A 113,954-nucleotide genomic window follows, 5' to 3' on the forward strand; every position below is an offset into this window, starting at 1 on the left:
GAGGAAAATGATGTCCATCAACAGGGCCGCGGCCACCCTCGTCGACGTCCCGCGCGGACTTGCGGGCGTCGTCGTCACCGACACCGAGATCGGCGACGTCCGGGGGCTGGAGGGCTTCTACCACTACCGCCAGTACTCGGCCGTCGAACTCGCGCGGACCCGCTGCTTCGAGGACGTCTGGCATCTCCTGGTCCATGGCGAACTGCCGGACGCCGAGCGGCGCACCGCCTTCTCCGCCCGGACCGCCGCGCTGCGGAGCCTGCCGGACGAGGTCCGGGCCGCCCTGCCCGCCGTCGCCGCCGCGAGCCGCACGTCCGGCCCGCTGGCCGGCCTGCGCACGGCACTGTCGTTGCTGGGTGCGGCGAAGGGATTCCGGCCGGTGTACGACGTCGACGCGGACCGGCGTCGCGCGGACACCCTCGCCGCCTGCGCGGCCGTACCGACCCTGCTCACCTCGCTGTACCGGCTCGGGCAGGGGCTCGACCCCGTGGAGCCGCGCGAAGACCTCTCGTACGCGGCCAACTACCTCTACATGCTCACGGGCGTGGAACCGGATCCCCGGCGGGCCCGGGCGATCGAGCAGTACCTGATCTCAACCATTGATCACGGCTTCAACGCGTCAACCTTCACGGCTCGGGTCATCGCGTCGACGGGCGCGGATGCGGCGGCGTGTCTCGTGGGAGCGGTCGGCGCGCTGTCCGGGCCGCTGCACGGGGGTGCGCCCAGCCGCGCGCTGGACACCCTGGACGCGATAGGGACCCCGGACCGGATCGACTCCTGGATCAGGGGGCGCGTTCTCGCCGGTGACCGCATCATGGGCTTCGGGCACGCCGTCTACCGCACGGAGGACCCCCGTTCGCGGATGCTCCGGGACATCGCCCGGGACTTCGGCGGCCCGCGCGTCGACTTCGCCGTCGAGGTCGAGCGCCGTGTCGAGGCGATCCTCGCCGAGCTGAAGCCCGGACGCGAACTCCACACGAACGTCGAGTTCTACGCGGGCGTGGTCATGGAACTGTGCGGCCTGCCACGTGAGATGTTCACCCCCACGTTCGCCGCGGCCCGCGTGGTGGGCTGGAGCGCCAACATCCTGGAGCAGGCCCAGGACTCGAAGATCATCCGCCCGGCGGCCCGGTATGTGGGCCCGGAGCCGCCGGTGGCGGTGCCCACGGCGGGGTGACGCGAGCGGCGGTCAGTCCGGTGGTGAACCTCCGGTCTGCGTTTCGCTGACGGCCCGGTCGAAGAGCCGGAAGAAGCGTCCTTCGACGCTGTCCGGCGGCAGAGCGGCCTTTGCCTCACGGGAGAGCAGCCAGTAGCGACGGAACGAGGGGCTCTGCACCAGCCTTCGTGCGTGGGCGAGTACCTCGTCCTCGGTAGTGCTTCCCCATTCGTACACCAGCATGTAATGGCCGTAGGTGAGGTTCGCGAAGAGCAGTTGCCGTACGTCCGCGGGAGGCTGGCCGGGCCAGTCGTTCCAGACCTCGGCCAACGCCGGATCCGCCATCTGCATCTGTGTGAGCTGGAGATGGAGAGCTCGCAGATCCGCGGCGGCGCTCCTGCGGAGTTCGTCGCGTGAGGCGATCAGTTCCTCTCGCTGCAGGGCGAGTTCCCTGCGCTGCAAGTGCAGCTCACGTTGCTGGAAGAGCAGCGTGACGACCAGGAGGAGCAGGGCGACGCCCGAGAAGACGGCGCTGACGGCGCCGAAGTACTCGCCGAGGACGCTGCGTTGGGCGGCCTTTCGCAGGCCGCCGTTCGCTCGCTCGACGCCGTCTATCAGCCAGCCGCTGACGGCAACGGAGGCCAGGCACACCAAGACGATCGCGATGACCGCCGCGACCAGCCAAGTCCCGTACCTGGCAACCGAGTTCCAGCCTGCCCCACGCGTCAAACGTCCCCCTCGGGTCGACCACGATGGTTCCCCGCGCAGTGCCGCGGAAACCGGGTCGAGCATGCGAGGGCGGTGACGAAAGGGCGGTGACGAAAGAGCTGGTGGTGCTGTGCTCGGCGTTGTCAGGCGTCGGGGATGTCGCTTTTGGCCCGTACCAAGGTCTCGCGTGTGATGACGACGATGCGCTCATAGTCGGCACGTGCGGCGTCCGGAGGGAGCTCGGGGTCGAGTTCCGCGGTGGCTTCGCGCCCAATGACGGCGAAATCGCCGTTACTGAGTTCAAAGATGTCGGGGCATGACTGACCGGTACTGCTGCCACGCTCGCGAGGCGAGGCCCCGACACGTCGCACGATCTTCACAGGGAGATACCCGCCTTGTGGCTCAGAGTAAGTAGGACTCCTCCGAGCGTGGCGGTCTCCGGGCAGGTGTGTGCGTCGGAGCGGTCTGTCTCCGAGCGCAGGGGTGTTCGTCGGAGTGCCCGGAGAGGGCAAGCGACAAGATAGCGACTTTGGTGCTCGCGGGGGCCGAGTTGCGGCAAGGCAGTCGAGTGAAGCTCGATCGCTGCCTCTTGACGGACCCCGGGAAGGGGTGAAGCAGGTGCCGGCGCGATCAGGACGGGTCATTGGGGGGTTCGCCCACAACCCACCACTCGTCCGTGTCGGAATCGGCCAGTTCCTGGATGAGATCGTCCATCATCCGGCCCAGAAGGAACTCCTCCGACGTTTCGGGCAGGCTCTGCCTGTGGTGGAGCGTCGCCTCCCAGTATTCGCGGAACACTCTGTTCTGGCACATGATCCGCAGGTGTCCGTAGAGCTCCGCCTTGGACAGGGCTTCGATCCGGTGGAAGTACAGGGCGTTGATGTAGAGCGCGTTCGCGAAGAGGAACTGGCGCTGCTTCTCCAGCGGAATGTCGGTCTCGTAGGTGTCGAGCACCGCGGCCAGGGCGGGATCGTCCATGGCCTTGCACATCAGGTCGAAGTGGAGCCGATGTTGTTGAGTGAGAGCGGCCCTTCTGCGGTGACGTGCCCTCCGCGTGCCGATGGAGTCGGTGACGGCTGCAAGCTTTGCTTTGGCAGCCGAAACGATCCTCCCTATCCCTGAACTCTGTGTGGTCATGTCAACCCCCGAATCAGGCGGCCGTCCGCCGGTCGTCGGGGTGCGGGTCGACTGGAGGGGACCGGCGAGCGGTGGGCGGCGCTTGCCGTCTCCCAGAGTGTGCCGAGCGGCTCTGATCGGCGGGGAGGCGGAGAGGAGGCGCACGGAAGGAAGCGAGGGTCGCACGCTCCGGCGCCTGCCCATCGTCTGCCCCGCAAGAGGTGCTAACAATCGTTCACTTCGCGGTGTTTCTTCCCGCTCGTATCCTGAGTCGGCATTCCCATCGTCGTTCGTGCGCCGGGCCGAGAGCCGGTGCACGCGTCCGCGTGAGAGAGGTCACAGAGTGGGGCACAGCCGAGGTCCGCAGCAGATCCCGGTCGTCGTACTGGCCGGATTCCTGGGCTCGGGGAAGACCACGCTGCTCAATCATCTCCTGCACCGCAGCGGAGGCAGCCGCATCGGGGCGATCGTCAACGACTTCGGGGCCATCGAGATCGACGCGATGGCCGTGGCCGGCGCACTCGGCGACTCCACGGTCTCCCTGGGCAACGGATGCCTGTGCTGCGCCGTCGACGCGAGCGAACTGGATCTGTATCTGGAGCGGCTCGCGAACCCGTCGGCCGGCATCGACGTCATCGTCGTCGAGGCCAGCGGACTCGCCGAACCCCAGGAACTCGTGCGGATGGTGCTCGCCAGCGAGCATCCCGGGATCGTCTACGGCGGACTCGTCGAGGTCGTCGACGCCGCCGAGTTCGACACCACCCGGGAGCAACACCCCGAGATCGACCGGCACCTCGCCCTCGCCGACCTGGTCGTGGTCAACAAGCTCGACCGGGCGGCTGACGCCGAGCGCGTCCTCGGCCTCGTCGGCTCGCTCACCGACCGTGCCGCCGTCGTCCCCGCCACCTATGGGCGCATCGACCCGGAGTTCCTCTTCGACTGCAGGCCGAGCGAGGAGCGCGTCGGGCAGCTGTCCTTCGACGACCTCCACGACCACGACAGCGACGACGGGCACGCCGGGCATCTGCACACGGCGTACGACAGCCTGTCCTTCGTCTGCGAGGTCCCCCTGGACCCCCGTCGGCTGATGGAGTTCCTCGACAGCCGCTCCGAGGGGCTCTACCGCATCAAGGGGTACGTCGACTTCGGGCCCCACGACGCCCTGAACCGCTACGCCGTCCACGCGGTGGGGCGGTTTCTGCGCTTCTACCCGCAGCCCTGGACGCCCGGCGAGGCACGCCTCACCCAGCTCGTCCTGATCGGCTCCGGCATCGACACCGCCACCCTCGCCAAGGAACTGGAGGCGTGCGGGAACGACGCCCCACACGCCGACGAGCATGGCATGTGGGGCGTCCTGCGCTACGTACGGGACCCCGAAGAAGAGGCCCCGCCGGTCTAGCCGACAGACCGGACCGGCGGGCTGGACGACCGGACCGGCCGGTTAGAAGACCGGACCCGCCACCACCGACACGGTCTTCGCCAGCGACGTGCCCGAGCCGTCCCGGCGCGGATCGATCTCCGGGAGCTCGACCGGGGTGCCGTTCTTCTGGGCCGCCCGTGCCGGGACCGCGCCCGCCCAGGCCAGGGAGAGACAGTCCTCGCCCTTCAGGAACCGCTGGCAGCGCACGCCGCCGGTGGCACGGCCCTTGCGCGGGTACTGGTCGAACGGGGTCAGCTTGGCGGTCGTCTGGACCGAGTCGTCCAGCGTGCCGCGCGAGCCCGCGACGGTGAAGACCACCGCGTCCACCGCCGGGTCGACCGCCGTGAAGGAGATCACCTTCACGCCCTCGGCGAGCTTGATGCCCGCCATGCCGCCCGCCGGCCGGCCCTGGGGACGGACCTGGGACGCCTGGTAGCGCAGCAGCTGCGCGTCGTCCGTGATGAACACCAGGTCCTCCTCGCCGGTGCGCAGCTCCACCGCGCCGACGATCCGGTCGCCCTCCTTGAGCGTGATGACCTCCAACTCGTCCTTGTTGGACGGGTAGTCGGGCACCACACGCTTGACGACGCCCTGTGCCGTGCCGAGCGCGAGGCCCGGGGACGACTCGTCGAGCGTGGTCAGACAGACCACCGTCTCGTCGTCCTCCAGGGAGACGAACTCCGCGAGGGGCGCCCCTCCGGAGAGGTTCGGCGCCGCCACCGTCTCCGGCAGCTGCGGGAGATCGACCACGTTCAGCCGCAGCAGGCGGCCCGCCGACGTCACCACGCCCACCTCGCCGCGCGCCGTGGCCGGCACCGCCGAGACGATCACGTCGTGCTTGGCGCGTCTGGCATCGGCGTCCTGCGCGAAGGGCTCGCCGTTCACGGTGCGGGCCAGCAGGCCCGTCGACGACAGAAGCACCCGGCACGGGTCGTCCGCCACCTGCAGCGGCACCGCCGCCGCCGGGGCGCCCGAGGACTCCAGCAGGACCGTACGGCGCTCGGTGCCGAACTTCTTGGCCACCTGGGCCAGTTCGGCGGAGACCAGCTTGCGCAGCTCGGCGTCCGACTCCAGGATCCGGGTCAGCTCGGCGATCTCCGCGTTCAGCCGGTCCTTCTCCGCCTCCAGCTCGATGCGGTCGTACTTGGTGAGGCGGCGCAGCGGCGTGTCGAGGATGTACTGGGTCTGGATCTCCGACAGCGAGAAGCGCTCCATCAGACGCTCCTTCGCCTGCGCGCTGTTCTCGCTGGAGCGGATCAGACGGATGACCTCGTCGATGTCGACGAGGGCGGTGAGCAGGCCCTCCACCAGGTGCAGCCGGTTGCGGCGCTTGCCGCGGCGGTACTCCGAGCGGCGGCGCACGACGTCGAAGCGGTGGTCGAGATAGACCTCGAGGAGCTCCTTGAGGCCCAGCGTGAGCGGCTGGCCGTCCACCAGGGCCACGTTGTTGATGCCGAAGGACTCCTCCATCGGCGTCAGCTTGTAGAGCTGCTCCAGGACCGCCTCCGGCACGAAGCCGTTCTTGATCTCGATGACCAGACGCAGGCCGTGCGCGCGGTCCGTCAGGTCCTTGACGTCCGCGATGCCCTGCAGCTTCTTCGCGTTGACCAGGTCCTTGATCTTGGTGATGACCTTCTCCGGGCCGACCGTGAAGGGCAGCTCGGTGACGACGAGGCCCATACGGCGCGCCGTCACGCTCTCCACCGTCACCGTGGCGCGGATCTTGAACGTGCCGCGGCCCGTCTCGTACGCGTCCCGGACCCCGGAGAGGCCGACGATCCGGCCGCCCGTGGGCAGGTCGGGCCCGGGGACGTACTTCATCAGCGTGTCCAGGTCCGCGTTCGGGTGGCGGATCAGATGCCGGGCGGCCGCGACGACCTCGGCGAGGTTGTGCGGCGGCATGTTCGTGGCCATGCCGACCGCGATGCCCGAAGCGCCGTTCACCAGCAGGTTCGGGAAGGCGGCGGGCAGGGCGACCGGTTCCTGCTCCTGGCCGTCGTAGTTGGGGGCGAAGTCGACCGTGTCCTCGTCGATGGACTCGGTCATCAGGCTCGTGGCCTCGGCCATCCGGCACTCGGTGTACCGCATGGCGGCCGGCGGGTCGTCGTTGCCCAGCGAGCCGAAGTTGCCGTGCCCGTCGACCAGCGGGACGCGCATGGAGAACGGCTGGGCCATGCGCACCAGGGCGTCGTAGATCGACGCGTCGCCGTGCGGGTGGAGCTTGCCCATCACGTCGCCGACGACACGCGCGCACTTCACATAGCCGCGGTCGGGGCGCAGGCCCATCTCGTTCATCTGGTAGACGATCCGGCGGTGCACCGGCTTGAGGCCGTCACGGGCGTCCGGCAGGGCACGCGAGTAGATGACCGAATACGCGTATTCGAGGTAGGAGCCCTGCATCTCGTCCACGACGTCGATGTCGAGGATCTTCTCCTCGTACGAGTCGTCGGGCGGCGGGGTCTTCGTGCTGCGGCGGGCCATCGCTGCCGGCTCCTCTTTTCTGGTCGCTCGCCTACGGGTGGCTCACGTCGGTGTCGACGCACCCCTTCGGCTCACTCTTTCTGAAGCGTGAACGGGTCTGATCGGACCATTGTGGACCGCGGTACTGACAAGCCGGGCCAGGACCCGGTGCAGGCGGCCCTTCCCGGTGGCGCGCGGCGCCGGAGGAGCCGCCCCGCGGCACGACTCCGGCAGGCTACGCGATCCGCTGTGGGCGTACGTCCGGCGGGAACTTCACCGAGGCTCCGGCCGCTTGCATACAGTGGCAGGACCGGCAGGAACACAGCGGTTGCACGACCGCTTCCGCGATCGAAGGGACGTACATGCCCATGGGTCACACGACCAAGGCCGAGGCAGGCTCCGGGGGCCTGGCAGCGACCGAGCACCGCCTGGCCAACGGTCTGCGCGTGGTGCTCTCCGAGGACCACCTGACCCCGGTCGCGGCGGTGTGCCTCTGGTACGACGTCGGCTCCCGCCACGAAGTCAAGGGCCGTACCGGCCTGGCTCACCTTTTCGAGCATCTGATGTTCCAGGGCTCCGCGCAGGTGAAGGGCAACGGTCACTTCGAGCTGGTGCAGGGCGCCGGCGGCTCGCTCAACGGCACCACCAGCTTCGAGCGCACCAACTACTTCGAGACCATGCCCGCCCACCAGCTGGAGCTCGCCCTCTGGCTGGAGGCCGACCGCATGGGCTCGCTGCTGGCCGCCCTCGACGACGAGTCCATGGAGAACCAGCGGGACGTCGTCAAGAACGAGCGCCGGCAGCGCTACGACAACGTTCCGTACGGCACCGCCTTCGAGAAGCTGACCGCCCTCGCCTACCCGGAGGGCCACCCGTACCACCACACGCCGATCGGCTCGATGGCCGACCTGGACGCGGCCACGCTGGAGGACGCGCGCCGGTTCTTCCGGACGTACTACGCGCCCAACAACGCCGTGCTCTCCGTGGTCGGCGACATCGACCCGCAGCAGACCCTGGCCTGGATCGAGAAGTACTTCGGCTCGGTCCCCTCCCACGACGGCAAGCCCGAGCCCCGCGACGGCTCGCTGCCGGAGGTCATCGGCGAGCAGCTGCGCGAGGTCGTCGTGGAGGAGGTCCCGGCCCGCGCGCTGATGGCCGCCTACCGGCTCCCGCAGGACGGCACGCGCGCGTCCGACGCCGCCGACCTGGCGCTCACCGTCCTGGGCGGCGGCGAGTCCTCCCGCCTGTACAACCGGCTCGTGCGCCGCGACCGTACGGCCGTCGCGGCCGGGTTCGGCCTGCTGCGGCTGGCCGGGGCGCCCTCCCTGGGCTGGCTGGACGTGAAGACCTCCGGCGACGTCGAGGTGCCGGTCATCGAGACCGCAATCGACGAGGAACTCGCCCGCTTCGCTCAGGAGGGCCCCACCCCCGAGGAAATGGAGCGCGCCCAGGCCCAGTTGGAGCGCGAGTGGCTGGACCGGCTCGGCACGGTCGCCGGCCGCGCCGACGAACTGTGCCGGTTCGCGGTCCTGTTCGGCGACCCGCAGCTCGCCCTGACCGCCGTCCAGCGCGTCCTGGAGGTGACGCCGGAGGAGGTCCAGGAGGTGGCCAAGGCCCGTCTGCGCCCGGACAACCGCGCGGTGCTCGTCTACGAGCCGCTCTCCGCCGAGTCCGCGGAGCACACCCAGGACGAGGACTTCCCCGAGGACCCGGAGTCGGAAGCCACCGTGGAGGCGTCCACCGCCGACCAGAACGAGGACGAGGAGGCGGCCAAGTGACCGAGCTCGCCGCGATGGAGTTCCACCCCCAGCCCCGTGCGGGCGAGGCGAAGCCGTGGGCCTTCCCGGCCCCCGAGCGCGGCACGCTGGAGAACGGCCTGACCGTTCTGCGCTGCCACCGCCCCGGCCAGCAGGTCGTCGCCGTCGAGGTGCTCCTGGACGCGCCGCTGGACGCCGAGCCGGCCGGTTTCGACGGTGTCGCCACGATCATGGCGCGGGCCTTCTCCGAAGGCACCGACAAACACTCCGCCGAGGAGTTCGCCGCCGAGCTGGAGCGCTGCGGCGCGACCCTGGACGCGCACGCCGACCATCCGGGCGTCCGGCTGAGCCTGGAGGTCCCCGCCTCCCGCCTCGGCAAGGCCCTCGGCCTGCTCGCCGACGCCCTCAGGGCACCCGCGTTCGACGAGAGCGAGGTGGACCGGCTGGTGCGCAACCGTCTCGACGAGATCCCGCACGAGCTGGCGAACCCCTCCCGTCGTGCCGCCAAGGAGCTCTCGAAGGAGCTGTTCCCGGCGACCGCGCGCATGTCGCGCCCGCGCCAGGGCACCGAGGAGACGGTCGAGAAGATCGACGCGGCGGCCGTCCGCGGCTTCTACGACCGGCACGTGCGGCCCGCCACGGCCACCGCCGTGGTCGTCGGCGACCTCACCGGCATCGACCTGGACGCGCTGCTCGGCGAGACCCTGGGCGAGTGGAACGGCTCCTCGGCGCAGCCGCGGCCCGTGCCGCCGGTGACCGCCGACGACACCGGCCGGGTCGTCATCGTGGACCGCCCCGGAGCCGTCCAGACGCAGTTGCTCATCGGCCGGGTCGGCGCGGACCGGCACGACCGCGTGTGGGCCGCCCAGGTGCTCGGCACGTACTGCCTCGGCGGCACCCTCACCTCCCGCCTGGACCGCGTCCTGCGCGAGGAGAAGGGCTACACCTACGGTGTGCGCTCGTTCGGGCAGGTCCTCAGGTCCGCCCCGGACGGCACGGGCGCCTCGCTGCTCGCCATCAGCGGCTCCGTGGACACGCCGAACACCGGTCCCGCGCTGCAGGACCTGTGGGCGGTGCTGCGCAAGCTCGCCGGGGAGGGCCTCACCGACGCCGAGCGCGACGTCGCCGTGCAGAACCTCGTGGGGGTCGCGCCGCTGAAGTACGAGACAGCGGCGGCCGTGGCGAGCACGCTGGCCGACCAGGTCGAGCAGTTTCTGCCGGACGACTACCAGGCGACGCTGTACCGGCAGCTCGCCGCCACCGGCACCGTGGAGGCCACCGCCGCGGTGGTCAACGCCTTCCCGGTGGACCGTCTGGTGACGGTCCTGGTGGGTGACGCCGCCCAGATCAAGGAGCCGGTCGAGGCTCTCGGCATCGGCGAAGTCACCGTCGTCCCGGCCGAGTAGAGGCACGCGCGCGTGGGTCCTGTCGGCCGACGGGCCGTCAGGACCCACGAACGTTTCTCCAAGATGTCCGAATTGGGGCGGAGGTTGCCTGTCTGCCCTGTGGGATGCGCTACAAAATCCGGCTTCGGTTTGGGGATCGAAAGACCGCCCGCATAGCGTCGTCCAGGCTGTTCGTCGGGCAGTGCGCCGCACCCGCGGCACCGGACAGTCATCGCCGAGTCCCCGTACGGCGCGAGCCAGGGGAGCCGGGGACCCACGCAGTCCCTGGGGTGAATCGGACACCCGCGCGTGCCGCGAGGGGGTCCGTAGGAGACCTTCCTGCTCCGAACCCGTCAGCTAACCCGGTAGGCGAGAGGGAAGGAAAGGACCAGCCACTACATGGCGTTCACCAGCGCCACCGGGAAGCACCGCCGTCCCGGCCGGATGCGCCGCACCACCGCCCGCGCGGCGGGCGTCGCGGCCCTCGCCACCACCGGTGCCGTCGGCACCCTCGCGGCCTCTCCGGCCCTCGCCGCCGAGCCCGCCCCCGCAGACACCGGTCTCACGCCGGTCATCACCATGGGCGACTCGGTCGCCGAGCAGATCGATGCCCAGGCCGCGGCCCAGGAGCAGGCCGCCGAGCAGAAGGCGGCCGAGGAGGCCGCGCGCAAGAAGGCCGTCGCCCTGGCGGAGAAGGAGCGCGAGGCCAAGGCGCGCGCCGCCCGCGAGGCCGAGCGCAAGCGGCTCAACGCGTTCGTGGCCCCGATCGCGAACTCGTATGTCTCCACCGGCTACAAGACCGGCGGATCCCTGTGGTCCTCCGGCTCCCACACCGGCATCGACTTCCACGCCTCCAGCGGCACCACCGTGCACGCGGTGGGCTCCGGCACGGTCGTGTCGACCGGCTGGGGCGGGTCGTACGGCAACCAGATCGTGATCCGGATGGCGGACGGCATGTACACCCAGTACGGCCATCTGTCGTCCATCGGCGTCTCCGTGGGCCAGAAGGTCCTCCCCGGCCAGCAGATAGGCCTCTCCGGCGCGACCGGCAACGTCACCGGGCCGCACCTCCACTTCGAGGCCCGGACGACCCCGGAGTACGGCTCGGACGTCGACCCCGTCGCCTACCTCCGCAAGCACGGCGTGAACGTCTGACGGCACCGCGCACCGCTTCCCGAAGCCCCGGCTCCCCGAGCCGGGGCTTTCGCCGTTTCGGCCGCCCCGCTGTCCAAAAAATATCCATGGATTCCGGCTCGCCATCGGAAATTCCCGTTGATTGCAATAGAGTCACGGAACACACGTCAATCGGCGACGTTTCACGGGGATTAAAGCGGAGGTCGGTCATGCGTATTCCGGCGAGCTCGGTATGCACGGCGATCAGGGACGACATCGTCGCCGGTGTCTACGAGCGCGGCGGCCGGCTCACCGAGGAACTCCTCGCGCGCCGCTACGGCGTCTCGCGCGTCCCCGTCCGCGAGGCGCTGCGCACCCTGGAGGCCGAGGGCTTCGTGGTGACCCGGCGGCACGCGGGCGCGTGCGTCGCCGAACCGACCGAGCAGGAGGCCGCCGACCTGCTGGAGATGCGCATGCTGCTGGAGCCGCTCGGCGCGTCCCGGGCCGCGCAGCGGCGCACCGAGGCCCATCTCAAGGTGCTGCGCGGCCTGGTGAGGCTGGGCCAGGAGCGGGCCAGGCGGGGCAACAGCGAGGATCTGCGCTCCCTGGGCGGCTGGTTCCACGAGACGCTCGCGCAGGCCTCCGGCAGTCACGCCCTGACCTCGATGCTGACCCAGCTGCGGCACAAGATCGCTTGGATGTACACGGTGGAGGCGCCCGCCAACCCGGTGGAGTCCTGGACGGAGCACGGCGCCATCGTGGACGCGGTGGCGCGCGGCGACGGCGAGCGCGCACGGGCGATCACTGCGCTGCACACCGAGCGCGCGACATCCGCGCACCGATTGCGCTTTCCCGGCGGCGGGGACCGTCCGGACCGTGTGAGGACTTCGCAACATGCCGTAAACATGTCGGGCCTGCGGCATTAACACGGGCGCCGTATACAAAGAAGGTATATTCGGCGGAGGTGCATTTCCGCTGCCCTGATTTCCGCGCGCCCGGAATTTCCATGAGAATACGGCGAAGCCGCGCCGCCCGAAAGGGCTGACGCGGCTCCGGCGTTCGGCGCGGTGGCTCAGACGGTCTCGGGCAGTTCCTCCAGGCCCTCGGCGACGAGCTTCGCGAGACGGTCGAGGGCGGCGTCCGCACCCTCGGCGTCGGAGGCGAGGACGATCTCCTCGCCGCCCTGGGCGCCCAGCCCGAGGACGGCCAGCATGGAGGCCGCGTTGACGGGGTTGCCGTCGGCCTTGGCGATCGTCACGGGGATGCCGGAGGCCGTGGCGGCCCGGACGAAGATGGAGGCGGGGCGGGCGTGGAGGCCCTCGGCCCAGCCGACGTTGACGCGGCGCTCAGCCATGTGATGCTGCCCTTCACTGTTCAGGGTTGTCTAGACCAGTTTCCCATATCGTGAAGCATGCCCGGAGCGGGCCTGTGCTCCGCTCCGGAGATGACGTCGGACCTCGGCCTCGATCCGACTTCCGTCCTCCACAGACTGCCTCGCGCCGTTGTCCGACGCGAGCCGTACTCTGGGGCCCATGCAGACCTCGGCGGGCCGGCAGGACCGGCACGAGTACCCCACTCACTGGGAGGCGGACGTAGTGCTGCGCGACGGGGGTACCGCGCGCATCAGGCCCATCACCGTTGATGACGCCGACCGCCTGGTCAGTTTCTACGAGCAGGTCTCGGACGAGTCGAAGTACTACCGCTTCTTCGCGCCGTACCCACGACTGTCCGCCAAGGACGTCCACCGCTTCACGCACCACGACTTTGTGGACAGGGTGGGACTCGCGGCCACCATCGGCGGCGAGTTCATCGCAACCGTACGCTATGACCGCATTGGCGTCGGCGGCATGCCCGCCTCCGCCCCCGCCGACGAGGCCGAGGTCGCCTTCCTCGTGCAGGACGCGCACCAGGGGCGCGGGGTCGCCTCCGCCCTCCTCGAACACATCGCGGCCGTCGCGCGCGAGCGCGGCATCCGCCGGTTCGCCGCCGAGGTGCTGCCCGCCAACACCAAGATGATCAAGGTGTTCACGGACGCCGGCTACACCCAGAAACGCAGCTTCGAGGACGGCGTCGTACGCCTGGAGTTCGACCTCGAACCCACCGACCGCTCGCTCGCCGTGCAGCGCGCGCGGGAGCAGCGCGCGGAGGCGCGGTCCGTACGGCGGCTCCTCGCGCCCGGCTCCGTCGCGGTCGTCGGCGTCGGACGCACGCCCGGCGGGGTGGGCCGCGGTGTCCTTGGCAACATCCGGGACGCCGGGTTCACCGGCCGCCTGCACGCCGTGAACAAGGCCTTCCCGGACGAGTTGAAGGAGATCGACGGCGTGCCCGCCCACCGCTCGGTGCGGGACATCGACGGCCCCGTCGACCTCGCGGTCGTCGCCGTACCGGCCGAACGCGTGCCCGAGGTGGTCGCCGAGTGCGGGGAGCACGGCGTGCAGGGGCTCGTCGTACTGTCCGCCGGATACGCGGAGAGCGGACCCGAGGGCCGCGAGCGGCAGCGTGAACTCGTCCGGCACGCGCGCGCGTACGGCATGCGCATCATCGGGCCCAACGCCTTCGGGATCATCAACACCTCCGAGGAGGTGCGGCTCAACGCGTCCCTGGCGCCGGAGCTGCCCCGCCCCGGCCGGATCGGGCTCTTCGCCCAGTCCGGGGCGATCGGCATCGCGCTGCTGTCCCGGCTGCACCGGCGCGGCGGCGGAGTCACCGGGGTCACGGGCGTGTCCACCTTCGTCTCGTCCGGCAACCGCGCCGACGTCTCCGGCAACGACGTCATCCAGTACTGGTACGACGACCCCGACACCGACGTCGTCCTCATGTACCTGGAATCCATCGGCAACCCGCGCAAGTTCACCCGCCTCGCCCGGCGCACGGCCGCCGCCAAGCCGCTCGTCGTGGTGCAGGGGGCCGGGTCCGCTCCACAGGGCCATGCGGTACGGGCCACGCAGTTGTCGCACGCGACCGTCTCCGCGCTGCTGCGGCAGGCCGGGGTGATCCGGGTCGGCACGATCACCGAGCTGGTCGACGCGGGGCTGCTGCTCGCCCGGCAGCCCCTGCCCGGCGGGCCGCGGGTGGCGATCCTGGGGAACTCCGAGTCCCTGGGACAACTGACGTACGACGCGTGCCTCGCCGAGGGGCTGCGGCCGCAGCGACCCCTGGACCTGACGACCGGCGCCACCGCGGAGGACTTCCGGCGCGCGCTGTCCCAGGCGCTGGCCGACGACTCGTGCGACGCGGTGGTCGTCACGGCCATACCGGCCATCGGGGAGGGGTCGCCCGGAGACGCGGAGCTGGCCGAGGCACTGCGGTCCGCCACCGCTGCCGCACCCTCCAAACCGGCACTCGTCGTGCACGTGGAGCTCGGCGGGCTCGCGGAGGCGTTGTCGGCCGCGGCCAGTACGGCACCGAACCGCCCCACGGACCGCACGCCCGGCGCGGGAGCGGCACAGCCGTCCCCCAGCGCCGTACCGGTGCAGGCGGACACCGCCCAAAACGGCTCCCGTCTGATCCCCGCCTACCCCGCCGCGGAGCGGGCTGCCCGCGCCCTCGCCGAAGCTGTGAAGTACGCGCAGTGGCGACGCGAGGCCGCCGATCCGGGCCGGGTCCCCGAGTACGACGACATCGACGAGAAGGGCGCCGCGGAGCTGATCGGCGGGTTGCTGGAGCGCGGGCAGGGACTCACGCTCGGCTCGGAGGAGATCTGCGAGCTGCTCGGGAAGTACGGCATCCACGTCCGCCGCGCGCTGCCCGCCCCCACCCCCGACACCGCCGCCGAGGCCGCCCGGACCCTCGGCTACCCGGTCGCCCTCAAGGCCACCGCCCCCCATCTGCGCCACCGCGCCGACCTGGGCGGGGTCCGGCTCGACCTGGCGGACGAGGAACAACTGCGCCGGACGTACGCGGAGTTGACCGAGCTGTTCGGGAAGCCGGAGGGGCTGCGGCCGGTCGTGCAGTCGATGGCCCCCCGGGGCGTCGACACCGTCGTACGGGCCGTGATCGATCCGGCGGCCGGAGCCGTGCTGTCCTTCGGGCTCGCCGGAGCCGCCTCCCAGCTGCTCGGCGACATGGCGCACCGGCTGGTCCCGGTCACCGACCGGGAGGCGACCTCGCTGGTGCGGTCGATCCGGACCGCGCCGCTGTTGTTCGGCTGGCGCGGGTCGACCCCCGTCGACACACCCGCCCTGGAGGAGTTGCTGCTGCGCGTGTCCCGGCTGGTCGACGACCACCCGGAGGTCGTCGCCGTGACCCTGGAGCCGGTCGTCGTCGCCCCGCACGGCGTGAGCGTCCTCGGCGCCACCCTGCGGCTCGCGCCGCCGCCCGCCCGAGACGACCTCGGCCCGCGCACGTTGCCGGCCTACTGAGCGGGGGAGGGGAGCGCATGGAGATCGCGGGACGGGAGCTGCCCGACGGCAGCTGGTGGGACTGGGAAGTGATCGTCTGGGACGCGGGGCAGCTCCGCCTGGCCGCCGGGCACGACCTCACCTACCACCACGGCCTGGAGCTGGTCTTCGTCGCCCCGGCCTTCGTGTCCTGTCCGCTCGGCTTCCAGGACCCCGTCTTCCGCCCGCCCACCAGCGGGGAGACGGCACGTCTCGCGCGGACGCTCGGCGAAACACCGCCCCTGGTGGTCGCGTTCGAAGCGGACGCCGGCGGCAGTGAGCCCGTCTCCTGTCTGATCGCCGCGGAACGGCTCGACATCCGGCCCGGGCTCGTCCTCCGGCACCCGCGCGCGGGCGCCCACACCGCCCCGGCCGCCCACGACTGGCCCGGAGCCCCCTTGCCCACGGATTAGGATGGACGTCATGGCCAAGACCAGTACGACGACCCAGGGGCTGCGCGCGGCGATCGAGCGCAGCGGCTACTACCCGGCCCTCGTGGCCGAGGCGGTGGAGGCCGCTGTGGGCGGCGAGCCCATCCGGTCGTACCTGGTCCACCAGGAGACGACGTTCGACCAGAACGAGGTGCGGCGGCATGTGACCGTGCTCGTCCTCACCGACAACCGCTTCATCGTCAGCCACACCGACGAGCAGGCCGCCGACAGCACCTCCCCGACGCCGTACGCCACGACGTCCACGGAGTCCGTGAAGCTCGGCCGGATCTCGTCCGTCGTGGTCAGCCGGGTGGTCGCCAACCCGGAGCAGTACGCGCCGGGCACGCTGCCCCGCGAGGTCGTGCTGACCATCGGCTGGGGTGCCGTCTCCCGTATCGACCTGGAGCCCGCCGCCTGCGGCGACCCCAACTGCGAGGCCGATCACGGCTACACGGGCAACTCGACGGCGGACGACCTGAGCCTGCGCGTCAGCGAGGCCGGGGACGGCCCGGAGACGGTGCGTCAGGCACTCGCCTTCGCGCAGGCCATCTCCGAAGCGACAGCGGACGTCACACACTGATGGCCCACCCGTCTCCCCCCGCCGCCCATGATCGAGGGCGCTCCGCGCCCACACCTCCTGATTCCACCGCCTGGGACCACCCGGAACCGCTCGCTCTCGGCACGGCGCCCCTCCCCGAGTACGGCACCGGCTCGCTCGCCGACCTCCTGCCCACCCTGGCCGCCGGTATGGCCGTACCGGGCATGACCGCCGGGATCCAGGAGCTGACCGCGGCCGACCGCAACTGTGTCTTCCTGATCGACGGGCTCGGCTGGGAGCAGTTGAAGGCCCACCCGGACGAGGCCCCCTTCATGACCTCGCTGCTTGCGAGTTCGCGCGGGGGCACGGGACGCCCGATCACCGCAGGCTACCCGGCGACCACCGCGACCTCGCTGGCCTCCGTCGGCACAGGTCTGCCGCCCGGCGCGCACGGCCTGCCCGGCTACTCGGCCCGGAACCCGCAGACCGGTGAGCTGATGAACCAGCTCCGCTGGCAGCCGTACACCGACCCGCGTGCCTGGCAGCCGTACCCCACCGTCTTCCAGCTGGCCCACGAGGCGGGCGTGCACGCCGCCCAGGTGTCGTCCCCCGCCTTCCAGAACACCCCGCTGACCAAGATCGCGCTCAGTGGCGGAGCGTTCCACGGAAGGCTGACCGGCGAGGACCGCATGGACATCGCGGCCGAGCAACTGGCCGCCGCCGACCGCTCCCTGGTGTACACGTACTACGCCGAGCTGGACGGCGCCGGGCACCGCTACGGCGTCGCCTCCGACACCTGGCGCGGCCAGCTCATGTATGTCGACCGCCTCGTCCAGCGGCTGGCCGAGCAGCTCCCGCCGCGCACCGCGCTGTACGTCACCGCCGACCACGGCATGGTCGACGTGCCCTCCGACGAGCAGCACCGCTTCGACTTCGACGAGGACTGGGAGCTGCGCGCCGGGGTGGCCCTGCTGGGCGGCGAGGGCCGCGCCCGCCATGTCTACGCGCTGCCGGGCGCCGAGAACGACGTGCTCACCTGCTGGCGCGAGGTGCTCGGCGAGCAGTTCTGGGTGGCCTCGCGGGACGAGGCGATCGCGGCGGGCTGGTTCGGCCCCCGGGTCGACGACCGCGTGTACGCACGGATCGGCGATGTGGTCGCGGCCGCGCACGACGACGTCCTGATCATCGCCTCCGAGCGGGAGCCGAAGGAGTCGGCGCTGATCGGCAACCACGGTTCGATGACCCCTGCCGAGCAGTTGGTGCCTCTGCTCGAAGTACGCTCCTGAAGCTCGAAGTTCGCTCCCGGAGCACCGCCTGCCGTCCCGCCCGTCTTCGCCCCGCCCGTCCTCGCCTCGCCGAAAGGTGCTCAACTCCCCATGCCCGAGCTGGTGTTCTTCTCCGGAACGATGGACTGCGGGAAGTCGACGCTGGCTCTCCAGATCGAGCACAACCGCTCCGCGCGCGGTCTTGTCGGCATGATCTTCACGCGCGACGACCGGGCCGGTGAGGGCAAGCTGTCCTCCCGTCTCGGCCTGGTCACCGACGCGGTGGAGGTCGAGGACGGCCAGGACCTGTACGCGTACCTCGTCGACCATCTCTCCCAGGGCCGCCGCGCGGACTACGTGATCGCCGACGAGGCGCAGTTCCTGGCCCCGGAGCAGATAGACCAACTGGCGCGCGTCGTCGACGACCTGGCCGTCGACGTCTATGCCTTCGGCATCACGACCGACTTCCGCTCCAAGCTGTTCCCCGGCTCCCAGCGGCTGGTGGAACTCGCCGACCGGGTCGAGGTCCTCCAGGTCGAGGCCCTGTGCTGGTGCGGAGCCCGCGCCACGCACAACGCGCGCACGGTCGGCGGCGAAATGGTCGTCGAGGGTGCCCAGGTGGTCGTCGGCGACGTCAACCAGTCCATGGACGAGGTCGGCTACGAGGTGCTGTGCCGCCGGCACCACCGGCGCCGTATGACGGCCGCGACGGCGCGTGCGGCGGCACTGTCCCCGGACGTCCTGCCGGTCCCGACGGACTGAGGCGCCCCACCGGGGCTCAGCGCGGGCTCTGGACCACGGAGAAGACGGCGCCCTCCGGATCCGCCACCGTCGCCACCCGGCCGTGCTCGGTGTCATGGGCCGGCTTCAGCACCTGGCCGCCCAGCTCGGCGACCCGGCGCAGCGTCTCGTCGGTGTCGGCGACCTCGAAGTACGTCAGCCAGTGCGGGCCCCGGTCGCGGGGCAGCGCGTTGCCCACGCCGTGGATGCCGGCCACCGGGCGCCCGCCGACGTGCAGCGTCACATAGTCGAAGCCGGCGGACACCACCGCCTCCTCCTGGAAGCCGAACACCGTCTTGTAGAACTTGGCGACGCTCGCCGTCTCGAAAGTGAGCAACTCGTTCCAGGAGGGCGTGCCGGGCACGCCGGAGACGGCCATGCCGTGGTGCTCCGCCGCCTGCCAGATGCCGAACACCGCCCCCGAGGGGTCGGAGGCGATCAGCAGCCGACCGGCCTCGGCCATGTCCAGGGGGCCCACGCCCACGGTGCCGCCGCACAGCCGTACGGTCTCGGCCATCTGGTCGACGTCGTCCGAGGAGAGGTACGGCGTCCAGGCGATCGGCAGATGACGGTCCGGCGGCAGCTGACCGATGCCCGCCACCTCCTGCCCGTCGAGCAGGGCCCGCACATAGGGGCCGAGCTGCTGGGGACCGGGCTGGAACTCCCAGCCGAACAGCGCACCGTAGAACTCCTCGGTCGCGGCCAGGCCGTGTGCCATCAGGGTCACCCAGCAGGGCGTGCCGGGCTCGCGCCGAGTTCGCGTGCCGTTCGGGCCCGCCGACCCCCGTGCCTCGGTCATCGTCACTCTCTCCCCGGCCCCTCGCGGTGGCCGTGTCGCTTCCGCTCTCCGGATCGGTGTGCCGCAGTCGCGCGCACGCCCCGTGCCGATGCTCGCACCCTCCGTGACATCGCGCGCCGCGGCCGCGCCGCTGCCGTGCGGCGCCGCCGCGAGGATGCCTGCTCTGCCTTTTCTCTCCCGTTTCCGGGTGATTGCCGCCGGGTGTCCATCAGCTGCACAGCATGTGCCCGATCCCGTACGCCTGGTGATCGAGTCTGTCCGGCCGAGCAGAGTAGTCGGACCTGGACGTTGCGGCCACCCCTGACGTAAGGATGGAGGCCATGAAAGCCATCATCACCGCAACGCGACTCGCGCACGACTTGACCGGGGACAACCCGCCGGTGCTGCTCGACGTCCGCTGGCAGCTCAGCCTGGCCAAGGCGGCGGGAGCACCGGCCTTCGACGGCCGGGCCGAGTACGGGGCCGGGCACATCCCCGGCGCGGTCTTCGTCGACCTGGACCGGGAACTCGCCTCGCCCCCGGGCAAGAATGGCCGGCATCCGCTGCCGGACACGGCCGGTTTCGGCGCCGTCATGCGCCGGGCGGGTGTGACCACCGGCCGGCCGGTCGTTGTGTACGACGGCGGTCAGGGCTGGGCCGCGGCCCGTGCCTGGTGGCTGCTGCGCTGGACGGGTCATCCGGATGTGCGGGTCCTGGACGGCGGACTGCCCGCCTGGGAGGGGCCGCTGTCGACGGACGTGCCCACGCCCGCCGAGGGCGACTTCGTGCCCGCGCCGGGTGCCGTGGGGCTGCTGGACGCGGACGGCGCCGCCGCGCTGGCCCGCTCCGGTGTGCTGCTCGACGCGCGGGCTGGGGAGCGGTACCGGGGCGACGTGGAGCCGATCGACCGGGTCGGCGGGCACATCCCGGGGGCCGTGTCCGCGCCGACGACCGAGAACGTGGCGACGGACGGGCGGTTCCTGCCCGCGGAGGAGCTGCGGACCCGCTTCAAGTCCCTCGGGGCGTCCGAGGACGCCGAGGTCGGCGTGTACTGCGGCTCGGGCGTCTCGGGGGCGCACGAGGTACTGGCGCTCGCCGTCGCGGGCATTGCGGCGGCGCTGTACGCGGGTTCCTGGTCGGAGTGGTCCGCGGACCCGTCCCGGCCGGTGGCCGTGGGGCCCGACCCCCAGTAACGGCAGGAGAAGGGGCCCCGCTCACGAGCGGGGCCCCTTCTGCGCACGGTCGTACGAGACCGGCCACTCGTGCTTCTCGGCCGACTACTCCTGCTTCTTGCGGCGCGTCCCGAAGACGATCTCGTCCCAGCTGGGGACGGCCGCCCGGCGGCCCGGGCGGACGCCGTCGGCCTCGGCCTGGCGGTCGGTGGCGCCGATGAGGCGGTCGCGGTGGCTGCCGACGGAGCGCGGCATGAGGACGTCCGCGTAGGCGGATCCGGCCGAGGCCGCGGGGGCGGGAGGCTCCTCCGCCTCGGGCTCGGTGACGGGCTCCTCCGGCACCTCCGCCGGGCGCTCCGGGACCACCATGTCGCCCCGGAAGCTCGGCACCGCCTCCAACAGGCTGGTCAGCGAGTCCCGTTCGCCCGTGCTCTCCTCGGCGGGCTCGGACGCCTGCGCCGGCAGACTCGGCCGCTCGCGGTCCATGGCACGGTCCAGCGCGCGATCGCGGGGCAGCCGGGCGATGCGCGGTACGAACGGAAAGCTCGGCTCCGGTACGGCGAGGTCGTCGGACTCGCCGATCAGCGAGCGTGCCTCGTCGTCGACGGCCTGCACGAGCCGCCGGGGCGGGTCGTACGTCCAACTCGCCGAGTGGGGTTCGCCCGCGACCCGGTAGACCAGCAGGACCTCCCAGGTGCCGTCGTCGCGGCGCCACGAGTCCCACTGCACGGTGTCCTTCTCGGCACCGCGCAGCAGCAGTCTCTCCTGGACGGCCTCGCCCAGCAGGGGACCGGAGTTCTCGCCCGGTCTGCGGACCGGGGTCTTGCGGGCCCGCTCCGCCATGAAGGCGCGCTCGGCGAGCACCGGGCCCTCGAACCGCCGTACGCGGTCCACGGGGATGCCGGCGAGCTGCGCGACCTCTTCCGCGGTCGCGCCCGCACGTATACGTGCCTGGATGTCGCGGGGCCGCAGATGGCTCTCGACCTCGATCTCGATCTGGCCGAGGCGGGGCCGGTCGCCGCGCACGGCGGCGCGCAGCCGCTCGTCGATCGGAAGCGTGTACTCCGTGGAGTCGGCAGCCTTGAGCACCAGCCGTGTGCCGTCATTCGAGACGGCCACGACACGCAGTTCGGGCATGGGGACCTCCCGGGTGGTGCCTGCCGACGTCACGTGCGTCGCTGCTTCCGCTAGTCGAGTGTGGCCTGCCCGGGTGCAGCCTGCCACAACCTTGCCGAGTTGCCCGGCGTGTCGGGCACGGGCCCTGGACCGCCGTTATGGCACGGTTACCTATTCGCAACGCTAAGTGACCAACTCCGTCACCCTGTGCAACTAGCCCCCCTCCCGGCGGTCCTGCAGGACCGCGGACACCCTGACGGGAGGCCGGGCCCAAGGCTCGCAACAGTACTCCATTCGGGCCACGTGCGTGGATTGCCGCGCCGCCCAACTTCTGGCAAGGGATGCGACTTGGCCGTGCGCAAGCGGATTTTCCCGATCATGAACGGGGCCGTTTCACGCAATTACCGCAAACGGAATCAATTGTTCCGGGCGTATTCCGCCCGTAAGTCTCCTTACGCCCCCAAAACCCGTCGCAGGTAGTCGTTCTGGAACAGCCGGTCCGGGTCGAGCCGGTCCCTGAGGGCGGTGAACTCGCCGAAGCGCGGGTAGACCTGGGCGAAGTACTCCGCGTCCCGGGTGTGCACCTTGCCCCAGTGCGGCCGGCCCTCGTGCGCGGTGAAGATGCGCTCGGCGGCGGTGAAGTACGCCTGATAGGGCGTGCCCTTGAACATGTGGACGGCGATGTAGGCGCTGTCCCGGCCGGAGGCGGTGGACAGGGTGATGTCGTCGGCGGGCGCGGTGCGGACCTCCACCGGAAAGCTGATCCTGAGGGGTGAACGGTCGACCATCGCCCTGAGTTCCCGCAGCGCGTCCACCGCCGCCGCGCGCGGGACGGCGAACTCCATCTCCATGAACCGCACCCGGCGCGGCGATGTGTAGACCTTGTAGGGGATGTCCGTGTAAGTGCGGGCGGACAGGGCCTTGCTGGAGACCTGGGCGATGGTCGGGATCGCGGCGGGCGCCGCCCGGCCGACCCACTGGGCCACCTGGAACACGCCGTTGGAGAGGAACTCGTCCTCGAACCACCCGGCCAGCTGCCCCACCGGCTTCTCCGGGCCCGCGCTGCGGTTGTTGCGCTTCGTGTTGGTGTTGCCGGTGTGCGGGAACCAGTAGAACTCGAAGTGCTCGTTCTCGGCCCAGAGTTCGTCGAACTCGGCGAGCACCCGGTCGAAGGACATCGGTTCCTCGCGGGCCGTCAGCAGGAAGAGCGGCTCCACGGCGAACGTGATCGCGGTGACGATGCCCAGGGCGCCCAGGCCTATTCGGGCGGCCGCGAAGACCTCCGGGTTCTCCTTCTCCGAGCACCTGAGCACCGAGCCGTCGGCCGTGACCAGCTCCAGGCCCTTGATCTGGGCGGCGATGGAGGCGGAGTCGCGGCCGGTGCCGTGGGTGCCGGTGCTGGTCGCCCCGGAGACGGTCTGTTCCATGATGTCGCCCATGTTGGTGAGCGAGAGACCCTCGCGCGCCAGAGCCATGTTGAGTCTCTTGAGCGGGGTGCCTGCTTCGACCGTGACGGTCATGGCCTCACGGTCGACGGTGCGGATACCGGTCAACAGTTGAGGGCGGATCAACACGCCGTCGGTGGCCGCGATGGAGGTGAAGGAGTGCCCGGTGCCGACGGCCTTCACCTTCAGGCCGTCCTCGGCGGCCCGGCGCACGGCGGCGGCCAGCTCCTCGACGGAGGCGGGCGTCACCTCCCGGGCGGGACGGGCGGCGACATTGCCTCCCCAGTTACGCCACGTGCCGTTCTTCCCGCTCGCTGTGGTGCTCAACGGTGCCTCCCCGACCCGCGGCCGGCCTGCTGAGCCGGCGGTACCCGAGGAAACCGACCGCGACCGCGACGGCTCCGGACACGGCCGGAACCCCGTACCCGGCGCGTGCGCCGGCCGCGTCGATCACCCAGCCGGCCACGGAGGAGCCGACGGCGACCCCGACCGCGAGGCCGGTGCTCACCCAGGTCATCCCCTCGGTGAGCTTCGCGCGAGGTACGTGCTCTTCGATGAGGGACATCGTCGTGATCATCGTCGGCGCGATGGACAGGCCCGCAACGAACAGCGCCACGGCCAGAAGCGGCAGGTTTCCGACCAGTAGGAGGGGGATCATACTCACGGCCATCGCGCATATGCCCAGCAGCCACCGGCGTTCGGGCGCCCCCGCGAAGCGCAGCAGCCCGAACACGGCCCCGGCCAGGCAGGAACCGGCCGCGTACAGCGCCAGGACGACGCTCGCGGCGGCCTTGTGGCCGTGCTCGTCGGCGAAGGCCACGGTGACCACGTCGACCGCCCCGAAGATCGCCCCCGTGGCCGCGAAGGTGGCCACCAGCACCTGGAGTCCCGCAGAGCGCAGTGCCGAGCCCCCGCCGTGGTGCTCGCGCGGGTGCGGCTCCGGCTCGGTGGCGCGCTGGGCCGTCAGCCAGAAGACACCGGCGGCCAGGAAGCAGCCGGCCAGCAGCGGCCCCGCCTCCGGGAACCAGGCGGTGGACAGTCCGATGGAGACGATCGGCCCGAAGATGAAGCAGACCTCGTCCATCACGGACTCGAACGAGTAGGCGGTGTGCAGCTTCGGGGTGCCCCGGTACAGGGCCGCCCAGCGGGCCCGGATCATCGCGCCCAGGCTCGGTACGGAGCCGATTCCGGCGGCGCAGACGAACAACACCCAGTCCGGCCACCCGTAGTGCGCGGCGAACAGCAGCCCGGCGGCCGCCGCCAGCGCGACCAGCGTCGCCGGGCGCAGCACCCGGCGCTGCCCGTACTGGTCGACCAGCCGTGAGACCTGCGGCCCGACCGCCGCCGCGGCCAGCGCGATGGTCGCCGACAGTGCGCCCGCGAGCCCGTACCGCCCGGTGAGCTGGGAGATCATCGTGACCACGCCGATGCCCATCATCGACAGCGGCATCCTGCCGACGAAGCCCGCGGCGGAGAAGGACTTGGTGCCTGGAGCGTCGAACAGGGCGCGGTAAGGGCTGGGCACGCGGGACTCCGTAAGGTGTGAAGAGAGGTGTTACAGCTTACGGGTTAGGTGAGCCTAACGCACCGCCCCGAACCGCACTCGTCACCCCGCTGTTTCCCGGCTGTCAGTGCCGGGTGGCAGGATCGGATCCATGCCAGACGCGCTCGATGCCACCCCCTACGACGCCCTGCTCCTGCTCTCCTTCGGCGGCCCGGAAGGCCCGGACGACGTGGTTCCGTTCCTGGAGAACGTGACGCGCGGGCGCGGCATCCCCAAGGAACGCCTCAAGGAAGTCGGACAGCACTACTTCCTGTTCGGCGGGGTCAGCCCCATCAACCACCAGAACCGCGCCCTGCTGGACGCCCTCCGCAAGGACTTCGCCGAGCACGGCCTGGACCTGCCGGTCTACTGGGGCAACCGCAACTGGGCCCCCTACCTGACGGACACCCTGCGCGAGATGGTCGCCGACGGCCGCCGCCGCATCCTGGTCCTGGCCACCAGCGCCTACGCCTCCTACTCGGGCTGCCGCCAGTACCGCGAGAACCTCGCGGACTCGCTGGCCGCCCTGGAGTCCGGGGGCCTGGAACTGCCCAAGGTCGACAAGCTGCGGCACTACTTCAACCACCCCGGCTTCGTGCAGCCCATGATCGACGGGGTGCTCGAAGCCCTCGCCGACCTCCCCGCCGACGTCCGGGACGGCGCCCACATCGCGTTCACGACCCACTCGATCCCCCTCTCCGCCGCGGACACCTCCGGCCGGGTGGAGGACCACGGCGAGGGCGGCGCGTACCTGGAACAGCACCTGGACGTGGCAGAGCTGATCGCCGAGGCCGTCCGCGAGCGCACGGGCGTCGACCACCCCTGGCGGCTCGTCTACCAGTCCCGCTCCGGCGCCCCGCACATCCCCTGGCTGGAGCCCGACATCTGCGACCACTTGGAGGCGCAGCACGAGGCCGGGGTCCCGGCCGTCGTCATGGCCCCCATCGGCTTCGTCTCCGACCACATGGAGGTCCTGTACGACCTCGACACCGAGGCGAAGGCCAAGGCCGAGGAACTGGGCCTGCCGGTGCGCCGCTCGGCCACCGTCGGCGCCGACCCGCGGTTCGCCGCCGCGATCCGCGAGCTCATCCTGGAGCGCGCCGCCGCGGAGAAGGGGCAGGAGGTCACGCCGTGCGCCCTGGGCACGCTCGGCGCGAGCCACAACCTCTGCCCGGTCGGCTGCTGCCCCGCCCGCACCCCCCGCCCCGCCGCCGCGGGCGCCGACAGCCCCTACGCGTGAGGAGCCCCGTGACCGACGCCCCGCATTCCGACCTGCTGCGGCTGGCGCAGGAGGCCGCCCACCGTGCCGGCACCCTGCTGCGGGACGGCCGCCCGGCCGACCTCGCGGTCGCCGCCACCAAGTCCAGCCCGATCGACGTCGTCACCGAGATGGACATCGCGGCGGAGAAACTGATCACCGACCTGATCGCCGGCCACCGCCCCGACGACGGCTTCCTCGGCGAGGAGGGCGCCTGTGTCGAGGGCACGAGCGGCATCCGCTGGGTGATCGACCCGCTCGACGGCACGGTCAACTACCTGTACGGGCTGCCCACCTGGGCGGTGTCGATCGCGGCCGAGCAGGACGGCGAGACCGTCGTCGGGGTCGTGGCGGCCCCGATGCGCGGCGAGACGTACCACGCGGTACGCGGCGGCGGCGCCTGGGCCACCGGCACCTGGGACGGCGAGCGCAGACTGGCCTGCCGCCCCGCGCCGCCCCTGGAGCAGGCTCTGGTGTCGACCGGCTTCAACTACGTCTCCGAGGTCCGCGCCCACCAGGCCGAGGTCGCCGCGCGGCTGATCCCGCTGCTGCGCGACATCCGCCGCAGCGGCTCGGCCGCGGTCGACCTGTGCGACGTGGCCGCGGGCCGCCTCGACGGCTACTACGAGCGCGGCCTGAACGCCTGGGACTTCGCCGCAGGTGACCTGATCGCCCGGGAGGCGGGCGCGCTGACGGGCGGACGCCCCGGAGAACGCCCCGCACGCGATCTGACGGTCGCGGGCACGCCCGGCGTCTTCGAACCCCTCCAGGGCCTCCTGGAGGACTTCGGGGCTTGGCACGACTGAGCCGGCCGGCTCTTTCACTTACGGGGGCGCGAAGGGCTGAGCACGGTCGGACCCTCGACACCGGCAGGCGAACGAGCCAAAAAAGGAACCCCCGGCGCTGGATTCGCCGGGGGTCCCGTTGTCGTGCGTACGCGCGATCAGACGCTAGGCGCTGACCTCCACACCGTGTTCGGCGGCGAGGCGGTGCAGGTCGTCGAGCTCTGCCTGCTCCACCTCGACGAGGAAGTCGTCGCCCTCGTCACGAGCCCGCGTGAGGTCGGACTCGGTCGCCTTTATGCGCTGCAGAAGTCCTGCGGTGAATGCGTCCATGCTGCGCCCCCTCGTCCTGGGTCGTGGGTCGGTGGCACGGGGGTGTGCCGTTCGGAAGGGACGATCACGTCTCCTGCGGGTGCCCAGCGCTGCCCTGCTGGGCGGCGACGGTGCCGGACACCCACGCCCGCTCCGCGGAAAAGCGGATCGCGATGTACCGCATGGTGTTGCGGCACATGCAGAGCGTGATCGTGGGGTGTAAAGCCGTCCTCCCCCCACTCCCTTCCGCAGAAACCTCAACCGGAGGAGAAAATCTCGCATTCCCGTCCGCCCGGCCCGATCCGTCCGGCCGGCGACCCCGTCTTACAGCCGACTTATGGCCGAAAAGGGCAGGATGGAGGTCACACCCCACGAAGCCCCCTGCCCACGTGCGCTCACGGAGCGCTACGCGGGTGGACACAGGAAGGACAAGCGACGTGCGCGTACTCGTCGTCGAGGACGAGCAACTGCTCGCCGATGCGGTGGCCACCGGACTGCGCCGGGAGGCCATGGCCGTCGACGTCGTGTACGACGGTGCGGCCGCCCTGGAGCGCATCGGCGTCAACGACTACGACGTGGTCGTCCTCGACCGCGACCTCCCGCTCGTGCACGGCGACGACGTCTGCCGCAAGATCGTCGAGCTGGGCATGCCCACGCGCGTGCTCATGCTGACCGCGTCCGGCGACGTCAGCGACCGCGTCGAGGGCCTGGAGATCGGCGCCGACGACTATTTGCCCAAGCCCTTCGCGTTCAGCGAGCTCATCGCGCGCGTGCGTGCCCTTGGCCGGCGTACCAGCGTCCCGCTGCCGCCCGTCCTGGAGCGCGCCGGTATCAAGCTCGACCCCAACCGCCGCGAGGTCTTCCGCGAGGGCAAGGAGGTCCAGCTCGCGCCGAAGGAGTTCGCGGTCCTGGAGGTGCTGATGCGCAGCGAGGGCGCGGTCGTCTCGGCCGAGCAACTGCTGGAGAAGGCCTGGGACGAGAACACGGACCCGTTCACCAACGTGGTCCGCGTGACGGTCATGACTCTGCGCCGCAAGCTGGGTGAGCCGCCCGTCATCGTCACCGTTCCCGGCTCCGGCTACCGGATCTGATCCGCCATGGCAGCCGCACCCGCGCCCCCTCAGGCGCCACCGAAGCCCACCTGGGACCCCCGGCGGCCGCAGCCCCCGTTCCCCTGGCTGCGCCCGACCATCCGCATACGGCTCACGCTGCTGTACGGCGGCATGTTCCTGATCGCCGGCATCCTGCTGCTGTCGATCATCTATCTGCTGGCCGCACAGGCGATCAGCACCGGCAACCAGCCGCTGTTCAAGATCGTCAGTTTTTCGCAGGGCTCTCAGCTCAAGGTCTCCAGCGACAACTGCCCCGAGATCAACACGACCAGCCTGCTGCTGTCGGACTTCAACGACGCGATCGGCCGGTGCGTCGACCAACAGCGCCGGGCCGCCCTGGACGATCTGCTCAGCCGCTCGCTGCTGGCCCTCCTGGGCCTCGCCATCATCGCCTTCGCGTTCGGCTATGCGATGGCCGGCCGGGTGCTCTCCCCGCTCGGGCGGATCACCCGCACCGCCCGCGCGGTGGCCGGCTCGGACCTGTCCCGCAGGATCGAGCTGGACGGCCCGGACGACGAGCTGAAGGAGCTGGCGGACACCTTCGACGACATGCTGGAGCGGCTGCAGCGGGCCTTCACCGCCCAGCAGCGTTTCGTCGGAAACGCCTCGCACGAGCTGCGGACCCCGCTCGCGATCAACCGCACGCTCCTGGAAGTGCACCTTTCCGACCCGAACGCGCCCGTGGAGCTGCAGCAGCTCGGCAAGACGCTGCTGGCGACCAACGAGCGCAGCGAGCAGCTCGTGGAGGGTCTGCTGCTGCTCGCCCGCAGCGACAACCAGATCGTCGAGCGCAAGCCCGTGGACCTCGCCGAGGTCGCCTCGCAGGCCGTCGACCAGGTGCATGCCGAGGCGGAGGCCAAGGGCGTGCGGATCGAGGGCGAGCGCAAGCCGGCGGTCGTCCAGGGCAATGGCGTCCTGCTGGAGCGGATCGCCCTGAACCTGGTGCAGAACGCGGTTCGCTACAACGTCCCCGAGGACGGCTGGGTGGAGGTCACCACCGAGATCCAGCACGGGCAGGCGGTGCTGACGGTCTCGAACACCGGCCCGGTCGTGCCGGCGTACGAGATCGACAACCTCTTCGAGCCCTTCAGACGGCTGCGTACGGAGCGCACGGGCAGCGACAAGGGTGTGGGCCTCGGCCTGTCGATCGCGCGCTCCGTGGCGCGCGCCCACGGCGGCCACATCGCTGCACAGCCGCGCGAGGGGGGCGGGCTCGTGATGCGGGTCACCCTGCCGGTGTGATCCACAACTGGTCGCGTTTCGACACACGCGGGGATGTTCGCTTTGCGCGGAATTTTTGGGAGACCGGACGGGCTTCCCCGTGTGTGATCGATCACATGCGCGGTTTTCCGGCCATCTACTCTCCGTGATCATGGCTGTGGGCAGAAAGCCGGGAAAATCCGGGTTTTCAGGGGTCTTGATCACGGGAAGTACACGGTGAGACGCCTTTGAGGTGCGGCATTAGGACCGTGTACGGTCCCCATCGCCATCCAAGCCGATCACTCTTGAGGAGTCCGGTTGGGTGTCGATTGAGTAACAGACCTTGATGTGAGGCAAAATCTCCGCCTCGGGTCGGGCACAAGTCCGGCCTCTCACGCGTTACGTGCGCTGGAGACACCGCAGACACCCAGAGGGGGAGAGCGACATGGCAACCGATTACGACACTCCACGCAAGACCGACGACGACGTCGACTCGGACAGTCTCGAAGAGCTGAAGGCCAGGAGGAACGACAAGTCGACCTCCGCGGTGGACGTCGACGAGTTCGAGGCCGCCGAAGGCCTTGAGCTGCCCGGCGCCGACCTTTCGAACGAAGAGCTGGCCGTCCGGGTGCTGCCGAAGCAGCAGGACGAGTTCACCTGCATGAGCTGCTTCCTGGTGCATCACCGCAGCCAGCTGGCCCGGGAGAAGAACGGTCAGCCGATCTGCCGCGACTGCGACTGAGGAGGGGTCGGCCGTGACTGGCTCGACCCCTCCCAGGAAGCGCCGCTTCCGTCTGACGGGAGCGGACCAGGGGCCGTCCGACGGCCCGATCGGCGCGCGTGACGACGAGCGGGGCTCATCCGGCATGGGAGCCTCGCTCGAACCGGTGGCCGACCGGGGTGACCTCCCGGCGTCGGCCCAGGTGCCCGCGCCCGTCGCCAGGCGGCGGGCCGCGGTCATCCGGGACAAGGCCTGGGACATGGCCCGGGAAGGCGCCCGTAGGGGCGGCAGCCGCGCCAAGGCGGGCCTTGGGTACCTCGTGGACCGGATCATCGAGATCGCCCCGCGGATTCCCGTACGTGACCTCGCCACGCTGCGCAGACAGTTCCCCGGCCTCGGGCCCGAGGAGCTCGCGGACAAGCTCGTGGCGGGCGCGGCCCACGGGACCTCGACCGTCGGGGCCGGGATCGGGGCCGCGGCGATGCTGCCGGTGCCGCCTGCCATGCCGACCGAGCTGGCCGCGGAGATCACCGGGGTCGCGGCGATCGAGCTGAAGCTGATCGCCGAGCTGCACGAGGTCTACGGCATACGGCCGCCGGGCAACCTCAAGGACCGGAGCACCGCGTATCTGTCCTCCTGGTCGGGGGAGCGCGGGATCCGGATGCTGAAGCCGTCGACGTACGACCGCGCCCTCGGCGGCCAGATGAAGCGCGAGCTGCGCCAGCAGATCATGAAGCGGATGGTGCGCGACCTGCCCAATCTGATGCCGTTCATGGTCGGCGCGGCGGTCGGGGCGGTCATGAACCGCCGGGACACCAGGAGACTCGCGGCGCGGATCCGTGCGGATCTGCGCAAGATCCAGGTCCCGTGGGACGCCCTGGCCGAACTGCCCCCGCTGGAGGCGCCGGAGCATCCGCTGACCATGGGGGACATCACCAAGGAACTGGGGCACTGAGCCCCCTGTCCCGCCGTGGTGCGCCCTGCCCCTCCACCTCCTGCCACACGCCCCCGTAGGACGGCCTACGCCGTCGTCCCCCCGCGTGCCGCCTCGATGGCCGCGGCCAGGCGTTCCGGCTCCCGTGTGGACAGGTACAGGTACGGCGTCGGGTCGTCCGGGTCCGTGACCTCGACCCGCAGGGCCCTGGGGATGTAGGCGCGCAGGAGGAGGAAGGCGCGGGTGTCGGCCTTGTACGTGCGCCAGGCGCGGGCCTCCTCCGGGTCCAGGATCTCCGACTTGCCGAGGGCCGACACCGGGATCTTGGCTTCGCCGGCGATCAGGGAGTCGCCCAAGACGCGGATGCGGAGCGAGCCGTACGCGCTGGCGACCACCGCGGCCGCCGCCGTGCCGCCCACCAGGCCGCCCAGCGCCGGCAACGGGCCGAAGGGGAGCAGGATCAGGGCGAACGAGACTCCGACCAGGAAGCTGATCAGCCACCAGGAGCGGGGGGCGGTGAGGCGTTCTTCGTAGGGGCTGGCGGAGAGCTGCATGGAGCCAAGCTTGGCACGGTGTCCGGATACCGCCGACGCGCGGGTAAGGTCTGCGGCTGTGAGTGGTAGTTCCGCAGGTCTCAAGCCTCCCGCCGATGCCGTGAAGCCGGTGCGGCACCCCGATGCCCCCGCGCCCGGTGAGGCGCTCGGTGCGCACTACGAACAGTGTTTCGGCTGTGGCCACGAGCAGTCGCACGGACTGCATCTGGAGGCGCGGGCCGGCGAGGGTGTGTCCCTCACGGCCGAGTTCACCGTGCAGCCCGCCCACCAGGGCGCCCCCGGCCTCGCGCACGGCGGGGTGCTGGCCACCGCCCTCGACGAGACGCTCGGGTCGCTCAACTGGCTGCTGCGGACCATCGCCGTCACCGGCCGGCTGGAGACGGACTTCGTAAGGCCCGTGCCGGTGGGCACTGCGCTGCATCTGGAGGCCGAGGTGACCGCCGTCGCCGGGCGGAAGATCTACTCCAGGGCCACCGGCCGGATCGGCGGCCCCGACGGGCCCGTCGCCGTCCGTGCCGACGCCCTCTTCATCGAGGTCGAGGTCGATCACTTCGTCAAGAACGGCCGCAAGGAAGAGATCCAGGCGGCCATGAGCGACCCGGACCAGGTCCGGCGCGCTCGTGCCTTCGAGGTGAACCCGTGAGCCGTGAGCCCCTGAACGTGCTGATCCGCCGCGTCGACCCCGACGTACCGCTTCCGGCGTACGAGCACCCCGGTGACGCGGGAGCCGATCTGCGGACGACCCAGGGCTGCGAATTGAAGCCGGGGGAGCGGGCCGTCCTGCCCACGGGAGTGTCTGTCGCCCTCCCTGAGGGGTACGCGGCGTTCGTGCACCCTCGATCCGGTCTCGCAGCCCGCTGCGGTGTCGCCCTCGTGAATGCCCCGGGGACGGTTGATGCCGGGTACCGTGGGGAGATCAAGGTGATCGTGGTGAATCTCGACCCGCGCGAGAGCGTGCGGTTCGAGCGCTTCGACCGGATTGCCCAACTGGTCGTCCAGCAGGTCGAGAGGGTTCGCTTCCAGGAGGTCGCGGAGCTTCCCGGTTCTGCACGGGCCGAGGGGGGCTTCGGGTCCACCGGCGGTCATGCCGCGGTGGGCGACGTGAGCGGCACAAACGGTCAGGCCGCCGTAGGCGGTCAGACGGGTGGGAATCGATACGCTTCGGTCGTATCCGACCGGGAAGGACAGTGACGTGTTCGGACGTCGCAAGAAGAAGGGTGCCGCCGAGGACGCGGCCGGCGAGGCCGAGCAGGTCGTCGACAGCGTCGACACCGAGGCGGACGAGGAAGAGGGCGAGCGCGAGCGCGTACGCCTTGAGCCGGAGCCCCGGCCCGACGGGCCGTGGGACGACTCCGAGGTGCGCGAGCCGGGCGAGGGCCGGGTGGACCTCGGCGGTCTGCTCGTGCCCGGTGTCGACGGCATGGAGCTGCGCGTCGAGGTCGCGGGCGACGCGATCGTCGCCGCGACCGTCGTGCTGCGCGACAGCGCCGTCCAGCTGCAGGCCTTCGCCGCGCCCAAGCGCGAGGGCATCTGGGGCGAGGTGCGCGAGGAGATCGCGACCGGCATCACCCAGCAGGGCGGCATCGTGGACGAGGTCGAGGGTCCGCTGGGCTGGGAGCTGCGCGCCCAGGTGCCGGTGCAGCTGCCGGACGGCACGGGTGGCTTCCAGGTCGTGCGGTTCGTGGGCGTGGACGGCCCGCGCTGGTTCCTGCGCGGTGTGATCTCCGGCCAGGGCGCGGTGCAGCCGCAGGCGGCCGGTCTGCTCGAGCAGATCTTCCGGGACACGGTCGTGGTCCGCGGCGAGGGCCCGATGGCGCCCCGCGACCCGATCGTCCTCAAGCTGCCGAACGACGCCCAGATGGTCCCCGAAGGCGTCCAGCAGGAGGAGTCCTCACGCTTCTCCGGCGGCATGGGCCAACTGCAGCGCGGCCCGGAGATCACCGAGGTCCGCTAGACGCTGCGCTCGGCTGAGCGGTTCCAGGGCCGTACCCCGATGCCGGGTGCGGCCCTTTCGCGTGCCACCGTCACACTCCCGTCGGCCCGGCGGCCGGCGACGCGGGTGTGACGACAGGGCCTGCGCGGTGCGCTCGGCTGGGCGGTTCAGGGCCGTGCCTGGACCTGTGGTCTCCGAAGGCGCTCAGCGGGAGGAGTCGTTGCGCTTCTCCGGGGGCATGGGCCGGCAGGAGTGCGGCCCGGCGACACCGAGGTCCGCTGGGCGGTTCAGGGCCGTACCCCGATGCCGTGTGCGGCCCTTTCGCCTGCCGTCGTCACGCTCCCCTCGGCCCCGCGACGCCCCGCACGCTCCCCCGGGCTCTTCGAGCAGGGGCCCCCGTCCCGCGTACGTCCAGATCGAGGGCCGCGGCGCGGCATGCCGGGAGCGCGCTTCCCGAGTTCTCGGCTGCGGTCGAGCAGGGGATTCCCTGACGTCGCCGAGACCGCCCCGCGGGCGGCAGGACCCGGGCGGTCCAAGGGTCGTACCCAATGTCGGGGTGCCGGCCTTTCGTATGCGTGACCCCTTGACGGGTGAATGGTCTGTACCTACGGTCTCCGGCCAACGCCTCTGTTCATAAAGGCGCTCCGCGTTCATGCATGAGAACGGAGTCACCGTGCGCCGAACCGCACTGCCCGCAGTCGTGGCCTCCCTGCTGCTGGGCGCCCTGGCGGCACCCGCCGCCCACTCCGCCCCCACCGCCTTCGTTCATCCCGGAGTCACCGTCTCCAAGGGCCAGTTGGACTTCGCCCGCGACAAGGTCCTGGCCGGCGCCCAGCCCTGGAAGGGCGCCTACGACCGGATGCTGGCGAGCAAGTACGCCGACCTGAACCGCACCCCGAAGCCCCGCGCCACCGTGGAGTGCGGCTCCTACTCCAACCCCGACTACGGCTGCACCGACGAGCGCGAGGACGCGATCGCCGCGTACACCGACGCCCTCGCCTGGTACATCACCCGGGACACCCGCTACGCCCAGAAGGCCATCCAGATCATGGACGCCTGGTCGGGCACGATCACCAGTCACACCAACAGCAACGCGCCCCTGCAGACCGGCTGGGCGGGCTCCTCCTGGCCCAAGGCCGCCGAGATCATCAAGTACACGTACACGGGCGGCTGGGCCAACCAGGGCCGCTTCGCGACCATGCTCCGCAACGTCTACCTCCCGGTCGTCATCAAGGGCTCCAACTCCAACGGCAACTGGGAGCTGTCGATGATGGAGGCCGCCGTCGGCATCTCCGTCTTCCTGGAAGACAAGACGTCGTACGACACGGCCATGGCCAAGTTCCGTACCCGCGCGGCCGCCTACGTCTATCTGTCCTCCGACGGCTCCGTGCCGAAGACCGTGCCCAGCCAGCACCTCGACACCACCGCCAAGATCGTCGCCTACTGGCAGGGCCAGTCCACCTTCGTCACCGGGCTCACCCAGGAGACCTGCCGGGACTTCGTGCACACCGGCTACGGCATCTCCGCGATCTCGCACATCGCCGAGACCAGCCGGATCCAGGGCCAGGACCTGTACGGCACCGACGTCGGCGAGCGCCTGCGGCAGGCGCTCGGGTTCCAGTCCAAGTACCAGCTGGGCACGGCCGCCCCGAGCTGGCTGTGCGGCGGGTCGCTCAAGCTCGGGCTCGGGCCGGTCACCGAGGTCGGCTACAACGCCCTGCACAACCGTCTCGGCATCGCCATGACCAACACCCAGGCGCTGACCCTGAACAACCGCCCGGCGGGCAGCAACAACCTCTTCGTCGCCTGGGAGACCCTCACCCACGGCGACAACCCCGGCTGACGAACCCGTTGAACGGCCGGGCGTCCCGCGGCGATACTGGCGCCCGGTCCACGGGGGAGGCGGCATGAGCCAGGTGGTCACCGAGACCATGGTGCGCGTCGAGACCGTCCACAGGTCCTACGGCCACGGAGCCGCCGCCGTGCACGCCCTGCGCGGTGTCTCCTTCGAGGTCCCGCGCGGCGAGCTCGTCGCCCTCAAGGGGCGCTCGGGATCCGGCAAGACCACGCTCCTGAACATCGTCGGCGGGCTCGACGCGCCGGACCGGGGGAGGGTCACCGTCGACGGGCGGGACCTCGCGGAGCTCGGCGAGAGCGGGCTGCTGGAGCTGCGCCGCGACCGGATCGGCTTCGTCTTCCAGTCCTTCGGGCTCATTCCCATCCTCACGGCCGCCGAGAACGTCGGCGTGCCGATGCGGCTGCGCCGGGCCGACCCGCGCGAACGCGAGGAACGTGTCGAACTGCTGCTCTCCCTCGTCGGCCTGGCCGACCACGCGGCCCAGCGGCCCGGCGAGCTGTCCGGCGGCCAGCAGCAGCGCGTCGCCATCGCCCGCGCCCTCGCCAACCGCCCCGCGCTCCTCGTCGCCGACGAGCCGACCGGCCAGCTGGACGCCGACACCGGTCACGCCGTGATGGAGCTGTTGCGGGCCGTCGTACACAGCGAGCAAGTCACGGCGCTGGTCGCCACGCACGACGCGACCCTGCTCGACCTGGCCGACCGGGTGCTGGAACTGGGCGACGGCGAGATCGTCGAGCACTGAGCACGCGGTCGAGCACCGAGCGCACAGCGCATCAGGGCAGCACATCGGGGCAGCCCGTCAGGGTTGCGTCAAAGATGCCCGCTGCCGGACCTCCTGTCCCATTGGCCGGGATTGTTGGCCGTAAGGTCGACGCTGCGTATGCGGCAGTAACCGGAAGACAATGGGGCCATGGCACGCGGCAAGCTTCGGATCTACCTCGGTGCGGCACCGGGCGTGGGCAAGACCTACGCGATGCTGTCCGAGGCGCACCGGCGTGTGGAGCGGGGCACCGACTGCGTGGTGGCCTTCGTGGAGCACTACGGCCGGCCGCGCACCGAGGTGATGCTGCACGGCCTGGAGCAGGTCCCGCGCAGGGAACTGGAGTACCGCGGCGCCGTCTTCACCGAGATGGACGTCGACGCCGTCCTCCGTCGCGCGCCCGCCATCGCCCTGGTGGACGAACTCGCCCACACCAACATCCCGGGCTCGCGCAACGCCAAGCGCTGGCAGGACGTCGAGGAACTGCTCGCCGCCGGCATCGACGTGATCTCGACCGTCAACATCCAGCACCTGGAGTCGCTCGGCGACGTCGTGGAGTCGATCACGGGTGTACGGCAGCGGGAGACCGTGCCGGACGAGGTCGTACGGCGGGCGGACCAGATCGAGCTTGTCGACATGTCGCCGCAGGCGCTGCGGCGACGGATGGCGCACGGCAACATCTACCAGCCCGACAAGGTCGACGCGGCCCTGTCCAACTACTTCCGGCCGGGCAACCTGACCGCGCTGCGCGAGCTGGCGCTGCTGTGGGTGGCCGACCGGGTCGACGAGTACCTCAAGCAGTACCGCAGCGAGCACCGGGTCTCGGCGATCTGGGGTTCCCGGGAGCGGATCGTCGTCGGCCTGACCGGAGGGCCCGAGGGGCGCACGCTCATCCGCCGGGCCGCCCGCCTCGCCGAGAAGGGCGCCGGCGGCGAGGTGCTCGCCGTCTACATAGCCCGCAGCGACGGCCTGACCTCGGCCTCCCCGAAGGAGCTCGCCGTCCAGCGCACGCTGGTCGAGGACCTCGGCGGCACCTTCCACCACGTCGTCGGCGACGACATACCCATCGCCCTGCTCGACTTCGCGCGCGGGGTCAACGCCACCCAGATAGTCCTCGGCTCCTCGCGGCGCAAGGCGTGGCAGATCGTCTTCGGGCCCGGCGTCGGCGCCACGGTCGCCCGGGAGTCCGGGCCCGACCTCGACGTCCACATCGTCACCCACGGAGAGGTGGCCAAGGGCCGCGGACTGCCCGTGGCCCGGGGCGCGCGGCTCGGCCGCGCCCGGATCATCTGGGGCTGGGCCGTGGGACTCGCGGGCCCCGCCGTCCTGGCGGTGCTGCTGACCACCGTGAACCTCGGCCTCGCCAACAACATGCTGCTGTTCCTGACGCTCACGGTCGCGGCGGCCCTGCTCGGCGGGCTCCTGCCGGCCCTGGCCTCGGCGGCCTTCGGATCACTGCTGCTGAACTACTTCTACACACCGCCGCTGCACCGGCTGACGATCGCCGACCCGAAGAACATCGTCGCCATCGTGATCTTCTTCGGGGTCGCGGTGTCGGTCGCCTCGGTGGTCGACCTCGCGGCCCGGCGCACCCACCAGGCGGCCCGGCTGCGCGCCGAGTCGGAGATCCTCTCCTTCCTGGCCGGCAATGTGCTGCGCGGCGAGACCAGCCTGGAGGAGCTGCTGGAGCGGGTCAGGGAGACCTTCGGGATGGAGTCGGCGGCCCTGCTGGAGCGGGCCGGCGAGACCGAGCCCTGGACCTGCGCCGGCCGCGCCGGATTCGGGCCCACGCTGGAGCGGCCGGAGGACGCCGACGTCGACATGCCGGTCGGGGACCACCTGGCACTCGCGCTGACGGGCCGGGTCCTGCCGGCCGAGGACCGCAGGGTGCTGGCGGCCTTCGCCGCGCAGGCCGCCGTCGTGCTGGACCGCAGGCGCCTCCAGGAGGAGGCCGACCGGGCCCGCGCGCTGGCCGAGGGCAACCGCATCCGCACGGCGCTGCTGGCCGCCGTCAGCCACGACCTCCGTACGCCCCTGGCCGGCATCAAGGCGGCCGTCTCCTCGCTGCGGTCCGACGACGTGGCCTGGTCCGAGGAGGACCAGGCGGAGCTCCTGGAGGGCATCGAGGAGGGCGCCGACCGGCTCGACCACCTGGTGGGCAACCTGCTGGACATGTCCCGGCTGCAGACCGGCACGGTCACCCCGATCATCCGCGAGATCGATCTCGACGAGGTGGTGCCGATGGCGCTGGGCGGCGTGCCCGAGGGCAGCGTGGACCTGGACATCCCCGAGAGCCTGGCGATGGTCGCCGTCGACGCCGGGCTGCTCGAACGCGCGGTGGCCAACCTGGTGGAGAACGCCGTCAAGTACAGCCCGCCGGACCGGCCCGTGCTCGTCTCCGGCAGCGCCATCGCCGACCGGGTCGAGGTGCGGATCGTGGACCGGGGGCCGGGCGTCCCGGACGCGGCCAAGGAGCGCATCTTCGAACCCTTCCAGCGCTACGGCGACGCCCCGCGCGGCGCCGGGGTCGGCCTCGGCCTGGCGGTCGCGCGCGGCTTCGCCGAGGCCATGGGCGGCACCCTCGACGCCGAGGACACGCCCGGCGGCGGTCTCACCATGGTCCTGAGCCTGCGCGCGGCAGGATCGCGTACCGGACAGCTCACCCCCGTACCATCGGAAAGGCAGGTCACATGACCCGGGTGCTCGTGGTCGACGACGAGCCGCAGATCGTGCGCGCCCTCGTGATCAACCTCAAGGCACGCAAGTACGAGGTGGACGCGGCCGCCGACGGCCGTACCGCCCTCGAACTCGCCGCCTCCCGCCACCCCGACGCGGTGGTCCTGGACCTGGGCCTGCCCGACATGGACGGCGTCGAGGTGATCAAGGGCCTGCGCGGTTGGACCCGGGTGCCGATCCTGGTCCTGTCGGCCCGGCACACCTCGGACGAGAAGGTCGAGGCGCTCGACGCAGGCGCCGACGACTACGTGACCAAGCCCTTCGGCATGGACGAGCTGCTGGCCCGGCTGCGGGCCGCCGTGCGCCGGGCCGAGCCGGTTACCGGGGGCGGCGAGGACGACGTGCTGGTGGAGACCGAGGGGTTCACGGTCGACCTGGCCGCGAAGAAGGTCAACCGGGCCGGGAAGGACGTACGGCTGACTCCGACCGAGTGGCATCTGCTGGAGGTGCTGGTGCACCACACCGGCCGCCTGGTCAGCCAGAAGCAGCTGCTGCAGGAGGTGTGGGGGCCGTCGTACGGGACCGAGTCGAACTATCTGCGCGTGTACATGGCCCAGCTGCGCCGCAAGCTGGAGGCGGACCCTTCGCACCCCAAGCACTTCATCACGGAGCCGGGGATGGGGTATCGGTTCGAGAGGTGAGCTGTGGGGCGGCCGGGGGTCCGGGGGTTGTCCCCTGGGGGATGCAGCATCACGGAGCCGGGGATGGGGTATCGGTTCGAGAGGTGAGCCGGGGCGGCGCGGGTTCGGGGCGTGGGGCCGCGGGTACGTGGCCGTCAGTGCTCACCGGTACGCTTCAGATATGAGAGCTGTTCCTCGTTCCGAAAAGCCGGTGGGCCGGTTCCGGCGCATGCTCGACCGGCTTTCCTCGTCCCAGGAGGACCTGGAGTCCGAGGAACTGCGGGAGGACGCCGACATCGCGGGCTGTGTCCGGATCGGCGACTGCCACGACCGGCAGATCGTCACGGTTACTGGTACCTTGCGCACGGTCACCCTGCGGCCGCGCGCCGGAGTGCCGGCCCTGGAGGCCGAGCTGTTCGACGGCTCCGCCGCCCTGGACGTGGTGTGGCTCGGCAGGCGCTCCATCGTGGGGATAGAACCGGGGCGCAAGCTGATCGCGTCGGGCCGGATCTCGATGAGCCGGGGCCGCCGCGTGCTGTTCAACCCCAAGTACGAACTGAGACCCCTCGGACGGGAGTAGCCCGTGACGTCACTCGACAAGCCGACCGAAGACACCACTCAGCAGGACGAAGCCAGGGCGGTCACCGAGGCCGCGCTGTTCGAGGCGTTCGGCGGTGTCCGGGGCATGGTCGAGACGGTCCTGCCCGGCCTTCTCTTCGTCACGATCTTCACGATCAACAAGGACCTGCACTGGTCCGCGATCGCCGCCCTGGCCGTGTCGCTCGTCCTGGTCGTGGTCCGGCTGGCGATGAAGGACACCGTCAAGCACGCCTTCAGCGGTGTCTTCGGCGTCGCCTTCGGTGTGGTCTTCGCGATGTTCACCGGCAACGCCAAGGACTTCTACCTCCCCGGCATGCTCTACACGCTGGGCCTGGCGCTGGCGTACATCATCACGACCCTCGCGGGCGTTCCCCTGATCGGGCTGATCCTCGGCCCGGTCTTCAAGGAGAACCTCTCTTGGCGCACCCGCAACCCCGGCCGCAAGAAGGCCTACGCCAAGGCGAGTTGGGCCTGGGGCCTGATCCTGCTCGCCAAGTGCGCGATCCTCTTCCCGCTCTACTGGTGGGCGAACACCGCTCAGCTCGGCTGGGTCCTGGTCGCCCTCAAGATCCCGCCCTTCCTGCTCGCGGTCTGGCTGACCTGGGTCTTCCTGGCGAAGGCGCCCGCGCCGATCGACGTCTTCGCGGAGATGGAGGCGGAGGAGAAGGCCGAGGAGGAGCGCAGGGCGGCACTGGCGGCGGAGCGGGGCGAGACCACGGGCGGACGGCACCGCCGGGACGGGTAGTTCCGCGCACTTCGCCCACCCCACGGAGTTCACGTACTTCGGAGTTCACGTACTTCGCATACGACGATGGGGGCGCCCGGAGATCTCCGGGCGCCCCCATCGTCGTAACCCTCGAACGTCAGCCGTTGTCCCGCCGGACCGACAGCAGGTCCTCCAGCTGCTCCTCGCGGGCCTGTGCGGCCACGAAGAGGAGTTCGTCGCCCGCTTCCAGGGAGTCGTCCCTGGAGGGGGTGAGGACGCGGGTGCCGCGGATGATCGTGACCAGCGAGGTGTCCTCGGGCCACTCGACGTCGCCGACCTGGGTGCCGGCCAGGGCCGACTCCTCCGGGAGGGTCAGCTCGACGAGGTTGGCGTCGCCGTGGCTGAAGCGCAGCAGCCGGACCAGATCGCCGACGCTCACCGCCTCCTCGACCAGGGCGGACATCAGACGCGGCGTGGAGACGGCGACATCGACGCCCCAGGCCTCGGTGAACAGCCACTCGTTCTTGGGGTTGTTCACCCGGGCCACGACACGCGGGACGCCGTACTCCGTCTTCGCGAGCAGGGAGACGACCAGATTGACCTTGTCGTCGCCGGTCGCGGCGATCACCACGTTGCAGCGCTGGAGCGCCGCCTCGTCCAGGGACGTGATCTCACAGGCGTCGGCCAGCAGCCACTCCGCCTGCGGGACGCGCTCGACCGAGATGGCGGTCGGCGCCTTGTCGATGAGCAGGACCTCGTGGCCGTTCTCCAGCAGTTCGCCGGCGATCGACCGGCCGACCGCGCCGGCACCGGCAATGGCGACCCTCATCAGTGACCGCCCTCCTCTTCAGGGCCCCCGGCGAACGCCGCCTCGACCTTCTCGACGTCGTCCGTCCGCATCATCACGTGCACGAGGTCGCCCTCCTGCAGCACCGTCTGCGAGGTGGGCAGGATCGCCTCGCCGAGGCGGGTCAGGAACGCCACGCGGACGCCCGTCTCCTCCTGCAGCTTGCTGATCTTGTGGCCGACCCACTTCGCGGAGGCGTGCACCTCGGCGAGCTGGACGCCGCCGGTGGGATCGCGCCACAGCGGCTCCGACCCGGAGGGCAGCAGCCGGCGCAGCATCTGGTCGGCGGTCCAGCGGACCGTCGCCACGGTGGGGATGCCCAGGCGCTGGTAGACCTCCGCGCGGCGGGGGTCGTAGATACGGGCCGCGACGTTCTCCACGCCGAACATCTCGCGGGCCACGCGCGCGGAGATGATGTTCGAGTTGTCTCCGCTGGAGACGGCGGCGAAGGCGCCCGCCTCCTCGATGCCGGCCTCGCGCAGCGTGTCTTGGTCGAAGCCGACGCCGGTGACCCGGCGCCCGCCGAATCCGGGACCCAGCCGACGGAAGGCGGTGGGGTCCTGGTCGATCACGGCGACCGTGTGGCCCTGCTGTTCCAGGGTCTGGGCAAGAGCGGAGCCCACTCTTCCGCAGCCCATGATGACGATGTGCACGGTCTTACCCCGCACTCCTCAGGCCGCTGACTTGCGTGAACGCAGTGCTCATATCCTTCTCTCGGCTCGCCGGGGCAACGGGTCGGGGGACCTGTTTCACGGTCCACCGGGCAACATCATGCCGGGGAATCGCCCATGTGATCCCACGCGGGTACGGATCGCTGCCCGTGTGTGCCCAAGTCCACCGTAACGGCACGGACCGACAGCCCGGCTCGTGCCTCCAGGGAGCCTGGACCGCGCGGGTGAAGGCCCGGCCGACGTGCCCGGTTCGCGGAACCGGGTCCGGGTTCAGAACCGCGACTCGGCCGTGTACCCGGACGACCGCCTGACCGCCCGGCGCCGAGTGATGCTGCGCACGCTGCACAGGGTGAGGATTCCGAGGCCGACGATGGCGGACGCGGCACCGATGAGCTCTGCGGTCGCGGGCATGGGACCTCCGGGGTCGGCGACAGGCGGCGTCTGTCATCTAGACACGGCGATCGCACCGACCACGGAATCCGCAGTTCCAGTCGTGCCTGTTTTCACTCTTGAGGCAGATCGGTGGACGCGCTGAGACAGATCGGTGGACGCGGGTGGGCGACAGCCAGTTCGAAGGCTTAGCATTCTCTGTCGTGTCCAAACTGACCGACGTGCCCAAACGGATCCTGATCGGGCGCGCTCTGCGCAGCGACCGGCTGGGCGAAACGCTCCTGCCGAAGCGCATCGCACTCCCCGTCTTCGCTTCCGACCCGCTGTCTTCCGTGGCCTACGCCCCGGGAGAGGTGCTGCTGGTCCTGTCCATCGCGGGCGTGTCGGCGTACCACTTCAGCCCCTGGATCGCGGTCGCGGTCGTCGTGCTGATGTTCACCGTGGTCGCCTCGTACCGGCAGAACGTCCATGCCTACCCGAGCGGCGGCGGCGACTACGAGGTGGCCACCACCAACCTCGGGCCCAAGGCGGGCCTCACCGTCGCCAGCGCGCTGCTCGTCGACTACGTCCTCACCGTCGCCGTCTCCATCGCCTCCGGCATCGAGAACCTCGGCTCCGCGGTCCCCTTCGTCGTCGAGCACAAGGTGCTCTGCGCGAGCGCGGTGATCGTGCTGCTGACGCTGATGAACCTGCGCGGGGTGAAGGAGTCGGGCAAGCTCTTCGCGATCCCGACGTACGTGTTCGTCGGCGGCGTCTTCATCATGATCATGTGGGGCGCCTTCCGCGGCCTGGTCCTCGGCGACACCATGCGCGCGCCGACCGCCGACTACCACATCAAGGCGGAACACCAGGGTCTGGCGGGCTTCGCCCTCGTCTTCCTGCTGCTGCGCGCCTTCTCCTCCGGCTGTGCCGCGCTCACCGGCGTCGAGGCGATCTCCAACGGCGTCCCCGCCTTCCGCAAGCCCAAGTCCAAGAACGCGGCGACCACGCTCGCGATGATGGGCCTGCTGGCCGTCACCATGTTCTGCGGCATCATCGCCCTCGCGACGTCGACCAAGGTGCGCATGGCCGAGAACCCGGCCAGCGACCTGATCCACAACGGCGTCCCGATCGGTCCGGGCTATGTCCAGAACCCGGTGATCTCCCAGGTCGCCGAGGCCGTGTTCGGCAAGGGCAGCTTCCTGTTCATCCTGCTCGCGGCCGCCACCGCCCTGGTGCTGTTCCTGGCGGCGAACACCGCGTACAACGGCTTCCCGCTGCTCGGCTCGATCCTCGCCCAGGACCGCTACCTGCCGCGCCAGCTGCACACCCGAGGCGACCGCCTCGCCTTCTCCAACGGCATCGTGCTGCTCGCGGGCGCGGCGGCCCTGCTGGTCGTGATCTACGGCGCCGACTCGACGCGGCTGATCCAGCTGTACATCGTCGGCGTGTTCGTGTCCTTCACGCTCAGCCAGACCGGCATGGTCCGGCACTGGAACCGCCACCTCGCCACCGAGAAGGACCAGGCCAAGCGCCGCCACATGGTCCGCTCCCGGGCGATCAACGCCTTCGGCGCCTTCTTCACCGGCCTGGTCCTGGTCGTCGTCCTCGTCACCAAGTTCACGCACGGTGCCTGGGTGGCCCTGCTGGGCATGGTCATCTTCTACGCGACGATGACCGCGATCCGCCGCCACTACGACCGTGTGTCCGAGGAGATCGCCGCCCCCGAGAGCCCGAGCGACGACAGCGTGCGGCCCTCCCGCGTCCACTCCCTCGTCCTCATCTCCAAGATCCACCGCCCCACCCTGCGCGCCCTGGCCTACGCCAAGCTGATGCGCTCCGACACCCTGGAGGCGCTCACCGTCAACGTCGACCCGGCGGAGACGAAGGCGCTGCGCGAGGAGTGGGAGCGGCGCGGCATCGACGTGCCGCTGAAGGTGCTCGACTCGCCGTACCGTGAGATCACGCGCCCGATCATCGAGTACGTCAAGGGCCTGCGCGCGGAGTCCCCGCGCGACGCGGTCTCGGTGATCATCCCGGAGTATGTGGTCGGCCACTGGTACGAGCACCTGCTGCACAACCAGAGCGCCCTGCGGCTCAAGGGCCGTCTGCTGTTCACCGCGGGCGTCATGGTCACCTCGGTGCCGTACCAGCTGGAGTCCTCCGAGGCGGCCAAGGTCCGTGCCCGTAAGCGGCAGGAGTGGAACGCGCCGGGTGCGGTGCGACGCGGTCCCGCCCAGCAGCGGCCGAAGGAGCCGACCGCCGGGAACTGAGCGGTGCGGGTGACGACGTAGACTGGTGGGCTGTTGTACCGCCCCTCGATCTGGAGTCACCCCGCCATGCAGGCAGAACCGAAGAAGTCGCTGGTGGGCGAGGAGTACGAGGTCGAGGTCGGCGCCGTCGCCCACGGCGGCCACTGCATCGCCCGTACGTCCGAGGGCCAGGTGCTGTTCGTCCGGCACGCGCTGCCCGGCGAGCGGGTCGTGGCCCGGGTGACGGAGGGCGAGGAGGGCGCCCGGTATCTGCGGGCGGACGCGGTCGAGGTGCTGGAGGCCTCCAAGGACCGTATCGAGGCCCCCTGCCCCTACGCCGGTCCCGGCCGCTGCGGCGGCTGCGACTGGCAGCACGCCAAGCCCGGCGCCCAGCGCCGCCTCAAGGGCGAGGTCATCGCCGAGCAGCTGCAGCGGCTCGCGGGCCTCACGCCCGAGGAGGCGGGCTGGGACGGCACGGTGATGCCCGCCGAGGGCGACAAGCTGCCGGCGGGCGAGGTGCCCCAGTGGCGCACCCGCGTCCAGTACGCCGTCGACGCCGAGGGCCACGCGGGCCTGCGCCGCCACCGCTCGCACGAGGTGGAGCGCATCGACCACTGCATGATCGCGGCGGCCGGTGTCACCGAGCTGGGCATCGAGAAGCGCGACTGGACCGGTATGGAGTCGATCGAGGCGATCGCGGCGACGGGCTCGCAGGACCGCCAGGTGATCCTGACCCCGCGGCCCGGTGCCCGCCTCCCGATCGTCGAGCTGGACAAGCCGGTGTCGGTGATGCGCGTCGGCGAGAAGGACGGCGGTGTGCACCGCGTCCACGGCCGCCCCTTCGTCCGTGAGCGCGCGGACGGCCGCACCCATCGCGTCGGCAGCGGAGGCTTCTGGCAGGTCCACCCGAAGGCGGCGGACACCCTGGTGACGGCAGTCATGCAGGGCCTGCTTCCGCGTAAGGGCGAGATGGCCCTGGACCTCTACTGCGGTGTCGGCCTCTTCGCCGGCGCCCTCGCGGACCGCCTCGGCGAGAAGGGCGCGGTCCTCGGCATCGAGTCCGGCAAGCGCGCCGTCGAGGACGCCCGCCACAACCTCGCCGACTTCCCCCGCGTCCGCATCGAACAGGGCAAGGTCGAGTCCGTCCTGCCCCGCACCGGCATCACCGAGGTCGACCTGATCGTCCTCGACCCCCCGCGCGCCGGCGCCGGCCGCCAGACGGTCGCCCACCTGACCTCACTGGGCGCCCGCCGCGTCGCCTACGTGGCCTGCGACCCGGCGGCCCTGGCCCGGGACTTCGGCTACTTCCGCGAGGGCGGGTACCGGGTGCGGACGCTGCGGGCGTTCGATCTGTTTCCGATGACGCATCATGTGGAGTGCGTGGCGATTCTGGAACCGGTGGCGAAGGCGCGCTGACCAAGCGCACCGCGGCCGGCACATGGGTGGCGTCGGTGCGCTGCCGTCCCCCGGGCCTTCAGCAAGCCGGCCTCCCTCAGGCGGTCCAGCATCGCCTCCAGCAGCCGGTCAGCGGCGCCGCCCTCGGCCAGCCGGGCCGAAACTTACACAACACCGAGTAGTCGAACCCGGGATCGTCCAGCTCCAGCCCCCGCGCGTACTTCCAGTCGATCCTGGTCCGCACCGCGTCCGCCGCCGCCCGGTCAGACAGGTTCTCCGCGAACTGCAGCACCGACACCAGCGCCAACTGCCCCGGCGACAGCCCTGGCCTGCCGTCCGAGGGGTACAACCCGGCGAACTCCCCGTCCTCGAACAGCACGTCCAACCGGTCCCTGATCAGCATTGCCGGCGTGCCCTTCGGACACGCCGCCCGCGCGGTCCGCACCGTCCTGACCGGGATCCTCTGATGGCTTTCCGGCCGCAGCGACATCGCGACCACCCCCCCACCGCCGACACCACCCCACGCCCAACCAGCCAACCACTCACCGGCCCGGTCGTCAGCACCCCATCAACATCGCCAACAGAGTCATGCCGTTGCTTTAGGTTGCGCGCGTAGGCTGCTCGGTGGTCCCGGCGGTCGAACGGCTGTCGGAGCCAAAAGAGGTGGTGTACTTCGTGCTGGGGCTGGCGCTGTTCTCCCCGGCTCCGTATCTGGAAGTGATGCGGCACCTGATGGAGGGGTTACGAGGCCAGGGGCTGCTGGGCAACCGGCACGTGCCGGCGGAGTCGGTGGCAGCTGCCCGAGGGCGTGCGAGGGCTGAACAACTCCTTCACTGCCCTGTACGCCCGAAAGCTGATCGAGGACCCCCCACTCGGCGCCTGCCTTCGAGTTGCGAAGACGTCGCACCCCCTGATCTGGCGCTGCACCTCAACTCATCCTTCCCTCAGCCCGTGCCGGTAGAACCGGCTGACGCAACTTGCGGAAAGCGGGGCAGATGGTTCCTGGTGCTGGGCGCTTGAGAAGTCCGGGCGGGTGTCGACTGCGGAGCTCCGTGCGCTGGGTGCCGGGACGTTGCTGCCACAACTCCCCGGCGACGGAGGGGATTACGTGGGTAGCATCTACACACCCGTCGGCGAGACGGAGCGGAGCCGGCGAACTGGGGAGACCATGGTCGCGGAGATGGCGATCTTTGTGGACACCACCACACGGGGAGACGAGCTGGCCAGAGCCCTGGCGGCGCTACCGGATGTCCGCAGTGAACTCGATGACCCCGTCAAGAGCCGCTTCCGTGGCGACCGAGGATCGTCCATATGGAGCCTCGTCTCCGTGGCTTGCGGCACAGGAGGGGCCGCCACGGTGGCTGTCGCAGCCATTCGACAGTGGATAGACGCATCTGTGACAAAGATCCGCGTGAAGGTCGGTAACACTGAAGTCGAAATTGAAGGTCGCAATCCAGAGGCCGGATTGATTCAGGTTGAACGACTACTTCAGGCTTCGGCATCTGATGGCGGTCAGGGCGAATGAAGATCCTTTTTGTCGCGGCAAACGCGCAGGATACCGGTCGGTTGGCGCTCGATGAAGAGATTCGATCAATTGAAGGGGGCATTTTCGGGAGTCGATTCGCTGACCGGATTGAGCTCATCCCGATTTGGGCGGCGAGGCCGGATGACCTGCTGCGGGCAATGAACGATCACGCGCCGGAAATTCTGCACTTCTCCGGTCATGGATCTCGACAGGGCATCTCCCTCGTGGGAAATAACCGACAAGCCTTGCCGGTCACGCAGGATGCACTCCTGAGGCTACTCAAACTGGATGTGTCCAAGAACCTTAAAGCGGTTCTGCTCAATTCCTGCTATTCGGAAGGGCTGGCTAAAAGCATTCGTCGCATCGTCGGATGTGCCATTGGGACGATGGATCGCTGGGACGACGAGGCGGCGGAGGTGTTCGCTGCCGCGTTCTACCGCGCCCTTGCTTATGGGGCCACAATCCACGAAGCCGTTGAGCAAGCCTGTACCAGAATGGCGCTTGAGGGGTATAGCGGCGTGGATGATATGCGTCTCCATGCGACGGCCGAGGCGAAGGCCCTACGTCCGGTAATGGGCAGGAATGAACGTTCCAGCGTCCGCGCTGAGCCAGCGCTCGACTCCATCTCCGACTCGATCCTGCTGCTCAACGAAAGCGAATGCGCTGATTTCGTAGCCGGGGTAGTTCACGGGGCGGCGTCGGCCTCGCTCACATATCTCGACGTGGATGGGCTACTCAATATCAACCAGGTCTACGGTGAGCACGTTGGGGACCTCGTCGTCGATGAATGCAGCAGGATAGTTTCAGGGCATACGGCGTTGGCCCAGGTTTGCCGCTTGCGGGGAGACCAGTTTGTCATCGTCCAAACGGGTACGTCGAAGGACTCGGCGCGGGAATCTGCCGAAAAGATAGTGCAACAGATCCTGAGGCATGACTGGACCCCGATTTCCCAATACCTCCACGTTTCAGCTACGGGCGCGATCGCTCATTGGGATATGCGTGAAGACTCCGCTAGTCTGATATTGCGCGCCGTATTGGGAGTAAAGGAGGCGAAGAGGCGTCATGCCGCAACGCTTTCTGCCGCACCGCTTGCCTTGCCGGAGCTTAGCGGCAATTTCGATCGAAGTCAGGAAAGGTGGCAGCGAATTCAACAGATCAGCAGCTACTTGTCGAGCGAGAGCAGGCGTGAGGCAATCGAGTTCATAGACAGGGACCTGAGAGGGCGCTCCCGCTTCTGAACGGCAGTGCTTTGTGGTGAACCGTGCTTCCGGGCCTGAGCGCCGGACGAGATCGGCGGCGTATTGGGGACTGACTCCCTGGCTTTCTCGCTGCCACAGGTCGGCGGTCGTCTGGTGGAATCCCAGCAGCTGACTGACGACCACGGCGGGAAGTTCGGCCTCGACGGCATCGCGGCCACCCGGGAGATCTGCTCCGACGAGACGCTGGCCGGCGTCCGGGTGCTGGCCCTCACCATGTTCGACATGGACGAGTACGTCCACCCGGCCCTCCAGTTCGGCGCCAGCGGCTTCATGCTGAAGGACGCCTCACCGTCCGAACTGGTCAACGGCGTCCACGTCATCGCCACCGGGGAGGGCGTACTGGCGCCGACGGTCACCCGGCGCCTCATCGCGAACTTCTCCCGCCGCGGCGAGGCGACACAGCCGGCACCGCGACTCGTCGGACTCACCAAGCGGGAACAGGAAGTCCTCGTACTGATCGCGAACGGGCTGTCCAACACGGAGATCTCCGCACACCTCGTCATCAGCATGCCGACGGTGAAGACCCATGTCGGCAGCCTCCTGGCGAAGCTGCACGCCCGGGACCGCGCGCAGTTGGTCATCATTGCGTATGAGAGCGGCCTCGCCGAGCGCGGCATGCCGACGTGACGGCGACGGCCGCCGGGCGGTGTGCGTCAGCCCGGGGGCGACAGCACGCGCTGCAAGCGCGACTCGGCAAGGCCCCACCAACCCCTGTTCGGCCCCGTCCGCCACCCTTAGTAGGGGGGCGGTCGCCGACCATAGGGGGTGTGCGCTGTGGTCCCTTGCCGGGCCGGCCGGTTTGAATTGACGGTCCGAATACCCTGAGCCACATGGATGGGTGACCCATGACCGTGACCGAGGAGACCGCCTCACTCGCCCCCATGACCCAGCCACCGTCGCGCCCCGACCCGCGGTCCCGGGTGGCCCTGCTCGAACTGGTCAAGCAGACGGCGCGTGAGGGCCCCGGTCCGCGTGCCACCGAGCAGCAGTGGGCCAAGGGCAAGCTGACCGTCCACGAGCGCCTCGAACTGCTCCTCGACAAGGGGAGCTTCCAGGAGACCGAGCCGCTGCGCCGGCACCGCGCCACCGGGTTCGGGCTGGAGAACAAGCGGCCCCACACGGACGGCGTGGTCACCGGCTGGGGCACGGTGGAGGGCCGCACGGTCTTCGTCTACGCCCATGACTTCCGCATCTTCGGCGGCTCTCTCGGCGAGGCGCACGCCTCGAAGATCCACAAGGTGATGGACCGGGCGCTGGCCGCGGGCGCGCCCCTGGTGGCGCTGAGCGACGGCGCCGGCGCCCGCATCCAGGAGGGCGTCACCGCACTCGCCGGGTACGGCGGCATCTTCCGCCGCAACGTGGCCGCGTCCGGCGTCATCCCACAGATCAGCGTGATGCTCGGCCCGTGCGCCGGAGGTGCCGCGTACTCGCCCGCCCTCACCGACTATGTGTTCATGGTCCGCGGCACCTCGCAGATGTACATCACCGGCCCGGACGTGGTGCAGGCCGTCACCGGCGAGCGGATCAGCCACGACGGGCTCGGCGGCGCCGATGTGCACGCCACCGTCTCCGGCGCCGCGCACTTCGCGTACGAGGACGAGGCCGAATGCCTCGCCGAGGTGCGCTATCTGCTGTCGATGCTGCCGCAGAACAACCGCGAACTGCCGCCCGCCGTACGGCCGGACGACTCCCCGACCCGCCGGGGCGAGGACCTGCTCGACCTGGTGCCGGGCGACCCGGGACGCTCGTACGACATGCGTCCCGTCATCGAGGAGATCGTCGACGACGGCGAGATCTTCGAGGTGCATGCGGGCTGGGCCACCAACATCATCTGCGCCCTGGCCCGGCTCGACGGCCATGTCGTCGGCATCGTGGCCAACCAGCCGGCCTCCTTCGCGGGCGCCCTGGACATCAATGCCAGTGACAAGGCGGCGAGGTTCGTCCAGTCCTGCGACGCCTTCAGCATCCCGCTGGTCACGCTCGTCGACGTCCCGGGCTTCCTGCCGGGCCGCGAGCAGGAGCACGGCGGCATCATCCGCCACGGCGCCAAACTCCTCTACGCCTACTGCAACGCGACCGTCCCCCGTATATCGGTGATCCTGCGCAAGGCGTACGGCGGCGCGTACATCGTCATGGACAGCCAGTCCATCGGCGCCGACCTGACCTTCGCCTGGCCCACCAACGAGATCGCGGTGATGGGCGCGGAAGGTGCCGCGAACGTCGTCTTCCGCCGCGAGATCGCCGCCGCGCCGGACCCGGAGGCGGCACGCGCGCAGCGCGTCCAGCAGTACCAGGAGGAACTGATGCACCCCTACTACGCCGCCGAACGCGGCCTGGTGGACGACGTCATCGACCCCGCGGACACCCGGGCCGTCCTCATCCGCTCCCTGGCGATGCTCCACGCCAAGCACGCCACGATGCCGTCCCGCAAACACGGGAACCAGCCGGTATGAGCACCGCCGAGGACCACGAGGTCAGCCGACGGGCCCCCGGAACGCCTCCAGGATCCGCTCGGCGGCCAGCGTCGCCGTCAACGAGCCCTCCCTGACCCGCTGTTCGAGACCGGGCGCGGCCTCCCGCACCGCCGGATCGGCGTGCAGCCGGCCCAGCAGTTCGTCGCGCACCATCGCCCAGGTCCAGCCGACCTGCTGATCCCGCCGCTTGGCGGTGAGCCGGCCCGTGGAGTCGAGGAGCGTACGGTGCTGCTCAAGGCGCTCCCAGACGACCTCCAGGCCGGTCGACTCGCGGGCGCTGCAACTGAGCACCGGCGGGGTCCAGAAGGCGTCCTTGCCGTGCATCAGCCGCAACGCGCCCGCCAACTCCCGTGCGGCGGCGCGGGCATCGCGCTCGTGCGGGCCGTCCGCCTTGTTGACCGCGATCACGTCGGCAAGCTCCAGGACGCCCTTCTTGATGCCCTGCAACTGGTCACCGGTGCGGGCCAGGGTGAGCAGCAGGAAGGAGTCGACCATGTCGGCGACCGCGGTCTCGGACTGGCCGACACCGACGGTCTCCACCAGGATCACGTCGTAGCCCGCCGCCTCCATCACGACCATGGACTCACGGGTGGCCTTGGCGACCCCGCCCAGCGTGCCCGCGCTGGGGGAGGGGCGTACGAAGGCCGCCGGGTCCACCGCGAGGCGCTCCATCCGGGTCTTGTCGCCCAGGATGGAGCCGCCGGTGCGGGTGGAGGACGGGTCCACGGCGAGCACCGCCACCCGGTGCCCGAGCGAGGTCAGCAGCGTGCCGAACGCGTCGATGAACGTCGACTTGCCCACGCCCGGCACCCCGCTGATGCCGATCCGCCGCGCCCGGCCGCTGTGCGGGAGCAGCTCGGTGAGCAACTCCTGTGCCAGCGCCCGGTGCTGCGGCCGGGTGGACTCGACGAGAGTGATCGCACGGGCCACGATCGCCCGCTTCCCGTCGAGCACACCCTTCACATATGTGTCGAGATCGATCGCTGCCATGGGGCTCTACAGATCGTGGCCGAGATCGGCCGACAGCCGCTTCACCAGGTCGTACGCCGCGTCCGGGATCACCGTCCCGGGCGGGAACACGGCCGTGGCGCCCATCTCCAGGAGCGTCGGCACGTCCTGCGGCGGAATCACCCCGCCGACCACGATCATGATGTCCTCCCGGCCCTCCTCGGCGAGCGCCTCGCGCAGCGCCGGTACGAGGGTGAGGTGACCGGCGGCCAGCGAGGACACGCCGACCACATGGACGTCCGCCTCGACCGCCTGGCGGGCGACCTCCTCCGGGGTCTGGAACAGCGGGCCGACGTCGACGTCGAAGCCGAGGTCGGCGAAGCCGGTGGCGATCACCTTCTGGCCGCGGTCGTGTCCGTCCTGGCCCATCTTGGCGACCAGGATGCGCGGTCGGCGTCCCTCGGCCTCCTCGAAGGCGTCCACCAGGGCGCGGGTGCGGTCCACGGACGGGGACTGGCCGGTTTCGTTGCGGTACACGCCGGAGATCGTACGGATCTGGCTCGCGTGCCGGCCGTACACCTTCTCCAGGGCGTCGGAGATCTCGCCGACGGTGGCCTTGGCGCGGGCCGCGCGCACCGCCAGCTCCAGCAGGTTGCCCTCGCCGTCCGCGGCCCGGGTCAGCGCGTCCAGCGCGTCCCGGCACGCGGTCTCGTCCCGCTCCGCGCGCAGCCGCCGCAGCTTCTCGATCTGCTGGGCGCGCACGGAGGAGTTGTCGACCTTGAGGACCTCGATCGCCTCGTCGTTCTCGACGCGGTACTTGTTGACGCCGATCACCGGCTGGCGGCCGGAGTCGATGCGGGCCTGTGTGCGCGCGGCCGCCTCCTCCACGCGCAGCTTCGGGATACCGGCGTCGATGGCCTGCGCCATACCGCCGGCCAGCTCGACCTCCTGGATGTGCGCCCAGGCCTTGCGGGCGAGGTCGTACGTCAGCTTCTCCACGTAGGCGCTGCCGCCCCACGGGTCGATGACCCGGGTCGTGCCGGACTCCTGCTGGATGAGCAGCTGGGTGTTGCGGGCGATGCGCGCCGAGAAGTCGGTCGGCAGGGCCAGGGCCTCGTCGAGGGCGTTGGTGTGCAGCGACTGGGTGTGGCCCTGGGTCGCGGCCATGGCCTCGACACAGGTGCGCGTGACGTTGTTGAACACGTCCTGTGCGGTCAGCGACCAGCCCGAGGTCTGCGAATGGGTGCGCAGGGACAGGGACTTGGTGTTCTTGGGCTCGAACTGGGAGACCAGCTTGGCCCACAGCAGCCGGGCCGCCCGCAACTTCGCGATCTCCATGAAGAAGTTCATGCCGATCGCCCAGAAGAACGAGAGCCGGGGCGCGAACGCGTCCACGTCCAGGCCCGCCTCGCGGCCCGCCCGGATGTACTCCACACCGTCCGCGAGCGTGTACGCCAGCTCCAGGTCGGCCGTCGCACCCGCCTCCTGGATGTGGTAGCCGGAGATGGAGATGGAGTTGTAGCGGGGCATCCGCTGCGAGGTGTACGCGAAGATGTCGGAGATGATCCGCATCGACGGCTTCGGCGGGTAGATGTAGGTGTTGCGGACCATGAACTCCTTCAGAATGTCGTTCTGAATGGTTCCGGCCAGCTTCTCGGGCGGTACGCCCTGTTCCTCCGCCGCCACGATGTACAGCGCCAGCACCGGCAGTACGGCGCCGTTCATCGTCATCGACACGGTCATCCTGTCCAGCGGAATCCCGTCGAACAGCTGCCGCATGTCGTAGATCGAGTCGATCGCCACGCCCGCCATGCCGACGTCACCGGTCACGCGCGGGTGGTCGCTGTCGTAACCCCGGTGCGTGGGCAGGTCGAAGGCGACCGACAGGCCCTTCTGACCGGCCGCCAGGTTGCGCCGGTAGAAGGCGTTGGACTCCTCTGCGGTGGAGAAGCCCGCGTACTGGCGGATCGTCCAGGGCTGGTTGACGTACATCGTCGGGTACGGGCCGCGCAGATACGGCGCGATGCCCGGGTAGGTGCCCAGGAAGTCCAGGCCCTCCAGGTCACGGCCGGTGTAGAGCGGCTTGACGCCGATGCCCTCCGGGGTCTCCCAGAGCGCCTCCTCGGCGCCGGTCGCCCGCTTGACGGCCGTACGCCACTCCTCGGCACCGCCGTCGGCGACCGGCGTCCCCAGCTCGATCCCGGAGAAGTCGGGGATTCCCATCAGGACACTCCCATGCGGTCGAGGGTCGCGGACAGCGTGGCGACGGCGTCGCAGCCCGCGAAGACGTACGAGTCGATGTCCGCGTACTCGGCGGGGCGGCCCGCGAGGAACACGTGCCGGGCGCCCGCCGCCTTCAGGGACCGGGCCAGTTGCTCTGCCTGCTCCTCGTACAGCGCGTCGCTGGAGCACAGCACGGCCTCGGTGGCGCCGCTGTCCTCGAAGCCGCCCTCGGTGACCGGCTCGATGCCGCCCGCCTGGAAGAGGTTGGCGGCGAACGTCGAGCGCGCGGTGTACGCGGCGGCCGAGCCGATCGTGGCGAGGAAGACCCGGGGGCGGGAGCCGGTCGCCGCGAGGTGGGCGTCGGAGCGGGCGCGCAGCTCCTCGTACGCCTCGTCGCGGCGCACGCGCGGCAGCCCGCCGGAGGGCCCCTCGGGAGCGGGTTCGCGCTCCACGGGCTTCTCGGCCAGGAACGGGAACTCGCTGACACCGGTGATGGGTTCACGCCGCTTGGCGAGCTTCTTGGAGCGCTCCGCCCAGGTCGTGGCCAGGTCCGTACGGATCCGGCCCGAGCGCAGCACGGCCGCCTGGCCGCCGTCGCGCTCGATCGACCGGAAGAACTCCCAGCCCGCGCGGGCGATTTCGTCGGTGAGCGACTCCACGTACCAGGAGCCGCCCGCCGGGTCGATGACCCGCGCCAGGTGGGACTCCTCGACCAGGATCGTCGACGTGTTGCGGGCGATCCGGCGGGCGAACGCGTCCGGCAGACCGAGCGCGTGGTCGAACGGCAGTACGGTGACGGAGTCGGCCCCGCCCACCCCGGCCGCGAGCGTCGCGACCGTCGCGCGCAGCATGTTCACCCACGGGTCGCGGCGGGTCATCATCACCGGCGAGGTCACCGCGTGCTGCACCTGCGCGCCCGCGCCGGGCGCCCCGCACACCTCGGCGACCCGCGCCCACAGCCGGCGGGCCGCGCGCAGCTTGGCGACCGTCAGGAACTGGTCGGCGGTGGCCGCGAAGCGGAACTCCAGCTGTGCCAGGGCCTGTTCGGCCGTGAGGCCCGCCTCGGTCAGCTCACGCAGATAGGCCACACCGGTGGCCAGGGAGGCGCCCAGCTCCTGCGCGGCCGAGCCGCCGGCCTCGTGGTACGGCAGCGCGTCCACGGTCAGCGCGCGCAGCCCCGGCCAGGTCTCGGCGCACCGCGCGGCGAGGGCGGCGACCGGCGCGAAGTCCAGCGAGGTGCCGGTGCGGGCCTCGAGGCCGAGCGGGTCGGCGCCCAGGTTGCCGCGCACCGCCTTCGGGTCGACGCCCCGCTCCTCGTAGAGCCGCAGCAGTTCCACCGCGGCGGCCTCGACGTCACGTCCGGCGTCGAGCACCACCGGGGCCAGGTCGAGATAGACACCGTCGAGCGCGCGGGCGAGGCCGGAGACCGGGATGCCGCCCCGGCCCACGAGCAGCCACAGCGAGGTGACGCCGTTCTCCAGGTCGGTCAGGATCGCGCCGTCCTCGGCCGCCGCGTGCCGCTGCCGTACGTCCCAGCCGCCCGCGGTGCTGCCTTCGGAGCGGCCGCCGCGCACGAAGGGCGCGAAGCCGGGCAGGCCGGGGTCGGGCGCGGTGTCGCGCGCGGTGTACAGGGGACGGGTGCGCAGCCCGTCCTCCAGCGTCGTGGACAGAGCGTCCTCAGCTGCCGCGCCCGAGACTTCCTTGCCCGACTTGCGCAGCACACCCTCGACCAGGGCTTGCCACTGCTCGTGTGTCGCGTCAGGGAACTCGGCGGCCAGTGAGAGCCCGTCGTCAGGCAGGACCGTCATGCTCGGATGCTAGGGCAGGCCGCTCAAATGGCAGCGGCGCGGGGGCTGTGACGTTTCCCTCCTCGCGGTTGTGACCTGTGCCTCTCCGGTGCCGTACGCCCGCTTTCGTACCGTCAGCAGGGGTTGTGCGCGGGGCCGTCAGCAGGTCCCGTCGGCGAGGCCGGGCAGCAGTCCGCTCACCGCGTCGCGCTGCTCGGGTCCGACGAACTCGGCGAGCGCCTCCTTGACCGTCGCGGCGAGCAGTCCGGAGGTTTCCTTCAGCAGCCGCCGGGCCTTCTCGGTGAGGGTGACCTGGACGCCCCGCTTGTCGCCGCAGACCGTTTGGCGGGTGACCAGGCCGGCGTGCTGGAGGCAGGCGATCTGGTACGTGAGCCGGGTCTTCGGGCGGCCCAGGAGGTCGGCGATCCGGGTCATGCGCAGGCCGTCCCGGGGGTGCTCGGCCAGCAGGCACAGGATGAGGAATTCGTCGTGGGAGACGTCGAGGTTCTCCTTCACCGCGGAGCGCAGCCGCTGCTCCACCGCCCCGGTCGCGGCCAGCAGGAGCATCCAGGCGCGCAGCTCTCCGGGGAGCAGCCCATTGCCCTCCCGGGCACAGCATTCGGGCTGGTCGGCGGGGTGCTCGTCGGGGGCGGCCATGGTTCGAGTCTACCTGTTGTCCAAATTTGGATGATGGGCTAGCGTGCAGTCATCCAAATTTGAACCACTCGCACGCATCGCCACTCGGATGCATCACTTGGGAGTACGACCATGACCGTCGCCGTGGAAACAGGTGTCTGGCAGCTCGACCCGACCGCCACCACCGTGGCCCTGAGCCACAAGACCTTCTGGGGCCTGGGGGCCGTGAAGGGCACCTTCGCCGCCGTCGCCGGTCAGGGCGAGGTCCGGCCCGACGGGTCCGCCACGGGCACCGTGACCCTGGACGTCGCCTCGCTGGACACCAAGCACGCCAAGCGCGACACCCATCTGCGCTCGGCCGACTTCTTCGACGCCGACCACCACCCGGAGATCACCTTCGCCGTCCGCGGCGCCGAACTGCGCGACGGCGACACGGCACACGTCAACGGCCAGCTCACCGTCCGCGGCATCAGCCGCCCGCAGTCCCTCACCGCACGCGTCACCGCGGCGACCGCCGACGCGCTCACACTGGAGACCGAGTTCACCGTGGACCGCGCCGAGTTCGGCATGACCTGGAACCAACTGGGGATGATCCGCGGCCTGGCGACGGTGACGGCCACGCTGCGGTTCACGCGCGCGGGGGCCTGATCGGTCCGGTGGCTGGTCGGCGTCCAGGGGGACGCCGTGGGGGGCGCGCCGGCGCCGGGCTGCGGGGTGGCGGCTGCCGTGGGTCGGCTCGCGGTGCGTGGCATCAGTCGGCCGCGGATCGGCGTGGGCGGAATCAGCTGGGGGTGATCCGCGGCCTGGCGACGGTGACCGCCGCGCTGCGGTTCGCGCGCGCGGGAGTCTGAATCGGTCCGGTCAGCCTGCTTTGGCGGTGTTCTTGCGCAGTCGTATGTCCTGGCTGGACAGCGTCTGCGGGGACGCCGTGAAGGCGCGCAGCCGGATGCGGACGCTCGGTCGGGGGAGCGGGAACCTGCCCTTGGGCGGACGGAGTTCCACGCTTGCCGTGCCGTGGGCGGGAATCGTGGCCGGACCCCGCGCGAGCGACCAGTACTTGTTCATGCCCTGGCCCGTGGTGAGGGTGTAGTGCGGGGTGAGCGCGGCGTCGCCCGTGTTGACCACCCGCACGGTCAGCGCCGAGATCGCGTTCGCCGAGGCCCGGCGCACCGAGGCGACCTCCATCTGGAGCGGCGGCCTGCCCGACACCGCCAGCGCCGCGCACACCAGGGCCGGGGTGACCAGCAGGGCGATCGCCGCGGCCAGGGCAGTGCGGCGCCGGGGGCCGGTCAGCGGCCCCGGGCGCGGCTGCCAGGCGTTCTCGAACTCCGCGAGGGGCGCGGTGACCGCCGCGGCCAGCCACAGCGGGGTCATCATCAGGTAGTAGCCGTCCTGGGAACGGGTCGCCAGATAGAAGGCCAGCCAGGGCAGCACGGTCGCCGCCGGGCCCAGCCGCCGTACGAACAGGACGAACAGCGCGAGCAGGGCCGCCGCGAGGAGCATGCTCGCGTGCGAGTACCAGTCGAGCCGGTCACTGCCGTTGGTGAAATACAGCGAGATGTCCACCAGGCCCTGGCCGTGCAGCACCGCGCCCTGCGTCAGCGGCAGGGCGATCCCCGCCAGCCACGGGCCGGGCTCGGACACGATGAAGTACGTGTTGATCAGCAGCCACACCGTGACAGCGATCCCCACCACCCGCAGGACCACCAGCCCCGCCGCACGCCCGCCCAGCTCGCCGCGGCGCACCGCGTAGATCCCGGCCAGCAGGAACGGCGCGACGAACCAGGGAAGTTGCTGCGCCGCGCACGCGGCCCCCAGACACACGGCCCGCGCGATCCCGGCGGCACCGAGCCGCCCGCCCCTCCCGATCCGCGGCCAGCGCACCACCACCGGCACCAGCAGGGCCATGCCGAGGATCGCCGGATAGCCGAGCCGGGCGTACGACGGCAGGAACCCGAAGCCCAGACAGGCCATCGTGGCCGCCGACCGCCACGGCACCGGCAGCATCCGCCACATCACGACCGCGCCGACAACCAGCGCGCCGGTGCCGACCGCCGTCGCGGCCGCGCCCCCGTGCCCCAGCCACAGCAGCGGGGCGGCCAGCAGCGGGGCCAGCGGGGGATAGCCGTACGTGAAGTCGTACCCGCCGTTTATCGTCGGCGTGATGGCGACGCCCTTGCCGCTGAAGAGCCAGGGCCAGGGCTGTCCGTAGACGGTGTGCCCGGCGACCAGTTCCTTGGCGGCCTGGGTGGTGAGGACCGCCTCGTCGCCGCCGCTGTGGTTCAGCGCCCAGCCGCACAGGGTGAGCGCCACCGCGGTCACCAGGACCACCAGGTCCAGGCGGGCCAGCGAGCGTGCGCGGCGGACCGTCAGGGCCAGCACGCCGGTCACCAGGATCGAGGCGTAGCAGACGGAGATGACCGCCGCGAGGACGAGACGGTGGGTCGCCGCCTGTGTCCACACCGCACGCGTCCCGATGAACAGGCTCACATCGGCGAGGAGGGTGAGGACGCGATGCCACTGTGCCGGGAGCCCCGGGGCGGCGGACACCGCCGACTGCGTCCGCCGGCCGGGTGTCACCAGCTGTTTTTCTGCCAAGTGCACGACATCGGACCGTAATCGCGACCGGTGAGCGGGGGATCGCAGGAGGTGAAGAGTCCGGTGTGAGGGCGGTAAGAAGCGGGCTATTTCGCACAAGTGTCACAGGAGGTAACGGAAGGAAGGACCCCGTCGGTCGGGTCGCGCTTCGTGTCGCTGTTGGGCCGAACGGGTGACTTGGCGTAAGAATTGGCAGGTGCAGGCATGGAGTGCGAGTCAGTTCGGGGGGATCCGGTGAGCCGTTACGACGTCACCGATGAACAGTGGGAAGGGCTCGCGCAGGTCGTGCCGCTCCGGGGGCGCGACGCCTGGCCCTCCGCGGTGAGCCACCGCTCCCTCCCGGACGCGGAGACCGAGACCCGGCGGCGGTTCGTCGTCCTGCGGGTCAATGTCTTCGCGGACGCCCGCGAGGTGGCCGAGACGCTCATGGCGGGCGTGCCGGTCCTGCTCGACCTCTCCAGCGCGGAGACCGAGGTGGCCAAGCGCGTCCTCGACTTCAGCACCGGTGTCGTCTTCGGCCTGGGCAGCGGAATGCACCGCGTGGACCGGAACGTGTTCCTGCTCACCCCGCCCGGGACCGAGGTCAGCGGGCTCATGGAGGGCGCCGGGGTCTCCGGCACCTGAGGCCGGTCCCCCGTTCGTAGGAAGGTCCCGAAGCCGGAACGGTTCCCCTTCCACCGGGCCCCCTACGGTCCGGATATGACCGCACCCCCCACACCCGTCCCGCCGGAACGCGTCCCTCCGGACCGAGCACCCGGGCCCACCCCACCCGCCCCGAAGCGGGAGCAGGCCCCCGCCCCACCGCAGCCACCGCCCGCGCCGGCGGCCCTCGACGGCTCGGCCCGTAGGGACAGATGGGCGCGGCCGCGGGTCACCGAGCTGCGGCTGTCCGCGTTCGCGGGGCATCGGGGCGCCGGGCTTCCCGTCGGGGCGTTCACGCTCTTCGCCGGGCCCAGCGGGTGCGGCAAGTCGAGTGCGCTGCGGGCGTACGAGGCGCTCGCCCGGCTCGGCGGCGGCGCGCCGCTCGCCGCGGTGTTCCCGGACCCGGCGGCCTGTGTGCCCGAGCGGGCCCGGCCCGACCTGCAGCGTCGGCGCGGCTTCCGCATCGGCTGTACGACGGACGGTCCCGAGGGTCCGGTCCGGCTCGACGTCGCCGTACAGGCGGAGCCCGAACTGCGCATCGTCGGCGAGCGGCTGACCGCGGGTGGACTCGTCCTCCTGGAGACGGCGCTGCGCGACCCGGGCCGCCCCGCCGTACAGGCCGCCTGGCACACCGCGGGAGCCTCACCGGTGACACGCGCCCCGCTCCCCGACGACCGCCTCGGCACCGCTCTCCTCCCGCTGCGCGTGGCCGGCAAGACCGACGGCCAGCGCCAGGTGCTCGCCGCGGCCGAACAGACGGTGGTCGCCCTGCGCTCGGTCTTCGCCTGCGACCCGCGTCCCGACCGGATGCGCGAGGCCGTCCCGCTGGGCTCCGGACGCCTTCTGCCCGGCTGCGACAACCTCGCCGAGGTGCTGTGGCGCACCCGCTCCGAATGCGGGCGCCGGCACGCCCGACTCGTCGCCGCGGTGCACGCCGGATGCGCCGGACCCGTGGCCGACCTGGCCGCCGAACCGGTGGGCGACGGCACGGTACGGGCGCTGCTCGACCGGGGCGACGGGATCCGGACCGACCTCGGCCGGCTCGGGGACGGTGAGCTGAGATATCTCGCGCTGGCCTTGGTGCTGCTCACCGGCCCGGGCGTGCTGGACGTCGACACACCAGGCGAGGTCCCCGACGCCATGCGGGCTCTCACCGTCCTCGCCGACGGCTTCGACCGCGCGCTGGACGGCCGTCAGCGCACGGAACTGCTGCGGCTCGCCACCCGGATGTGCGGCCTCGGGCACATCCGCCTGGTGGGCGCGGTGAGCGACGCCTCGTGGGCCGCGGAGACCGAAGGAGTCACGGTGGTACACCTGAACCCGTGACGGAACACCTGGACGTGGCGAAACTGCAGCGCCGGCTGGCCGAGTTCGCGGCCGCGCGGAACTGGCAGCCGTACCACACCCCCAAGAACCTCGCGGCCGCCCTCAGCGTGGAGGCGTCCGAACTGGTCGAGATCTTCCAGTGGTTGACGCCCGAGGAGTCCGCGCGCGTCATGGACGACCCCGACACCGCGCACCGCGTCACGGACGAGGTGGCCGACGTGCTCGCCTACCTCCCGCAGCTGTGCGAGGTACTCGGCATCGAACCGCTGGCCGCCCTGGACGCCAAGATCGACCGGAACGAGCGGAGGTTTCCGGTACCGGGGGAGGGTGACGCGTAGGGAATCCTTGATTCCGAAATCACTCTCCGGAGTCAAAATGTCGCCCGAATCCGAATTGTTGTCCACAGATTTCCGTCTTCCTCTGGCTTTCTGTCTCAGCGCCACTCACTCTGGGTAGTGAACAAGGGAGTTCGGGCGGAGGCGTGCGCGAGCACGTCGGGCGGACGGGGACGGCCCATGGAAGCGATGCGACTCATCGTGACGAGCAGAAGCGCCCTGGCGGGAAGCGGCGACGCTCCTCAGATCCTGGCGGAGGTGTGGCAGGCCCAGGCCCTGGCCCAGGCGATCGGCAGCCGCCTGGCCGTCTCCGGCCCACCCGAACTGCGGGGCGAGGCACTGGGCCTGACCGAACTGGCGGGCCGCGGCTGCGGTGTCCTGGACGCACCGCAGCTCGACCCGGGCGACCTGCGCGCCGCCCAGCTCACCGAACTGGACGACGCCCGCGCGACCCTTCTCGGCCTGGGCGGCCTCCTCGGCGAGGTCGGCATCGCCCTCGTCGGCATGGCCAGCTCGGCGGACGACCAGGCGAGGTACTGGCAGTGCATGGAGGCGATCGACGCCGCGGACGAGTCCCGGGACCGCGTCCTGGAGATGCTGCGAAAGCTGGCGGCGCGCGAGGAGGCACTACCGGAGAAGGAGCCGGGTTGAGGGCGGCAGCCTCGCCACCAGGCAAGGGGCGCGTGGTGCCGATGGGGTTGGCGGAGCCGTCGGCGTGCAGGATGGATGTATGGACCTTCGAATTTTCACCGAGCCCCAGCAAGGGGCGACCTACGACACCTTGCTCGCCGTGGCGAAGGCCACCGAGGACCTCGGGTTCGATGCCTTCTTCCGGTCGGACCACTACCTCCGGATGGGCGACGTGGACGGCCTCCCCGGACCCACCGACGCCTGGATCACGCTGGCCGGTCTGGCCCGTGAGACCAAGCGGATCCGCCTCGGCACCCTGATGACCGCCGCCACCTTCCGGCTGCCCGGCGTGCTCGCCATCCAGGTGGCCCAGGTCGACCAGATGTCCGGCGGCCGGGTCGAACTCGGCCTGGGCGCGGGCTGGTTCGAGGAGGAGCACAAGGCGTACGGCATCCCCTTCCCGAAGGACAAGTTCGCCCGCCTGGAGGAGCAGCTGGCGATCGTCACCGGTCTGTGGGCGACCGAGGCCGGCAAGAGCTTCGACTTCCACGGCACGCACTACGACCTCACCGAGTCGCCCGCGCTGCCCAAGCCCGCCCAGGCCAAGATCCCGGTCCTGATCGGCGGCCACGGCGCCACCCGCACCCCGCGGCTGGCCGCGCAGTACGCGGACGAGTTCAACATGCCGTTCGCCTCGATCGAGGACAGCGAGCGGCAGTTCGGGCGGGTGCGCGCCGCGGCGGAGGCCGAGGGGCGTAGGGCCGACGACCTGACCTACTCCAACGCCCTCGTCGTCTGCGTCGGCAGGGACGACCAGGAGGTCGCCCGCCGGGCCGCCGCGATCGGCCGCGAGGTCGACGAGCTGAAGACCAACGGTCTGGCCGGCTCCCCGGCCGAGGTGGTCGACAAGATCGGCCGGTACGCCGCGATCGGCTCGCAGCGCATCTACCTCCAGGTCCTCGACCTCACGGACCTGGACCACCTGGAGCTGATCTCCTCTCAGGTCCAGTCGCAGCTGGCGCAGGAGTCGTAGGAGTAAGGGACGTAGGCGTACGACGACCGGCCGTCGAGGGCATCACGACGGTCGGTCGTCGGGCCGCTACCGTATGAAAACCGCTGGTCACCGGCGCCCTGGCCAGGGAGACTCAGGGCATGTTCCTGACCATCGGCACCACCGGCACCCCGGAGCGCCCCGCCACCGACCTCGGCTTTCTGCTGCACAAGCATCCCGAGAAGGCGCAGGCGTTCTCCACCTCCTACGGCAAGGCGCACGTCCTCTACCCAGAGGCGGACGCGGAACGCTGCACGGCGGCGCTCCTGCTGGAGGTGGATGCCGTGGCGCTGGTGCGGCGGGGCAAGGGCAAGGGCCGGGGCGGAGCGCCCGACGCGGCGCTCGCGCAGTATGTGAACGACCGCCCGTACGCCGCCTCCTCGCTGCTCGCCGTGGCGCTGAGAAGCGTCTTCTCCAGCGCGATGCGGGGCGTGTGCACCGCCCGCCCGGAGCGTGCCACGCAGCCGCTGCCGCTGCGCGTCGAGGTGCCCGCGCTGCCCGCCCGCGGCGGCCCCGACCTCGTACGCCGCCTCTTCGAGCCGCTCGGCTGGGCGGTGACCGTCGAGCCGGTGGCCCTGGACACCGCGTTCCCGCAGTGGGGCGACTCGCGCTATGTGCGGCTCGTCCTGGAGTCGGAGGCGCTGACCCTCGCCGAGGCGCTGCGGCACCTGTATGTGCTGCTGCCGGTCCTCGACGACGCCAAGCACTACTGGGTCGCCTCCGACGAGGTCGACAAGCTGCTGCGGGCCGGGGAGGGCTGGCTGCCCGGCCACCCGGAGCAGAAGCTCATCACCAGCCGCTATCTCTCCCGCCGCTGGTCGCTCACCCGGCAGGCGATGGAGCGCCTGGAACTGGTACGCCTTGCGGAGGCGGACGACAGCGAGGTCGAGGAGATCGACAACGCCGTCGAGGACGAGAGCGAGGCGGAGGAGAAGCCGACCCCGCTCGCCGTGCAGCGCCGGGACGCGATCATTGCCGCACTCGGCGAGTCGGGCGCCGCCCGGGTCCTCGACCTCGGGTGCGGACAGGGCCAGTTGGTGCAGGCGCTGCTCAAGGACCCCCGGTTCACCGAGATCGTCGGCGTCGACGTGTCGATGCGGGCCCTCACCATCGCCGGACGGCGGCTGAAGCTGGACCGGATGGGAGAGCGGCAGGCCTCGCGCGTCACGCTCCAGCAGGGTTCGCTCGCCTACACCGACAGCCGGCTCAAGGGCTACGACGCCGCCGTGCTCAGCGAGGTCATCGAGCACCTCGACCTGCCCCGGCTGCCCGCCCTGGAGTACGCGGTGTTCGGCGCGGCCCGCCCGCGCACGGTCCTCGTGACGACCCCGAACGTCGAGTACAACGTCCGCTGGGAGTCCCTGCCGGCCGGGCACGTCCGGCACGGCGACCACCGCTTCGAGTGGACCCGCGAGGAGTTCCGCACCTGGGCGGGGACGGTGGCCGAACGGCACGGCTACGACGTGGAGTTCCGGCCCGTCGGGCCCGACGACCCCGAAGTGGGCCCGCCCACGCAGATGGCCGTGTTCAGCATCAGGACCACGAACGAGAAGGAGGCGAAGGCAGCATGACAGAGACACGCAAGGTGCGGGTGCTCCCCGTCACCGACCTCTCCCTCGTGGTGCTCGTCGGTGCCTCCGGCTCGGGCAAGTCCACCTTCGCCCGCCGGCACTTCAAGCCCACCGAGATCATCTCCTCGGACTTCTGCCGCGGTCTGGTCTCCGACGACGAGAACGACCAGAGCGCGACGAGGGACGCCTTCGACGTCCTGCACTACATCGCCGGCAAGCGGCTCGCCGCCGGCCGCCGTACTGTCGTCGACGCCACCAGCGTGCAGCAGGACAGCCGGCGCCAGCTGATCGAACTGGCGAGGAAGTACGACGTGCTGCCCATCGCCATCGTGCTCGACGTCCCCGAGGAGGTGTGCGCCGAGCGCAACGCGGCCCGCACCGACCGGGCGGACATGCCGCGCCGGGTGATCCAGCGGCACATCCGTGAACTCCGGCGTTCCGTCAGGCACTTGGAGCGCGAGGGCTTTCGCAAGGTGCACATCCTGCGCGGGGTCGAGGAGGCCGACGGCGCCACCGTCGTCACCGAGAAGCGCTTCAACGACCTGAGCCACCTCACCGGCCCCTTCGACATCGTCGGCGACATCCACGGCTGCGCGTCCGAACTGGAGTCGCTGCTGGCCAAGTTGGGCTACAGCGACGGCGTGCACCCCGAGGGCCGTACGGCCGTCTTCGTCGGCGACCTCGTCGACCGCGGCCCGGACACCCCCGGCGTGCTGCGCCGTGTGATGTCCATGGTCGCGTCGGGCAACGCGCTGTGCGTGCCCGGCAACCACGAGAACAAGTACGGCCGTTACCTCAAGGGCCGCAAGGTGCAGCACACCCACGGGCTCGCCGAGACCATCGAGCAGATGGAGGGCGAGAGCGAGGAGTTCAAGGCGCAGGTCCGGGAGTTCCTCGACGGCCTCGTCAGCCACTACGTCCTCGACGGCGGCCGGCTCGTCGTCTGCCACGCGGGTCTGCCGGAGCGGTATCACGGGCGGACGTCCGGCCGGGTGCGCTCGCACGCGCTGTACGGCGACACGACGGGGGAGACGGACGAGTTCGGGCTGCCGGTGCGCTACCCGTGGGCCGAGGACTACCGGGGCCGGGCGGCCGTGGTCTACGGCCACACCCCGGTGCCGGAGGCCACGTGGCTCAACAACACCATCTGCCTGGACACCGGCGCCGTCTTCGGCGGCAAGCTCACCGCGCTGCGCTGGCCGGAGCGGCAGCTGGTCGACGTACCGGCCGAGCGGGTCTGGTACGAGCCGGCCAAGCCGCTGCGCAGCGAGGCGCCCGGCGGGCACGACGGGCGGCCGCTGGACCTGGCGGACGTACACGGCCGAAGGGTCGTGGAGACACGGCACGCGGGCCGGGTCGCGGTCCGCGAGGAGAACGCGGCGGCGGCCCTGGAGGTCATGAGCCGCTTCGCGATCGACCCGCGCCTGCTGCCGTACCTCCCGCCGACCATGGCACCGACGGCCACGAGTCACTTCGAGGCCCGCGGCGGAGCCGCTGATGGACACTTCCTGGAGCACCCGGCGGAGGCCTTCGCGCAGTACGCGCAGGACGGCGTCGCCCGGGTCGTGTGCGAGGAGAAGCACATGGGCTCGCGGGCGGTGGCCCTGGTGTGCCGGGACGCCGAGGCGGCGCGCAAGCGGTTCGGCGTTGGGGGCACCTCCCGCTCGAGCGAAGCCGAGAGTGGGGGAGGGCCCACCGGGTCGCTCTACACCCGCACCGGCCGGCCCTTCTTCGACGACGAGGCCGTGACCGAGGAGATCCTCGGACGCGTCCGCTCGGCGATCGGGGAGGCGGGCCTGTGGGACGAACTCGACACCGATTGGCTGCTGCTCGACGCCGAGCTGATGCCATGGTCGCTGAAGGCGTCCGGGCTGCTGCGCTCGCAGTACGCGGCCGTGGGCGCCGCCTCCGGCGCGGTGTTCCCGGGCGTGCTGGCCGCCCTGGAAGGCGCGGCGGCACGTGGTGTGGACGTGACCGGGCTGCTTTCCCGGCAGCGCGAGCGGGCCGCCGACGCGGCCTCGTTCACGGACGCGTACCGCCGCTACTGCTGGACCACGGACGGCCTGGACGGGGTGCGCCTCGCCCCGTTCCAGATCCTGGCCGTGCAGGGGCGCAGCCTGGCCGCGCTGCCGCACGACGAGCAGCTCGCGCTGATCGACCGGCTCGTCGAGCACGACGGGACCGGGCTGCTGCAGACCACCCGGCGGCTGTACGTCGACACCGGCGACCCGGAGTCGGTGCGGGCGGGTGTCGACTGGTGGCTGGAGATGACCGGCCGGGGCGGCGAGGGCATGGTCGTCAAGCCGGTCGGCGCGGTGGTGCGCAGCGACGAGGGCCGTCTGGTCCAGCCGGGCATCAAGTGCCGGGGCCGCGAGTACCTGCGGATCATCTACGGCCCCGAGTACACCCGGCCGGACAACCTGGACCGGCTGCGCAAGCGGTTCCTCAACCACAAGCGGTCACTGGCGATCCGCGAGTACGCGCTGGGGCTGGAGGCCCTGGACCGGCTGGCGGAGGGCGAGCCGCTGTGGCGGGTGCACGAGGCCGTGTTCGGGGTACTGGCGCTGGAGTCGGAGCCGGTGGACCCGCGCTTGTGAACCGTCCCTCCCCCCACGCCCTTGTGCCTCACACGTATGTGTCCATATGGTGAAACGCCTTGCGACGTACGTGTGTTCGGACACCGGAGGGAGTGAGGGACATGGAGATCAAGAAGGTCGTGGTCCGCGAGGACCAGAGCACCAGCCGTCGGCCGGCGATCCTGGAGAAGCGGCCGACCCGCTGACCGAAGGGGCGGCATGCGCGTTCACCTGGTGACGATGCCCTGGCATCCGATCGACCTCCCCTCGCTGCAGGTGGGCCTGCTGCACCGACTGGTGCGGCAGGCCCGCCCGGCCGACGAGGTGACCGAGTTCCACGGCTCCCTGCGCTGGGCCGAGTTCCTCCTGGAGCACTCCGGAGGGCGGCTGCGTCCGGGCGACTATGTGGCGGTCGGCAGCGACTCGATATTCCACGGCCTCGGCGACTGGGTGTTCTCGGGCGTCCTGTACGACGACCCCGACTGGGGCTCGGCCCGGCTGCGCGCCTACGCGGCGGACCGGGACGTCTTCATCGACACCGCCCTCGACATGCGGCCGTACGCGGCCGGGTTCATCGACGAGTGCGCCGCCGAGGTGCTCGCGGCGGAGCCCGACGTCGTCGGGTTCACCACCACGTTCATGCAGAACGTGTCCTCCCTGGCGCTGGCCCGGGAGCTCAAGCGCCGCCGCCCGGAGCTGACCGTCGTCTTCGGCGGCAGCAACTGCGACGGCCCCATGGGCCACGCCCTGCACCGCAACCACCGGTTCGTGGACCATGTGGTGCGCGGCGAGGGGGAGTACGCCTTACCGGCGCTCCTGCGGCATGTGGATGCGGGCACCCCGCCCGTGGACGTCCCCGGCCTGTGCTGGTGGGACGGAGACATATCCCGGGCCAACACCGAGACCCGGCGCACGGTGGTGCCCGCCGACATACCCTCGCCCGACTACGACCAGTGGCAGGCCGCCCTGGAGGCCTCGCCGGTGCTGGAGTACGTCCACCCCAAGCTGGTGGTCGAGGGGGCCCGGGGCTGCTGGTGGGGGGAGAAGCACCACTGCACGTTCTGCGGGCTCAACGGCTCGTCCATGGCCTTCCGCGCCAAGCCGGGCGAGCGGCTGTGGGAAGAGATCGACCGCCTCGTACGACGGCACCGCATCCTCGACATCGTCACCGTCGACAACATCATCGACATGGCCTACTTCCGGGACTTCCTCCCGCGTGTCGTCGACAGCGGCTGGGACCTGCGGCTGCACTACGAGGTCAAGTCCAACCTCACCCCCGACCAGCTCCGCCTCCTCGGCCGCTCGGGCACCGTGCACATCCAGCCCGGCATCGAGAGCCTCGGCAGCCGGGTGCTCGACCTCATGGACAAGGGTGTGAGCGGCGCCCGCAACATCCGCACCCTCCGCGAGTGCGAGAACCACGCGCTCACCTGCTCCTGGAACCTCCTGTACGGCTTTTCCGGCGAGACCGCCGAGGACTACGCCCATGTCGTCGACCAGCTCCCGGCACTCGTCCATCTGCAACCGCCCAGCGGCGCCCACCGCATCCAACTGGAGCGGTTCAGCCCGCACTTCACCGACCCGGGCCTGGGCTTCGGCAAGCGGCGCCCGGCCGCGATGTACCAGCATGTCTACGACCTGCCCGAGGACGAACTGACCGACCTCGTCTACCTGTTCGACACGGAGGACGCGGGCATCGGGGGCGAGACGGAGAACCGGCTCAAGGCGGCCGTGGCGCAGTGGCGCGCCGGACATCACACCTCGCGGCTGCTGTTCGAGGAGGCCGAGGCAGAAGGGGCAGAAGAGGCAGACGCGGCCGCCCTCCTCGTACACGACCGGCGGCAGGGCCGGGCGCCGGCCACCCACCGGTTCACCGGCTGGGCGGCGGCCGCGCTGCGCCGCCTGGAGGACGGGCGCACCGAGTCCGCACTGCACCGGCTGCTGACGGAGGACGGCCACTGCGTCAGCCCCGAAGCCCTGCACGAGTGGCTCCAACACGCCTTCGCCCTCGGCCTGTTGTTCCGTGACGGCCCGACCTATGTCTCCCTGCCCACCTGGGACGAGACGGTCCGCATGGCCGACGGGGCGGGGGTCGCCGGATGACCGGGCCACCCGCCGCCGTCCCGCATCGGGTCACCGGCCGCCGGGTCGAGGTGACCGAGCCGCTCCGCCTGGGCGCGGGCGGGCAACGCACCGCGCTGGCGGTCCAGTTCCTGCGCGAGTGCCAGAGCCTCGGACTCCGGGTGAGCTGGACGGCGGCCGACGGGGAGGCGCCGTACGACATCGGGCTCCTGCGCCATCTGCCCCCGCCCGCTCAAGTGTCCGATGAGCCGGGTGAGTTGAAAGAGTGGCGGGCGGGGTATGCGTACGGGATGCTCTACCACCGTCGTGGCCCGGACTTCGTCGCCGTCATGGACCGCAGGGAGCCGGGCACCGCCGTACGGCTCACCCTCGACCACCCCGATCTGCTCTCCGCCTTCCACACCCTGCTGAACCCCACGCCCCTGCACGAGCTGGACCCCGGCCCGCGCGAGGCCGCGGGACTGCTGGCCGCCGAGCGGCTGGCCCTGGTCACCGACGGATGGGCGGTGGCCCTGCCGCCGCGCATCAGCCGCTGGCCCGTGCCCTGCACGGGGATCTGAGGGGTGGCCGCGGCGACCGCCGAGGCCCGGCCGCTCCCGCTGCGGCGGCAGCGGGCCTTCGTGCTGCTGTGCGGCGAGCAGATCGCCGGCTCCGTCGGACGCCAGGTCACCGCCCTCGCGGTGGCGCTGCTCGCGGTGACCGACCTGGACACCGGGCCGTTCGGCGCGGCCGCGGTGCTCGCGTTGACCTATCTGCCGGGGGCCCTGCTCAGCCCGTTCGCCGGAGTGCTCGTCGACCGGGTGCGGCTGCGCCGGCTGCTCGTCGTGGTCACCGCCGCACAGGCCCTGGTCGTGGGCTCGGTCCCGCTCGCGAACGCCCTGGGAGGAATCGGCCGTCCGCAGTTGTACGGCGTCGCCGTCGTCTCCGGCGCGCTGACCTTCACCCTCTCGGTCGCCCTGCAGGCGGCGCTGCCCCGGGTCGTCGGACCGGCCCGGCTGCTGGCCGCCAACTCCGCGCTCACCGGGGCCCGTACGGCCGGACTGATCGGCGGCCCGGCACTCGGCGGTGTGCTGGTCGGGATCCTCGGACCCGCCCCGGCGCTGCTGGCGGGCAGCGCGGCCTACGCCATCGAGGCACTGCTCCTGCTGGCCCTGCCCGCGGCACTGAACGACCCGGCCGAACCGAGGGGTGCGCAGTCGCCGACGGCGCTGCTCCGCACGGGACTTGAGGTGGTGCGCGGCGAACCGAGGCTGCGCCGGATGGTCCTCGCGGGCGCCGGGCTCAACCTCGGCAGCGGTGCGGCGGGCGCGCTCCTCGTGTACTACGCGACCCGCGATCTCGCCCTGTCCGCCTGGCAGTTGGGCATCTCGTACGCCGTGCACAGCGCGGCCACGCTGGCGGGGGTGGGTGTCGCCGGCCGCTTCGCCCGGACGGCGGGGCTGTGGTCGGCCACCAGGATCTGCGCGCTGCTGGCGGGTGGCGCGGTCTTTCTGGTCCCGGCGGCCGCGCTGGGCCCCGCATTTCCGCTGCTGCTCGGCTACCAGGCCTGTTACGGGCTCGCCGTCACCGTCTGGGCGATCTCCATGACCACGCTGCAGCAACTGACCACACCGGAGGGCATGCAGGGCCGTGTCGCCGGGTTCGTGCAGGCCGCGCTCCTCGGCACGGTGCCGGTCGGAGCGCTGGCGGGCGGAGCGCTGGCCGCCGGGATCGGCAATGTGCCCGTGCTCCTCGGGTCGGCGGTGGTGGCGCTGCTGGCGGCGGCGAGTCTGTGGACGCCGGGCGTCAGCCGACCAGCCGCAGTCGCTGCCCGCACACCCGAACCCGGATCGTCTGCCCCCAGGTGAGCTCCAGCGCGTCGCTCTCGATCCCGTCGCCGAAGGCGATCAGCCGATCGGACTCGACGGTGACCGACAGGGCCTGAGCGACCGCGAGTTCGCCCGCCACCAGGGACGTTCCGGTGGCCGGTGACGGCCAGGCCTCCCGTACGAACCACAGCAGCCGGTCCTCGGTGGGGGAGGGGAGCGCAAGCCGGCTGGCCCGCTCCTGCCACACCGACCGGAGCCACCCGGTGGCTCCGGTCCCGGTCCCCACCAGCACCCCGGACGAGGCCTGGGCCTCGACGACACCCCCGTCGCCGTCGAGGCCCAGGCGGTACCGGGCGGTCTGATGCCCGGCCGCCCCCAGATAGATCTCGTTGAGCGCGACCAGGCGCTGTGTGTCGTCCGCGACGGCCTCGACCATGGTGAGTTCGTCCATGCCGGTGCCCCGGGCCAGGGCGGCCGGCAGCAGCGCGGCCGCGTCCGCGGGCCGGTGCCGTACGAGCACACCGGGGTTGCGGCCGGGATCGGAGTCGATGCCCAGCACCGGCTGGCCCGCGAGGTACTTGGCGGCGTTCGCCACCAGCCCGTCCTGGCCCACCACCACGACCACGTCCTCGGGCGCGAACAGGAAACGGTCCAGGTCGGCCCGCTCCACGCGGCTCTGCCGCCAGGTCAGCGGGACCGCCGAGGCGACCTCGGCCAGCGCGCGTCGCGTGCAGTGGTGGCGTTCGGCGACCTCGTCGATGTCACGGCCGCGGGAGGCGAGGAAGAAGGCGGCCTGGCCGTGCGTGCCGTGCCGGGCCACCAACTCCTCGTACTCCGTGGTGCGATGGACCAGCACGGCACGCGGGGCGAGACTCATTCCTCCGTCCCGGTGCCGCCGAGCTTCGCCAGCAGTCCGGTGAGCACGTCCGGCGACACGGTCACGCTGTCGATCCGGGGCAGGTTCTCCGCCAGCCGGGTGGCGGTCAGGGCGTGCAGGGTCGCGACACCGTCGACTCCGGCGTCCGCGTGCACCCGCAGCCATGCGGCCTGCGCCTGTGCCCGCGCCTCACCCACCTCGCGCGCGCCCTCGGCCTCGGCGCGGGCGAGCCGTGTCGAACGGGCCGCCTCCGCCTCCGCCAGCCGGGCCGTCCGCGCGGCCTCCGCCTCGGCGAGCAGCCCGGTGCGCCGTGCCTCGGCGTCGGCCAGTCGCACCGACCGGTCGGCCTCCGCCTCCGCGAGCTTCACCGAGCGGGCCGCCTCGGCCTCGGCGAGCCTGACCGTCCGCGCCGCCTCCGCGCGGGCGCGGACCGCGTCGGCCGCCGCGTGCTCCTCGGCCTCGCGTCGCGTGTTCGTGCCGCGCTGCTCGACCAACTGCTCCTCGCGGCGGGCGAGTTCGATCTGGCTGGCCAGCTCGTTCTCGGCGATCGTCCGCTCCCGTTCGACGGCCACCGCCCGCCGTTCGTAGGTGGCCCGGTCGGCCTCCTGCTGGATCTGCTCACGGGCCGGGGTGCGCAGCGCCCGCTCCACCTCGGGCTCGGGCCGCAGCGCCATCACACGGACGGCGACGACCTCGATGCCGATGGCCGGCAGCCGGGGCTCGGTGCCCAGCCCCTCCGCGATCCGCTCGCGTACCGCGCTCACCCCGTCGGCCAGCGCCGACGACAGCGGCGTACGGGCGAGGACGGCCAGCGCGTGCTGCTGCGCCGTCTCGGTGAGCAGCGTGCCCAGCTGCTCCAGGGGCGCGCCCCGCCACACGCCCGTGTCGGGGTCGATCGAGAAGTCCAGGCGGGCGGCGGCGACGGCCGGATCGCCGATCCGGTAGGTGACCGTCGCCTGCACGGCCACGTCCTGGAAGTCGGACGTGCGGGCGTGGAAGGTCATCGCCAGCTCACGGTCGTCGACCGGCACCTCCGAGAGCGCGGCGGTCAGCGAGCGGTACCAGAAGCTGAGCCCCGGGCCGTCGTGCGCGAGCCTTCCCGACCGGTGGTGTCTGATGTGCGCCGTCGGGGCGCCGCGCAGATGGCGCCAGCCGAGGCGCCGGGTGATGTCGGCCATGGAACCCCCTCCAATTTTCGTCATGTAGACGATAAGCGGAGGGACCGCTTGTCGTCAACGGGACGAAAACAAGAAGATTCCGAAACGGTCGAGCAGAGGGTGAAGGCGGTCTTCTGTGGTCAGGATGGAGGCATGGGATTCCACGTCGACTCCGAGGCCGGGCGGCTGCGCCGCGTCATCCTGCACCGGCCGGATCTTGAGCTCAAAAGGCTCACCCCCAGCAACAAGGACGCCCTCCTCTTCGACGACGTGCTGTGGGTGCGCCGGGCGCGCGCCGAGCACGACGGGTTCGCCGACGTGCTGCGCGACCGCGGCGTCACCGTCCACCTCTTCGGTGACCTGCTCGCCGAGACCCTGGAGATCCCGGAGGCCAGGACGCTCGTCCTGGACCGGGTCTTCGACGAGAAGGAGTACGGCCCCCTCGCCACCGACCACCTCCGGGCGGCCTTCGAGACCCTGCCCGCACGCGAACTGGCCGCGGCCCTGATCGGCGGCATGACCAAGCGGGAGTTCCTGGACGCGCACGAGGAGCCGACCTCCGTCCGCTTCCATGTGATGGACCTGGACGACTTCCTTCTCGGCCCGCTCCCGAACCACCTCTTCACCCGGGACACCTCCGCCTGGATCTACGACGGGGTCGCCATCAACGCCATGCGTCTGCCCGCCCGGCAGCGCGAGACCGTGCACTTCGAGGCGATCTACCGGCACCATCCGCAGTTCCGGGACGAAGCCTTCCGCGTCTGGTCGGCGGGCCAGGCCGACTACCCGTCCACCATCGAGGGCGGCGACGTCCTGGTGATCGGCAACGGCGCCGTCCTGATCGGCATGAGCGAGCGCACCACCCCGCAGGCCGTGGAGATGCTCGCGCACAAGCTGTTCGCCGCCGGCTCGGCGCGGACGATCGTCGCCCTCGACATGCCCAAGCGGCGCGCCTTCATGCACCTCGACACCGTGATGACGATGGTCGACGGCGACACCTTCACCCAGTACGCGGGGCTCGGCATGCTCCGCTCGTACACCATCGAACCCGGCGCCGTGGAGAAGGAACTCAAGGTCACCGACCATCCGCCGGAGCACATGCACCGGGCGATCGCCGCCTCCCTCGGGCTGAGCGAGATCCGCGTCCTGACCGCCACCCAGGACGTGCACGCGGCCGAGCGCGAGCAGTGGGACGACGGCTGCAACGTCCTCGCCGTCGAGCCCGGCGTCGTCGTCGCCTACGAGCGCAACTCCACCACCAACACCCATCTGCGCAAGCAGGGCATCGAGGTCATCGAGATCCCGGGCAGCGAGCTGGGCCGGGGCAGAGGAGGACCGCGCTGCATGAGCTGTCCGGTGGAACGGGATGCTGTATAGAAATGTGGTTGGTCGTATAGACTTCCAGCCGTCCCGTGATCTCGTACCCCTGGAGCGCCCCCCATGGCGACAGTCCCGACCGCCCTCGCCGGCCGCCACTTCCTCAAGGAGCTGGACTTCACCCAGGAGGAGTTCCGCGGCCTGGTCGAGCTGGCCGCGGAGCTGAAGGCCGCCAAGAAGGCGGGGGCCGAGACGCAGTACCTGCGGGGCAGGAACATCGCGCTGGTCTTCGAGAAGACCTCGACGCGCACCCGATGCGCGTTCGAGGTCGCCGCCGCCGACCAGGGCGCCTCGACGACGTATCTCGACCCCTCCGGCTCGCAGCTGGGCCACAAGGAGTCGGTCAAGGACACCGCCCGGGTCCTCGGGCGGATGTTCGACGCCATCGAGTACCGCGGGCACGGACAGGGCGTCATCGAGGAACTGGCCGCCTTCGCCGGGGTCCCCGTCTACAACGGCCTCACCGACGAGTGGCACCCCACCCAGATGCTCGCCGACGTGCTCACCATGACCGAGCACTGCGACAAGCCGCTCACCGAGACCGCCTTCGCCTACCTCGGCGACGCCCGCTACAACATGGGCAACTCCTACCTCGTCACCGGAGCCCTGCTCGGCATGGACGTCCGGATCGTCGCGCCCCGGCTGCTGTGGCCGGACGACACCATCGTCGAGGTGGCCCAGCAGCTCGCCGGTGCCTCCGGCGCCCGGATCACGCTCACCGACGACGTGAAGGAGGGTGTGCGCGGCGCCGACTTCATCGCCACCGACGTATGGGTGTCGATGGGCGAGCCGAAGGAGGTCTGGGACGAGCGCATAGCGCTGCTGGGCCCGTACGCCGTGACCATGGACGTGCTCCGCGCCACCGGCAACGAGCAGGTGAAGTTCCTGCACTGTCTGCCCGCCTTCCACGACCTCGGCACCGCCGTCGGCCGCGAGATCCACGAGCGGCACGGACTGACCGAGCTGGAAGTCACCGACGAGGTGTTCGAGTCCGAGCACTCCGTCGTCTTCGACGAGGCGGAGAACCGGATGCACACCATCAAGGCCGTCCTGGTGGCCACCCTCGGGCGGCCTGCCGCACGCGGCGTTGCCTGACCGGCCTCACCAGGCCTTATCCTGTCCGGCGGCCCGGCGCCACCCCTGCCACGGCCGCCACAGCGATCGACACCGGATCGCGCCCGCACCACCAGAAACGAGCACCACCCGTATGCCCGCTCAGCCCACCAAGCTGCGTACCAAGTCCCCCGCCCTGCTGGTCGCCGAGTCCGGCGCCGACCGCGAAGGCCACGGCCTCAAGCGCACGATGGGCCTCTTCCAGCTGATCTGCTTCGGCGTCGGCGCGATCGTCGGCACCGGCATCTTCGTCGGCCTCTCCGACTCGGTCGCCCAGGCCGGTCCCGCCGTCGTCGTCTCCTTCATCCTCGCCGCGATCACCTGCGTCTTCACCGCCTTCTCCTTCGCCGAGCTCGGCGGCGCGATCCCGGTCTCCGGATCGTCGTACTCCTTCGCCTACGCGGGCCTCGGCGAGTCCACCGCCTTCCTCGTCGGCTGGTGCCTGCTCCTGGAGTACGGCATCTCGATCTCGGCCGTCGCCGTCGGCTGGAGCCAGTACGTCAACGAACTGCTGCACAGCCTCACCGGCCTGCAGCTCCCTGCCGCGCTCTGCGCCGGTCCGGCCGACGGCGGGATCGTCAACGTCCCCGCCGTGATCGTCATCGCCCTGGCGTCCGTGCTGCTGGTGCGCGGTGTGCGCGAGAGCGCCCGGGCCACCGCCGCCATGGCCGGGGTCAAGCTCGCCATCCTCGTCGCCTTCTGTGCCATCGGCTACAGCGCCTTCAAGCACGGCAACCTCACCCCGTTCTCCCCGGCCGGGCTCGGCGGCATCGGCGCCGGCACCACGGCCGCGTTCTTCTCGTACATCGGCTTCGACGCGATCACCACCGCCGGCGAGGAGGCGAAGAACCCGCGTCGCGACATCCCGGTCGCGATCCTCGTCTGCATGGGCCTGGTCACCCTGCTGTACTGCGCGGTCGCCGTCGCCGCCGTCGGCGCCATCGGCGGCGACCAGGTCGCGAACCGGCCCGCCGCGCTCTCCTACGTCGTCAACCAGGTCACCGGCTCGGCGATCGGCGGCGGGGTCATCGCCTTCGGCGCGGTGGTCGCCATCGCCTCCGTCGTGCTCGCCGTGATGTACGGCCAGACCCGCATCCTGATGTCGATGTCCCGGGACGGACTCATCCCGCGCGTCTTCGAGAAGGTGTCGCCCCGGACCTCCACGCCCGTCGCCGGCACCCTGATCGTCGCGGTCGTCTTCGCCCTCCCGGCGGCCCTCGCCCCGCTGGACGCCGTGATGAACCTGTGCACCATCGGCACGCTCGCCATCATGGCCGTCGTCAACATCACGGTGATCGCCCTGCGCCGCCGCGAACCGGCCCTCGTCCGCTCCTTCCGGGTGCCGCTCTACCCGGTCGTCCCGCTGCTCGGCGTCGGCTTCTGCCTGTACCTGATGTACGAGACCGGCTGGCAGACCTGGATCCAGTTCGCGGTGTTCCTCGTGGTCGGACTGATCGTCTACGTCACCTACGGGCGCCGGCACTCCACGCTGGTCACAGCGTTGGACGAGGCTGCGGACGCCGCTCCTGAGAGGGAACCACAGGCAGTCTGAACCACAGCGACTTGACTGACGCGGACCCCGTTACACACCGGTTCAAACCGGGCCACGCGGCTACGTACGTAGCCATGAAAGCAGCCACGGAACTTGGACCGGGAGTCGGGCGGAGGCGCGGGGCGAGTCGACTGTAGGTGGCCCTGTCCTGGGACGTCCGCTCGGCCTCGCGCCGATGCCTCAACATGCGGTGACTCCGTCGCTTAGCTCGTACCCCCTCGATAACCCACTGGGTGGGGAGGACGAGCCGACCGGCGGCCCCGGCGCGATCTGCGGAGGCAAGCTCAGTGGGCTGAGAAACGCGAAGCAGGGCTGAGGCCGGTTGCCGGCCTCAGCCCTGCTGAAGTTCCCCCAGTGCCGCTGCGCTCATCTGGGGGCGGCGAGGACGGGGCGGGCCGTCACGCTGCGATGCCGATGCGGGAGGGTTGCGGCCGCGCTGTCAGGCCAGCGGCCACTGCCCCGTGCGTGTCGGCGTGGTCGCTCAGGAGGTGGCTATAAGTGCGCCGCAGCTCCTCGACGGAGTCGCCCACCCACGCCGCCACAGTGTGCTCAGGGATGCCGTTCTGGAGGCACGTGGAGATGAAGGTGTGCCGAAGGTCATGGAAGGTCGGCAGGTTCCCCTCCGCGTCCTTGATGCCCAACTCCAGCAGTGTGGGCTTCCACAAGAAGTCGTTGAAGTAGCTCCGGCTCAGAAGGTTCTTCTGCCGCGTCCAGAAGAGTGCGCGTGCCATGCCCTCCTTACAGTCGTCGACCTTCTTCTTGTGCTCCCACAGGATGGTCTCCGTGGCCTGTGGCGGGTAGCGCTCCATGTGCTCCTCCAGGGCTTCCAGGAGGTATGGGGCCATCGGCGCTTCCTTTGTGCTGAGGCGTGGGCTTGTCTTGAGGCGGTCTATGAGGAGGGGGACGTAGTTGGTCTCCTTCGTCTTGAGTACCTGTCGGCGTATGGTGAGCAGCCGTCGGTCCGAGTCGATGACGTCGGTGCACACGCCGAACGCCTCGGCCTGCCGGGTACCGCAGGCGAAGCCGAGCATGGGGATGACGCGGTAGCGCTCAGGGAATTCGTCGTAGATCGCCCAGCACTCGTCAGGGGTGAAGACGTATGACGTCGACTCGCCTACGTAGGGCCCGTCTACCTCGTACGTGGGATTCGCGGTGATCTTCCCGTTCTGAAGGGCATCCTTGAGGACCATCTTGAAGACTTTCCAGTGGCCCTCCGCAGTCGAGTTGGCGATGCGCTCGTTGGCCTCCATCTCCTGGACCCAGGCTTCGACCTGGGCCCTCTTGATGGTGCGTAGGCGTTGGTTGCCCCAGCGGGGATTGAGGTGTAGGCGGATGGCCAGCTCGTAGCCAACAATGCTGATCTCCTTCGCGCGGCGCCTGCTGAGCCAGTCGGCAGCCCACTGTTTGAAAGTGAGGTTCGTTTCGACGGGCTCGGGGGCCACGCCTGGAGTCATTCCGTCGAGAATGGACTGTGCCTGGGCCTGGGTCAGGCCAACTGACTCGGGGATCGTGGCCCGTGTGCGGTTCCCCGCGTCGTTCGTGCGGTTGTAAGACCAGCTATGGCCACATCCGCCCTTCTTGGGTCTGTTCTGGTCGGGGCAATCGCACCGCTTGTACACAGTGGGCTTGCGTGCCACGGGACGCCTCTCGCGATCTTGGTCGATTCTCAGGTGACTCCCTGGCCAGGGGAGTCGGACTCTACTTATGCGCAGCCATGGCTGGTCAAGCCGTCGAGCGGGAGGCGGAACGGTCCGTCGTGTCCCTTCTATTCGCGGCTATAACACCCCTGCTGGCGCTGGGAATTCACTCGGTACGCGCGTCAAGCCATGCTTCGAAATCGCGCTCCCGGACGCGGAGGATGCGATCACTGATGCGCACGACGGGGATGTCCCAACTCCTGTAGTTGTCGAGCACGGTGCGCTTTGTGAGTTCCATCCGCTCGGCAATCGTCTCGAAACTCAGCAATACGTTGGAACCGCCGCGAGCCATCGTCGTCCTCGTACATTCGTAGGTGCCCCCGGGCGGACCGATCCGACCGGATGGAGCCGGTTCCGTTCAGTCCGGCACCGGGAAGTACGTCGATCACCGGAATCTGTTACACCCGGGAGAAGCCCAACGCGTCGGCCGCACCATGGAATCGGTCCGGGGTGGTGGCGCCAGCGTTGGAAGGCGTCGGTCGGGCCGGCGGCTGAGACCTCGGATGCTATCGACGGCGTCGCCGCCGGGTCTGCTGCGCGGCCGGCGCCGACGGAGATCCGTTCCTCGAACGGCAGGAGTATCGGGTACGACTGAGGGGCCTCAGTCCCGGGGGCATAGCCCGCTTGTGCTCTCGCTTCGGGCCTTGTGGTGCCGGGTTGCTCTCCAGGTGCACGCTCGCACCGTGTGCAGAGCGCGCGTTGCGAGGCATCGCTAACCTGTTCGATGCAGTCCGTGAGGGTTGGTTATGCTGCCTCAGCGCCGCATCGAAACATGATCGTCCGTAGGGGAGACCGCGATGGTGTGCCCAAGTGCGGCGCTGTAGCTGAACACCGCAGCACCGGCTTGGGGGGATATCACGCCGTGACAGATACGTTGGAGGCCCTGGTCGTACGCGCCTCAGCAGGCGGAGATGACGGGGCCGACGCCATCGCGGCGTTGTACGACGAACTCAATGACACCGTGTACCACTGGGTGCGGCTCTACATCCGGGACGGGCATGTCGCGGAAGACTTGTGCCAGGAAGTGTGGCTGAAGGTCGCCCAGAACATCGGCAAGTATCGCTTGGGTACGAGTCTGCTGGCCTGGCTGCGCACGATCACCAAGAACACCGCGCTCGACCATCTACGTTCGGTGCAGCGGCGCCCCTCTGAGGTGCTGTACGCAGACCACCTTGAACTCGACCGGCCGCGCTTCGACCAGAGCCCGGAAGAACACGCCGAACGGCGTGCACTGGCTCAAGCCGTTGCCACCCAGATGCACAAACTGCGTTCGGAGCAACGGGAGGTCCTGATCTTGCGGTTCTTCGACGGGCTCAGCCCGGGGCAGACTGCACAGATCATGGGGAAGACGGACGGCGCTGTCCGTACCCTCACGGTGCGGGCCCTGCGCAAACTTGCCGCTGTGATGCCGTCGGGGGAGTCCTCCGCACAGTTGATTGAAGAACTGCTGTCGGCGGCGGTGGACAGAAATAGAGTTGTTGGAACACGGGTTGAGATACGAGAGGCGAGGGCGCATGTCGCGACGCGCTGACCAGAGCGAACGCTTGGAGCGGGCGCTGGAAAGCGGGCCTATCCCTCACGATGAGGAGACCCGCCAGATGCTGGCTGCCGCGGGTGCGTTGCGGCCCGGCTACCGACGTAGCCCTTCGAGGGTGCGCGCCGCCAGGGAGGCGATGCTCCGCGAGTTCGCCCGCGTCCAGAACCCCCAGAAGACACGGGAGGACGCCGGATCGGGAGATGGCCTGGACGAGCCGGAGCTCCATCGCGAAGAGATTGAACTGCCCGATGGCGGTCAGCTCGTCCTCACCGACATCGAAGAGATCACACCCGAGCGTGCCGAGAAGATGGCCGGCCGCATCGCTCGCATCCTGAACAGCAAGGAAAGAGATCGCCAGAGTTGAGCCACGCAATACCTGGCGGCCCCGGAAGCTGGGGGCAGCCGTGAGCAAGTCGCAGCCGCGCGTCCAGATCCACATCCTGAGGCCCGAGGACGAGGAAGATGCTGACCTCACCGACCTGGGCCTGGTCAACATCGGAGGCGAGCGCCACCTGTTCCTGAAGCCTCAGAGCTTCGACTCGGCCGTACGGCAGGTGCGTTCTGCGATGCCGGATCTCTCGCTGGAGCAGGTCGAGCGCTTGGTGCGCGAGCACTCGGAGTTCAAGGACTTCGATGAGCTGCTGGGGGCGGTCGAACCTGCTCCACCGCTGGACATCACCCCCATGCCCGACGGACCTCTCCAGCCCGTACGTCCGCGCGGCCGAGTGAAGAGGTGGGTGATTGCTGCTGCGCTGATGCCTGCGCTCGCCGGGAGTTGGGCACTGGGCCGGTACACGAACGTCGTCGACAACGAGCCCGTGCAGGCCAAAGCCAGTGCACCGGATGCGACCAAGGCTGAGGACGCCCCGTTCGCCGACGATAAGTTCGATTTCTTCGCGGGCGCCAGCAAGATCGAATGCGATCCGGTAAGCGCCCTCGAAGCCGAGTGCACCGACGCCGACGGCATGGTGATGTCCACCAAGGCTGCCACCGGCCCTGACTCGACGATCTTCACCTTCTCGTACGGCTCCGAACAGATCGGGCTGCGCATCTTCTACGACGCCAGGTATGCCAAGACCTGGGCCCGCCAAGAAGGCTCGCGGGAGCTGTACCGACACCTGAAGGTTCACGGCCGGTACGTCCTGTGGGGCACTGACCCCAAGCGGATCGGCGAGTACATGGGCCTACTGCGGGAGGCTGACCACGAGGGAGGTCCGACCGCAATGGGCGGGGCCAGCCCGTTGCCGCCGCGGCTGGCTGCCCTCACTCTGGGCACGCTCGGCCTGAACCGCCAGCAGGTAAACCGGATCATCGCGGAGCCCGCGGTGGCCGTGACCGACGCACCCGCCTTGATCGCGGCGCGGCTCGTGCTGGGCTTGGACACTACGCCGGTGTACCGAGGACACGATGGTGACGACATCGTGGCGCTCGCCATGGGCATCGAACCTCCGGCAACCCGTGGGACTGGAGGGGTGATCCTGGTGAGGGAGCCTGCGCCGGTTCCGCAGACACCGACCCCGCCCCCGCCGAGGACAACAACAGCCCCGCCGCCGAATTCCGAACCCTCGACGCCGGCGCCTACGCCGACCGGGCCGACAGCTCCCACGACGAACCCGTCGACGCCGACCACGCCCACGGCTCCGCCGACGGAAACAACGCCCCCGCCCGCGGAGCCGTCAACGCCGCCGACCACCGACCCGGCGCCAGCGCCGACTCAGCCGGAGGAGCCGAGCACTCCGCCAGCCGAGGAGACGCCGGAACCGCCCGTCGAGACGCCCGTGGAGGAATCCCCGGTGCCGCCGCCGGAGGACACTCCGGCCTCGGTGGAGACGCCCGCGGAAGAGGGCGCGCCTCCCGGGCAGGACCACAACTCAGAGTCGGCCGAACCCCCCGGCCAGGAGAAGAAGGCGCCAAGCGACGCCGAGGACCAGGACGACGGCGACGACTTGCTCATCATGCCGTCAGCCTGGACCGTTCCTGCCGCCGCCTGAACAACCAGAGGGCCCCGGACTGCCCGGGGCCCTCTGCATGCGCATGGGTTAGAACGGCGGCTCGTCGGGGGCCGGGCCAGCCCACGGGTCGTCGGCGACTGGTCTGCTCTGCGCTGCGGCGGCACGCTGCGCCCCGCCGGTCTTGGCGACCTTCGCAGCGGCGTTGCGCAGGCTCGCTCCGACCTCGTCGACATCCAGCTCGTAGACCGTGCGCTTGACGCCCTCACGGTCCTCGTAGGACCGCTGCTTGAGGCGTCCCTGGACGATGACGCGCATGCCCCGCTGCAGGGACTCGGCGACGTTCTCGGCCGCCTGACGCCACACGGCGCAGGTCAGGAACAGGCTCTCGCCGTCCTTCCACTCGTTGGTCTGCCGGTCGAAAGTGCGGGGAGTCGAGGCAACGCGGAACTTCGCGACCGCGGCGCCAGAGGGAGTGAAGCGGAGCTCGGGGTCGTCGACCAGATTGCCGATGACGGTGATGACGGTCTCGCCTGCCACTGACAGGGCCTTTCAGGGACGGGGCCGGCCCGCAACGCGCGGGCCGGCCAGGAACGGTCAGGAGAACAGGAGCTTCCAGGTCTTCGGCCCGGGAATCCCGTCGGCGTCGCCCGCCAGCTCCTTGTGAGCGAGCTGGAAGTCGCGGACGTTCAGCCGGTCCGCCTCGCCCCACTTCGGGCCGGGGCCAGAGGTGTAGTGCTTGCCGTAGCCCTTCCGTACGAGCTGCTGACCGAGCAGGGTGATGGACGCGTTGGACTTGCCGGGCCCGAACTTGTCGGCGCCGGGGAACGGCGGCGCGGGCTTCGGGGTCGGCTTCGTGGTGGAACCGCCGGTCGAACCGCCCTTGAGGGCCGCGGCCTTCGTCTTCGCCTTCGCCAGGAGCGTGGCGATGTCGATGTCACCAGGATCGCCGTGCTCGTTCTCCGGGGGGTGCTGGTGGCCGCACACGCCTGAGAAGCCCCGCCACTCGGCGAAGGTCATGCGCGCCCTGCTGTTGCCGTACGAGGCCGGGTAGGGCAGCCACTCGCTCGGCGCCTTCAGCGGGACGTCGTTCTTGACGTTCTGCCAGGCCAGGAAGTCGGCGAGGTCGTCGAGCGCCCAGTCCGGGGCGTCCGGCCAGTAGATGTAGTGCACGCCCGCCTGCAGCTTGCCCCAGGTCTTGCGATGCGCGGGGTCGCAGGTGCCGACGAGCTCGACCTGGACGACGTCGTCGGTGTTGGTCTCCACGCCGCCGGCCTTGTTGACCAGGGCCCGCGCGGAGCGGTCGAACGCGTAGTGCTGGTACCAGTCGAGCCGCTTCTTGTCGAAGTTCGGCTTCGCCGTGATGTTCGGCGCGACGGCGCCCCTGGAGTAGTCGACGAGGGTGGTGCCCTCGGTGGTGTGCAGGAGGACCTTGTCGGGGTCCATCAGGTCACCCTTGTAGCTCCCCGAGAAGTCGTACGCACGGCTGGCGCCCGGGTAGTAGGTGGTGGTCACGGTTGCTTCCTCCGGTGTTGTTGAGCAGGGAGGGAGCACCGTGCAGGGCGCCGGTGGTTAACGTCGCGCCGTGGAAACGACGGCGGCCCCGGGGGCTTCCTGGGGCCGTCTGTCTGGGGTGTGGTCAGTCGACGAACTCGGCGTCGACGACGCTGCCGTCCTCCAGCTCCGGCGGGTACTCGACGGCGAACAGGCTCTTGTCCAGGCGCTCGGCGAGCGCGGACAGGTCGACAGGCTGCTCGTCGTCGCCGGCCGGTGTGCCGAGTCCGGTGATTTCGACGGCCACCACGGCGTCCTTGCCGTAGTGCTCGCGGTGCTGCCGCTCGAGGTACCAGGCGTCCGCGCGCCAGTCTGGGGAGGTGCGGTCCTCGACGGTCTCCTCGACGATCTCGCCGGTGACGGAGTCGCGGAACCGGCGTGTGGTGACCCTGGTGACGATCCCGCCGTCTGCGACCCTGCGAATGTTGGCCATGGCGCGCGCGGCCGCGGTGGCGCGCGCGGTGCGGACTCTCTCGTACAGAGCGGCGTACTCCTCCAACTCCGGGTCGGGGGCCTCGCCTGCGTCGCGGGCCTCGACCTCGGCGCGGCCCTCGGCCATCCATCGGAGGAAGGTGGTGCGGGAGATCCCGGCCATCTCCGCGGCCAACTCGACGGCGACGCCTGTGCGGGAGGCCGCGACGAGCCGCTGCTCGACCTCTTCGGAGAGCAGGCGTGGGCGACCGCCACGGCTACTGGGCCGGCGGGCCTTGCGTCGGGTGGACATGGGCGGACCTCTGCGGCGGGGTCAGCGGCCAGTGTTGAACATGTGGCCGCAGGCGGGGCAGGTGGTGTGTGCGGCGCGGCCTTCGTCGTCGGGGCTGGGGCCGTCCCCGTGGTCGCCGTCGTCGGGCAGGTGGAGGGTGGGCGGCTCGTCTTCGCGGATGCCGCCGGGCAGGGTCTCGGGATCGACCTGGCCGAGGAGTTTGTCGATCTCGTCGTGCGGGATGGCGAGGGAGTCGAACAGCTCCATCTCGTTGGTGGCCAGGTCCTCGAGGATCGCGGCGAACTCGCGGGGGTCCCAGCCGCCTTCGCCGGGGAGGCGGTTGAGCTTGATGGCCAGGGCCTCGGCCTCGGCGTCGGACTTGGAGGACCAGCCGCGCAGGACGGGGACGAGCCATCCGCCGTCCTCGTCGAGGACGACTCCGCCCGGCAGGGGCATTCCGCGGCTCTGCATCTCTATCAGGGCCTCGCGGCGGCCGTGGCCGTGGAGGACGCATTGGGTCCGCTCGTCGGCGACGGGGACCTCGACCAGGCCGTGCATGCGGATCGCGTCGATGAGGAGTTCCAGCTCGTGCCGCTTGGGGTTTCGCGGCGCCGGCGTGAGGTTGGTGAGCGGCACGTAGGCGATGAAGCGCGGCGGCTTGGCGATCGTCTCGGTCACGGCTGGTGCGGTCCTCTCCCATGCGTCGGTACCGGCAGCGGGTGAGGACTGCGAGCCCGCGGACTCCTACCGCGGCGCCCCGCCTCGCAAGCGGGACATGCCGTCATGGCCGGTCCTCGCCCGCTGCCGGGCCGGTGCTGCCCTCGTTCCGGTTGGGGCGGCGCCGGGGCTCTACCGGCTCCTGGTGACGTCGCCGGAAGTGGTAGGGCCGCGGGGGAATGTAGGCAGACAGGCCTCTAACGTCGCGCTCTACACACGCGAGTCTCATTGCTGTACTGTTCGGTGTGGCTGGGAGAGCGACCCAGCTACCTGGGCCTAGGTGTAACAAAAATCGGCGGCTGTCGTACCTCCATGCGACGCCCTGAGACGCCCCGCCCGGGACAGCCCAAACCCCCTGGCTCTGGCGTCCAGGGAAGGAAGGAACACCGCATGGCGAACGACGCCGTCGAGGACAACAAGGCCGAGCAGTCTGCCGACCTGCCTCTCTCCGACGTCGGTCTGGTCGGCGCCCTCGCCCGACTGCTCGACGAGCAGATGGTGAAGAAGGTCATCAAGCCGCGCATCGACGCGCCGAAGGTCCCCCTCCTCAAGGCGTACAAGGGCGGGCAGTCCGAGCTTGTCGTCCAGATCGGGGGCGACGTCATCGGCCGGTACAAGGTGAACCTGGCGCAGCCTCGGATCGTCGTCGACGAGGACAACGAAGCGGCGCTCAACGAGTACGCCGACAAGCATGGCGGAACGAAGGTCGTCATCACCCGGGACGAGACCTGGGAGAAGTCCCTTCTCCAGTTCGCCGAGTACGACGAGGACTCCGGCCTGATCATCGACAGCAGGACCGGCGAAGTGGTCCCGGGCCTCAAGTACGAGCAGGGCGGGCAACCCACGGGGAGCCTCACGTGGACGTGGGAGCGGAAGGACGTCGGTAGGAAGCGGCTGATGCGCCATTACCAGGAGGGGGACCTGAACTACCTCCTGAAGGAGGCGCCGGAGCTGATGGCCGGACCCCGGCCCAACGCCGAGGACGACCAGCACTGACCGCCTCCGGGCCCGGCCCGCGGCGGCCGGGCCCTCCTCCCCGAGGGACACTCCCGATGACCACGCCCACTGACGTGCTCGATCCGGCACTTGCCAGTGACATTTCCGATCGCGCGTTCCGCCTGTTCTGCGCCATCACCACGCATCCCGCCGACGCCGACGACCCATGGGTCGCCATCCCGCCCATCGCCGAGAGGATGCGGTTGACGCCTCACCAGGTGCGCCTGCCGCTCGCTGAACTCCGCAAGGCCAACATGGTCGTGAGCCAGCGTCGATACGAGACAGGCAGCACCGGCCGCAAGACGTGGCACACCTACGTCCGCCTCGTCGACGACGCTCCCACCGAGGCCGCCGCATGAGCCGCCTGAGCCGCCGCGACGGCACCCGAGTCAACCAGCGGGTCTACACCGTCCCGATCGAGTCCGACACGGCCAACGACGACGAGGTCAGCTTCCGCGCTCTCGGCCTGCTGACTCACATGCTCAACAAGCCCCCGGACTGGCAGATGCGTTCCGAGCAACTGTCCAAGGGCAAGAAGCGTGAGGGTCGCGACGCCATCCGTAAGACCCTGCACGAGCTGGCCGCGGGCGGGTACTACCGGCTCGAACGCCGGCGGTTCCGAGACGGCAAGCACGCGATGGGCACCGCGATCAGCTTCTACGCCGTCGAGCAGTGGAAGAAGGACTACGTCACCTTCGGCGGAGAACTCGCCATTCCCGTCGTCGAGCAGGAAGACGGCTCGTTCCTCGTGCAGTACCCCGACGGCTCGATGGGCAGTGACGGCTTCGACCACGGCCGCGACGAGCCTCCCGCCGATGACGAGCCCGCGGAGCCCGGCGACGACGAGCCCGAGCGGCCTGCGGACGACGAGCCGGAACCGCCTGCCCCGCCCGCCAAGAAGACAACGCCCCGCAGGAAGACCCCGCCCGCGGCGAAGAAGGAACCCGCGGAGGAGCCGGCGACGCCAGCCAAGAACGCCACGGAGGAGAAGCAGACCGAGGCCGACCAGAAGGCGGCGGAGAAGGCCCTCCTCGACGCGGATGCCGGAGAGGTCGCCAAGTGGTGGTGGGCGGAGGCTGAGAAGCGGTTCGGGCCGTACGTCGGCGACAAGCGTGGATACCTCGCCATGCGCAAGCAGGTCCGCAACGCCTTGGAGAAGGGCTACACCAAGAACCAGTGCGGCAAGGCCCTCATCCGCGCGCAGAAGCACTGGCCCAGTGCCCAGCAGTGGCAGGAAGCCCTCGGCATCGTCACCAACCACATCCAGCCTCGGCAGACCAACGGGCGCATCCCGTACAACGACGCCTCGACGTGGGGGACCACGAACGACACGTCAGCGAGCATGCCCGGCGCCCCCTCCGCCCCACCACCCAGCACTCCCGCAGAGGACGACCCTGACGACGTCACCTTCGGCGTCATCGAACGACCGTAAGGAGCGTGACTCCGATGTCTCTCACCACGGATGCCCCGGTGGTCCCCGCCCCGGGCCGCGGCCTCAACGCCTTCGCTGACCTCAGCGCGCACATCATGAGCGTGCTGGAGAAGAACGGCGCGGACATGTCCCAGCTCGGCGTGCCGCCCCAACCGGAACCGGAAGACGGGCTGTGGGAGGACGTGGCGGTGCCGCAGGCCCGCGCGCGCCGGAATCTTTGGAGGAACAGCATGACGGACGCCGCGCATCACGAGTACCTGCACTTCCGGTTCGAGCACCTGGACCCGAACCAGAAGCCGAACACACTGCGGAACTGGCTCGGTTCCCTCGTAGAGGCGAAGAAGCGCAAGGCCCGTCCGGAGGTCCTGAACCTGATCGTGCCCGGCAACATCGGCAGCGGGAAGACGGCCGCGGTGTGCGCGCTCGGCAACGAGGCAGCGGACCAGGGACTGGTCGTACGGTTCGTGAAGCACGCCACCTACCTCACGTGGCGCCGCCCGGACTCCGCCCCGCACAACCTGACCGCCCACCAGGTGCGGGAGCGGTTCGTCACCTGCGATCTACTCATCCTCGATGAGCTGTGCGGCGAGATGGACATGACCGCCACCGAGTTCGCACGCAAGGAGACCGTCGACTTGATCGACTCCCGGCTCGCGGCGGGCCGGGCCACGGCGTTCTCGACGAACCTGCGCAGCCGGAGCCAGCCGGGCAGTCCCGGCCTGGGTGTGGTCGACATCCTCGGTGAGCGGCTGCTGTCGCGGCTCGAAGCCTCCGCCCACCTGGTGAAGATCACGGGCCCGGACCGGCGGAAGCCCCTAAAACCCCTCGACTGGTAGCCATCTCGAACTGCCCTGATCGAGAGCGGAACTGACGTGACGTGAGCAACGTCAGCGCGAGAGATCAAAAGACGCTATATCGTTTAGTCGACCCGGAAGGCCATGAGCATAAGCCGACCGGGAAGACCCGAACGAAGGGATGGTGTCTTGCCGAAGATGTCGTTTTTCCGCGGCAGCCGGGGCAACCAGCAGAAGCCGACAGAGTTGCTCAACGAGTCCGGGGTGCCACCGTTTACCCGCTGGGAGCGCTTCGGCGCCTGCTTGACCGCAGTGGGCGGGGCTGCCGTTGGAGGCCTCGGCTTCTACGCATCGTTCGACGCTGTGTCGACCGCCGCCGCTTCCTGGGGCTTCACGGAGCCGTGGGTCCTTCCTGCTGCCATTGACTCGGCCATCCCGGTGTTCACCGGCGCATACCTCTTCCTGATCCGTATGGGCATGCCGCTCTCCTGGGCGCGGATCGTCCCCTGGACTCTGAGCCTGATCACCTGCGCGCTGAACGTCGCGGCCGGCAGCTCCCTGTGGTCCAAAGTTGCGCACGGCTCCATGTCCCTGCTCTGGGTTGCCGTCTCCGAGATCGCCGCGCACATCTACGCCGTCCGGATCGGGGCGGCCACCGGGCGCCACCTCATGGACAAGGTCAGGTGGGCTCGCTGGGTCCTCTCGCCACTGCCTACCTTCCTGCTCTGGCGTCGCATGAAGCTGTGGGAGCTGACGTCGTACGACGATGCGCTTGACCTGGAGCAGGAGCGACTCGTCTACCAGGCGCTGCTCCGCGGCCGGTTCGGGCGGGCGTGGCGCAGGAAGGCTCCGGTCGAGTCGTTGCTGCCGCTACAGCTCGTCCGCCGCGGTGTCCCGCTCGCCGAGACGGCTGCCAGCGGTCTTCGCGCGGCGGGCATCGAGCCCACGGGCATCTTCGCTCGGCCGCCGGCGGCGCCGGTCGAGGAAGCAGCGGTGCTCCCGGCCGCTGCTCCGGCCACGACACCCGCTCCGGCCCCGGCTCCGACGGTTCCGGTGGCCGCCAACAAGCCGCGCGCGGTCAGGGCCTCGGTGCCCCGGCAGTCGCAGCCGCGGAACCAGCAGCAGTGGAGCATCCCGCAGTGGAGTACCGAGGATGAGCTGTACGAGATCATCAAGGATGTCCTCGACAACGGGCACCGGGAGGCCTTCAGCGGGCCGCTGACAGGCAAGGGGATCGGGCTAGTCCTCGGCAAACACGAGGGCGAGGGCCGTAAGGTCCGTAGCCGCCTCATTAAGACCTACGCCGCGACGAAGGGCATCAGCATCCCGGACAAGGCCTCTATGGGCGAGATCTTTGCGTTGTTCGGCCAGGCACTGACGCCAGTCAACCCGTAAGGCATCCTGCCTCTACCCGTACCGAAGCGGCGGGCTCCCCACCTGGGGTGCCCGCCGCCTGCATGATCGGACCCACCATGACACCGGAGATCCTGGCCCGGATCACCGCCGCCCGTGCTGCCCGCGACATTTCCGACCTGGCCCGTCAGGCGGTTGGCACCACAGCCGAGACCACGAGCGCCACGGAACGTATCGAGAAGGCGCGCCGCCTGCGCCAGTTGGTGAATGAGTACGTTGACCGGGTTGTCCTGGCCGAGGTGCTGGCCGGCGCCGAGTGGCCGGAGGTCGCCCAGGCGCTCAGCCGACGCGACCCGGGCACGGTGGAGGAGGAGTACGCCGACGCCATCACGGAGTGGAGTGCGCTCACGGAGGACGAGGCCAACGAGGCGGCCGCTGGCGTCGAGGCCCTGGACGACTGGTTCGCCCGGCACCGTGAGGATCACGACCCTGACCTCGAAAAACCCGTCGCTGATCTACTGAACAGGCATTGAGGCGGGCCTTCGTACGGGTAGACTAGTACAGCAATGAGACAGGCGAGAGCTTAGCGCTGTCGCTGACTCATCCTGCGCGGGAGAGCAACCCGCGGGCCCGAACGAAGGAACACGATGCCTGGTATCACCACGCCCCAGCGCGAGCGCAGATCACGTAGGCCGACCGGTCTCCCGAATCCGCCCATGATCGTGCTGTGCGGGCCCGAGAAGTGTGGCAAGAGCTACGAGGCCGCCCTCGGCACTGCATCCGACCTGGTCGGCATGACGTACTGGATCGAGATAGGCGGGTCCGAGGGCACGGCCGACTACTACGGCCGGATTCCCGGCGCCCGGTACGAGATCGTCGAGCATGAGGGCACCTACCAGGACATCCTCGACGCGGTTCGATGGGCCATCGCTCAGCCCCGGGTCAACGGCAAGCCCAACATGATCGTGGTGGACAACGGCACGAACATGTGGGACATGCTCAGCGACGAGCAGGCACTGTTCGCCCGGCAGCGAGCCGTGCGCAAGGCTCAGGACAACCGACGCCGCGCGCCGTCGCTGGACGACCCGGTCGTCGTCGACGCCGACCTGTGGAACCGGGCCAAGGACCGCTGGGGCGAGTTCCTGTGGCTGCTCCGTCGGCACTCCGGCCCCGTGGTGATCATCGCTCGTCAGGAGATCGTCACGGCGTTCGAGAACGACAAGCCCACCCGCAACATCACGCGGAAGATCAAGGCGGAAAAGAACCTTCCGGCCGCGGTCGACGCCATCGTGGAGCTGCACAGTATGGGTGAGGCGTACTTGACCGGCGTGCGCACTCTTCACTGGGACGTCAAGCCCGGTGAGACCCTCCCCTTCCCGGGCTTCTCTGTCGACACCCTGTTGCGTCGGCTCGGGTTCGAGGAGGCCGCATCCGTCCGGCAGGTCACGGAGGCCCGGCCCGACGCGTACCTGCAGGAGCAGGTCCAGCAGCGTGCTCAGCAGCGGCAGCCCGCCCAGCAGCAGGCACCGGCCCGGCAGCGAGGCGGGCACCCGTCGGGCCTGACGGGGGAGCGGGCCGTCGAGCTGGTCTACAAGGCCCTCACGGACGAGAACGACCCGGAGGCGTGTCTGCACGCCATCCGTGAGGAGTGGGGCATCCGCACCCTGCGGCAGGTCTCCACCCGGACGAAGCTATGGGGCGAGATGAACGCGGACGCCCTGATCACCAAGTCCCTTGAGCACATCAAGGAGCAGGCGGAGCAGCGCAGGAAGGCCGCCGATGGAGGGCAGTCGGCCGGGCCCGGTACCCCACCGCCCAGCCAGGGCGAGCAGGAGCAGGCGCGCGAGCACCGCGGGGCCCCAGCCCAGGAGCAGGCTCCCAGCGAGCCGGGTGCCGAGCAGGCGCCGCCGGAAGAGAACGACGCGCCCCCGCCGCCGGACCCCCAGGCCGAGGAGCCCCCGCCCGCCGAGACCCCGGAGGACACCAGCGCGGCTGAGGAGCCGCAGGACCTCCCGCCCCGTCCTGCGGCCAAGTCCGCCCCGTCCCGGAAGAAGGACCCCAACGACCCCAAGCAGGTCGCGCGGCGGGCACTGCTCGACGAAGCCGAGGTTCAGGCCCGGTTGAAATTCGTTACGGTGGGTGAACACCTGGGTCCGATCACCGAGGCCGGAGAACCCGGTCTTGGGCAGCTCCGGGACTACGTTCAGAAGCACCGCGCCGAGGTCGTCGATCTCCTGGAGGAGGCCGACGAATCCGCGCTCGCCGATCTCTACCGCAGGGCGCCGATGCCGGATCTCGGCATCGGGAAGAAGTTCGCCGACTACTTCAACCGCGCGCGCTCTGGGCAGTGAGGTGACGTGAGGTGACGCGCGCCCGGGACCGTTCGGGCGCGCCCACCGCTCTCCGTGGCCTCTCCCCGCGCTCGTCACCTCACCTCACCTCAAGGGGCGCGCCGCGCGCCTCCCTCTCTCCTGCAGGCGCGCCATGGACCGGTGGCCGGCGCGCCCGTGATCGCCGTCCGGAGCGCGCCCGCGCCGCGCGTCGCGCGCCCTCGACAGCGCGCCTTCCCGACCGTGGCGAGCCCCGGCCCGGCGCGCCACGGGGTGATCTTGGCGCGCCTCCAGCCGCGCGCATCGGCGCGCCCGTGCGGGCCAGGCGCGCCCCGATCTAGTGCGCGGCGCTCCGGCCTCACCGCGCCGCGCGCCGCGCCGATTCGAGGCGAGCGCGCGCCGCGCCCTGTTGCCGCGCGGCATCGCGCGCCGCCGGTGGCGCGCCCCCATTTCGGGAGGGGCGCGCCCTGTGACCTGCTGATTCGCTGATGGCGCGTCCCCTTCTCGGGTGGGCGCGCGCCGCCCGCGCGGGTGATCGAGGACGGTTGGCGCGGGGCGCGGGTATGGCTGGGGGAGGCCTTCGAGCGCGCCCTCGACCTTGGAAAGCGGCGCCCCCCCCGCGCGGTCAGGTTCGCGCGCGAGGGTGCGCGCTGGTTCCCTCGAGCGCGCGGGCTGGGCGCGCCTACGCGCGAGTTCGGGGCGCGCCTGGAGACGACGAAGGGCGCCGTGGCGCGCCCTCTTCAGTGTTCCGGCCTGTTGCCGCGCGCCCCTACCGCGCGCCCTTCGACGTGGCTCGGCGGACCGCGCGCGCGTCCCGGCGCTCTTCCCGCTTCCCCTCCCGCAGTTCCGCGCGCACCTGGTGCAGGAGACTCGACAACTCCTCTGGGTGCTTGTCGCCGAGGAGGCGAAGCGCACGCAGCCGTACGTTCGGCTCGGCCGGCATCCGGCCTTGGCGCGCCTCGGCGTACTGGATGGCGTACCGCAGGAAGCGCTGCTCTGCGGCGACACGGTCACGGAAGTCACGGACACGGGCATCGCGCGCCTTACGGCTCTCGCCGGGCGCGGCCGCCGGCAGGAAGCGGCCCGGTTCCTCCGTCATCAAGCGGCAGACCGCGTCCGCCCTGGCCGCTACCCTCGGTGACCGGAAGGCGAGGGCCTGGACCCGCCGAGGCACCGGTCCCGTGACCGGCTCGTCGAGGACGAACGCCGTCCAGCGCCGGGTGAACGTCTCGTCGTCGAGCGCCGCTAGGTGCTTGGCCTCCTCGTGCGCCAGGTCCTCGACGACGTCCTGGTACGGGCGCATGGCCGCCTGCAGGCCGGCCCGGAACGGAGCGATGCGGGCCGCCTGCTGCTTCCTGCTCTCGCCCTCCTTAAGGGGCAGGAAGCTGCGGGCCCGCTTGACGGCCAGCTCCAGCGCATCAAGGGTCCGCGGCGCCATCTGCGGCGCGGCCAACGCGGCGGCCTGGACGCCGTGCGGGGCGTCCCGCTTGTCGGGGGTGCCCGTGACGTGGCGGGCGACCGCGTTCATGAACTCGTCGGGGCTCATGCCCGACAGGCGCTTGATCGCCGCCTCGATCTCCTGCGCTTCGGCCATGCGGTTGGTTCCTCCGGTTCGGGTCGGGCCCGCTGCTCTCGGGCCGAAAGTGCGCGTTGTGCCGCTGGGGCAGCAAGAGGTGGCCGTACCGAGCCGTGCGACAGCGTGTGCCGGATCATCACAGGAGCAACCGCTCCCCGGCCCCGAGTGCTCTGCACGCACCCGGTGGTCTCGATGCACTTGTCAGGCGCGCCCTGGGGAAGGAACACCGCGGTGTCTCTGAACCCAACGCCTGACGGCAGTCTCAACGCATTGTCGCGGCAGCGATACAGCCACCTCGAGTGCTGATGGTACCCGCCAGCCGGGGGCCGGACGGGCGCCGTCGGTCTTATTCGGCCTGCTGAGGCGTCTTCTTGGTCGTCAAGGCCTCGATCATCGGCGCGAGCTTGCTGGGCTTCCACAGAAGGTCGTAGCTGGTCTGAGCGGCCGCGAGGACGCCGAGGAGGGTGGCGGCCGTCAGCTTTCCGTGCTGGAACTGGTCCAGGCCCCCGTCGGCGGCGACGGCCGCCACACCGGCGATCAGCGCCGCCACGACCGCCACGATCTTCTTCCACTTCGCCGGCCAGGCCGGGCGCTGCACCACCGCGGTGAGAAGCGGGAGCACAGCGCCCACCTCGGCGCCGGTCGTCAGGGACTGCAGAGTGCTCATGGGTCCTGCCCTTCATGCTGGGTTGCGTGTCGGGCGGACTCTGCGCGGCGCCAGCGGCTTGCGTCGCGTGCTCGCTCAGGTAGTGGGCCCGTCGACCAGGTCCTCGGCGAGTTCACGCGGCGGCGTAGGTGCGGGGCGGTCGTACAACTTGGCGACCAGGGCGCGGAGCTGGTGGATGTATTCGACCGCTGCGGCCTTCCAGCGTCGCCACTGCCGCTGTTCCTCCTCAAGGCGCTCGACGCGGTTCTCCAAGGTGGTCACCCGCTCGAGGGTCTTGGCGTTCGTCTCGCGCTGCTGCTCCAGCAGTTTGGTGAAGCCCTCGGTCACGGTCTGGACGGACGCCACGAACGTGTTGGCCTCCTGCGCCTGCGCGTCGGCGTCGGTCTTTCGCTTGTTCCCCCGGTACACCAGCCACGCCCCGCCCAGCACGCCGGTCATGCCGAAGAGGGGGGAGAGGACAGGCGCCAGAGAGGTGAGCCACTCCACGGGGCGCCTCCTCGGTCATCAGTCGTCAGATGGGGTGCGCGGGAGCCGGGGCCCGAAGGCCCGCGGCTCCCCGTAGCCGGCACGCTGCAACACGACCGGGCCTAACGTCGCCGCCTACACGACCTCGGCGGGCGCGGCGGGGGCGACGCCGGAGACGGCGTTCCATCCCGCGCGGATCGCGGCCAGGAGCTGCTCGTCGGTGATCGCAGCGGCCATGGCCACGGGATCCGTCGTGTTGGCGGCCGCGGCCGCGGCGAGCAGGTCCGGGTAGACGACCAAGCCCACCATCATGGACGCGGCCTGCTCCTCCGTTGGGCTCAACACGGTCTTCGCCAGGTTCCAGCGCAGCGGATACCCCGGGGTCTCGTTGGACTCGGCGAAAACCTCCTGTGCGACGACCGCGATGGCCATGCGGACGCGTGGCAGTAATGACGCTTCGCGGGCCAGCGCGTCCATCGTGGCCAGGGTCAGCGGTAGGGCGGGCATGGGACTGCCTCCTCACTTGGTGTAGGTGACGCGGAGCTGCGGGGGGTTGGTCTGGCCGTAGCCACGAGCGCGGCCGTAGTACGTCGACGACGTCGAGTTCGGGTCCAGGGCGATACCGCGCCACTTCGTGCTGTCGAAGACGGCCGTGATGTCGACCCACTTGCCCTCATTGCGGGCCCAGGAGATCGTCTGCGACTCGGGGTCTGAGGAGAACGTGGACGGCCTGGACGTGAAGGAGTGCGCCTTGATCACGGCCTTGCCGCCGCTGTTGCTGTACCAGTGATCGAAGTACAGATAGACCTCGGCCTTGACGATCGTCGCGCCGGACAGGTCGCTGCCGAGCGCCGCCGGGAACCCGATGAGCGAGGCCTGCACGCCGTTGGTGGAGCTGTAGTAGCCCTGCATGCAGGAGTTCCCGTAGTAGCTGTTATAGGAGCCCCTGTTCGCGTACGACCCGGACCAGGCACAGGCGTACGTCTTCGTGTACTTCTTGGGCGGCTGCGCGACGGTGCCACCGCCGTCGTTATAGCCGCCGGTCGTCGGGATGTACGGGCCGGTGTCCTCGATGTAGAAGAACCCCGGGTTGTCGGAGCCCCCGTAGAAGGTGCAGGTCTGACCGGACGGGCCGAGGGCGTTGTTGAAGGTCAGCAGGAAGCGGTGCGTCCCGGCGCCGAGTGACTTGCCGGCGACGTTGTACTCGAGCCGTGCGGTGAAGGAGTTCCCGAGAGCCATCGGCCAGACGGAGACGTACCGCTGGGTGCTGGTGATCGTGGGTGCGCCGGTTCCTCCGTCGCGGACACGTAGCTGCAGTTCGCCGCCGGAGGCCGACGGGTTGGCGCGCGCGGCTGCGACGATCCGGTACATGCGGGTGGCGTCGATGTCGGCCGCCAACTCGACGAACCCCATCTCCGTGCCGCTCGCGGTACGCGTGCTGGTCTGGAAGTTGATTGCCTGGATGCCGCGGGGTGACTGATCGAGGTACCCAGTCCAGTCCGCGCCGCCCACAGTGAGCGTGTCGGCGACGGCCATGCTCTGGAAGTACGCGCCGCCGTTCTGGTCGATCGTCGCGACGGGCAGTCCGTCCGAGCTGAGCGTGAGGTAGTTGGGGCGGCCGGTCAGGAGGGAGACCGCTTCCTCCCCGTTGTCGTCAAAGAGCTGCAGGCCTCGAGGGCTGATCTCGGAGCGTGCCCCGGCGAGACCGGACGCGAGGACGATGCGGGCGGAGGCGTTGTCGTACTGAACGGTGCCGACGCTGGAGTTGACGGTGGAGCAGGCGATGCGGAGCTGCGTTGTGCCGGCGGGGGCCGCCTCGTCGGGCACGCCGCTCAGGGTGGTCCATGCGCCCTTCACCGCCGCGTTGTCGCCGGTGGTCATGGTGCTGTACCCGAGGACGTTTCCGGCGGCGTCCAGCCACTGCCCGTACAGGCTGATCCGGAGCCCGTTCCAGTCGGTGGAGGCGTAGTAGTCCATGGATAGCCACAGCTTCTGACCAGGCATCCCCGGCACCGTGGCCAGAGTCATGGAGCGCGTGATCGCGGTGCCGTTGGCGGCGTTGACCTGCAGGGCCTGCGGGGTGTTGTTGCCGGGGCTGACGATGGACCAGTACGTACTCGTGGAGGCGCGACCAGTGGAGACGGCGCCCTCGAACGAGGGGTCGGCGATGAGGTTGCCGTCGGTGCCGAGGGACAGCCGGTCGGCGGTGATCGCTCCGGCCTTGATGTGGGTGGCGTCGATGGAGCCCGCCGCGATGGCCGTAGCCGTCACACTGTTCACGGCCATCTTGTCCGCCGTGATGGACAGCGCCGCCAGCTTGTCCGTGGTGATCGCCAGTGAAGCGATCTTCTCGGCGGTGACCGCTAGGGCGACGAGCTTGTCCGTGGTGATCGAACCCGCGAGGATCTTCGGCGCGGTGATCGCGCCATCCGCGATCTGCACGCCGGGCAGGACAGGGCGCACCGCGGCGTTGTCCCACCACACCGCGCCAGCCGTGCCCAAGCCGGACTCCACACGGACCCTGGCCAGCACGGCATTAGTTGGGGCGGTGCCGGTCGTCGACAGCCTCGCCCACGCCCCGCGAACGGGGGTTGTGGTGGTGGCCTTGCTGTAGCTGAGGATCGTGCCATCCGCCTTTTCCCAGCGGATCTGCATGTTGATCTCGCTGCCCGCCCAGTCCGTCGACGGGTAGTAGTCGGTGGCGATGTAGATCTGGTCTCCGACCGTGACCGGGAGCAGCGTGAGTTCCGCAGCGCGGTACGCGGCGGTCGCCGAGGTGGCATCCGTCTTGAGGGATGCCGGGGAGCCGTTGCCGAATGTCTTGTCCTGGGAGAGGTAGGTCTGTTTCGCTGCGACAGCCGCGCCGCCGGCACCCTCGAAGGACGGGTCGGGCAGCACGTTGGGGCTGCCGACGATCGTGAGCTTGTCCGCGGTGATGGCGCCCGCAGCCACGGCTTGGGCAGTGACCGAGCCGGCCGACAGCTCCGATGCTGTGACGGAGTTCGCCTGCAGCTCTCGTGCGCTGATCGCGTCTGCGGCGACCTTGCCCGCGGTCACGGCGTCCGCGGCGAGCGCCGCGGTGTTCACGGCACCGGCCGTGATGTTGATGGAGTCGACGATGCCGGTCTTGAGGGCCTCGAGCGTCACGCAATCGACCTGCATGACGCTGGCCGACGCTGCCCCGATCCCGTTGTAGTTGAGCCACACGTACGGCGCGATGAAGCGGACGTCGTTGTGCACGACGCCAGGACTGCGTGGGTCGTTGTTCGGTCCGGTCGAGCCCGTCGCGGCGCGGTCCTTGACGAAGCCGACGACCGTCACCCAGCCGTCGGCGGTCGTGATGGTCCGGCCGGACGCAGCGATGTAGTAGTGCGAGTTCGGGCTGCCGACGGTGCCGTTGCGGTTGACGAGCGTGCTGCCGTCCGCGCCGATGCCTGCGACGCCGACATAGAACGTCTCGCTGCCCCCGGCGGGGCCGGTGAGGCGGACTCGTGCGCTGAGCCGGTACAGCACCCCGGGTTCGTACGGGATGGTCGTGGTGCCCTGCAGGCGGTTGTAGCCGGCGGCCTGGCCCACGTGCTGGCTAGTGGGGGCGTCCGTGATGCCGGAGCGGTATTCCCAGACGGCCCCGGTGCCCTTCTCTGTGACGGTCCACGCAGCGGGATCGTTCATTGTGTCGACGTAGCGCTGCGCCGCGCTGTCGCTGAGTGCGCCGCCAAGGGCGTTGATCGTGACGGCCCCACTGGCGATCTTCCCGAGGGTGACCGCGGCTTTGGCGAGCTTGTCCTCGAGGACCGCGCCATCGGCGAGCGCGGTGGACCCGACCGCCCCCAGGGCGATCTTCGCCTGGGTCACTGCGCTTTGGGCCAGCTTGGTCTCGGTGACGATGCCGTCGATGAGGTCCTGGCCCACGGCCTGGCGGGGCTTGCCCTCGACTGCGCTGGACGGCGGACCGGTGACCGCTGCGGTGTTCGCTGCGACCAGGCGCACCCACACGCTGGTATAGCCCTCGGTGCCGACCGTGACGGTGCCGCCCAGGGGCGCCGTGATGGTGCCGACCTGAGTGATGACGGAGGGCTCGAACGTCTCGGTGGTGCCGAGGTGGACCTGGACGAGCCCGAAGTCAGAGGGGGCCTCGGTGGCGTCTGTCCAGGCGCCGTCCCACCCGACGGTCAGGCCGGCCAGCTTGGACTCGACGACCGGCGGGGTCGGGGTCGGGGGCGGGGTGGTGTTGACGGGGACCAGGGCGACGCCGCCGTCGGGCTGCACGCCGACGGATCCCTTGAGGGTGCCCTCCTCGTCGTAGATGTCGAGGGAGCCGCCCTCGATGCTCGCACTGTTGAGCTGATTGGACCGCTCGAGGTTGGCGATCCGGTCCTCGAGCTGCTTGAAGTAGGCGGCGAACTCCTTCCGCCTCTCCCGCTCGTCCAGGTTGAAGGACGACACCCGTCCTCCCCTCCGTCTCTCCGCGGCCGCCGGGATCTCCGGGGCAGGGCGGGAGAGTGGAAGGGAGGAGGGGTTAGTGTCGCGGCCTGGTCAGCCGTAGAAGTCGCTGCGGGTCAGTGAGAGGACCGCAGTGCCGGCGGCCGGGTCGATTTCCTCGGAGACGACGCGGTGCCAGATGGCGAGCTCGCCCACCCACGGGATATCGACCTGGACGAGGATGCGGTCCCCGAGCGCCCAGGAACCCAACGGCGCGTTGGGGTGGTGGCGAATCGCGATGGACGGAATCGTGACCTGTTCCGAGTGCTTGGCCCGCTCCTTCTTGCCGTACGCGGTCAGCGTCTTGGCGTTCGCGGTGCTCTTGTGCGCGATGATCTTTGCCCGGCGTAGCCGCTTGTCGTCGACGACGACGCGGACCCGGGCTGTCTTCTGCCCGCTGCCCTTGCCCAGGACGTAGACATTGTTCGCGAAGTGGTCGCCCTGATAGTTCGGGGTCGCGATCTCGATGATGTTCTCGCCCTGGGCGAATCGCAGATCGTGGCGGGCCTTGCCGAGGCGTCGGGTGCCCAGGTCGATGTGGTGGAGGATCTTCTCCTTCGTGCCGTCCCAGTAGTGCCGCTCGAGGAAATCGCCCTTCGCCAGGTTCATCACGTCGGTGATGGTCTGGCCGCAGTCGGGGCTGTCCCACCAGAGCAGTTCCCAAGGGTCCTCACCATTGGAGGAGCCGAGCTTGTACCCGGAATCGTGCTTGTCGAGGGTGACGCCCAACTTGCCCATCTTGTAGTCCTGCAGGTGGGCCCAGACGGACCGGACGACGTCGTACGCGTCCCACCGGCCGCTGATCTTGTCCTTCGGCTTCTTCGGCATCTTCCGCTTGGGGTGGGTGCCGTCGATGTATCCGTCGTGGTTCTTGTCTTTTCCGTCGTACGCCCACTTTTGTGCGATCTTGGCGCCGGAGCGGATCACCTGCCCGAAGTACGGCATGCCGGCCGGGTAGGCGGTGTAGCCAGCACACGTCACCTTCATCGCCTGGCCCTCGAATGCGAGGTTCGTGATCAGCCCACCCCACCGGATCCGGCCCTCGAACTCGGCGAACAGAGCGGTGGACCACTCGGCGAGCACGGGCAGGCCGTCGGGCTTGGCCATCAGCCGCAGGTACTCCGGTGAAATCTTCCCCGTCATCTGGCCGGGCCCGTTCAGCTCCCGCCGGGGCGGGGAGTCGGCGACGAACGGGACGTCCCAGTCGAGGAAGTCGCCCGACACCGCACGCATCGCGATGTACCGCCACCCGCTCATCAGGCCCTCACCGGCTCCTGCGAGTAGGTCACCTCGAGCGACAGCACCGTGTAGGCGTCCGCGCGCAGTACACCGGTGAAGCCCGCCGCGCCGGTGCCCTCGATGTCGATGTCGCGCATCTGCCCCCGGTCGGCGGGGTCCAGCAGGAACTTGCCCCCGGCCTGGACGGCGAGCCGGCCCGCCTGGACGGCCCCGAACGGCATGCCCACCCCATGCTGCGTGTCACCGAACGACACACGGAGCTGCCCGCGGGCCTCCGTCGTGTCCGGGTGGAGCAGGCCCGTGATGGACACGTGCACCGACACGTGCGTTGCCCACTCCGGCACCTTCTCGGTCCACGTGGCGCCGAGCGGGAACATCTCCCACGCGTCCGTGATGGGACCAACGTCGTCCGGGGTGGACCAGGCGCCGGGCAGGTAGCGGCGGGAGGTCTGCGACCGCGGCCGCGCCATCTGCCGCAGGTCGGTGACCATAGCCGCAGTGATGTTGGTCGTCCCCGCTGGTACGTCGACCCGGGCCAGGGTGACCGCGGTGGAGTCGGGGTCGATGTCGAGGATGCTTGTGGTGCCCGGCGGCACATCGGAGATGACCCGGGTGAACACGTACGGACCGGCCTGTGGGTCCACGGGTGCCGGCCACGTCTCACCGCCGTAGGGGTCCTCCACCCTGGCGATGATCAGGTCCGTGCGGCCGCCGTCCACTGCGGTCGGCTCGATGTCAACCTGTTCCGACGTAGGCATCCGCGCTGCGTAGCTCTGGTTCCCGCCGCCCGCGGCCATACGACGCTTCGCGACCATGGCGCCCGGAGCGACCTGGACCGCGCCGGCCGGGGCGTCCAGCGCGGTCACCAGAAGGTCAGCGGGGCTGATGACGCCCTCCCCGCCACACGCGGCGGCCTCCACGATCAGGCGCAGCGTCTCCTCGGACGCCGCGGTGTTCTCCACGAACCAGGGGATCCCGTCCCACGTCATGGCTGCTCTCCTTCTCCGTACGGGAGGGGAGAGAGTGAGCGGCCGCGGGGTCTACTGTCGCCCGCTCACCACCAGGAGTAGGCATCGCGCCAGGCCATCCGAATCCGCGGTCCCTCGAAAACCCGGCTGGAGGTCTTCGAGAAGGACAGCGACGCCGTCCAGTTCCCGGGCGGGATGAACATCTGCGACAGCCGCGGACTCGACCTCGTGAGCTTGTCCGCCACGGACTTCGACGTCGACTTCTGGTAGAGCGTGGCCGTGCGCACCCACGGCCGGGCGTCGATGGTGACGTGGTCGCCGGCCGCGATCGTCATGGAGAGCTGCACGGCCCACAGCTCCGGCCCCACTGTCACCTTGGGATTCGTGCAGGGGCCGTAAATCTCCAGGTACGGATACGTGTTCTCCGTTCCGCGCTGGCTGAACGTAGCGGTCTTCTTCGACTTGAACAGCCAGTCGCCGCCGCTGATGACCCGGCCGGGCCGCCCCGGCAGCCCGATCCACTGGTGGTCGTACAGCTCGATCGACTTCTCCGTCTGCTCGTAGAACCGATCGTCGACGGCCACGAACTCGCAGACGACGGGCGTGTACCCCTGGCGGGAAAACCGGGAATGAGACACGGCGAACTTGCGCGGCCGCCCGTAGAGCTGCCGGGTACGGCCCGCGGTGCCGTGCACTAGCCAGGCGACCCGGCCAGCCTTCCCGCGGATGGAGTCGGCCCGCCAGACCTGCCGCAGCATGTTCAGGCCATCGAGACCCCACTGGTAGGGCCCCTGGTCCCGCTTGTTGTAAGCCGCAGCCACAGCGTCTATCGGGCTCCAATCGCCAACCCGGGGACCGTTAGCCCAGGGACGCACCCAGTGCAGGTCAATGGGGCCGTTGTTGCCGTCGACGCCCATCTCGAAGGTCACCGTGGCGTTGCGCTGGTAGTCCCGGCCCATCCGGACGCCGTCCTCGCCGGGCAGCGCGGCGTCGGCCAGGTCCATGTCGCCGAACGACACGTCCGGCTCGCTCAGGCAGTAGATGCCGGAGTCCTCGCGGCCAAACGTCAGGGAGGCGCCCGGGTAGTTGTCGTAGGACGAGTAGCCGAGCAGCCAGTCTCCGTCACGCATAGCTGCCTCCGAGTCGGATCCGGCGCAGCTCGAACATGGCGTCCTCCAATGCGGTGCCGGTGCTGTCGACGGCACCGATGTTCAGGTTGAGGTCACCGCCGACGAGGGAGCCGGCCGCCTGGGCGGCTGCCGCTCGCTGTCGGACGGTGGTGGCGCGCGTGCGTACGCCGCCCTGGGCGTACTGGCGCAGTGCGCCGTTGGCGAAGTAGATGACCCGGCCGCCGAACATTTCCGCGACCTGCTCGAGGATTGCCTCGCTGCGCTTGCGCTTGCCGGGGGCCAGGGGGATGTAGGCCTCGCCGCCGGTCTCCGGCTCCGACCACAGCCGCCACTCGCCGGGCTTGCCGATCTGTGCGATGTGGTTCTCGGCGCCGGCCGCGAAGGCGCGCAGGCGGTTCGCTGCGCGCCGGATGCCGCCGTTGGCGTACGTCACGATGCCGCCGTCTGCGTGCGTGCGGACCACGGAGGGCTTGCCTGACTCGCTGTACTGGACGGTGACGTGCACGGTCCGACCGGTCAGGCCGTTGATCGCGGACTGGATCCGCTGAACCTGGGCGAGCGGTGTGGCATTCGGTGCGGTGATCCGGACCTTCTTGCCGCCCTTGCCGTCCACGTTCTGGATCTTGTAGCCGAGATCCTTGAGCGCCTTCTGGGCGACCGCGGTGGGCGTCTTGACCTCGATGGACTTGCCCTTGGGCAGGCCCGCGACCTTCTGCTGCACGCTCTTGAGGTCGCCGGCGGCCTGCTTGATGATCGCCTGGACAGTGACCTTCTTCTTGTCCGGGGCGTTGGCGATGTCCTGGGCCAGGGCAGCGATGCTGACGCGCGCACCCGACGTCGGGGCGGTCACGGTCACCTTCTTGCTGCCGGGAATGCGCTGCACTGTGAAGCCCAGGGCCTCGAGCTGCTCGCGGGCCTTGGTGGTGGGCGCGTCGATCTGGATCGACTTGCCGGGCTTGATGCCCTCCAGTTGGCCGCGCAGGGCGAGGAGCTCGGCGGTGGCCTCGGGGATGCCCTTGGCAGTGACCAGGGTGGTGATGGTGTCGGGCACGAATCCCATCTGGTCGACCAGCGCCTTCGCCTGGTCCTTCGGGATGCCCATGTCCCGGGCGAGCTCGAGGGCCTTCTTCCGGGCCTTCTCCATGGCGGCCTGGCCCTGGTCCATCGCCTTGGACATGGGGATCAGGCCCTGTTCCCCGGCCTCCTGCGCCTTGGTGGCGACGGAAAGCATGTTGTCGCGCAGCTCTGTGAGCTGGCTGTTCAGGGTCTGGCCGTTCTTCGTCGAGGTGTCGACCAGCTTGTCATTGCCGACGAGTGCCTTACCCCAGCCGTCCGCGTGGTCGATGTTCGACTTCATCGTGTCGTCGATCTGGAGCATCACGGAGTTGAGCTGCGCCTCGGCGTCGTGGAACGACTGGGTGTTGCCGTTGAGGGCGTCCAGCGCCCGCTTGAGGGCGTCGGTCCGCTCGTCCGCTGACTTGGTCTTGTCGGAGAAGCCTTGGACGGCCGTCTGCAGCCGGTCGTATGCCGTTGTGCCGGTGGTGGTGCTGCCGTTCGTCGCGTCGGCGAGTTCCTTCTGCCTCTTCTTCGTCTCCTGAAGGGTGCCGTTCATCTTGCCGAGTTCGTCGGCAGCGGCCTTGTACTTCTTGCCCTGCTCGCTGTAGTCGAGGACGTAGGTGTCACGGCCGTGCTCGACGTACTTCTTGGTGTCCTCAGCCAGGCCATTCAGCTTCTTCTGCAGATCGGTGATGGAGCCGCCCTGCTCCAGGTAGGCGTTCGTGACGTCCTGGAGGCTCACGTCGGCGTCGCGCAGGACGTCGACGAGCTTGCCCTTGCCGTCGGCGAGCTTGACGTCCTGCAGGTAGGTCGCTGCCTGTGCCCGAACGTTGGCGTCGACGACGCCGTTGGACTGGGCCAGGGCCTGGGCCAGGTTCTGCACCTGCTCCTCGTGCGCCTGGGCGGCGCGGGCCGCGGCTTCCTGCTTGGAAGCGAGCCAGCCGAGACCGATCGTCGCGGCGGCGATGGCGATACCGAGGGGGCCGCCCAGCGCGCCGGTGATGCCGCCGATCGCCCGTACTGCGACCCTGTTGGCGGCGCCGATACCGCGCAGGGTGCCGGTCAGGCGGTTGCCCTGCTGGGACACCCGGCTGTAGACGCCGGTCATACGGCCCCACAGGCTCAGGCTCGTGCCGCCTGCGGTGGCCGTGCCGCGCAGCGTGTTGTTCAGGGTGGTGATGTTGGTGCCTGCGGCCACGACCGACGTACCGAAGCCGCGCAGCATGGTGGAGATGCTGCTGAGGACCTTGAGCGACAGCATCGTGCCCAGGAGGATCGCCGCCACGGTGTTCAGCGCGGGGAACGCGCTCGTCACCGCATTGACGGCGTGCAGGAGGCCGTTGAAGGCCACGAGCAGCACCCCGAGACCGCTGCCGGCCGCCGACAGGTTCCCGATGGCCTCCGCGATGTTCGAGATGACGGAGATGAGCGCGGGTCCGACGCTCTGCCCGAGGGAGTTGAAGAACGTCCCCAGCGCGGGCATCAACTGGAGGCGGATCTGCCGGACCAGGTCGACGATGCCGCCGTCCTTCATGGACCTGCCGAGGCCGCGCATCATGTCGCCGAACAACATGTTGACCTCGTGGAAGGCGGGCGCAGAGTCGGAGAAAAACTGCTTCATCGCCTTCTGGCCGGCGCCCGACTGGGCATAGCGCTCGAAGCGCTTCATGCTGCCCTCGAGGCCGTCGAGCATGGACTGGCCAGTGTCCATGGCAGCCTTGCCGACGCCACCGAGTCCCTTGATCAGGCTTCCGGTGGCGCGCCCGAGCTGTCCGGCGGCATCTCCGGCGTGGTCCAGGAACTTCGCGAGGCTTCCGGTTTCCCGCCCGGCCTGGACCTGCGCCCGGACCCACTGGGTCATGCGCTCGCCGCCGCGGCTGACCCGCTCGACGAACGGGCCGGAGGCGACCAGGAAGTCGAGTGTTGCGTGGCCCAGGTTGGCCAGGCCATTGGTCAGGTTGCCGATGACACGGGAGTTCGTGCCCGCGATCGTCTTGAAGTCCTTGCGAAAGACGCCGGACTTCATGAACTGGGCGCCGCGGTCGGCGAGCTTCCCCATCTGGGAGGCCGTGTCACCGAGGGAACTCTTCAGCAGGGGAAGCGTGGCCTCCGCCAACGGCTTGATGTCGCCGTCGATGCGGGAGAAGAACCGTTCACTGACGGACTTCTTGACCTTGTCCCATGCGCCTGACAGTGACGCGATGTCCTTGACGGACTTCCGCGCCGAGCCGGACAGCTTGCTCACCGCCTGATCGAGCTTCTGCTGCTCGGCCTTGGTGACCTTGGTGCCGGCGGCCTGCTGTTGCTGGACCTTGAGCGTTTCCTTGAGGGCGTCGCCGAACCCGGAGAACGCGACCTTCGTGCCGATCGCGGCGGTGCCCGCTGCGGCGATCAGTCCGGGTATCGCGCCGAGGACGCCCACTGCGGGCGCGGCCGCGGAGACGAGCGCGGTCAGGCCCGCGCCGTACTGGCCGATCAGGGCGACCGCCGGTTCAAGGAGGGTGAGGAGTCCTCCGATCAGCGCCGCGCGTCCGCCGGGCATCTTCGCCCGTACCGGGACGTCGACCGGCCTGCGGTTGGCTTCGTCCTGGGCGCCTCCGATGAGGCCGCGCAGTCCGCCGAGGAGACCGCCTCGGCGGGAGTCGTCGCCGTCACCATCCGGCCGTACGGGCAGATGGAGGTCGGCCTCGTCGAGGCGGCGCCGGATCCCGTCCAGCTCGGACCGGAACCGCTCCTCGTCGACCTTGACCTTGACCTTGGCGGTGATGCCCTTGGAGGCCTCCTCGACAGCCTTCTTGAGCTGCTTACGGAGCCCCTTGGCGTTGACCTCGACCTTGATCTTTGCGGCCAGGCCCTCGGCGGCCGCCTCGACCTCGCTGCGCAGCTTCGCCGCGAACCCGGATAGGTCGGCGACGACCGGCACATCGAGGCGGCCGGCCTGCAGGCCCTCAGACACCGCGGACCATTCCTCTCTGCATGGCGGCCATGAGCATCTGGCGGTGGCCGGTCATGCGGGGTGCCGGTGGCTCCGGAGCGGGCTGCGGCGGCTGAGGCCTGGTGGGGCTGGAGCTGCTGCGCGGCGCGGTGCCGGGGCGCGGCGGGCGAACGATGGTGGTCGGCTCCTCGCGCCGCCGTTCAGCGGCAAGGAGCCCGATCTCCTCGACGATCAGCGCCAGTAGCTCGAGGTGTCGGTTCCAGCCCCCGAGGGGGGTAGAGCGGACCTGGGAGTCGTCTGGCAGGCCGTCGACGAGGGAGATCAGCCGTCGGAGTCCGAGGAATCCGGGTTGTCCGGGGCGGAGCCAGACGCGTCGGGCGTCGATTCGGTGGTACCGGGAGAGGTCGGACTCGACGTCTCCGAATCGCTCTCGGAGGAGTCGGCCGACCGAAAGAGCTTTCCCAGCTCAACCCCGTAGACCTTGGTCAGGCCGGTCGTGAGGCGGACGTAGTCGCCGATGAACGGGCGGCGCTTGAGGAACTCCTCGTGCTGGTCGCCCAAAAGGATCGCGTACGTCTTGCGGATCGCCTCGAGGAACTTGCGCGGCAGGGACGGGCGGCGGAACAGGGCGTTGACGACTTCCTTGACGCCGGCGTCGCCGTCGGACGACTCGAGGACCTCGCCCAGGAGGCCGACCAGGTCCAGCTCGTCGGACAGGATCGGGTCGAGGGCTTCCGCCGGCAGCTCCGCCGGAAACAGGAACATCTCTCCGCCGAACTTCACGGGGATGCCGTCGGGGTACTGGACCTCGCGGCGCTCGGCGTCCAGGTCGATGACGAACGACATGTGGGTGACCTCTTCTTGAGTGCGTAGCTGGGTTGCCGGGTGCGGCAGCGCGCGGACAGTGGCAAGCCGGTGGGGCTTGTGTCGCGCGCTGCCGCGAGAGGTCACGCCGCGGGCGCAAACGCCGGGTCGTCGGTGAGGACGTACCAGGCATCGAGGTCGTCGCCGCCCTGGACCGCGAGCCTGAGCGGCAAAACGGCCTCCTTCGTCTTCGCCAGGTCCTTGGAGACGCCTTCCATCTGCATGCAGCGGGGAATGACGTACCGGTAGTGCTTGCCGCCGTCGATGACCTCGATGACGGCCATCACTTCGGTGCGGGAGCCGATCCGCGGCGGGGTGAACTTGTAGTGCGTGGCCGCCGGGGGTCCGGCGACGCTGATGGTCGAGATCGTGCCGCCGCCGTACACGGCCTGGAAGTTGGCCCCGGACCACTGCTGCAGGTCGACCTCGATGGTCGCGGCGTCACTGGTCTGGAAGGTGCGGGTCGGGTACGAGGACTGGGCGGACTTGACCTGCTCGAAGTTCGGTTCGGAGTTGAACTTGAGCGAGTCCTCGGTGGTTAGGCCGACGCTTCGCAGCGCGGTGGGCATCGCCACGGTCGCGTCGGCGGGCGCGGCCGTACCGACGGGGGCCAGATAGACCCGGGTGATCGACGGGATGACGATCTGGTTGTTGTTGGTGGTCTCGCCTGCCATGACGGGGTTCTCCAAGGTGTCCGGTGCTAGGGCGCGGACACCTTGGAGAGCTGGGGTGGTTAACGTCGCGTCGTCACGGGTGCAGGGTCACCGAGAGGTTCATCAGCCATCGGGGTTGGCCGTCGACGAGCGGCGACCAGACCAGAAGGCCGGATGGCTTCACGCCGTTGACGACAGGCCGGCCGGGCGTGTGCGGCGCCTCGACAATGCCCCGGGCGGCCTGGGCGCAGCGCACGAGGATGCGGCGCAGCTCGGCCTTGCCGGGCCAACCGCCCGGGTCCCCGTGAACCTCGAGTGTCACCTCGGGTGCCGTCGCCCAGTTCAGGTCCCGCAGATCTCCGCCGGGGCCGTGGCCGATGAGCAGGTGCGGCCACGGCGCCTCGGGGATGCCGGACACGCGGCCGGGGCCGCCGAGGGCGTCGGCGACCTGGTCGCTCTGCTGGAGCCACGCCAAGAGCACGGAGACCGGGTCGGCGTCTGCAAGGGTCAACTCAGACATCAGGTGCGGGCGATGAAGCCCTGACCGCGCAGGCGGCGGGCGTAGTCGGCGGACACGTGGATCTCGGCGCCCGGAGTGTAGTCGGTGCTGTCGATCCGCAGGTGGTGGGACAGGGTGACGGGGACCGGCTTCTCGTCCTCGCCGAGGGGCGGGCCGACGACGTCGGGCGCGCGGCGTGCGTGCTCGGGGCGGGCTTCGGCGGTCTCGGTGACGGCCGCGGCGTTCTCCTCCGCCGCGGTGGCGGGCTTCTTGGTGGTGGTGTTCGTAGCCATGCCCGCAGCCTGGACTTCGACGTCCGCTAGTGTCGCGTGCCGGTGGCCGGAGGGTCGGGAGGACTCGGTGGCAGGAATGTTGAACTGGGGTACTTCGGCATGGGCGTGGTGGCGGGAGACGCCTCGCCTCATCCGATGGGTGGCGTACGTCTGCTTGCCGCTCGGCTGTGTTGCCATCGGTCTCGGCGTCTATGGAGATGGTCACCACTGGTGGGACAACCGCAGTTTCCTGACCAACGTTGCGTCGAGCTTTGCCAGCTTGCTGTTTGGTGTTCCGACCGCTCTTGTTGTCCTTTCGCATCTGGGCGAGGTGCAGGCGGAAGCGATGGAGCGTAGGTCTGTTACTGACCTTTTCGAAGGGTTGTCGGGGGTGACGTTGGGTCAGTTTGGCGGTAAGCCCGTGACATGCGGTATGCGCAAGGGGGCGGACTCCGGCCTCATGAACAGGTGGCACGGGAGCGGATCCGCCTGCTGGCTGCTGATGCGTTCTCACGCGGTGAGAGCAACACAGCGATTGCCAAAGACCTGCGTGTCAGCCTCCGGTCGGTGGAACGCTGGAGGCACTCCTGGCGGGATAGCGGCAGAGACGGCCTGCTCTGTTCCGGGCCGGCCAAGGCCCGCAAAGTGAGCGAGGAGGAGTTCGCCACGCTCGAGGAAGAGTTGCTCAAAGGGGCTGTCTTCCATGGGTGGCCTGACGAGCGGTGGACGCTGTCACGCATTCAGTTGCTCCTCGCGCACGTGACGGGAGTCCAGTTGTCCGTCCGTGGAGTGTGGGAACTGCTGCGCTGTCACGGCTGGTCATGCCGTCAGCCGGCACGACGGGCTGTCGAGCGCAACGACGCGGCCGTCGCGGGATGGATCAAGGAGACGTGGCCGTCGGCAAAGCCACCGCCGCGGCGCTCGGGGCCTGGCTCGTCTTCGAGGACGAGGCCGCTGTCTCGATGACGTCGCACCGCAGTCGCACATGGGCCCCTCGCGGGCCCACTCCCACAGTCCGCTTCAACGGCGGCTCACGAGGACGCATCACACTGGCCGCCCTGGCCTGCTACAAGACCGGCGAACGCAGCCGGCTGATCTACCGGCCACGCGTCCAGGGACATCTGCGAGGCGATCACCGTGGCTTCACCTGGCAGGACTACCGCGACCTGATCGTGCGGGCCCACCTCCAGCTCGGCGGCCCCATCGTCGTGATCTGGGACAATCTCAACGTCCATCGCAGCGCCGCGTTACGGCAATGGGCGGCCGGACAGGACTGGCTCACCATCATCCAGCTGCCCACCTACGCTCCCGACCTCAACCCTGTCGAAGGCATCTGGTCACTGCTGCGACGCTCCACGACCGCCAACGTCGTCTTCGCCGACCGAGACCACTTGGTCAGGGCCGTCCGTTCCGGCATGCGTCACATCCAACGCAGACCCCGGCTCATCGACGGCTGCCTCACCGGAACTGGACTGCCACCCCCGCCCCACTGACAGCGACAACCCTTCGAAAAGGTCAGTAGGAACCGTGCACGGGTTGCCGCCGCTGCCTATCGGGAGATGGCGCTCAAGTACGTGCTTCCTGCGGCTCTCCCGCGCTACGAGCTCGAAGCGACGGAGCTGCTTGCGATCAACGGGGACTTGCTTGAGGCACTGGACCGGCCTCGGAACCCAGAGGTGCCAGCGCTGCTTGCCAGGCGAACCTCCGTCTTCCGAGGAGCGTTCCTCGGCGACGGACGCAATCAGCTTGACTGGGCCGACTCGATGGTTCTGCTGTGGGGGCAACTAGTAGTGCTCCGTTAGGTCTGTGTGCTGGCCGTGTTCAGGGGCATGGTGAACGTGTGGACGCACATGAAGTGAACCGGGCTCGGGCGAAGTTGGCGTTATTCGTGGCGGATGTGTTCGCGTCGGTGCCGCGCAAGGATCAGCGGGCGAAGGGCGACTGCTATCTGCGGGGGCTGATGCTGGACGGGCGGCGCAAGTCGATCCAGCCGATGGCGGAGCGGCTGCCGGATGGCAACGAGCAGAACCTGCAGCAGTTCGTGAACCAGTCGACCTGGGATCCGGTGCCGGTGCGGCGGCGGATCGCGGAGCGGATGGTGCCGCTGATCGGCCCGGATGCCTGGGCGGTCGATGACGTGTCGTTCCCGAAGGACGGGAAGATGTCGGTGGCGGTCGCGCGCCAGTACTGCGGGGCGCTGGGCAAGCGGGCCAACTGCCAGGTCGCGGTGAGCGTGCACGCGGTCTCCGACACTGCCTCCTGTCCGCTGCAGTGGCGGTTGTTCGTGCCCGAGGAGTGGGCCGACGATGCCGGACGGCGGCAGAAGACGGGGATGCCGCAGGAGGTCGGGCACCGGGAGAAGTGGCGCCTGGCCCTGGACACCTTCGATGAACTGGCCGGGTGGGGTCTGGTGCCGCCGGTGGTGGTGGCCGACGCCGGCTACGGGCAGAACGCCGACTTCCGCGACGGCCTGGACGGCCGGGGCATCGGCTATGTCGTGGCCATCCGTTCGGACGTGACCGTCCACCCGCACGACGTGCGGCCCACCGCCCCGGCCTGGTCCGGAAACGGCCGCAAGCCGCAGCCCCGCTACCGGGACAAGCCGTTGCCGGTGGCCGCGCTGGCCGCAAGCCGCGGACAGCAGGCGTTCACCGAGGTGACCTGGCGTGAAGGATCCCGCGGGCCGATGCGCTCGCACTTTGTGGCACTGCGGGTGCGGCCGGCCGGCATCCGGGCCCGCCGCCTGGCCCAGGCCGCCGCCACCGCGCAGGAGGGCTTCTGGGACGGCGTCCTGCCCGCGGTCACGCTGCTGGCCGAATGGCCCGAAGGCGCCGAAGCACCCACCGACTACTGGCTGTCCAACCTGCCCGCCACTACCGCGCCGGCTGAACTGGTCCGCCTGGCCAAGATCCGCTGGCGCATCGAGCACGACTACCGGGAACTCAAGCACGGCCTCGGCCTGGACCACTTCGAGGGCCGCTCCTGGACCGGCTGGCATCACCACGTCACCCTGGTCACCGCCGCCCACGCCTTCCTCACCGAACAGCGCCTGGCCCCAAAAGCCGATACAGCGGACTCACCCTCTACCAGATCCTCGACGCCATCCAAGACCTGCTGAACTGCTGGACCGGCACCTGCACCACCTGCCACCAACCTCTGCCCAACAGGACGACACCAAGATCGAGATAGACCTAACGGAGCCCTACTAGTGCCGCATCAACCAACGTTCGCCCCGTTGACGATCTTGCGTAGGCGCTCGTCGGAGGCATGCTTGTTCCGCCAGATGATGTAGCGGCGGATCATGCTGCCCTGTTCTTTGTGGCTGGCGTGGTCGGTGCCGTCGAGGGTGAAGTACCGCAGGGCGGTGAATTGGGCCTCGATGCGATTCAGCCACGAGGAGTTGGTCGGGGTGTAGGCGATCTCGACGTTGTTTGCTTCGGCCCAGTCCGCGACGCGGCGGCCTCTCTTCGTGGTCAGGTGCGGGGAGTAGTTGTCGCACACGATCGCCAGGCGGACGGTCGCAGGGTAGAGGGTGCGCAGGTAGCGGCAGAACTCCAGGAACTTCGTTCGGTTCTTGGTCTTCTTGATGTGACCGTAGAGCTTGTCCTTGGCCAGGTCGTAGGCGGCGAGCAGGTGGCGGACCCCGTGCGGGCGGGTGTAGGTGGCCCGCCGCCGAGGGCGGGGCCCTCGCTCAGGGTCCTTGTGCTTGCCACCGCGTTCGGCCCACTGCCGTCCGGGGTGGGGCTGGAGATTGAGTGGCCCGAACTCGTCCATGCATAAAACCACTTGGGGTTCGCCGTCCTCGGGTATGACCTCGCCGTCGGCGATGGCGTAGAGGTGCTCGACGCGGGCCTTCTTGGTGGCGTAGTCGGGGTCGCGGGAGGTCTTCCAGGTCTTCACGCGTTGAAAGGTGACGCCTTCCTCGCGGAGCAGGATGCGCAGGCCCTCGTGGCTGATGTCGTCGACCACCCCCTCGGCGACCAGGAAGTCGGCCAGCTTGATCAGACTCCAGGCCGAGAACGGCAGGCCGTGCTCGGCTGGCTTTGACTTGGCGATCTTCTTGATCTCGCGGCGCTCGAGCAGCGTGAACGTTTTCGGACGGCCGCCTTTGTACTTGGGGTAGAGGGAGTCGAAGCCGTCAGTGTTGAAGTTGTGGATCACGTCGCGGACCCGGTCCGCGCTGGTGAACGTCACTTCGGCGATCTTCGCCACGTCCATGCCCTGCGCGGAGAGCAGCACCATCTGGGCCCGCCGCCAAGTAACCACCGACCCCGTACCGCGGCGGATGATCCGCAGCAACCGTCGGCCCTCATCGTCATCGATCCCTCGCACCCGCACCCGCTCAGCCACGGCCTGG

102 protein-coding genes and 1 riboswitch are annotated in these 113,954 nt (G+C 70.1%); of the genes, 60 read left to right on the forward strand and 42 right to left on the reverse strand.

What is annotated here, in order from left to right; all coding sequences use genetic code 11:
- Positions 1-10: 10 nt before the first annotated feature.
- Positions 11-1,177, forward strand: coding sequence for a citrate synthase (locus ACFY1J_RS04600; RefSeq protein WP_390730578.1), 1,167 nt, complete (start codon positions 11-13; stop codon positions 1,175-1,177).
- A 12-nt stretch (positions 1,178-1,189) separates the two neighbouring features.
- Here ACFY1J_RS04600 and ACFY1J_RS04605 read toward each other — a convergent pair whose 3' ends face one another.
- The 3 genes from ACFY1J_RS04605 to ACFY1J_RS04615 all read right to left on the reverse strand — a co-directional run bounded on the left by ACFY1J_RS04605 (position 1,190) and on the right by ACFY1J_RS04615 (position 3,184).
- Positions 1,190-1,885, reverse strand: coding sequence for a DUF6082 family protein (locus tag ACFY1J_RS04605; RefSeq protein WP_390730579.1), 696 nt, complete (start codon positions 1,883-1,885; stop codon positions 1,190-1,192).
- 122 nt (positions 1,886-2,007) lie between these two features.
- The gene (locus ACFY1J_RS04610; protein WP_390707507.1) at positions 2,008-2,244 is read right to left on the reverse strand and encodes a hypothetical protein; all 237 of its coding nucleotides are present in this window, start codon (positions 2,242-2,244) and stop codon (positions 2,008-2,010) included.
- A gap of 250 nt (positions 2,245-2,494) precedes the next feature.
- A complete protein-coding gene (locus ACFY1J_RS04615) occupies positions 2,495-3,184 on the reverse strand; it encodes a DUF6082 family protein (protein WP_390730580.1) in 690 nt (229 codons plus the stop codon).
- Between the two features lie 139 nt (positions 3,185-3,323).
- On the opposite strand from ACFY1J_RS04615, the gene ACFY1J_RS04620 reads away from it, so the two are divergent.
- Positions 3,324-4,379 (forward strand): CobW family GTP-binding protein, encoded by a 1,056-nt coding sequence (locus ACFY1J_RS04620; protein ID WP_390730581.1) that lies wholly within the window; start codon positions 3,324-3,326, stop codon positions 4,377-4,379.
- Positions 4,380-4,421: 42 nt separating this feature from the next.
- Here ACFY1J_RS04620 and ACFY1J_RS04625 read toward each other — a convergent pair whose 3' ends face one another.
- Complete coding sequence (locus ACFY1J_RS04625; RefSeq protein ID WP_390730582.1) at positions 4,422-6,881, reverse strand: DNA topoisomerase (ATP-hydrolyzing) subunit A; 2,460 nt, start codon at positions 6,879-6,881, stop codon at positions 4,422-4,424.
- Positions 6,882-7,222: 341 nt separating this feature from the next.
- Here ACFY1J_RS04625 and ACFY1J_RS04630 point away from each other — a divergent pair, with 341 nt between their 5' ends.
- The 4 genes from ACFY1J_RS04630 to ACFY1J_RS04645 all read left to right on the forward strand — a co-directional run bounded on the left by ACFY1J_RS04630 (position 7,223) and on the right by ACFY1J_RS04645 (position 12,041).
- Complete coding sequence (locus ACFY1J_RS04630) at positions 7,223-8,638, forward strand: M16 family metallopeptidase (protein WP_390707503.1); 1,416 nt, start codon at positions 7,223-7,225, stop codon at positions 8,636-8,638.
- Positions 8,635-10,023 carry a M16 family metallopeptidase gene (locus tag ACFY1J_RS04635; protein ID WP_390730583.1) on the forward strand — a complete coding sequence of 463 codons (1,389 nt, stop codon included), beginning with the start codon at positions 8,635-8,637 and terminating at the stop codon, positions 10,021-10,023. The genes ACFY1J_RS04630 and ACFY1J_RS04635 overlap by 4 nt, the downstream gene beginning before the upstream one ends.
- 202 nt (positions 10,024-10,225) lie before the next feature.
- Positions 10,226-10,389: riboswitch (cyclic di-AMP (ydaO/yuaA leader) on the forward strand.
- Positions 10,390-10,401: 12 nt separating this feature from the next.
- The gene (locus ACFY1J_RS04640; RefSeq protein WP_390707501.1) at positions 10,402-11,157 is read left to right on the forward strand and encodes a M23 family metallopeptidase; all 756 of its coding nucleotides are present in this window, start codon (positions 10,402-10,404) and stop codon (positions 11,155-11,157) included.
- Positions 11,158-11,345: 188 nt separating this feature from the next.
- Positions 11,346-12,041: a GntR family transcriptional regulator gene (locus ACFY1J_RS04645; protein ID WP_390707500.1), complete on the forward strand. Its 696-nt coding sequence runs from the start codon at positions 11,346-11,348 to the stop codon at positions 12,039-12,041.
- Positions 12,042-12,187: 146 nt separating this feature from the next.
- Here ACFY1J_RS04645 and ACFY1J_RS04650 read toward each other — a convergent pair whose 3' ends face one another.
- Entirely contained in the window at positions 12,188-12,469 is a 282-nt protein-coding gene (locus ACFY1J_RS04650; RefSeq protein WP_028802270.1) for an HPr family phosphocarrier protein, read from the reverse strand.
- Between the two features lie 178 nt (positions 12,470-12,647).
- On the opposite strand from ACFY1J_RS04650, the gene ACFY1J_RS04655 reads away from it, so the two are divergent.
- The 5 genes from ACFY1J_RS04655 (at position 12,648) to ACFY1J_RS04675 (ending at position 18,490) form a co-directional block, all read left to right on the forward strand.
- Positions 12,648-15,476: a GNAT family N-acetyltransferase gene (locus ACFY1J_RS04655; RefSeq protein ID WP_390730584.1), complete on the forward strand. Its 2,829-nt coding sequence runs from the start codon at positions 12,648-12,650 to the stop codon at positions 15,474-15,476.
- A 17-nt stretch (positions 15,477-15,493) separates the two neighbouring features.
- The gene (locus tag ACFY1J_RS04660) at positions 15,494-15,907 is read left to right on the forward strand and encodes a hypothetical protein (RefSeq protein ID WP_390707498.1); all 414 of its coding nucleotides are present in this window, start codon (positions 15,494-15,496) and stop codon (positions 15,905-15,907) included.
- Between the two features lies 1 nt (position 15,908).
- A complete protein-coding gene (locus ACFY1J_RS04665) occupies positions 15,909-16,505 on the forward strand; it encodes a DUF5998 family protein (protein ID WP_390707497.1) in 597 nt (198 codons plus the stop codon).
- Entirely contained in the window at positions 16,505-17,749 is a 1,245-nt protein-coding gene (locus ACFY1J_RS04670; RefSeq protein ID WP_390730585.1) for an alkaline phosphatase family protein, read from the forward strand. Before ACFY1J_RS04665 ends, ACFY1J_RS04670 begins: the two co-directional genes overlap by 1 nt.
- Positions 17,750-17,839: 90 nt before the next feature.
- Positions 17,840-18,490, forward strand: a complete 651-nt coding sequence (locus ACFY1J_RS04675; RefSeq protein ID WP_390707495.1) for a thymidine kinase — start codon at positions 17,840-17,842, stop codon at positions 18,488-18,490.
- 16 nt (positions 18,491-18,506) lie between these two features.
- Here ACFY1J_RS04675 and ACFY1J_RS04680 read toward each other — a convergent pair whose 3' ends face one another.
- Positions 18,507-19,307, reverse strand: a complete 801-nt coding sequence (locus ACFY1J_RS04680) for a VOC family protein (RefSeq protein WP_390730586.1) — start codon at positions 19,305-19,307, stop codon at positions 18,507-18,509.
- 320 nt (positions 19,308-19,627) lie between these two features.
- Between ACFY1J_RS04680 and ACFY1J_RS04685 the strand changes: the two genes are divergently transcribed.
- The gene (locus ACFY1J_RS04685) at positions 19,628-20,479 is read left to right on the forward strand and encodes a sulfurtransferase (protein WP_390730587.1); all 852 of its coding nucleotides are present in this window, start codon (positions 19,628-19,630) and stop codon (positions 20,477-20,479) included.
- 84 nt (positions 20,480-20,563) lie between these two features.
- On the opposite strand, the gene sepH is transcribed toward ACFY1J_RS04685, so the two are convergent.
- The 3 genes from sepH to ACFY1J_RS04700 all read right to left on the reverse strand — a co-directional run bounded on the left by sepH (position 20,564) and on the right by ACFY1J_RS04700 (position 24,544).
- Positions 20,564-21,595, reverse strand: coding sequence for a septation protein SepH (gene sepH, locus ACFY1J_RS04690; RefSeq protein WP_390707492.1), 1,032 nt, complete (start codon positions 21,593-21,595; stop codon positions 20,564-20,566).
- 431 nt (positions 21,596-22,026) lie between these two features.
- On the reverse strand, positions 22,027-23,346 hold the full coding sequence (locus tag ACFY1J_RS04695; protein ID WP_390707491.1) for a D-arabinono-1,4-lactone oxidase: 1,320 nt from the start codon (positions 23,344-23,346) through the stop codon (positions 22,027-22,029).
- Positions 23,306-24,544, reverse strand: a complete 1,239-nt coding sequence (locus ACFY1J_RS04700) for an MFS transporter (protein WP_390707490.1) — start codon at positions 24,542-24,544, stop codon at positions 23,306-23,308. The genes ACFY1J_RS04695 and ACFY1J_RS04700 overlap by 41 nt, the downstream gene beginning before the upstream one ends.
- A gap of 130 nt (positions 24,545-24,674) precedes the next feature.
- Here ACFY1J_RS04700 and ACFY1J_RS04705 point away from each other — a divergent pair, with 130 nt between their 5' ends.
- Both ACFY1J_RS04705 and ACFY1J_RS04710 read left to right on the forward strand, forming a co-directional pair.
- Positions 24,675-25,802, forward strand: a complete 1,128-nt coding sequence (locus ACFY1J_RS04705) for a ferrochelatase (RefSeq protein ID WP_390730588.1) — start codon at positions 24,675-24,677, stop codon at positions 25,800-25,802.
- Between the two features lie 8 nt (positions 25,803-25,810).
- Positions 25,811-26,626, forward strand: coding sequence for an inositol monophosphatase family protein (locus ACFY1J_RS04710; protein ID WP_390730589.1), 816 nt, complete (start codon positions 25,811-25,813; stop codon positions 26,624-26,626).
- 144 nt (positions 26,627-26,770) lie between these two features.
- On the opposite strand, the gene ACFY1J_RS04715 is transcribed toward ACFY1J_RS04710, so the two are convergent.
- Entirely contained in the window at positions 26,771-26,935 is a 165-nt protein-coding gene (locus tag ACFY1J_RS04715; RefSeq protein ID WP_263213488.1) for a hypothetical protein, read from the reverse strand.
- Positions 26,936-27,351: 416 nt separating this feature from the next.
- Here ACFY1J_RS04715 and ACFY1J_RS04720 point away from each other — a divergent pair, with 416 nt between their 5' ends.
- The 4 genes from ACFY1J_RS04720 (at position 27,352) to ACFY1J_RS04735 (ending at position 30,902) form a co-directional block, all read left to right on the forward strand.
- Entirely contained in the window at positions 27,352-28,005 is a 654-nt protein-coding gene (locus ACFY1J_RS04720) for a response regulator transcription factor (RefSeq protein WP_055494404.1), read from the forward strand.
- A 6-nt stretch (positions 28,006-28,011) separates the two neighbouring features.
- Positions 28,012-29,268, forward strand: a complete 1,257-nt coding sequence (locus ACFY1J_RS04725) for a sensor histidine kinase (protein ID WP_390707487.1) — start codon at positions 28,012-28,014, stop codon at positions 29,266-29,268.
- Positions 29,269-29,671: 403 nt separating this feature from the next.
- On the forward strand, positions 29,672-29,968 hold the full coding sequence (locus ACFY1J_RS04730) for a DUF4193 domain-containing protein (protein ID WP_005481602.1): 297 nt from the start codon (positions 29,672-29,674) through the stop codon (positions 29,966-29,968).
- Between the two features lie 13 nt (positions 29,969-29,981).
- Complete coding sequence (locus ACFY1J_RS04735; RefSeq protein WP_390707486.1) at positions 29,982-30,902, forward strand: hypothetical protein; 921 nt, start codon at positions 29,982-29,984, stop codon at positions 30,900-30,902.
- 65 nt (positions 30,903-30,967) lie between these two features.
- Here the strand turns inward: ACFY1J_RS04735 and ACFY1J_RS04740 are convergent, their stop codons facing one another.
- The gene (locus tag ACFY1J_RS04740; protein WP_390730590.1) at positions 30,968-31,435 is read right to left on the reverse strand and encodes a DUF3093 domain-containing protein; all 468 of its coding nucleotides are present in this window, start codon (positions 31,433-31,435) and stop codon (positions 30,968-30,970) included.
- Between the two features lie 58 nt (positions 31,436-31,493).
- On the opposite strand from ACFY1J_RS04740, the gene ACFY1J_RS04745 reads away from it, so the two are divergent.
- The 9 genes from ACFY1J_RS04745 to ACFY1J_RS04785 all read left to right on the forward strand — a co-directional run bounded on the left by ACFY1J_RS04745 (position 31,494) and on the right by ACFY1J_RS04785 (position 40,687).
- A complete protein-coding gene (locus ACFY1J_RS04745; RefSeq protein ID WP_390707484.1) occupies positions 31,494-32,078 on the forward strand; it encodes a PaaI family thioesterase in 585 nt (194 codons plus the stop codon).
- A complete protein-coding gene (gene dut, locus ACFY1J_RS04750) occupies positions 32,075-32,626 on the forward strand; it encodes a dUTP diphosphatase (RefSeq protein WP_390730591.1) in 552 nt (183 codons plus the stop codon). The genes ACFY1J_RS04745 and dut overlap by 4 nt, the downstream gene beginning before the upstream one ends.
- Position 32,627: 1 nt before the next feature.
- Positions 32,628-33,389: a DUF3710 domain-containing protein gene (locus ACFY1J_RS04755; RefSeq protein ID WP_390707482.1), complete on the forward strand. Its 762-nt coding sequence runs from the start codon at positions 32,628-32,630 to the stop codon at positions 33,387-33,389.
- Positions 33,390-34,020: 631 nt separating this feature from the next.
- Positions 34,021-35,211, forward strand: coding sequence for an alginate lyase family protein (locus tag ACFY1J_RS04760; RefSeq protein ID WP_390730592.1), 1,191 nt, complete (start codon positions 34,021-34,023; stop codon positions 35,209-35,211).
- Positions 35,212-35,275: 64 nt separating this feature from the next.
- Positions 35,276-35,968: an ABC transporter ATP-binding protein gene (locus ACFY1J_RS04765; RefSeq protein WP_390730593.1), complete on the forward strand. Its 693-nt coding sequence runs from the start codon at positions 35,276-35,278 to the stop codon at positions 35,966-35,968.
- A gap of 168 nt (positions 35,969-36,136) precedes the next feature.
- Complete coding sequence (locus ACFY1J_RS04770) at positions 36,137-38,680, forward strand: ATP-binding protein (RefSeq protein WP_390730594.1); 2,544 nt, start codon at positions 36,137-36,139, stop codon at positions 38,678-38,680.
- On the forward strand, positions 38,677-39,363 hold the full coding sequence (locus ACFY1J_RS04775; protein WP_390707478.1) for a response regulator: 687 nt from the start codon (positions 38,677-38,679) through the stop codon (positions 39,361-39,363). Before ACFY1J_RS04770 ends, ACFY1J_RS04775 begins: the two co-directional genes overlap by 4 nt.
- 160 nt (positions 39,364-39,523) lie before the next feature.
- Positions 39,524-39,922 carry an OB-fold nucleic acid binding domain-containing protein gene (locus ACFY1J_RS04780; RefSeq protein ID WP_390707477.1) on the forward strand — a complete coding sequence of 133 codons (399 nt, stop codon included), beginning with the start codon at positions 39,524-39,526 and terminating at the stop codon, positions 39,920-39,922.
- Positions 39,923-39,925: 3 nt separating this feature from the next.
- Positions 39,926-40,687 (forward strand): DUF3159 domain-containing protein, encoded by a 762-nt coding sequence (locus ACFY1J_RS04785; protein ID WP_390707476.1) that lies wholly within the window; start codon positions 39,926-39,928, stop codon positions 40,685-40,687.
- Positions 40,688-40,805: 118 nt separating this feature from the next.
- Here ACFY1J_RS04785 and ACFY1J_RS04790 read toward each other — a convergent pair whose 3' ends face one another.
- From ACFY1J_RS04790 to ACFY1J_RS04800, 3 genes are all read right to left on the reverse strand, one after another.
- Complete coding sequence (locus tag ACFY1J_RS04790) at positions 40,806-41,477, reverse strand: potassium channel family protein (RefSeq protein ID WP_390707475.1); 672 nt, start codon at positions 41,475-41,477, stop codon at positions 40,806-40,808.
- Entirely contained in the window at positions 41,477-42,148 is a 672-nt protein-coding gene (locus tag ACFY1J_RS04795) for an NAD-binding protein (protein WP_390707474.1), read from the reverse strand. The genes ACFY1J_RS04790 and ACFY1J_RS04795 overlap by 1 nt, the downstream gene beginning before the upstream one ends.
- 288 nt (positions 42,149-42,436) lie before the next feature.
- Positions 42,437-42,577 (reverse strand): hypothetical protein, encoded by a 141-nt coding sequence (locus tag ACFY1J_RS04800; RefSeq protein ID WP_390707473.1) that lies wholly within the window; start codon positions 42,575-42,577, stop codon positions 42,437-42,439.
- Between the two features lie 182 nt (positions 42,578-42,759).
- Here ACFY1J_RS04800 and ACFY1J_RS04805 point away from each other — a divergent pair, with 182 nt between their 5' ends.
- Positions 42,760-44,808, forward strand: a complete 2,049-nt coding sequence (locus ACFY1J_RS04805; protein WP_390730595.1) for an APC family permease — start codon at positions 42,760-42,762, stop codon at positions 44,806-44,808.
- Positions 44,809-44,874: 66 nt separating this feature from the next.
- The gene (locus ACFY1J_RS04810) at positions 44,875-46,203 is read left to right on the forward strand and encodes a class I SAM-dependent RNA methyltransferase (protein ID WP_390707471.1); all 1,329 of its coding nucleotides are present in this window, start codon (positions 44,875-44,877) and stop codon (positions 46,201-46,203) included.
- Between the two features lie 76 nt (positions 46,204-46,279).
- Here ACFY1J_RS04810 and ACFY1J_RS04815 read toward each other — a convergent pair whose 3' ends face one another.
- Positions 46,280-46,672 carry a transposase gene (locus ACFY1J_RS04815; RefSeq protein WP_390730596.1) on the reverse strand — a complete coding sequence of 131 codons (393 nt, stop codon included), beginning with the start codon at positions 46,670-46,672 and terminating at the stop codon, positions 46,280-46,282.
- A gap of 618 nt (positions 46,673-47,290) precedes the next feature.
- On the opposite strand from ACFY1J_RS04815, the gene ACFY1J_RS04820 reads away from it, so the two are divergent.
- From ACFY1J_RS04820 to ACFY1J_RS04835, 4 genes are all read left to right on the forward strand, one after another.
- Positions 47,291-47,707, forward strand: coding sequence for a hypothetical protein (locus ACFY1J_RS04820; RefSeq protein ID WP_390730597.1), 417 nt, complete (start codon positions 47,291-47,293; stop codon positions 47,705-47,707).
- A complete protein-coding gene (locus ACFY1J_RS04825) occupies positions 47,704-48,945 on the forward strand; it encodes a GGDEF domain-containing protein (protein ID WP_390730598.1) in 1,242 nt (413 codons plus the stop codon). The genes ACFY1J_RS04820 and ACFY1J_RS04825 overlap by 4 nt, the downstream gene beginning before the upstream one ends.
- A 114-nt stretch (positions 48,946-49,059) precedes the next feature.
- Complete coding sequence (locus tag ACFY1J_RS04830; protein WP_390730599.1) at positions 49,060-49,593, forward strand: LuxR C-terminal-related transcriptional regulator; 534 nt, start codon at positions 49,060-49,062, stop codon at positions 49,591-49,593.
- A 218-nt stretch (positions 49,594-49,811) separates the two neighbouring features.
- The gene (locus ACFY1J_RS04835) at positions 49,812-51,419 is read left to right on the forward strand and encodes an acyl-CoA carboxylase subunit beta (RefSeq protein ID WP_390707468.1); all 1,608 of its coding nucleotides are present in this window, start codon (positions 49,812-49,814) and stop codon (positions 51,417-51,419) included.
- A 21-nt stretch (positions 51,420-51,440) separates the two neighbouring features.
- Here the strand turns inward: ACFY1J_RS04835 and meaB are convergent, their stop codons facing one another.
- The 4 genes from meaB to ACFY1J_RS04855 all read right to left on the reverse strand — a co-directional run bounded on the left by meaB (position 51,441) and on the right by ACFY1J_RS04855 (position 57,055).
- Positions 51,441-52,430: a methylmalonyl Co-A mutase-associated GTPase MeaB gene (gene meaB, locus ACFY1J_RS04840; protein ID WP_390707467.1), complete on the reverse strand. Its 990-nt coding sequence runs from the start codon at positions 52,428-52,430 to the stop codon at positions 51,441-51,443.
- A gap of 6 nt (positions 52,431-52,436) precedes the next feature.
- Positions 52,437-54,611 (reverse strand): methylmalonyl-CoA mutase, encoded by a 2,175-nt coding sequence (gene scpA / locus ACFY1J_RS04845; RefSeq protein WP_390707466.1) that lies wholly within the window; start codon positions 54,609-54,611, stop codon positions 52,437-52,439.
- Positions 54,611-56,419 (reverse strand): methylmalonyl-CoA mutase family protein, encoded by a 1,809-nt coding sequence (locus ACFY1J_RS04850; protein ID WP_390707465.1) that lies wholly within the window; start codon positions 56,417-56,419, stop codon positions 54,611-54,613. Before ACFY1J_RS04850 ends, scpA begins: the two co-directional genes overlap by 1 nt.
- 138 nt (positions 56,420-56,557) lie before the next feature.
- Positions 56,558-57,055 carry a MarR family winged helix-turn-helix transcriptional regulator gene (locus tag ACFY1J_RS04855; protein WP_390707464.1) on the reverse strand — a complete coding sequence of 166 codons (498 nt, stop codon included), beginning with the start codon at positions 57,053-57,055 and terminating at the stop codon, positions 56,558-56,560.
- Positions 57,056-57,166: 111 nt separating this feature from the next.
- Between ACFY1J_RS04855 and ACFY1J_RS04860 the strand changes: the two genes are divergently transcribed.
- The gene (locus ACFY1J_RS04860; RefSeq protein ID WP_390707463.1) at positions 57,167-57,682 is read left to right on the forward strand and encodes a YceI family protein; all 516 of its coding nucleotides are present in this window, start codon (positions 57,167-57,169) and stop codon (positions 57,680-57,682) included.
- A gap of 213 nt (positions 57,683-57,895) precedes the next feature.
- Here the strand turns inward: ACFY1J_RS04860 and ACFY1J_RS04865 are convergent, their stop codons facing one another.
- Positions 57,896-59,638: a hypothetical protein gene (locus tag ACFY1J_RS04865; RefSeq protein ID WP_390707462.1), complete on the reverse strand. Its 1,743-nt coding sequence runs from the start codon at positions 59,636-59,638 to the stop codon at positions 57,896-57,898.
- Positions 59,639-59,836: 198 nt separating this feature from the next.
- Between ACFY1J_RS04865 and ACFY1J_RS04870 the strand changes: the two genes are divergently transcribed.
- The 10 genes from ACFY1J_RS04870 to ACFY1J_RS04915 all read left to right on the forward strand — a co-directional run bounded on the left by ACFY1J_RS04870 (position 59,837) and on the right by ACFY1J_RS04915 (position 71,692).
- Positions 59,837-60,256: a cell division protein SepF gene (locus ACFY1J_RS04870; RefSeq protein WP_390707461.1), complete on the forward strand. Its 420-nt coding sequence runs from the start codon at positions 59,837-59,839 to the stop codon at positions 60,254-60,256.
- A 75-nt stretch (positions 60,257-60,331) separates the two neighbouring features.
- Positions 60,332-61,600, forward strand: coding sequence for an ATP-binding protein (locus ACFY1J_RS04875; protein WP_390707460.1), 1,269 nt, complete (start codon positions 60,332-60,334; stop codon positions 61,598-61,600).
- Positions 61,597-61,938, forward strand: coding sequence for a nucleotide pyrophosphohydrolase (locus ACFY1J_RS04880; RefSeq protein ID WP_390730600.1), 342 nt, complete (start codon positions 61,597-61,599; stop codon positions 61,936-61,938). The genes ACFY1J_RS04875 and ACFY1J_RS04880 overlap by 4 nt, the downstream gene beginning before the upstream one ends.
- Positions 61,939-62,115: 177 nt before the next feature.
- Positions 62,116-62,586 carry a DUF6099 family protein gene (locus ACFY1J_RS04885; protein WP_390707459.1) on the forward strand — a complete coding sequence of 157 codons (471 nt, stop codon included), beginning with the start codon at positions 62,116-62,118 and terminating at the stop codon, positions 62,584-62,586.
- 79 nt (positions 62,587-62,665) lie between these two features.
- Positions 62,666-63,598 carry an LLM class F420-dependent oxidoreductase gene (locus tag ACFY1J_RS04890; RefSeq protein WP_390707458.1) on the forward strand — a complete coding sequence of 311 codons (933 nt, stop codon included), beginning with the start codon at positions 62,666-62,668 and terminating at the stop codon, positions 63,596-63,598.
- A gap of 119 nt (positions 63,599-63,717) precedes the next feature.
- A complete protein-coding gene (locus tag ACFY1J_RS04895) occupies positions 63,718-65,187 on the forward strand; it encodes a 3' terminal RNA ribose 2'-O-methyltransferase Hen1 (protein WP_390707457.1) in 1,470 nt (489 codons plus the stop codon).
- Positions 65,184-67,784: a polynucleotide kinase-phosphatase gene (locus tag ACFY1J_RS04900; RefSeq protein WP_390707456.1), complete on the forward strand. Its 2,601-nt coding sequence runs from the start codon at positions 65,184-65,186 to the stop codon at positions 67,782-67,784. Before ACFY1J_RS04895 ends, ACFY1J_RS04900 begins: the two co-directional genes overlap by 4 nt.
- A gap of 198 nt (positions 67,785-67,982) precedes the next feature.
- Positions 67,983-69,866: a RiPP maturation radical SAM C-methyltransferase gene (locus ACFY1J_RS04905; protein ID WP_390730601.1), complete on the forward strand. Its 1,884-nt coding sequence runs from the start codon at positions 67,983-67,985 to the stop codon at positions 69,864-69,866.
- Positions 69,863-70,405: a DUF5825 family protein gene (locus ACFY1J_RS04910; protein WP_390730602.1), complete on the forward strand. Its 543-nt coding sequence runs from the start codon at positions 69,863-69,865 to the stop codon at positions 70,403-70,405. Before ACFY1J_RS04905 ends, ACFY1J_RS04910 begins: the two co-directional genes overlap by 4 nt.
- Before the next feature lie 3 nt (positions 70,406-70,408).
- Positions 70,409-71,692, forward strand: a complete 1,284-nt coding sequence (locus tag ACFY1J_RS04915) for an MFS transporter (RefSeq protein WP_390730603.1) — start codon at positions 70,409-70,411, stop codon at positions 71,690-71,692.
- Here ACFY1J_RS04915 and ACFY1J_RS04920 read toward each other — a convergent pair.
- Positions 71,631-72,530 carry a hypothetical protein gene (locus ACFY1J_RS04920; RefSeq protein ID WP_390730604.1) on the reverse strand — a complete coding sequence of 300 codons (900 nt, stop codon included), beginning with the start codon at positions 72,528-72,530 and terminating at the stop codon, positions 71,631-71,633. The two genes, ACFY1J_RS04915 and ACFY1J_RS04920, sit on opposite strands and share 62 nt — an antisense overlap.
- Positions 72,527-73,708: an SPFH domain-containing protein gene (locus ACFY1J_RS04925; RefSeq protein ID WP_390707451.1), complete on the reverse strand. Its 1,182-nt coding sequence runs from the start codon at positions 73,706-73,708 to the stop codon at positions 72,527-72,529. The genes ACFY1J_RS04920 and ACFY1J_RS04925 overlap by 4 nt, the downstream gene beginning before the upstream one ends.
- A 132-nt stretch (positions 73,709-73,840) precedes the next feature.
- Between ACFY1J_RS04925 and ACFY1J_RS04930 the strand changes: the two genes are divergently transcribed.
- The 3 genes from ACFY1J_RS04930 to ACFY1J_RS04940 all read left to right on the forward strand — a co-directional run bounded on the left by ACFY1J_RS04930 (position 73,841) and on the right by ACFY1J_RS04940 (position 77,729).
- The gene (locus ACFY1J_RS04930; protein WP_390707450.1) at positions 73,841-75,064 is read left to right on the forward strand and encodes an arginine deiminase; all 1,224 of its coding nucleotides are present in this window, start codon (positions 73,841-73,843) and stop codon (positions 75,062-75,064) included.
- A 63-nt stretch (positions 75,065-75,127) separates the two neighbouring features.
- A complete protein-coding gene (gene argF / locus ACFY1J_RS04935; RefSeq protein ID WP_390707449.1) occupies positions 75,128-76,159 on the forward strand; it encodes an ornithine carbamoyltransferase in 1,032 nt (343 codons plus the stop codon).
- Between the two features lie 112 nt (positions 76,160-76,271).
- Positions 76,272-77,729: an amino acid permease gene (locus ACFY1J_RS04940; protein ID WP_390730605.1), complete on the forward strand. Its 1,458-nt coding sequence runs from the start codon at positions 76,272-76,274 to the stop codon at positions 77,727-77,729.
- Positions 77,730-78,127: 398 nt separating this feature from the next.
- On the opposite strand, the gene ACFY1J_RS04945 is transcribed toward ACFY1J_RS04940, so the two are convergent.
- Both ACFY1J_RS04945 and ACFY1J_RS04950 read right to left on the reverse strand, forming a co-directional pair.
- Positions 78,128-79,171: a tyrosine-type recombinase/integrase gene (locus tag ACFY1J_RS04945; protein ID WP_390730606.1), complete on the reverse strand. Its 1,044-nt coding sequence runs from the start codon at positions 79,169-79,171 to the stop codon at positions 78,128-78,130.
- A gap of 361 nt (positions 79,172-79,532) precedes the next feature.
- Positions 79,533-79,718 (reverse strand): DNA-binding protein, encoded by a 186-nt coding sequence (locus ACFY1J_RS04950; protein WP_095753128.1) that lies wholly within the window; start codon positions 79,716-79,718, stop codon positions 79,533-79,535.
- 570 nt (positions 79,719-80,288) lie between these two features.
- Between ACFY1J_RS04950 and ACFY1J_RS04955 the strand changes: the two genes are divergently transcribed.
- From ACFY1J_RS04955 to ACFY1J_RS04965, 3 genes are all read left to right on the forward strand, one after another.
- The gene (locus ACFY1J_RS04955; RefSeq protein WP_390730607.1) at positions 80,289-80,957 is read left to right on the forward strand and encodes an RNA polymerase sigma factor; all 669 of its coding nucleotides are present in this window, start codon (positions 80,289-80,291) and stop codon (positions 80,955-80,957) included.
- Positions 80,958-81,024: 67 nt separating this feature from the next.
- Complete coding sequence (locus ACFY1J_RS04960; RefSeq protein ID WP_390730608.1) at positions 81,025-81,327, forward strand: hypothetical protein; 303 nt, start codon at positions 81,025-81,027, stop codon at positions 81,325-81,327.
- A gap of 40 nt (positions 81,328-81,367) precedes the next feature.
- Entirely contained in the window at positions 81,368-82,954 is a 1,587-nt protein-coding gene (locus ACFY1J_RS04965; protein WP_390730609.1) for a hypothetical protein, read from the forward strand.
- 48 nt (positions 82,955-83,002) lie between these two features.
- Here the strand turns inward: ACFY1J_RS04965 and ACFY1J_RS04970 are convergent, their stop codons facing one another.
- The 4 genes from ACFY1J_RS04970 to ACFY1J_RS04985 form a co-directional block, all read right to left on the reverse strand.
- Positions 83,003-83,452, reverse strand: a complete 450-nt coding sequence (locus tag ACFY1J_RS04970) for a single-stranded DNA-binding protein (protein WP_390730610.1) — start codon at positions 83,450-83,452, stop codon at positions 83,003-83,005.
- 57 nt (positions 83,453-83,509) lie between these two features.
- A complete protein-coding gene (locus ACFY1J_RS04975; protein ID WP_390730611.1) occupies positions 83,510-84,427 on the reverse strand; it encodes a peptidoglycan-binding protein in 918 nt (305 codons plus the stop codon).
- A gap of 124 nt (positions 84,428-84,551) precedes the next feature.
- Positions 84,552-85,190, reverse strand: coding sequence for a hypothetical protein (locus tag ACFY1J_RS04980; protein WP_390730612.1), 639 nt, complete (start codon positions 85,188-85,190; stop codon positions 84,552-84,554).
- Positions 85,191-85,211: 21 nt separating this feature from the next.
- Positions 85,212-85,847, reverse strand: a complete 636-nt coding sequence (locus ACFY1J_RS04985) for a hypothetical protein (RefSeq protein WP_390730613.1) — start codon at positions 85,845-85,847, stop codon at positions 85,212-85,214.
- A gap of 429 nt (positions 85,848-86,276) precedes the next feature.
- Here ACFY1J_RS04985 and ACFY1J_RS04990 point away from each other — a divergent pair, with 429 nt between their 5' ends.
- The 7 genes from ACFY1J_RS04990 (at position 86,277) to ACFY1J_RS05020 (ending at position 92,812) form a co-directional block, all read left to right on the forward strand.
- Entirely contained in the window at positions 86,277-86,882 is a 606-nt protein-coding gene (locus ACFY1J_RS04990; protein WP_390730614.1) for a hypothetical protein, read from the forward strand.
- A 56-nt stretch (positions 86,883-86,938) separates the two neighbouring features.
- Positions 86,939-87,241 (forward strand): hypothetical protein, encoded by a 303-nt coding sequence (locus ACFY1J_RS04995; RefSeq protein WP_390730615.1) that lies wholly within the window; start codon positions 86,939-86,941, stop codon positions 87,239-87,241.
- Positions 87,238-88,314: a hypothetical protein gene (locus tag ACFY1J_RS05000; protein ID WP_390730616.1), complete on the forward strand. Its 1,077-nt coding sequence runs from the start codon at positions 87,238-87,240 to the stop codon at positions 88,312-88,314. Before ACFY1J_RS04995 ends, ACFY1J_RS05000 begins: the two co-directional genes overlap by 4 nt.
- A gap of 14 nt (positions 88,315-88,328) precedes the next feature.
- Positions 88,329-89,150, forward strand: a complete 822-nt coding sequence (locus ACFY1J_RS05005; RefSeq protein WP_390730617.1) for an ATP-binding protein — start codon at positions 88,329-88,331, stop codon at positions 89,148-89,150.
- Between the two features lie 156 nt (positions 89,151-89,306).
- Complete coding sequence (locus ACFY1J_RS05010) at positions 89,307-90,503, forward strand: DUF2637 domain-containing protein (RefSeq protein ID WP_390730837.1); 1,197 nt, start codon at positions 89,307-89,309, stop codon at positions 90,501-90,503.
- 62 nt (positions 90,504-90,565) lie between these two features.
- Complete coding sequence (locus ACFY1J_RS05015; protein WP_390730618.1) at positions 90,566-90,994, forward strand: hypothetical protein; 429 nt, start codon at positions 90,566-90,568, stop codon at positions 90,992-90,994.
- 114 nt (positions 90,995-91,108) lie between these two features.
- Positions 91,109-92,812 (forward strand): hypothetical protein, encoded by a 1,704-nt coding sequence (locus tag ACFY1J_RS05020; protein ID WP_390730619.1) that lies wholly within the window; start codon positions 91,109-91,111, stop codon positions 92,810-92,812.
- Positions 92,813-93,560: 748 nt separating this feature from the next.
- On the opposite strand, the gene ACFY1J_RS05025 is transcribed toward ACFY1J_RS05020, so the two are convergent.
- The 13 genes from ACFY1J_RS05025 to ACFY1J_RS05085 all read right to left on the reverse strand — a co-directional run bounded on the left by ACFY1J_RS05025 (position 93,561) and on the right by ACFY1J_RS05085 (position 109,618).
- A complete protein-coding gene (locus ACFY1J_RS05025; protein ID WP_390730620.1) occupies positions 93,561-94,385 on the reverse strand; it encodes a hypothetical protein in 825 nt (274 codons plus the stop codon).
- Positions 94,386-94,713: 328 nt separating this feature from the next.
- Positions 94,714-95,034: a hypothetical protein gene (locus ACFY1J_RS05030; protein ID WP_390730621.1), complete on the reverse strand. Its 321-nt coding sequence runs from the start codon at positions 95,032-95,034 to the stop codon at positions 94,714-94,716.
- A 75-nt stretch (positions 95,035-95,109) separates the two neighbouring features.
- Positions 95,110-95,520 (reverse strand): hypothetical protein, encoded by a 411-nt coding sequence (locus ACFY1J_RS05035; protein ID WP_390730622.1) that lies wholly within the window; start codon positions 95,518-95,520, stop codon positions 95,110-95,112.
- A 114-nt stretch (positions 95,521-95,634) separates the two neighbouring features.
- The gene (locus ACFY1J_RS05040) at positions 95,635-96,006 is read right to left on the reverse strand and encodes a hypothetical protein (protein ID WP_390730623.1); all 372 of its coding nucleotides are present in this window, start codon (positions 96,004-96,006) and stop codon (positions 95,635-95,637) included.
- 12 nt (positions 96,007-96,018) lie between these two features.
- Positions 96,019-99,945 (reverse strand): hypothetical protein, encoded by a 3,927-nt coding sequence (locus tag ACFY1J_RS05045; RefSeq protein WP_390730624.1) that lies wholly within the window; start codon positions 99,943-99,945, stop codon positions 96,019-96,021.
- A gap of 90 nt (positions 99,946-100,035) precedes the next feature.
- Positions 100,036-101,238, reverse strand: a complete 1,203-nt coding sequence (locus ACFY1J_RS05050) for a hypothetical protein (RefSeq protein WP_390730625.1) — start codon at positions 101,236-101,238, stop codon at positions 100,036-100,038.
- On the reverse strand, positions 101,238-102,209 hold the full coding sequence (locus tag ACFY1J_RS05055) for a hypothetical protein (protein WP_390730626.1): 972 nt from the start codon (positions 102,207-102,209) through the stop codon (positions 101,238-101,240). Before ACFY1J_RS05055 ends, ACFY1J_RS05050 begins: the two co-directional genes overlap by 1 nt.
- A 65-nt stretch (positions 102,210-102,274) precedes the next feature.
- Positions 102,275-103,318 carry a hypothetical protein gene (locus tag ACFY1J_RS05060; RefSeq protein WP_390730627.1) on the reverse strand — a complete coding sequence of 348 codons (1,044 nt, stop codon included), beginning with the start codon at positions 103,316-103,318 and terminating at the stop codon, positions 102,275-102,277.
- Positions 103,311-107,330 carry a hypothetical protein gene (locus ACFY1J_RS05065; protein ID WP_390730628.1) on the reverse strand — a complete coding sequence of 1,340 codons (4,020 nt, stop codon included), beginning with the start codon at positions 107,328-107,330 and terminating at the stop codon, positions 103,311-103,313. The genes ACFY1J_RS05060 and ACFY1J_RS05065 overlap by 8 nt, the downstream gene beginning before the upstream one ends.
- 300 nt (positions 107,331-107,630) lie before the next feature.
- Positions 107,631-108,155, reverse strand: a complete 525-nt coding sequence (locus tag ACFY1J_RS05070; RefSeq protein WP_390730629.1) for a hypothetical protein — start codon at positions 108,153-108,155, stop codon at positions 107,631-107,633.
- Between the two features lie 101 nt (positions 108,156-108,256).
- Positions 108,257-108,847, reverse strand: a complete 591-nt coding sequence (locus tag ACFY1J_RS05075; protein ID WP_390730630.1) for a hypothetical protein — start codon at positions 108,845-108,847, stop codon at positions 108,257-108,259.
- Between the two features lie 73 nt (positions 108,848-108,920).
- Entirely contained in the window at positions 108,921-109,346 is a 426-nt protein-coding gene (locus ACFY1J_RS05080; protein WP_390730631.1) for a hypothetical protein, read from the reverse strand.
- Entirely contained in the window at positions 109,346-109,618 is a 273-nt protein-coding gene (locus ACFY1J_RS05085) for a hypothetical protein (protein ID WP_390730632.1), read from the reverse strand. The genes ACFY1J_RS05080 and ACFY1J_RS05085 overlap by 1 nt, the downstream gene beginning before the upstream one ends.
- A gap of 405 nt (positions 109,619-110,023) precedes the next feature.
- On the opposite strand from ACFY1J_RS05085, the gene ACFY1J_RS05090 reads away from it, so the two are divergent.
- From ACFY1J_RS05090 to ACFY1J_RS05100, 3 genes are all read left to right on the forward strand, one after another.
- Positions 110,024-110,563, forward strand: a complete 540-nt coding sequence (locus ACFY1J_RS05090; protein ID WP_380043055.1) for a winged helix-turn-helix domain-containing protein — start codon at positions 110,024-110,026, stop codon at positions 110,561-110,563.
- The gene (locus ACFY1J_RS05095) at positions 110,560-111,090 is read left to right on the forward strand and encodes a transposase (RefSeq protein WP_355313417.1); all 531 of its coding nucleotides are present in this window, start codon (positions 110,560-110,562) and stop codon (positions 111,088-111,090) included. The genes ACFY1J_RS05090 and ACFY1J_RS05095 overlap by 4 nt, the downstream gene beginning before the upstream one ends.
- Before the next feature lie 347 nt (positions 111,091-111,437).
- Positions 111,438-112,715: an IS701 family transposase gene (locus ACFY1J_RS05100; RefSeq protein ID WP_390730633.1), complete on the forward strand. Its 1,278-nt coding sequence runs from the start codon at positions 111,438-111,440 to the stop codon at positions 112,713-112,715.
- A gap of 98 nt (positions 112,716-112,813) precedes the next feature.
- Here ACFY1J_RS05100 and ACFY1J_RS05105 read toward each other — a convergent pair whose 3' ends face one another.
- Positions 112,814-113,947, reverse strand: coding sequence for an IS630 family transposase (locus ACFY1J_RS05105; protein ID WP_390730634.1), 1,134 nt, complete (start codon positions 113,945-113,947; stop codon positions 112,814-112,816).
- Between the last annotated feature and the right edge of the window lie 7 nt (positions 113,948-113,954).

Source organism: Streptomyces sp. NPDC001406 (assembly GCF_042895285.1).
GTDB lineage: Bacteria > Actinomycetota > Actinomycetes > Streptomycetales > Streptomycetaceae > Streptomyces.

Coding starts and splice junctions, on each gene's coding strand:
- ACFY1J_RS04600 (WP_390730578.1), top strand. CDS start 11: ATGTCCATCAACAGGGCCGCGGCCACCCTCGTCGACGTCCCGCGCGGA.
- ACFY1J_RS04615 (WP_390730580.1), bottom strand. CDS start 3,184: ATGGGCAGGCGCCGGAGCGTGCGACCCTCGCTTCCTTCCGTGCGCCTC.
- ACFY1J_RS04625 (WP_390730582.1), bottom strand. CDS start 6,881: ATGGCCCGCCGCAGCACGAAGACCCCGCCGCCCGACGACTCGTACGAG.
- ACFY1J_RS04630 (WP_390707503.1), top strand. CDS start 7,223: ATGCCCATGGGTCACACGACCAAGGCCGAGGCAGGCTCCGGGGGCCTG.
- ACFY1J_RS04640 (WP_390707501.1), top strand. CDS start 10,402: ATGGCGTTCACCAGCGCCACCGGGAAGCACCGCCGTCCCGGCCGGATG.
- ACFY1J_RS04645 (WP_390707500.1), top strand. CDS start 11,346: ATGCGTATTCCGGCGAGCTCGGTATGCACGGCGATCAGGGACGACATC.
- ACFY1J_RS04650 (WP_028802270.1), bottom strand. CDS start 12,469: ATGGCTGAGCGCCGCGTCAACGTCGGCTGGGCCGAGGGCCTCCACGCC.
- ACFY1J_RS04655 (WP_390730584.1), top strand. CDS start 12,648: ATGCAGACCTCGGCGGGCCGGCAGGACCGGCACGAGTACCCCACTCAC.
- ACFY1J_RS04660 (WP_390707498.1), top strand. CDS start 15,494: ATGGAGATCGCGGGACGGGAGCTGCCCGACGGCAGCTGGTGGGACTGG.
- ACFY1J_RS04665 (WP_390707497.1), top strand. CDS start 15,909: ATGGACGTCATGGCCAAGACCAGTACGACGACCCAGGGGCTGCGCGCG.
- ACFY1J_RS04670 (WP_390730585.1), top strand. CDS start 16,505: ATGGCCCACCCGTCTCCCCCCGCCGCCCATGATCGAGGGCGCTCCGCG.
- ACFY1J_RS04675 (WP_390707495.1), top strand. CDS start 17,840: ATGCCCGAGCTGGTGTTCTTCTCCGGAACGATGGACTGCGGGAAGTCG.
- ACFY1J_RS04680 (WP_390730586.1), bottom strand. CDS start 19,307: ATGACCGAGGCACGGGGGTCGGCGGGCCCGAACGGCACGCGAACTCGG.
- ACFY1J_RS04685 (WP_390730587.1), top strand. CDS start 19,628: ATGAAAGCCATCATCACCGCAACGCGACTCGCGCACGACTTGACCGGG.
- sepH (WP_390707492.1), bottom strand. CDS start 21,595: ATGCCCGAACTGCGTGTCGTGGCCGTCTCGAATGACGGCACACGGCTG.
- ACFY1J_RS04705 (WP_390730588.1), top strand. CDS start 24,675: ATGCCAGACGCGCTCGATGCCACCCCCTACGACGCCCTGCTCCTGCTC.
- ACFY1J_RS04715 (WP_263213488.1), bottom strand. CDS start 26,935: ATGGACGCATTCACCGCAGGACTTCTGCAGCGCATAAAGGCGACCGAG.
- ACFY1J_RS04725 (WP_390707487.1), top strand. CDS start 28,012: ATGGCAGCCGCACCCGCGCCCCCTCAGGCGCCACCGAAGCCCACCTGG.
- ACFY1J_RS04730 (WP_005481602.1), top strand. CDS start 29,672: ATGGCAACCGATTACGACACTCCACGCAAGACCGACGACGACGTCGAC.
- ACFY1J_RS04740 (WP_390730590.1), bottom strand. CDS start 31,435: ATGCAGCTCTCCGCCAGCCCCTACGAAGAACGCCTCACCGCCCCCCGC.
- ACFY1J_RS04760 (WP_390730592.1), top strand. CDS start 34,021: ATGCATGAGAACGGAGTCACCGTGCGCCGAACCGCACTGCCCGCAGTC.
- ACFY1J_RS04765 (WP_390730593.1), top strand. CDS start 35,276: ATGAGCCAGGTGGTCACCGAGACCATGGTGCGCGTCGAGACCGTCCAC.
- ACFY1J_RS04770 (WP_390730594.1), top strand. CDS start 36,137: ATGGCACGCGGCAAGCTTCGGATCTACCTCGGTGCGGCACCGGGCGTG.
- ACFY1J_RS04775 (WP_390707478.1), top strand. CDS start 38,677: ATGACCCGGGTGCTCGTGGTCGACGACGAGCCGCAGATCGTGCGCGCC.
- ACFY1J_RS04780 (WP_390707477.1), top strand. CDS start 39,524: ATGAGAGCTGTTCCTCGTTCCGAAAAGCCGGTGGGCCGGTTCCGGCGC.
- ACFY1J_RS04790 (WP_390707475.1), bottom strand. CDS start 41,477: ATGAGGGTCGCCATTGCCGGTGCCGGCGCGGTCGGCCGGTCGATCGCC.
- ACFY1J_RS04800 (WP_390707473.1), bottom strand. CDS start 42,577: ATGCCCGCGACCGCAGAGCTCATCGGTGCCGCGTCCGCCATCGTCGGC.
- ACFY1J_RS04810 (WP_390707471.1), top strand. CDS start 44,875: ATGCAGGCAGAACCGAAGAAGTCGCTGGTGGGCGAGGAGTACGAGGTC.
- ACFY1J_RS04815 (WP_390730596.1), bottom strand. CDS start 46,672: ATGTCGCTGCGGCCGGAAAGCCATCAGAGGATCCCGGTCAGGACGGTG.
- ACFY1J_RS04825 (WP_390730598.1), top strand. CDS start 47,704: ATGAAGATCCTTTTTGTCGCGGCAAACGCGCAGGATACCGGTCGGTTG.
- ACFY1J_RS04835 (WP_390707468.1), top strand. CDS start 49,812: ATGACCGTGACCGAGGAGACCGCCTCACTCGCCCCCATGACCCAGCCA.
- meaB (WP_390707467.1), bottom strand. CDS start 52,430: ATGGCAGCGATCGATCTCGACACATATGTGAAGGGTGTGCTCGACGGG.
- scpA (WP_390707466.1), bottom strand. CDS start 54,611: ATGGGAATCCCCGACTTCTCCGGGATCGAGCTGGGGACGCCGGTCGCC.
- ACFY1J_RS04850 (WP_390707465.1), bottom strand. CDS start 56,419: ATGACGGTCCTGCCTGACGACGGGCTCTCACTGGCCGCCGAGTTCCCT.
- ACFY1J_RS04855 (WP_390707464.1), bottom strand. CDS start 57,055: ATGGCCGCCCCCGACGAGCACCCCGCCGACCAGCCCGAATGCTGTGCC.
- ACFY1J_RS04860 (WP_390707463.1), top strand. CDS start 57,167: ATGACCGTCGCCGTGGAAACAGGTGTCTGGCAGCTCGACCCGACCGCC.
- ACFY1J_RS04870 (WP_390707461.1), top strand. CDS start 59,837: ATGGAGTGCGAGTCAGTTCGGGGGGATCCGGTGAGCCGTTACGACGTC.
- ACFY1J_RS04875 (WP_390707460.1), top strand. CDS start 60,332: ATGACCGCACCCCCCACACCCGTCCCGCCGGAACGCGTCCCTCCGGAC.
- ACFY1J_RS04885 (WP_390707459.1), top strand. CDS start 62,116: ATGGAAGCGATGCGACTCATCGTGACGAGCAGAAGCGCCCTGGCGGGA.
- ACFY1J_RS04890 (WP_390707458.1), top strand. CDS start 62,666: ATGGACCTTCGAATTTTCACCGAGCCCCAGCAAGGGGCGACCTACGAC.
- ACFY1J_RS04895 (WP_390707457.1), top strand. CDS start 63,718: ATGTTCCTGACCATCGGCACCACCGGCACCCCGGAGCGCCCCGCCACC.
- ACFY1J_RS04900 (WP_390707456.1), top strand. CDS start 65,184: ATGACAGAGACACGCAAGGTGCGGGTGCTCCCCGTCACCGACCTCTCC.
- ACFY1J_RS04905 (WP_390730601.1), top strand. CDS start 67,983: ATGCGCGTTCACCTGGTGACGATGCCCTGGCATCCGATCGACCTCCCC.
- ACFY1J_RS04910 (WP_390730602.1), top strand. CDS start 69,863: ATGACCGGGCCACCCGCCGCCGTCCCGCATCGGGTCACCGGCCGCCGG.
- ACFY1J_RS04920 (WP_390730604.1), bottom strand. CDS start 72,530: ATGAGTCTCGCCCCGCGTGCCGTGCTGGTCCATCGCACCACGGAGTAC.
- ACFY1J_RS04925 (WP_390707451.1), bottom strand. CDS start 73,708: ATGGCCGACATCACCCGGCGCCTCGGCTGGCGCCATCTGCGCGGCGCC.
- ACFY1J_RS04930 (WP_390707450.1), top strand. CDS start 73,841: ATGGGATTCCACGTCGACTCCGAGGCCGGGCGGCTGCGCCGCGTCATC.
- argF (WP_390707449.1), top strand. CDS start 75,128: ATGGCGACAGTCCCGACCGCCCTCGCCGGCCGCCACTTCCTCAAGGAG.
- ACFY1J_RS04940 (WP_390730605.1), top strand. CDS start 76,272: ATGCCCGCTCAGCCCACCAAGCTGCGTACCAAGTCCCCCGCCCTGCTG.
- ACFY1J_RS04950 (WP_095753128.1), bottom strand. CDS start 79,718: ATGGCTCGCGGCGGTTCCAACGTATTGCTGAGTTTCGAGACGATTGCC.
- ACFY1J_RS04960 (WP_390730608.1), top strand. CDS start 81,025: ATGCTGGCTGCCGCGGGTGCGTTGCGGCCCGGCTACCGACGTAGCCCT.
- ACFY1J_RS04980 (WP_390730612.1), bottom strand. CDS start 85,190: ATGTCCACCCGACGCAAGGCCCGCCGGCCCAGTAGCCGTGGCGGTCGC.
- ACFY1J_RS04990 (WP_390730614.1), top strand. CDS start 86,277: ATGGCGAACGACGCCGTCGAGGACAACAAGGCCGAGCAGTCTGCCGAC.
- ACFY1J_RS04995 (WP_390730615.1), top strand. CDS start 86,939: ATGACCACGCCCACTGACGTGCTCGATCCGGCACTTGCCAGTGACATT.
- ACFY1J_RS05000 (WP_390730616.1), top strand. CDS start 87,238: ATGAGCCGCCTGAGCCGCCGCGACGGCACCCGAGTCAACCAGCGGGTC.
- ACFY1J_RS05005 (WP_390730617.1), top strand. CDS start 88,329: ATGTCTCTCACCACGGATGCCCCGGTGGTCCCCGCCCCGGGCCGCGGC.
- ACFY1J_RS05010 (WP_390730837.1), top strand. CDS start 89,307: ATGTCGTTTTTCCGCGGCAGCCGGGGCAACCAGCAGAAGCCGACAGAG.
- ACFY1J_RS05015 (WP_390730618.1), top strand. CDS start 90,566: ATGATCGGACCCACCATGACACCGGAGATCCTGGCCCGGATCACCGCC.
- ACFY1J_RS05020 (WP_390730619.1), top strand. CDS start 91,109: ATGCCTGGTATCACCACGCCCCAGCGCGAGCGCAGATCACGTAGGCCG.
- ACFY1J_RS05025 (WP_390730620.1), bottom strand. CDS start 94,385: ATGGCCGAAGCGCAGGAGATCGAGGCGGCGATCAAGCGCCTGTCGGGC.
- ACFY1J_RS05030 (WP_390730621.1), bottom strand. CDS start 95,034: ATGAGCACTCTGCAGTCCCTGACGACCGGCGCCGAGGTGGGCGCTGTG.
- ACFY1J_RS05040 (WP_390730623.1), bottom strand. CDS start 96,006: ATGCCCGCCCTACCGCTGACCCTGGCCACGATGGACGCGCTGGCCCGC.
- ACFY1J_RS05050 (WP_390730625.1), bottom strand. CDS start 101,238: ATGAGCGGGTGGCGGTACATCGCGATGCGTGCGGTGTCGGGCGACTTC.
- ACFY1J_RS05055 (WP_390730626.1), bottom strand. CDS start 102,209: ATGACGTGGGACGGGATCCCCTGGTTCGTGGAGAACACCGCGGCGTCC.
- ACFY1J_RS05060 (WP_390730627.1), bottom strand. CDS start 103,318: ATGCGTGACGGAGACTGGCTGCTCGGCTACTCGTCCTACGACAACTAC.
- ACFY1J_RS05070 (WP_390730629.1), bottom strand. CDS start 108,155: ATGTCGTTCGTCATCGACCTGGACGCCGAGCGCCGCGAGGTCCAGTAC.
- ACFY1J_RS05075 (WP_390730630.1), bottom strand. CDS start 108,847: ATGGCAGGCGAGACCACCAACAACAACCAGATCGTCATCCCGTCGATC.
- ACFY1J_RS05080 (WP_390730631.1), bottom strand. CDS start 109,346: ATGTCTGAGTTGACCCTTGCAGACGCCGACCCGGTCTCCGTGCTCTTG.
- ACFY1J_RS05085 (WP_390730632.1), bottom strand. CDS start 109,618: ATGGCTACGAACACCACCACCAAGAAGCCCGCCACCGCGGCGGAGGAG.
- ACFY1J_RS05090 (WP_380043055.1), top strand. CDS start 110,024: ATGCGGTATGCGCAAGGGGGCGGACTCCGGCCTCATGAACAGGTGGCA.
- ACFY1J_RS05095 (WP_355313417.1), top strand. CDS start 110,560: ATGACGTCGCACCGCAGTCGCACATGGGCCCCTCGCGGGCCCACTCCC.